General features: G+C 74.7%; 101 protein-coding genes, 2 tRNA genes and 1 other RNA gene (2 of these 104 cut by a window edge). 68 read left to right on the top strand and 36 right to left on the bottom strand.

The window, feature by feature from the left end; all coding sequences use genetic code 11:
* Window positions 1-2,066: the 5' portion of a SpoIIE family protein phosphatase gene (locus tag KG103_RS16510; protein WP_207339567.1), read on the bottom strand. Its footprint begins 64 nt before the window's first position; only the first 2,066 of its 2,130 coding nucleotides appear in the window; it begins with the start codon at window positions 2,064-2,066; its stop codon lies beyond the left edge, outside the window.
* Between the two features lie 129 nt (window positions 2,067-2,195).
* Here KG103_RS16510 and KG103_RS16505 point away from each other — a divergent pair, with 129 nt between their 5' ends.
* Complete coding sequence (locus tag KG103_RS16505) at window positions 2,196-4,559, top strand: ATP-binding cassette domain-containing protein (protein ID WP_207339566.1); 2,364 nt, start codon at window positions 2,196-2,198, stop codon at window positions 4,557-4,559.
* 5 nt (window positions 4,560-4,564) lie between these two features.
* Here KG103_RS16505 and KG103_RS16500 read toward each other — a convergent pair whose 3' ends face one another.
* Together KG103_RS16500 and KG103_RS16495 are read right to left on the bottom strand one after the other, a co-directional pair.
* A complete protein-coding gene (locus tag KG103_RS16500) occupies window positions 4,565-6,313 on the bottom strand; it encodes a cation:proton antiporter (RefSeq protein ID WP_207339565.1) in 1,749 nt (582 codons plus the stop codon).
* Between the two features lie 29 nt (window positions 6,314-6,342).
* Complete coding sequence (locus KG103_RS16495) at window positions 6,343-7,731, bottom strand: APC family permease (protein ID WP_207339564.1); 1,389 nt, start codon at window positions 7,729-7,731, stop codon at window positions 6,343-6,345.
* A 262-nt stretch (window positions 7,732-7,993) separates the two neighbouring features.
* Between KG103_RS16495 and KG103_RS16490 the strand changes: the two genes are divergently transcribed.
* From KG103_RS16490 to KG103_RS16480, 3 genes are all read left to right on the top strand, one after another.
* A complete protein-coding gene (locus KG103_RS16490) occupies window positions 7,994-8,341 on the top strand; it encodes a YtxH domain-containing protein (protein WP_207339563.1) in 348 nt (115 codons plus the stop codon).
* A 131-nt stretch (window positions 8,342-8,472) separates the two neighbouring features.
* Entirely contained in the window at window positions 8,473-8,982 is a 510-nt protein-coding gene (locus KG103_RS16485; protein ID WP_249670645.1) for a gluconokinase, read from the top strand.
* Between the two features lie 65 nt (window positions 8,983-9,047).
* Window positions 9,048-10,331: an MFS transporter gene (locus KG103_RS16480; RefSeq protein ID WP_207339562.1), complete on the top strand. Its 1,284-nt coding sequence runs from the start codon at window positions 9,048-9,050 to the stop codon at window positions 10,329-10,331.
* Between the two features lie 36 nt (window positions 10,332-10,367).
* Here KG103_RS16480 and KG103_RS16475 read toward each other — a convergent pair whose 3' ends face one another.
* Window positions 10,368-11,741 carry an MFS transporter gene (locus tag KG103_RS16475; RefSeq protein WP_207339561.1) on the bottom strand — a complete coding sequence of 458 codons (1,374 nt, stop codon included), beginning with the start codon at window positions 11,739-11,741 and terminating at the stop codon, window positions 10,368-10,370.
* Window positions 11,742-12,341: 600 nt separating this feature from the next.
* On the opposite strand from KG103_RS16475, the gene KG103_RS16470 reads away from it, so the two are divergent.
* From KG103_RS16470 to KG103_RS16460, 3 genes are read left to right on the top strand one after another with little or no spacing between them, the layout of a single operon-like run.
* Window positions 12,342-13,919 carry a glycosyltransferase family 2 protein gene (locus KG103_RS16470; protein ID WP_207339560.1) on the top strand — a complete coding sequence of 526 codons (1,578 nt, stop codon included), beginning with the start codon at window positions 12,342-12,344 and terminating at the stop codon, window positions 13,917-13,919.
* Window positions 13,912-15,843, top strand: coding sequence for a glycoside hydrolase family 26 protein (locus KG103_RS16465; protein WP_243656172.1), 1,932 nt, complete (start codon window positions 13,912-13,914; stop codon window positions 15,841-15,843). The genes KG103_RS16470 and KG103_RS16465 overlap by 8 nt, the downstream gene beginning before the upstream one ends.
* 17 nt (window positions 15,844-15,860) lie before the next feature.
* A complete protein-coding gene (locus KG103_RS16460; RefSeq protein WP_207339559.1) occupies window positions 15,861-17,234 on the top strand; it encodes a UDP-glucose dehydrogenase family protein in 1,374 nt (457 codons plus the stop codon).
* 81 nt (window positions 17,235-17,315) lie between these two features.
* Here KG103_RS16460 and pgm read toward each other — a convergent pair whose 3' ends face one another.
* On the bottom strand, window positions 17,316-19,001 hold the full coding sequence (pgm, locus tag KG103_RS16455) for a phosphoglucomutase (alpha-D-glucose-1,6-bisphosphate-dependent) (RefSeq protein ID WP_207339558.1): 1,686 nt from the start codon (window positions 18,999-19,001) through the stop codon (window positions 17,316-17,318).
* 138 nt (window positions 19,002-19,139) lie between these two features.
* Between pgm and KG103_RS16450 the strand changes: the two genes are divergently transcribed.
* Together KG103_RS16450 and KG103_RS16445 are read left to right on the top strand one after the other, a co-directional pair.
* Window positions 19,140-19,964, top strand: a complete 825-nt coding sequence (locus tag KG103_RS16450; RefSeq protein ID WP_207339557.1) for a DUF5926 family protein — start codon at window positions 19,140-19,142, stop codon at window positions 19,962-19,964.
* 89 nt (window positions 19,965-20,053) lie between these two features.
* The gene (locus KG103_RS16445) at window positions 20,054-20,914 is read left to right on the top strand and encodes a glycosyltransferase family 2 protein (protein ID WP_372434854.1); all 861 of its coding nucleotides are present in this window, start codon (window positions 20,054-20,056) and stop codon (window positions 20,912-20,914) included.
* Here KG103_RS16445 and KG103_RS16440 read toward each other — a convergent pair.
* Window positions 20,871-23,189, bottom strand: coding sequence for a hypothetical protein (locus tag KG103_RS16440; protein WP_249670644.1), 2,319 nt, complete (start codon window positions 23,187-23,189; stop codon window positions 20,871-20,873). The two genes, KG103_RS16445 and KG103_RS16440, sit on opposite strands and share 44 nt — an antisense overlap.
* A gap of 127 nt (window positions 23,190-23,316) precedes the next feature.
* Here KG103_RS16440 and pheA point away from each other — a divergent pair, with 127 nt between their 5' ends.
* On the top strand, window positions 23,317-24,267 hold the full coding sequence (pheA, locus tag KG103_RS16435; RefSeq protein WP_207339911.1) for a prephenate dehydratase: 951 nt from the start codon (window positions 23,317-23,319) through the stop codon (window positions 24,265-24,267).
* Between the two features lie 54 nt (window positions 24,268-24,321).
* Here the strand turns inward: pheA and KG103_RS16430 are convergent, their stop codons facing one another.
* Complete coding sequence (locus KG103_RS16430) at window positions 24,322-25,461, bottom strand: diacylglycerol/lipid kinase family protein (RefSeq protein WP_207339556.1); 1,140 nt, start codon at window positions 25,459-25,461, stop codon at window positions 24,322-24,324.
* A 119-nt stretch (window positions 25,462-25,580) separates the two neighbouring features.
* On the opposite strand from KG103_RS16430, the gene serS reads away from it, so the two are divergent.
* The 6 genes from serS (at window position 25,581) to KG103_RS16400 (ending at window position 32,117) form a co-directional block, all read left to right on the top strand.
* Window positions 25,581-26,861 (top strand): serine--tRNA ligase, encoded by a 1,281-nt coding sequence (gene serS / locus KG103_RS16425; protein ID WP_207339555.1) that lies wholly within the window; start codon window positions 25,581-25,583, stop codon window positions 26,859-26,861.
* A complete protein-coding gene (locus KG103_RS16420; RefSeq protein ID WP_256439586.1) occupies window positions 26,858-27,658 on the top strand; it encodes an HAD family hydrolase in 801 nt (266 codons plus the stop codon). The genes serS and KG103_RS16420 overlap by 4 nt, the downstream gene beginning before the upstream one ends.
* A 128-nt stretch (window positions 27,659-27,786) precedes the next feature.
* Window positions 27,787-29,163 carry an ABC transporter substrate-binding protein gene (locus tag KG103_RS16415; protein WP_207339554.1) on the top strand — a complete coding sequence of 459 codons (1,377 nt, stop codon included), beginning with the start codon at window positions 27,787-27,789 and terminating at the stop codon, window positions 29,161-29,163.
* Window positions 29,164-29,284: 121 nt separating this feature from the next.
* Complete coding sequence (locus KG103_RS16410; RefSeq protein ID WP_207339553.1) at window positions 29,285-30,262, top strand: carbohydrate ABC transporter permease; 978 nt, start codon at window positions 29,285-29,287, stop codon at window positions 30,260-30,262.
* Window positions 30,259-31,185 carry a carbohydrate ABC transporter permease gene (locus KG103_RS16405; RefSeq protein ID WP_207339552.1) on the top strand — a complete coding sequence of 309 codons (927 nt, stop codon included), beginning with the start codon at window positions 30,259-30,261 and terminating at the stop codon, window positions 31,183-31,185. The genes KG103_RS16410 and KG103_RS16405 overlap by 4 nt, the downstream gene beginning before the upstream one ends.
* A gap of 86 nt (window positions 31,186-31,271) precedes the next feature.
* Window positions 31,272-32,117: an EamA family transporter gene (locus KG103_RS16400; RefSeq protein WP_207339551.1), complete on the top strand. Its 846-nt coding sequence runs from the start codon at window positions 31,272-31,274 to the stop codon at window positions 32,115-32,117.
* 46 nt (window positions 32,118-32,163) lie between these two features.
* Here the strand turns inward: KG103_RS16400 and KG103_RS16395 are convergent, their stop codons facing one another.
* Window positions 32,164-32,775, bottom strand: a complete 612-nt coding sequence (locus KG103_RS16395) for a bacterial proteasome activator family protein (RefSeq protein ID WP_207339550.1) — start codon at window positions 32,773-32,775, stop codon at window positions 32,164-32,166.
* Window positions 32,776-32,844: 69 nt separating this feature from the next.
* Between KG103_RS16395 and KG103_RS16390 the strand changes: the two genes are divergently transcribed.
* Window positions 32,845-34,077: an AGE family epimerase/isomerase gene (locus tag KG103_RS16390; RefSeq protein WP_207339549.1), complete on the top strand. Its 1,233-nt coding sequence runs from the start codon at window positions 32,845-32,847 to the stop codon at window positions 34,075-34,077.
* A gap of 35 nt (window positions 34,078-34,112) precedes the next feature.
* Here the strand turns inward: KG103_RS16390 and KG103_RS16385 are convergent, their stop codons facing one another.
* A complete protein-coding gene (locus tag KG103_RS16385) occupies window positions 34,113-35,126 on the bottom strand; it encodes an NAD(P)H-quinone oxidoreductase (RefSeq protein ID WP_207339548.1) in 1,014 nt (337 codons plus the stop codon).
* A 256-nt stretch (window positions 35,127-35,382) separates the two neighbouring features.
* On the opposite strand from KG103_RS16385, the gene KG103_RS19080 reads away from it, so the two are divergent.
* The 8 genes from KG103_RS19080 to KG103_RS16345 all read left to right on the top strand — a co-directional run bounded on the left by KG103_RS19080 (window position 35,383) and on the right by KG103_RS16345 (window position 44,243).
* Window positions 35,383-39,777, top strand: coding sequence for an ATP-binding protein (locus KG103_RS19080; RefSeq protein WP_207339547.1), 4,395 nt, complete (start codon window positions 35,383-35,385; stop codon window positions 39,775-39,777).
* A gap of 88 nt (window positions 39,778-39,865) precedes the next feature.
* Entirely contained in the window at window positions 39,866-40,315 is a 450-nt protein-coding gene (locus KG103_RS16375) for a roadblock/LC7 domain-containing protein (protein ID WP_089797937.1), read from the top strand.
* 11 nt (window positions 40,316-40,326) lie between these two features.
* On the top strand, window positions 40,327-40,704 hold the full coding sequence (locus tag KG103_RS16370; RefSeq protein WP_207339546.1) for a DUF742 domain-containing protein: 378 nt from the start codon (window positions 40,327-40,329) through the stop codon (window positions 40,702-40,704).
* Window positions 40,685-41,296 carry a GTP-binding protein gene (locus tag KG103_RS16365; protein WP_089797938.1) on the top strand — a complete coding sequence of 204 codons (612 nt, stop codon included), beginning with the start codon at window positions 40,685-40,687 and terminating at the stop codon, window positions 41,294-41,296. The genes KG103_RS16370 and KG103_RS16365 overlap by 20 nt, the downstream gene beginning before the upstream one ends.
* Window positions 41,293-41,823: a hypothetical protein gene (locus KG103_RS16360; RefSeq protein WP_249670643.1), complete on the top strand. Its 531-nt coding sequence runs from the start codon at window positions 41,293-41,295 to the stop codon at window positions 41,821-41,823. Before KG103_RS16365 ends, KG103_RS16360 begins: the two co-directional genes overlap by 4 nt.
* 91 nt (window positions 41,824-41,914) lie before the next feature.
* Window positions 41,915-43,195: a glycoside hydrolase family 32 protein gene (locus tag KG103_RS16355; protein WP_207339545.1), complete on the top strand. Its 1,281-nt coding sequence runs from the start codon at window positions 41,915-41,917 to the stop codon at window positions 43,193-43,195.
* 142 nt (window positions 43,196-43,337) lie between these two features.
* Window positions 43,338-44,084: an SDR family oxidoreductase gene (locus KG103_RS16350; RefSeq protein WP_207339544.1), complete on the top strand. Its 747-nt coding sequence runs from the start codon at window positions 43,338-43,340 to the stop codon at window positions 44,082-44,084.
* Window positions 44,085-44,153: 69 nt separating this feature from the next.
* Window positions 44,154-44,243, top strand: a tRNA-Ser gene (locus KG103_RS16345).
* A 13-nt stretch (window positions 44,244-44,256) separates the two neighbouring features.
* On the opposite strand, the gene KG103_RS16340 is transcribed toward KG103_RS16345, so the two are convergent.
* Window positions 44,257-45,480 (bottom strand): amidohydrolase family protein, encoded by a 1,224-nt coding sequence (locus KG103_RS16340; protein ID WP_207339543.1) that lies wholly within the window; start codon window positions 45,478-45,480, stop codon window positions 44,257-44,259.
* A 137-nt stretch (window positions 45,481-45,617) separates the two neighbouring features.
* Here KG103_RS16340 and KG103_RS16335 point away from each other — a divergent pair, with 137 nt between their 5' ends.
* A complete protein-coding gene (locus tag KG103_RS16335) occupies window positions 45,618-47,006 on the top strand; it encodes an MFS transporter (protein WP_207339542.1) in 1,389 nt (462 codons plus the stop codon).
* Window positions 47,003-48,004 (top strand): alpha/beta fold hydrolase, encoded by a 1,002-nt coding sequence (locus tag KG103_RS16330; RefSeq protein WP_249670642.1) that lies wholly within the window; start codon window positions 47,003-47,005, stop codon window positions 48,002-48,004. The genes KG103_RS16335 and KG103_RS16330 overlap by 4 nt, the downstream gene beginning before the upstream one ends.
* Before the next feature lie 71 nt (window positions 48,005-48,075).
* Here KG103_RS16330 and KG103_RS16325 read toward each other — a convergent pair whose 3' ends face one another.
* The 4 genes from KG103_RS16325 to KG103_RS16310 form a co-directional block, all read right to left on the bottom strand.
* Window positions 48,076-48,909: a MetQ/NlpA family ABC transporter substrate-binding protein gene (locus KG103_RS16325; protein ID WP_207339541.1), complete on the bottom strand. Its 834-nt coding sequence runs from the start codon at window positions 48,907-48,909 to the stop codon at window positions 48,076-48,078.
* An 89-nt stretch (window positions 48,910-48,998) separates the two neighbouring features.
* Window positions 48,999-49,679, bottom strand: coding sequence for a methionine ABC transporter permease (locus KG103_RS16320; RefSeq protein ID WP_207339540.1), 681 nt, complete (start codon window positions 49,677-49,679; stop codon window positions 48,999-49,001).
* Window positions 49,679-50,683, bottom strand: coding sequence for a methionine ABC transporter ATP-binding protein (locus KG103_RS16315; protein ID WP_207339539.1), 1,005 nt, complete (start codon window positions 50,681-50,683; stop codon window positions 49,679-49,681). The genes KG103_RS16320 and KG103_RS16315 overlap by 1 nt, the downstream gene beginning before the upstream one ends.
* 376 nt (window positions 50,684-51,059) lie before the next feature.
* Window positions 51,060-51,938: a tyrosine-protein phosphatase gene (locus KG103_RS16310; RefSeq protein WP_249670641.1), complete on the bottom strand. Its 879-nt coding sequence runs from the start codon at window positions 51,936-51,938 to the stop codon at window positions 51,060-51,062.
* Between the two features lie 105 nt (window positions 51,939-52,043).
* Here KG103_RS16310 and KG103_RS16305 point away from each other — a divergent pair, with 105 nt between their 5' ends.
* Window positions 52,044-52,997, top strand: coding sequence for an Fpg/Nei family DNA glycosylase (locus KG103_RS16305; protein WP_207339537.1), 954 nt, complete (start codon window positions 52,044-52,046; stop codon window positions 52,995-52,997).
* Window positions 52,998-53,019: 22 nt separating this feature from the next.
* On the opposite strand, the gene KG103_RS16300 is transcribed toward KG103_RS16305, so the two are convergent.
* Both KG103_RS16300 and KG103_RS16295 read right to left on the bottom strand, forming a co-directional pair.
* Window positions 53,020-53,667 (bottom strand): DUF1684 domain-containing protein, encoded by a 648-nt coding sequence (locus tag KG103_RS16300; protein ID WP_207339536.1) that lies wholly within the window; start codon window positions 53,665-53,667, stop codon window positions 53,020-53,022.
* Between the two features lie 57 nt (window positions 53,668-53,724).
* Window positions 53,725-53,919 carry a hypothetical protein gene (locus tag KG103_RS16295; protein ID WP_207339535.1) on the bottom strand — a complete coding sequence of 65 codons (195 nt, stop codon included), beginning with the start codon at window positions 53,917-53,919 and terminating at the stop codon, window positions 53,725-53,727.
* Between the two features lie 83 nt (window positions 53,920-54,002).
* Between KG103_RS16295 and KG103_RS16290 the strand changes: the two genes are divergently transcribed.
* The 4 genes from KG103_RS16290 (at window position 54,003) to KG103_RS16275 (ending at window position 60,041) form a co-directional block, all read left to right on the top strand.
* Window positions 54,003-54,956, top strand: a complete 954-nt coding sequence (locus KG103_RS16290; RefSeq protein ID WP_207339534.1) for an LLM class F420-dependent oxidoreductase — start codon at window positions 54,003-54,005, stop codon at window positions 54,954-54,956.
* Between the two features lie 382 nt (window positions 54,957-55,338).
* On the top strand, window positions 55,339-57,168 hold the full coding sequence (locus tag KG103_RS16285; protein ID WP_207339533.1) for a glycosyltransferase family 2 protein: 1,830 nt from the start codon (window positions 55,339-55,341) through the stop codon (window positions 57,166-57,168).
* Window positions 57,169-57,183: 15 nt separating this feature from the next.
* Complete coding sequence (locus KG103_RS16280) at window positions 57,184-57,915, top strand: HlyD family efflux transporter periplasmic adaptor subunit (protein WP_207339532.1); 732 nt, start codon at window positions 57,184-57,186, stop codon at window positions 57,913-57,915.
* A 44-nt stretch (window positions 57,916-57,959) separates the two neighbouring features.
* A complete protein-coding gene (locus tag KG103_RS16275; RefSeq protein ID WP_243656171.1) occupies window positions 57,960-60,041 on the top strand; it encodes a glycosyl hydrolase in 2,082 nt (693 codons plus the stop codon).
* Here the strand turns inward: KG103_RS16275 and KG103_RS16270 are convergent.
* The gene (locus KG103_RS16270) at window positions 59,997-61,406 is read right to left on the bottom strand and encodes a glycosyltransferase 87 family protein (protein WP_249670640.1); all 1,410 of its coding nucleotides are present in this window, start codon (window positions 61,404-61,406) and stop codon (window positions 59,997-59,999) included. The genes KG103_RS16275 and KG103_RS16270 overlap by 45 nt on opposite strands.
* A gap of 239 nt (window positions 61,407-61,645) precedes the next feature.
* Here KG103_RS16270 and KG103_RS16265 point away from each other — a divergent pair, with 239 nt between their 5' ends.
* Window positions 61,646-62,983, top strand: coding sequence for a uracil-xanthine permease family protein (locus tag KG103_RS16265; protein ID WP_207339530.1), 1,338 nt, complete (start codon window positions 61,646-61,648; stop codon window positions 62,981-62,983).
* A gap of 103 nt (window positions 62,984-63,086) precedes the next feature.
* On the opposite strand, the gene KG103_RS16260 is transcribed toward KG103_RS16265, so the two are convergent.
* Both KG103_RS16260 and KG103_RS16255 read right to left on the bottom strand, forming a co-directional pair.
* A complete protein-coding gene (locus tag KG103_RS16260) occupies window positions 63,087-63,749 on the bottom strand; it encodes a LytR C-terminal domain-containing protein (RefSeq protein ID WP_207339529.1) in 663 nt (220 codons plus the stop codon).
* Between the two features lie 34 nt (window positions 63,750-63,783).
* Window positions 63,784-64,077: a type II toxin-antitoxin system VapB family antitoxin gene (locus KG103_RS16255; protein WP_207339528.1), complete on the bottom strand. Its 294-nt coding sequence runs from the start codon at window positions 64,075-64,077 to the stop codon at window positions 63,784-63,786.
* 127 nt (window positions 64,078-64,204) lie between these two features.
* Between KG103_RS16255 and KG103_RS16250 the strand changes: the two genes are divergently transcribed.
* From KG103_RS16250 to KG103_RS16240, 3 genes are read left to right on the top strand one after another with little or no spacing between them, the layout of a single operon-like run.
* The gene (locus KG103_RS16250) at window positions 64,205-64,810 is read left to right on the top strand and encodes a CDP-alcohol phosphatidyltransferase family protein (RefSeq protein ID WP_207339527.1); all 606 of its coding nucleotides are present in this window, start codon (window positions 64,205-64,207) and stop codon (window positions 64,808-64,810) included.
* Window positions 64,807-65,742 carry a phosphatidate cytidylyltransferase gene (locus KG103_RS16245; RefSeq protein ID WP_207339526.1) on the top strand — a complete coding sequence of 312 codons (936 nt, stop codon included), beginning with the start codon at window positions 64,807-64,809 and terminating at the stop codon, window positions 65,740-65,742. The genes KG103_RS16250 and KG103_RS16245 overlap by 4 nt, the downstream gene beginning before the upstream one ends.
* Complete coding sequence (locus KG103_RS16240; RefSeq protein WP_213319933.1) at window positions 65,739-67,046, top strand: lysophospholipid acyltransferase family protein; 1,308 nt, start codon at window positions 65,739-65,741, stop codon at window positions 67,044-67,046. The genes KG103_RS16245 and KG103_RS16240 overlap by 4 nt, the downstream gene beginning before the upstream one ends.
* Window positions 67,047-67,083: 37 nt before the next feature.
* On the opposite strand, the gene KG103_RS16235 is transcribed toward KG103_RS16240, so the two are convergent.
* The 3 genes from KG103_RS16235 to KG103_RS16225 form a co-directional block, all read right to left on the bottom strand.
* Window positions 67,084-67,806, bottom strand: a complete 723-nt coding sequence (locus tag KG103_RS16235) for a hypothetical protein (protein ID WP_207339525.1) — start codon at window positions 67,804-67,806, stop codon at window positions 67,084-67,086.
* On the bottom strand, window positions 67,803-68,180 hold the full coding sequence (locus KG103_RS16230) for a PadR family transcriptional regulator (protein WP_207339524.1): 378 nt from the start codon (window positions 68,178-68,180) through the stop codon (window positions 67,803-67,805). The genes KG103_RS16235 and KG103_RS16230 overlap by 4 nt, the downstream gene beginning before the upstream one ends.
* 179 nt (window positions 68,181-68,359) lie before the next feature.
* The gene (locus tag KG103_RS16225; protein WP_089797961.1) at window positions 68,360-68,563 is read right to left on the bottom strand and encodes a cold-shock protein; all 204 of its coding nucleotides are present in this window, start codon (window positions 68,561-68,563) and stop codon (window positions 68,360-68,362) included.
* Between the two features lie 315 nt (window positions 68,564-68,878).
* On the opposite strand from KG103_RS16225, the gene KG103_RS16220 reads away from it, so the two are divergent.
* Both KG103_RS16220 and KG103_RS16215 read left to right on the top strand, forming a co-directional pair.
* Window positions 68,879-70,771 carry a M48 family metallopeptidase gene (locus KG103_RS16220; RefSeq protein ID WP_207339523.1) on the top strand — a complete coding sequence of 631 codons (1,893 nt, stop codon included), beginning with the start codon at window positions 68,879-68,881 and terminating at the stop codon, window positions 70,769-70,771.
* Window positions 70,772-70,792: 21 nt separating this feature from the next.
* Window positions 70,793-71,842 (top strand): P1 family peptidase, encoded by a 1,050-nt coding sequence (locus tag KG103_RS16215; RefSeq protein ID WP_207339522.1) that lies wholly within the window; start codon window positions 70,793-70,795, stop codon window positions 71,840-71,842.
* Between the two features lie 52 nt (window positions 71,843-71,894).
* Here KG103_RS16215 and KG103_RS16210 read toward each other — a convergent pair whose 3' ends face one another.
* Window positions 71,895-72,380 carry a hypothetical protein gene (locus KG103_RS16210; protein WP_207339521.1) on the bottom strand — a complete coding sequence of 162 codons (486 nt, stop codon included), beginning with the start codon at window positions 72,378-72,380 and terminating at the stop codon, window positions 71,895-71,897.
* Window positions 72,381-72,515: 135 nt separating this feature from the next.
* On the opposite strand from KG103_RS16210, the gene KG103_RS16205 reads away from it, so the two are divergent.
* Window positions 72,516-72,740 carry a PLDc N-terminal domain-containing protein gene (locus KG103_RS16205; protein ID WP_249670639.1) on the top strand — a complete coding sequence of 75 codons (225 nt, stop codon included), beginning with the start codon at window positions 72,516-72,518 and terminating at the stop codon, window positions 72,738-72,740.
* A 6-nt stretch (window positions 72,741-72,746) separates the two neighbouring features.
* On the opposite strand, the gene KG103_RS16200 is transcribed toward KG103_RS16205, so the two are convergent.
* Entirely contained in the window at window positions 72,747-73,043 is a 297-nt protein-coding gene (locus tag KG103_RS16200) for a DUF1905 domain-containing protein (protein ID WP_207339519.1), read from the bottom strand.
* A 148-nt stretch (window positions 73,044-73,191) separates the two neighbouring features.
* On the opposite strand from KG103_RS16200, the gene KG103_RS16195 reads away from it, so the two are divergent.
* Window positions 73,192-74,259, top strand: a complete 1,068-nt coding sequence (locus KG103_RS16195) for a CPBP family intramembrane glutamic endopeptidase (RefSeq protein WP_249670638.1) — start codon at window positions 73,192-73,194, stop codon at window positions 74,257-74,259.
* A 48-nt stretch (window positions 74,260-74,307) separates the two neighbouring features.
* Here the strand turns inward: KG103_RS16195 and KG103_RS16190 are convergent, their stop codons facing one another.
* Window positions 74,308-74,832, bottom strand: coding sequence for a mycothiol transferase (locus KG103_RS16190; RefSeq protein WP_207339518.1), 525 nt, complete (start codon window positions 74,830-74,832; stop codon window positions 74,308-74,310).
* A gap of 70 nt (window positions 74,833-74,902) precedes the next feature.
* Complete coding sequence (locus KG103_RS16185; protein ID WP_207339517.1) at window positions 74,903-75,190, bottom strand: DUF4287 domain-containing protein; 288 nt, start codon at window positions 75,188-75,190, stop codon at window positions 74,903-74,905.
* Window positions 75,191-75,367: 177 nt separating this feature from the next.
* On the opposite strand from KG103_RS16185, the gene KG103_RS16180 reads away from it, so the two are divergent.
* From KG103_RS16180 to KG103_RS16170, 3 genes are all read left to right on the top strand, one after another.
* Window positions 75,368-75,452 (top strand) — tRNA-Ser (locus KG103_RS16180).
* A gap of 132 nt (window positions 75,453-75,584) precedes the next feature.
* The gene (locus tag KG103_RS16175; RefSeq protein WP_207339516.1) at window positions 75,585-76,082 is read left to right on the top strand and encodes a DUF6584 family protein; all 498 of its coding nucleotides are present in this window, start codon (window positions 75,585-75,587) and stop codon (window positions 76,080-76,082) included.
* A 112-nt stretch (window positions 76,083-76,194) separates the two neighbouring features.
* The gene (locus tag KG103_RS16170; protein ID WP_207339515.1) at window positions 76,195-76,944 is read left to right on the top strand and encodes an AAA family ATPase; all 750 of its coding nucleotides are present in this window, start codon (window positions 76,195-76,197) and stop codon (window positions 76,942-76,944) included.
* Window positions 76,945-76,995: 51 nt separating this feature from the next.
* On the opposite strand, the gene KG103_RS16165 is transcribed toward KG103_RS16170, so the two are convergent.
* Entirely contained in the window at window positions 76,996-78,282 is a 1,287-nt protein-coding gene (locus KG103_RS16165) for an amidohydrolase (protein ID WP_207800106.1), read from the bottom strand.
* A gap of 203 nt (window positions 78,283-78,485) precedes the next feature.
* Between KG103_RS16165 and KG103_RS16160 the strand changes: the two genes are divergently transcribed.
* From KG103_RS16160 to KG103_RS16125, 8 genes are all read left to right on the top strand, one after another.
* Complete coding sequence (locus KG103_RS16160) at window positions 78,486-79,526, top strand: hypothetical protein (protein ID WP_207339514.1); 1,041 nt, start codon at window positions 78,486-78,488, stop codon at window positions 79,524-79,526.
* A 97-nt stretch (window positions 79,527-79,623) separates the two neighbouring features.
* Window positions 79,624-79,720: signal recognition particle sRNA small type (gene ffs, locus KG103_RS16155), an RNA gene on the top strand.
* 135 nt (window positions 79,721-79,855) lie between these two features.
* Window positions 79,856-80,665: an ABC transporter ATP-binding protein gene (locus KG103_RS16150; RefSeq protein WP_207339513.1), complete on the top strand. Its 810-nt coding sequence runs from the start codon at window positions 79,856-79,858 to the stop codon at window positions 80,663-80,665.
* Entirely contained in the window at window positions 80,662-82,014 is a 1,353-nt protein-coding gene (locus KG103_RS16145; protein WP_207339512.1) for an FtsX-like permease family protein, read from the top strand. The genes KG103_RS16150 and KG103_RS16145 overlap by 4 nt, the downstream gene beginning before the upstream one ends.
* A 66-nt stretch (window positions 82,015-82,080) precedes the next feature.
* A complete protein-coding gene (locus KG103_RS16140) occupies window positions 82,081-84,954 on the top strand; it encodes a DNA polymerase III subunit gamma and tau (protein ID WP_207339511.1) in 2,874 nt (957 codons plus the stop codon).
* Between the two features lie 66 nt (window positions 84,955-85,020).
* Complete coding sequence (locus tag KG103_RS16135) at window positions 85,021-85,620, top strand: hypothetical protein (RefSeq protein WP_207339510.1); 600 nt, start codon at window positions 85,021-85,023, stop codon at window positions 85,618-85,620.
* A gap of 38 nt (window positions 85,621-85,658) precedes the next feature.
* A complete protein-coding gene (recR, locus tag KG103_RS16130) occupies window positions 85,659-86,258 on the top strand; it encodes a recombination mediator RecR (protein ID WP_207339509.1) in 600 nt (199 codons plus the stop codon).
* A gap of 22 nt (window positions 86,259-86,280) precedes the next feature.
* The gene (locus KG103_RS16125) at window positions 86,281-86,862 is read left to right on the top strand and encodes a DUF5063 domain-containing protein (protein ID WP_207339508.1); all 582 of its coding nucleotides are present in this window, start codon (window positions 86,281-86,283) and stop codon (window positions 86,860-86,862) included.
* A gap of 102 nt (window positions 86,863-86,964) precedes the next feature.
* On the opposite strand, the gene KG103_RS16120 is transcribed toward KG103_RS16125, so the two are convergent.
* Complete coding sequence (locus tag KG103_RS16120; protein WP_207339507.1) at window positions 86,965-88,080, bottom strand: ABC transporter permease; 1,116 nt, start codon at window positions 88,078-88,080, stop codon at window positions 86,965-86,967.
* Window positions 88,077-89,093, bottom strand: a complete 1,017-nt coding sequence (locus tag KG103_RS16115; RefSeq protein ID WP_207339506.1) for an ABC transporter ATP-binding protein — start codon at window positions 89,091-89,093, stop codon at window positions 88,077-88,079. Before KG103_RS16115 ends, KG103_RS16120 begins: the two co-directional genes overlap by 4 nt.
* Before the next feature lie 17 nt (window positions 89,094-89,110).
* Here KG103_RS16115 and KG103_RS19185 point away from each other — a divergent pair, with 17 nt between their 5' ends.
* Window positions 89,111-89,338, top strand: a complete 228-nt coding sequence (locus KG103_RS19185) for a DUF4395 family protein (protein ID WP_243656987.1) — start codon at window positions 89,111-89,113, stop codon at window positions 89,336-89,338.
* 41 nt (window positions 89,339-89,379) lie between these two features.
* Here the strand turns inward: KG103_RS19185 and KG103_RS16105 are convergent, their stop codons facing one another.
* Window positions 89,380-90,678 (bottom strand): cellulose binding domain-containing protein, encoded by a 1,299-nt coding sequence (locus KG103_RS16105; RefSeq protein WP_207339505.1) that lies wholly within the window; start codon window positions 90,676-90,678, stop codon window positions 89,380-89,382.
* A 217-nt stretch (window positions 90,679-90,895) separates the two neighbouring features.
* Here KG103_RS16105 and KG103_RS16100 point away from each other — a divergent pair, with 217 nt between their 5' ends.
* Together KG103_RS16100 and KG103_RS16095 are read left to right on the top strand one after the other, a co-directional pair.
* Window positions 90,896-92,161: an aspartate kinase gene (locus tag KG103_RS16100; protein WP_207339504.1), complete on the top strand. Its 1,266-nt coding sequence runs from the start codon at window positions 90,896-90,898 to the stop codon at window positions 92,159-92,161.
* Between the two features lies 1 nt (window position 92,162).
* Entirely contained in the window at window positions 92,163-93,224 is a 1,062-nt protein-coding gene (locus tag KG103_RS16095) for an aspartate-semialdehyde dehydrogenase (protein ID WP_207339503.1), read from the top strand.
* Between the two features lie 73 nt (window positions 93,225-93,297).
* Here KG103_RS16095 and KG103_RS16090 read toward each other — a convergent pair whose 3' ends face one another.
* The 5 genes from KG103_RS16090 to KG103_RS16070 form a co-directional block, all read right to left on the bottom strand.
* On the bottom strand, window positions 93,298-94,047 hold the full coding sequence (locus KG103_RS16090; RefSeq protein WP_207339502.1) for a hypothetical protein: 750 nt from the start codon (window positions 94,045-94,047) through the stop codon (window positions 93,298-93,300).
* Window positions 94,044-94,646 carry an RNA polymerase sigma factor gene (locus tag KG103_RS16085; protein WP_207339501.1) on the bottom strand — a complete coding sequence of 201 codons (603 nt, stop codon included), beginning with the start codon at window positions 94,644-94,646 and terminating at the stop codon, window positions 94,044-94,046. Before KG103_RS16085 ends, KG103_RS16090 begins: the two co-directional genes overlap by 4 nt.
* Entirely contained in the window at window positions 94,643-95,728 is a 1,086-nt protein-coding gene (locus KG103_RS16080) for an amidoligase family protein (protein WP_207339500.1), read from the bottom strand. Before KG103_RS16080 ends, KG103_RS16085 begins: the two co-directional genes overlap by 4 nt.
* A gap of 39 nt (window positions 95,729-95,767) precedes the next feature.
* Window positions 95,768-96,373, bottom strand: coding sequence for a hypothetical protein (locus tag KG103_RS16075; protein WP_207339499.1), 606 nt, complete (start codon window positions 96,371-96,373; stop codon window positions 95,768-95,770).
* 162 nt (window positions 96,374-96,535) lie between these two features.
* Window positions 96,536-98,800 carry an LLM class flavin-dependent oxidoreductase gene (locus KG103_RS16070; RefSeq protein WP_207339498.1) on the bottom strand — a complete coding sequence of 755 codons (2,265 nt, stop codon included), beginning with the start codon at window positions 98,798-98,800 and terminating at the stop codon, window positions 96,536-96,538.
* A gap of 77 nt (window positions 98,801-98,877) precedes the next feature.
* Between KG103_RS16070 and KG103_RS16065 the strand changes: the two genes are divergently transcribed.
* From KG103_RS16065 to KG103_RS16020, 10 genes are all read left to right on the top strand, one after another.
* Complete coding sequence (locus KG103_RS16065; protein WP_207339497.1) at window positions 98,878-99,348, top strand: MarR family winged helix-turn-helix transcriptional regulator; 471 nt, start codon at window positions 98,878-98,880, stop codon at window positions 99,346-99,348.
* Window positions 99,349-99,492: 144 nt separating this feature from the next.
* Entirely contained in the window at window positions 99,493-100,266 is a 774-nt protein-coding gene (locus KG103_RS16060; RefSeq protein WP_207339496.1) for an SDR family NAD(P)-dependent oxidoreductase, read from the top strand.
* A 53-nt stretch (window positions 100,267-100,319) separates the two neighbouring features.
* Entirely contained in the window at window positions 100,320-101,168 is an 849-nt protein-coding gene (locus KG103_RS16055) for a helix-turn-helix transcriptional regulator (protein WP_207339495.1), read from the top strand.
* Between the two features lie 123 nt (window positions 101,169-101,291).
* A complete protein-coding gene (locus KG103_RS16050) occupies window positions 101,292-101,675 on the top strand; it encodes a GntR family transcriptional regulator (RefSeq protein WP_207339494.1) in 384 nt (127 codons plus the stop codon).
* Window positions 101,672-102,595 (top strand): ATP-binding cassette domain-containing protein, encoded by a 924-nt coding sequence (locus KG103_RS16045; RefSeq protein ID WP_207339493.1) that lies wholly within the window; start codon window positions 101,672-101,674, stop codon window positions 102,593-102,595. Before KG103_RS16050 ends, KG103_RS16045 begins: the two co-directional genes overlap by 4 nt.
* Window positions 102,592-103,329, top strand: coding sequence for a hypothetical protein (locus tag KG103_RS16040; RefSeq protein WP_207339492.1), 738 nt, complete (start codon window positions 102,592-102,594; stop codon window positions 103,327-103,329). Before KG103_RS16045 ends, KG103_RS16040 begins: the two co-directional genes overlap by 4 nt.
* Before the next feature lie 65 nt (window positions 103,330-103,394).
* A complete protein-coding gene (locus KG103_RS16035; protein WP_207339491.1) occupies window positions 103,395-104,141 on the top strand; it encodes a hypothetical protein in 747 nt (248 codons plus the stop codon).
* A gap of 141 nt (window positions 104,142-104,282) precedes the next feature.
* A complete protein-coding gene (locus KG103_RS16030) occupies window positions 104,283-105,242 on the top strand; it encodes an ABC transporter ATP-binding protein (RefSeq protein WP_207339490.1) in 960 nt (319 codons plus the stop codon).
* A 1-nt stretch (window position 105,243) separates the two neighbouring features.
* Window positions 105,244-106,101 carry an ABC transporter permease gene (locus KG103_RS16025; RefSeq protein WP_207339489.1) on the top strand — a complete coding sequence of 286 codons (858 nt, stop codon included), beginning with the start codon at window positions 105,244-105,246 and terminating at the stop codon, window positions 106,099-106,101.
* A gap of 304 nt (window positions 106,102-106,405) precedes the next feature.
* Window positions 106,406-108,937, top strand: coding sequence for a glycoside hydrolase family 48 protein (locus tag KG103_RS16020; RefSeq protein ID WP_207339488.1), 2,532 nt, complete (start codon window positions 106,406-106,408; stop codon window positions 108,935-108,937).
* Between the two features lie 166 nt (window positions 108,938-109,103).
* Here KG103_RS16020 and KG103_RS16015 read toward each other — a convergent pair whose 3' ends face one another.
* Complete coding sequence (locus KG103_RS16015; RefSeq protein WP_207339487.1) at window positions 109,104-110,141, bottom strand: LacI family DNA-binding transcriptional regulator; 1,038 nt, start codon at window positions 110,139-110,141, stop codon at window positions 109,104-109,106.
* 288 nt (window positions 110,142-110,429) lie between these two features.
* On the opposite strand from KG103_RS16015, the gene KG103_RS16010 reads away from it, so the two are divergent.
* The 4 genes from KG103_RS16010 to arfA all read left to right on the top strand — a co-directional run.
* Window positions 110,430-111,380 (top strand): carbohydrate ABC transporter permease, encoded by a 951-nt coding sequence (locus tag KG103_RS16010; protein WP_249670637.1) that lies wholly within the window; start codon window positions 110,430-110,432, stop codon window positions 111,378-111,380.
* Window positions 111,377-112,291: a carbohydrate ABC transporter permease gene (locus KG103_RS16005; protein ID WP_242635197.1), complete on the top strand. Its 915-nt coding sequence runs from the start codon at window positions 111,377-111,379 to the stop codon at window positions 112,289-112,291. Before KG103_RS16010 ends, KG103_RS16005 begins: the two co-directional genes overlap by 4 nt.
* Before the next feature lie 48 nt (window positions 112,292-112,339).
* Window positions 112,340-113,677: an ABC transporter substrate-binding protein gene (locus tag KG103_RS16000; protein ID WP_242635198.1), complete on the top strand. Its 1,338-nt coding sequence runs from the start codon at window positions 112,340-112,342 to the stop codon at window positions 113,675-113,677.
* A gap of 98 nt (window positions 113,678-113,775) precedes the next feature.
* A protein-coding gene (gene arfA, locus KG103_RS15995; protein ID WP_207339486.1) for an arabinosylfuranosidase ArfA crosses the window boundary here: on the top strand, window positions 113,776-113,948 show its 5' end (the start). The gene runs 1,336 nt beyond the window's last position; only the first 173 of its 1,509 coding nucleotides appear in the window; the start codon lies at window positions 113,776-113,778; its stop codon lies off the right edge, out of view.

Here is a 113,948-nt window from a genome sequence, read left to right as displayed (position 1 = left end):
AGCGCCAGCATCGCCACGTCGTCGTCCCCGGCGGGCGCCATCGCCTCGACGAGGGCGTCGCAGACGTCCTCCAGGTCCAGGTGCGCCACGCCCTCGGCGCACGCGCGGAGCCGCTCCAGCCCGGCCTCCAGCCGCTCCCCGCGGCGCTCGACGAGCCCGTCGGTGTACAGCAGCACGGTCGCACCGGGCGCGAGCTCCTGCGTGTGGTCCCGCCGCACGGTGTGCCGTTGCAGGCCGATCAGCAGGTCGCTGCGGCGCGACAGCAGCTCACCGCGCCCGTCCGGGTGCAGCAGCAGCGGCGGCAGGTGGCCCGCGTTCGACCAGCGCAGGACACGCACACCCCGTCGCACCGCGTCGGGCGGCTGCTCGACACGCGCCAGGACCGCGGTGCTCAGGGCGTCGATCTGCAGGTCCTGCACCGCCCAGTCGAGCGCGGACAGGATCGCGGCCGGCGGCTGGACGACCGCGTGCGCACCGCCGCGCAGCACGTTGCGGATCTGCGCCATCCGCACCGCCGCCTGCAGGTCGTGGCCGGTGACGTCACCGATCACCAGGCAGGTGCACCCGTCGCGCAGCACGAACGCGTCGTACCAGTCCCCGCCGATCTGCGCGCCCGTCGACGCCGGGACGTACCGTGCGGCGAGCTGCAGGCCCCCCACCTCCGGCAGGGCGGTGAGCAGGCTGCGCTGCAGCTCCTCCGTGAGGTCCCGCCGCGCGGCGTGCAGGTGCGCGTTGTCCAGCGCGAGGCCCATCTGCGCGGTCACGTCCCGCAGGGCCGTGACGTCCGTCGCCGTGAACCCGTCCCGGGCGGCGCGCCGCGCGAGCGTCACGATGCCCCGGGTGCGGCCTCGCCCCCGCAGCGGCAGGACCATGAGAGTCTCGGGTGCCAGCCGCAGCAGCAGGTCCCGCACGGGGCCCGCCGCCACGATGTCCTCGAGCGACGGCGCGCCGAAGCGCATCACGGGCCGCGAGGTCGTCAGCGCCTCGGCCACCAGGGAGGTGCTCGACAGCGCCGGGACGCGCAGCGACCGGTACTCGTCGAGCAGCGGCTGCAGGGTGGGGTCGGCGTGCAGCGCCGCGACGTCGCGCAGGCGGCCTCGCCAGGGCCCCGCGCCGTCGTCCAGCAGGCTCGCGATGGCGAAGTCGGCGACGTCCGGCACCAGGTGGGGGAGCACGGCGTCCAGGGCGCGGACCGGGTCGACCGCGTCCGCGAGCACCCCGGCGACCCGGGCGAGCATGTCCGAGCGCGCGCGGCCCTGCTCGGCGAGCTCCAGCGCCTGGCGGCGCTCCGTCACGTCCGTGAAGTACACGGCGACACCGCCGCGCTCGGGGGTGGCACGGATCTCGTACCAGGCGTCGAGGGGTGCCGGGTAGTACGCGTCGAACACCTGCGGCTCGCCCGTGCGCGGTGCGGCGCGGTAGTGCTCCTCGAAGGCGGTGCCCCGCGCCGCGGGGAAGAGGTCCCAGATCACCCCGCCCAGGAGGTCGGCCCGCGTCCGCTCCAGGATGAGCTCGGCCTCGGCGTTGACGTACCCGAACCGCCACCGCTCGTCGAGCCAGAAGTAGCCGGTCGACATGTCCTCGAGGATCTGCTGCACCTGCAGGTCGCGCTCGCGCAGCGCGGTCGTGTCCGTCGCGACGCCGATGAGGCGCTCGGCGCGACCCGACGGGCCGGCCAGCGCCCGGCCCCGGGCGCTCAGCCAGCGCACGGTCCCGTCGGGACGCACCACGCGGAACTCGGCCTCGTACACGCCGCAGCCGGCGATGGCGCTGTCGATCGCGGCCGCGACGCCTCTCGCGTCGGCCGGGTGCAGCCGGGCGTCGAACGCCTCGATCAGGCCGCTGAACGTCCCGGCGTCGTACCCGAAGACCTCCAGCAGCGTGGGGTCCCAGTGCAGCGCACCCGTCGCCAGGTCCCACTCGAACGTCCCCAGGCCCGCGGCCTGCGCGGCGGAGTCGAGCAGCGAGAGGCGCGTCGCCTGCGCGGCCGAGTCGAGCAGCGAGAGGCGCTCGGCCTGCGCGTCGGCGCCCGGACGTAGGTCCGTCCCGTCCGTCGATCCGTGCACGTGCGCTCCTCACCCCTGGCCCATCCGTCCCCGGAGCGTGCCATGCGCGTCGCGCCGCGGCGAGGCGAGGCTGCACCCGTGTCGGCACCGCGCCCTAGTCTGAGGACCCCGCTCGCGCCAGGAGGACCGATGGCCACGCCCGCGCCCGCCCGCGCCGACACCCACGACCGCATCCGCGTGCACGGGGCGCGCGTGAACAACCTCCAGGACGTGAGCATCGAGCTGCCCAAGCGGCGGCTGACGGTGTTCACGGGCGTCTCGGGCTCCGGCAAGAGCTCGCTGGTGTTCGGCACGATCGCCGCGGAGTCCCAGCGCCTCATCAACGAGACCTACAGCGCGTTCGTGCAGGGCTTCATGCCGACGCTCGCGCGACCGGACGTCGACGTCCTCGAGGGGCTGACCACCGCGATCATCGTCGACCAGGAGCGGATGGGTGCCAACTCGCGCTCCACGGTCGGCACGGCCACCGACGCCAACGCGATGCTGCGCATCCTGTTCAGCCGGCTCGGGGAGCCGCACATCGGCTCGCCGCAGGCGTACTCGTTCAACGTGCCGACCGTGCGGGCCAGCGGCGCGATCGCGGTGGACCAGGGGCACAAGCGCGCGCAGAAGGTGTCGTTCGAGCAGATCGGCGGCATGTGCGCGCGCTGCGAGGGCATGGGCAGGGTCACCGACTTCGACCTCACCGCGCTCTACGACGACGGCAAGTCGCTCGAGGAGGGCGCGCTCACCGTCCCCGGCTACACGATGGACGGCTGGTACGGCCGCATCTTCCGCGCGAGCGGGCTCTTCCCGCCGGACCGCCCGATCCGCGAGTTCACCGAGAAGCAGCTGCACGGCCTGCTCTACCAGGACCCGATGAAGCTCAAGGTCGAGGGCATCAACGTCACCTACGAGGGTCTGATCCCCAAGATCCAGAAGTCGTTCCTCTCCAAGGACGTCGACGCGATGCAGCCCCACATCCGGGCGTTCGTCGAGCGGGCGATCACCTTCCAGACCTGCCCCGAGTGCGGCGGCACGCGCCTCAACGAGGGGGCGCGGGCGTCGCGGATCGCCGGGCTCAACATCGCCGACGTGTGCGCGATGCAGATCACCGACCTGGCCGACTGGGTGCGTGCCCTGGACGAGCCGTCCGTCGCGCCCCTGCTCACGGCGCTGCGCGAGACGCTCGACTCGTTCGTCGAGATCGGGCTCGGTTACCTGTCGCTGGACCGGCCGTCGGGCACGCTCTCGGGCGGCGAGGCGCAGCGCACCAAGATGATCCGGCACCTCGGGTCCTCGCTGACCGACGTCACCTACGTGTTCGACGAGCCGACGGTCGGGCTGCACCCGCACGACATCGCGCGCATGAACGACCTGCTGCTGCGGCTGCGGGACAAGGGCAACACGGTGCTCGTCGTCGAGCACAAGCCCGAGGCCATCGCGATCGCCGACCACGTCGTCGACCTTGGCCCCGGGGCCGGGACGGCCGGCGGTCAGGTGGTGTACGAGGGAACGGTCGACGGGTTGCGGGGCAGCGGCACGCTCACGGGCCGGCACCTCGACGACCGCGCGCGGCTGAAGCCCGAGGTCCGCACACCGACCGGCGCGATCGAGATCCGTGGCGCGGCCACGCACAACCTCCGGGACGTCGACGTCGACGTGCCCCTCGGCGTGCTGGTCGTCGTCACGGGCGTCGCCGGGTCCGGCAAGAGCTCGCTGATCCACGGCTCGCTGGCCCCGCTCGACGGTGTCGTGACGGTCGACCAGGGCGCCATCAAGGGCTCGCGCCGGTCCAACCCCGCGACCTACACGGGGCTGCTCGAGCCGATCCGCAAGGCGTTCGCCAAGGCCAACGGGGTCAAGCCCGCGCTGTTCAGCGCCAACTCCGAGGGTGCGTGCCCTGTCTGCAACGGCGCCGGCGTCGTCTACACCGACCTGGGGATGATGGCGGGCGTCGCCACGACGTGCGAGGTCTGCGAGGGCAAGCGGTTCCAGGCCGAGGTGCTCGAGTACACGCTCGGCGGGAAGGACATCAGCGAGGTGCTCGCGATGCCCGCCACGCAGGCCGAGCAGTTCTTCGCCGCGGGGGAGGCGCGCATCCCCGCCGCGCACGCCGTCCTGCAGCGGCTCGTCGACGTGGGCCTCGGGTACGTGACCCTGGGGCAGCCGCTGACGACGCTGTCCGGCGGCGAGCGCCAACGTCTCAAGCTCGCCACGCACCTGGGCGACAAGGGCGGGGTGCTCGTCCTCGACGAGCCCACGACCGGCCTGCACCTGGCCGACGTCGAGAACCTGCTCGGCCTGCTGGACCGGCTGGTCGACGCGGGCAAGTCCGTGGTCGTCATCGAGCACCACCAGGCCGTGATGGCCCACGCGGACTGGATCATCGACCTCGGGCCGGGCGCGGGGCACGACGGCGGACGGGTGGTGCTCGAGGGCACGCCGGCCGACCTCGTCGCGGACCGCTCGACGCTCACGGGGCAGCACCTGGCGGCGTACGTCGGGGCCTGACGCCGTCACGACCGCAGCTCGACGCCGATCTGCAGCGCGTCCAGCTCCGCCAGCGCCTGGGTCAGCACCGCCGACGGGTACGTACCCAGGTCGCGCACGTGCAGCAGCTCCGCGCGCTGGGCGGTCAGCAGCGCGATGAGCAGGCGCTGCCCGGCCGCGCGGTCCAGCTCGCGCTGCTCGTCGTCGGCCGTGACCTGCGCGTCCAGCACGGCGAACCGGTGCCGGGTGCGCTCCACGACCGGCGCGGGGTACGGCGTACCGTCCGGCTGGGTGAGGTCGGGGTCGTCCAGCCGGCGCAGCGCGGCCCGCCGCAGGTCGTCCCGCAGCGCGGCCAGGGCCGCCTCGTCGCGCTGCTCCCGCCCCGCCATCCCGAGCCGTCGCAGCACCCAGGGCAGCGTCGACCCCTGGATCAGGAGGGTCCCGGCGGCCACGACGAACGCGACGAGGACGAGCAACGACCGCTGCGGCGTGCCCGACGGCAGCGACTGGGCGGCCGCCAGGGTGACGGCGCCGCGCAGGCCCGCCCACACGAGCACCACGCCCTCGCGCGGCCCGAAGCGCTCGGCGACCAGGTAGTCGATGTCGGCGATCTTGCGCTGCACCCGGCGCCCGACGGCCTCGGCCCCACCGTCCCGCGCCGCGGCCGCACCCCGCCGTGCCCGGCGTCTGGCGCGGCCGCGTCCGGCGGGCGGCTGTGGCAGCTCGCCGTCGTCGAGCCGCGCCTGGGCGTGCGTGAGCCAGTCGCGCACGGGCGGGGTCCGGTCGGTGCGCCGCGCGAGCTCCCACACCGACCAGGCGACGAAGACGGACCGCACGGCGAGCACGAGCGTGCCCGTGAGCGCGCCCAGCCCGAGCGCCACCCCCAGGCTGCCGTGCACGTCGAGGACGTCTTCCACGAGGCCGAACACCTCGAGGCCCATGAGCAGGAACACGGACCCCTCGAGCAGCAGCTCCAGCGTCCGCCACACCGCGATCTCGGTGACGCGGTCGCGCGCCCGCAGCGCCCCCGGCGCCGCGTGGCCCGTCACCAGGCCCGCGACCACGGCCGCGACCAGCCCGGACGCACCCAGGCGCTCGGTGGGCAGGTACGCGACGAACGGGACGACGAACGAGATCGCGACGTTCGACGTCGTGAGCGTGATGTGCCCGCGCGCCCACACGTGCAGCCGGCCGACCACGTAGCCGATGACCACGGCGACGACGACCGCGACCACGAAGTCGCCCGCCACCTCCAGCAGCGAGACGGTGCCGGCCGCGGCGACGATCGCCGAGCGCAGGAGCACCAGGGCGGTCGCGTCGTTGAGCATGGACTCGCCCTCGAGGACGGTGACGACGCGCGGCGAGACACCGGCCCTGCGGACGATCGAGGTGGCCACGGCGTCGGTCGGGCTGACCACGGCGCCCAGCGCGATGCCCGTGGCCAGGTCGACGTCCGGCACCACCGCCGACAGGACGAACCCGACGACCACCGCGGACACCACCACGAGCACGACCGAGAGCGCGGAGATCGTGCGCAGGTCGCGCCGGAAGTCCATCGTCGGCAGGGTCGTGGCCGACGAGTACAGCAGCGGCGGCAGCACGATCCCGAGGATCCACTCGGGCTGCACCTCGATCTCCGGCACGAACGGCAGGAAGCTCACGCCCGCGCCGACGAGCACGAGGAGCAGCGGGGCGGCGACCCCGGCGCGGGGCGCGACCGTCGTGATCGTGACGATGACGAGGACGGCCAGGACGAGGGCGGCGAGCAGGTCCACGCATCACCTCGGGTCGACGGGGTCGGGACTCAGCTCGCAGCCGGCTCCGCCCTCTCGGGTGCGGGGCGGTGGGTACCGCCCAGCACGCGGTTGAGCACGTAGAGCACGACCCCGATGCCCAGCAGCAGGCCGGCCCGTGCGTAGACGTCGGCCGACCGGCCGGTGAGCGGGGAGGCGAGGACGAGCGACACGACCGCCCCGAGCGCCGGCGCCCACGTGGGGGCACGGAAGCCGCGGGGCGCGTCGCCGTCGACCGCGCCGTCGCGGTCGTCGGGCCGCCGGCGGAGCACCAGCACCGAGACGTTGACCACGGCGAAGACGAGCAGCAGGAGCAGCACCGTCGTGTCCGCCAGGCCGGACAGGTCGCCCGTGCTGACGAGCGTCAGCGCGATCACGGTGGTGAACGCGATCGCCACCCACGGGGTCTGCCGGCGCCGGTCCACCAGGCCCAGCCAGCGGGGCACGATGCCCTCGCGCGACATCCCGTAGACCACCCGCGACGCCATGATCATGTTGATGAGCGCCGTGTTCGACACCGCGACGAGCGCGATGATCGCGAACAGCCACGGCGGGAACACGAGCCCGGCGACCCGGACCACCTCCAGCAGCGGGCCGGTGGACTCCGCGAGCGTCGCGGTGTCCACGAGCATCGAGGTGGTGAACGCGACCGAGAGGTAGACGACGCCCGCGATGGCGATGCCGCCGAACAGGGCGCGCGGGAAGTCGCTGCGCGGGTGGCGGCACTCCTCCGCCAGGTTGACCGAGTCCTCGAACCCGAGCAGCGCGTAGAACGCGAGCGCCGTGCCGCCGAGCACCGCCATCCACACCGGCCCGTCGGCGCTCAGCGTCATGGCCCGGCCCGGGTCGCCCTCGCCCGCGAGGAACGCGCGCGCCCCGATCACCAGGATCACCAGCAGCCCGGTGACCTCGACGGCCGTGAGCACGAGGTTGACCCGCACCGACTCCGAGACGCCGACGGCGTTGACCACCGCGACGAGCAGCACGAACGCCCACGCGGCGACGAGCGTGGGGACCGTGACGAGCTCGGCCAGGTAGTCCCCGCCGAACGCCCGCGCCGCCGCGCTCGCGCTCGTGATCCCGCTCATGAGCACGGCGAACGCCACGAGGAACGTCACGAACGGCCGCCCGAACGCGCGCTGTGCGTACACGGCCGCGCCCGCCGCGCGCGGGTACCGGGTGACCAGCTCGGCGTACGCCGTGGCGGTCAGCGCGGCCAGGCCGAACGCGAGCAGGAACGGGATCCAGATCGCCCCGCCCACCTCGGCCGCGACCTTGCCCGTGAGGGCGTAGATGCCGGCGCCGAGGATGTCCCCGACGATGAAGACCAGCAGCATCCGCCGCCCGACGCTGCGCTTGAGCGTCGGCGTGGACGTCGTGCCGGACGAGGTGGCGACCATGGCGACCTCCGGGGGTCCGCCGGCCGGCCGGCCGGGACTGCCGCCAGTGTCGCGCCGCGGGTGCGCGCCCGCTCGTCGAGGCGGCGGGCGTGCCCGTTCGACGCGCGGCCGCGGCGCCCCGCACCTACGCTCGGTGACTCCGGCGACGTGGCCCGGTGCGCGCCGCTCGCCGCGGGTCGCACCGTCCGCCACGCACGCCCTCGCACGACCACACGACCACACGACCGCCGGTCCGTCGCGGCCGGCGCGAAGGAGGACACCCATGAAGGGCAAGCTCACGTTCGTCGTCGGCGCCGGGGTCGGCTACCTGCTGGGGACCCGGGCGGGTCGCCAGCAGTTCGAGAAGATCAAGGGCTGGGCGTCGGACACCTGGAACGACCCCCGCGTGCAGGGCTACGTGCAGGACGCGGAGCATGCCGCCACGGAGTTCGCCAAGACGCAGGGCGGCGCGCTGAAGGACAAGGCCAAGGGCGCGTTCTCCGGCAGCGAGAAGGACGACACGACGTCGACCGACGACACGACGTCGACCGACGACACCAGCACGTGGGAGCCGTCGGACGGTCCGCTGGTCGACGCCGACGACGCCAACCCGGACGGCCCGCGCCACTGATCCCGGGCGCCACGTCCCCGGCGTCCGGGCCGGTGCCCGACGCCGGGCACGCGGGGCGCACCCGAGCGGTGCGCCCCGCGAGGCGTCGGACGGTGACCCGCGTCCCCGCCGAGGAGTGGCAGGGTGGGGGCGTGGGAGTCGAGCATCTGGTGGTCATGGGGGTCTCCGGCACGGGCAAGTCGACGGTGGGCCAGGCGCTGGCCGACCGTCTGGGACGGCCGTTCCTCGAGGGCGACGCGCTGCACCCGGCGGCCAACGTCGCCAAGATGAGCGCGGGTGAGCCGCTGGACGACGACGACCGGTGGCCCTGGCTGCGCATCGTGCGCGACACGATGACCGAGCGCACGGAGGCCGGGACGTCGACCGTCGTCGCGTGCTCGGCCCTGCGGCGCGTGTACCGCGACCTCCTGCGCGAGGCGCAGGGTGACGTGCGCTTCGTGCTGCTCGACGTCCCGGCCGGTGTGCTGCGCGACCGCATCGTGCACCGCACCGGGCACTGGATGCCTCCGAGCCTGCTGGAGTCGCAGCTCGCCACGCTCGAGCCGCTGCAGCCGGACGAGGACGGCGTGATCCTGCCGGTCACCGGCCCGCCGGCGGACGTCGTCGACGCCGCCCTCAGGGCCCTCACGCCCCACGCCTGACCCCCGGCGGCGGGGGAGCGGTCCGCCGCGTCGGCGGCCCCGCGTGCGGCACGTAGGGTGCTGCGGTGCGTTCGCTGCTCGTCGACCTGACCCCGGTCCGGACGAGCCCCGCGTTCCGGCGCCTCTGGCTCGGGCTGTCGGTGGCGAACCTCGGCTCCCAGCTCACCGTCGTGGCCGTCGGGCTCCAGGTGTACGCGCTCACCGGCTCGACGCTCGCGGTCGGCGTGCTCGGCATCTGCGCGCTGGTGCCGCTCGTCGTCTTCGGGCTGTACGGCGGCGCCCTGGTCGACCACTACGACAGACGCACGGTCGCGGTGGTCGCGTCGCTCGTGTCGTGGGCGGCGGTGCTGGTGCTCGTCGCGCAGGCGGCGCTCGGCAACGAGCACGTCGGGCTGCTGTACGGGCTGGTCGCCGTGCAGTCGGCCGCGGGCGCGGTGAACTCGCCGGCGCGCTCGGCGATCATCCCGCGGCTCCTGGAGCCCCGGCTGATGCCCGCCGCCAACGCCCTGCAGACGATGGGGTGGAACGTCGCCCTCACGCTGGGGCCGCTGACCGGGGCGGTGCTGGTGGCGGGCATCGGGTACGTGTGGGCGTACGCGGTGGACGCCGTGCTCTTCACGTTCGCGCTGACCGCGCTGCTGCGGCTGCCGCCGGTGCCTCCGGAGCCGTCGGCGGAGCGTCGTGCACGGCTCGGTCTCGGCTCGGTCGTCGACGGCCTGCGGTACCTCGGCACGCAGCCGAACGTCCGCATGACGTTCCTGGTGGACGTCGTCGCGATGGTCACGGCGATGCCCCGGGTGCTGTTCCCCGCGGTCGGCGTGCTCTACCTGGGCGGGGGCGAGACGACCACGGGCGTGCTCACGGCGGCGATCGCCGCCGGCGGGATCCTCGCCGGGCTCTTCTCCGGAGGGCTGGCGCGCGTGCGGTGGCAGGGCCGCATCATCGCGGCGGCCATCACGGCCTGGGGTCTGTCGATCGTCGCGTTCGGCCTGGTGCTCGTCGCGGCCGGGCCGACGTCACCCGAGGGCGTGCTGCCCGTCGCGCTGGCGCTGGCCGTGGTGACGCTGGCGCTGGCGGGGGCGTCCGACGCCGTGTCGTCGGTGTTCCGGCAGACGATCCTGCAGACCGCGACGCCGGACCACATGCGCGGTCGTCTGCAGGGCGTGTTCGTGGTCGTCGTGGCGGGCGGCCCGCGCCTGGGCGAGCTCGCCCTGGGTGCGCTGTCGACCCGGGTGGGTGAGGCGTGGGCGCCCGTGATCGGCGGCGTGGCGTGCGTGGTGCTGCTGTGGGTGCTGGTGCGCGCGCAGCGCACGTTCTGGGACTACGACGCCCGCCACCCGACGCCCTGACGCCCTGCTGCCACCCCGGCCGGGGTCGGGCCGCCCTCAGGCCGGTGCGCGCCCGTCGCCGGCGCCGCGGTCGTGCTCGGCGTCCTCCCGGTGCTCGGCGGCGAGGTCGCAGGCCGCGATGGTCGCGCCGGCGGTCGCGCTGGCCGGCTCGTTCTCGGCTGCGGCCGGCTGCCGGGCGTGCGCGGCGTCCGCCGGGTCGGCGTCATGCTGCCGCGTGCGGGCCGCGTGCCGGCGCAGCGACGGCAGTGCGACGAGCGTGGCGACCAGCGCCGCGGCGCCGGACACCACGACGACCATGAACCCGGCGTGCGACCCGCCGGCGTCGATGCGGCTGCCCGCGACGGACGACCCCACCGACACGCCGATGCTCAGGCCGGTGCCGACCCAGGTCAGGCCCTCGGTGAGCCGGCCCGGAGGGACGAGCGCCGCGACCAGCGCGTTGCCGTTGATGATCGACGGGGCGATGGCGAACCCGGTGACGAACATGACCGCGGCGAGCACCCACAGCGACTCGGCGAGGAAGAATGCGCACACGCCCACGGCGAGCGCGACGACCCCGATGGCGAACCTGCGGTACAGCGGGGAGACCCAGTGGCGCGCGCCGTACAGCAGCCCGGAGATGAGCGAACCGAGCGCGAACACGGCGAGGATCACGCCCGCGAGGCTCTTGCGACCCGACTCCTCGGCGAACGCGACCGTGGCCACGTCGGTGGCCCCGAAGATCGCCCCGATCGCGACGAACACGAGCACGATGACGACCACGCCGGGGCGCTGCAGCACGCTGCCGCGCACCCGCGGCTCGTGGGCGGGGGCGGTGGGCGGCTCGGTGTCGCGCAGGGACAGGAACGCCAGGCCTCCGACGACCATCGCGACGACCGGCACCACGAGACCCGCGACGGGGGAGACGCTGGTGGCCAGGGCCGTCGCGGCGACGGGGCCGATGACGAAGACGAGCTCGTCGAGCGCCGACTCCAGCGAGTACGCGGTGTGCACGCGGCGGGGGTCGTCGCCGAGCAGGTGGTTCCAGCGGGCGCGGACCAGCGAGCCGAACGACCCGATGGTGGCACCGGCGAGCACGGCCGTGACGTACAGCCAGACCGACGGCGCGCGCATCGACGCGGCGACGACGAGCGCCACGATGCTGGTCGCCGACACCAGGATGGCCGGCCGCATGACCCGGGCCTGACCGTGCCGGTCGACGAGCCGGGCCAGCTGCGGCCCGCCGACCGCCTGCGCGATGACGACGGCTGCGGAGACGCGCCCGGCCAGCCCGTAGGAGCCGTACAGCGCGGACACCATGAGGACGATGCCGATGCCGACCATGGACATGGGCAGGCGCGCGACGATGCCGGTGGCCGAGAACGCGAACGCGCCGGGGCGCGCGAGGACGTCCCGGTAGGTCTGGAGCATGACCCCACTGTCGCACCCGCGGCCGACACGGTCCGACCGCGGTGCGACCTGCGCCCGGGGACGAGGTGCCCGCCGGCGGTGCGCCCGGCCCCGTGGGCGCGTCCCCGTGGTGGACGAGGCGTCTCGAAACGGCGCAAGAGGTGATGCGACGGGAACGTCGTCGCCATTGCGATCAATACCGTGGAAATGGGGCGCGCAGGAGGGGTGCGTATTGCGCCGGACGAGTGAGACGCTCGTCACATCCGCCGTCGGTGCGACGCCCTGACCTGCGGCTCCGCCTCCGTAGGCTGACCTGGGCGTTGACCCGATTTGTCGCGGCCGACCTGGACGAATGTCCGATGAGTCGTTTCAATCCTGTTCATCCGAAGCGTCTTTCCTTTCACCCGGCCGACCTGCACAGTTGAGCCACCGACGACGCGCCGCAGACCGGCGGCGCTCAGCACCGGCGCACGACGAGGACGGCTCGCGACCGTCCCCGCGCCACAGCTCCCCTCGGCTCCCGCGGCCCCCGCCGCCCCCGCCGGGCCACGCCCGGATGTCCTGCTGCATCGCCGATGGCGTCGGTCAGCTCGTCCCCACGTCAGGTTGCACAGGAGACCCATGTTCATCTTCATCCTGCAGCTGCGGCACATGTTCGAGACCCAGAACGAGATCTACCTGTTCGCGGTCTTCTCGTCCATCGTCTGGGCTCTCTGGATCCTCAAGGTCGTGCTCTCGCGGCGCTACCGGCCCGTCGCCGCTCCCTACGACATCACCACCAGCGTCGTCGTCCCCGTCGTCGACGAGCCGCTGGACCTGTTCCGCGACGTGCTGCGCCGCATCGTCGAGCAGCAGCCCGACGAGGTCATCGTCGTCATCAACGGGGCACCGAACCCCGGCCTCGAGGCCGTGTGCGACGAGTTCGCCCCCCTGGTGCAGCGCGTCCACACGCCCATCCCGGGCAAGCGCAACGCCGTGAAGATCGGCACGCAGATGTCGCACGGGGACGTCACCGTCCTCGTCGACTCCGACACGGTGTGGACCGACGGCACCCTCGCGGAGCTCGTCAAGCCCTTCGCCGACCCGAAGGTCGGCGGTGTCACGACCCGCCAGCGGATCCTGGAGCCGACGCGCTCGTGGATCACCCGCTGGGCCGACTGGCTCGAGAACACGCGCGCCCTGTACTCCATGCCGGCGCAGTCGGTCCTCGGGCAGGTGGGCTGCCTGCCCGGGCGCACCATCGCGTTCCGGCGCCACATCCTCATGCAGGTCATGGACAAGTTCATGACCGAGAAGTTCCTCGGCGTCTTCCTCGAGGTCTCCGACGACCGGACCCTGACCAACCTCACGCTCAAGGCCGGGTACCGCACGGTCTACCAGCACACCAGCCTGGTCTACACCGACGCCCCGCTGGAGCTGCGCAAGCTCTACAAGCAGCAGCTGCGCTGGTCGCGCGGCAGCCAGTACAACACCCTGCGGATGCTGCCCTGGATGCTCGGGCACGCGCCCGTCCTGGCCATCTTCTTCCTGGTCGACATCATCCTGCCGTTCCTGCTCTTCGGGACGATCGCCGGCTGGGTCTACCGGGCCGTCTCGGGAACGGGCATCAACCTGTACCAGGCGATCCTGCAGACCACGACGGGCGTGCAGGGCGTGGCCTGGGTGGTCGGCCTCATGGTCGTGTCCTCGGTGCTCTCGATGGCGATCCGCCAGATCCGCCACCTGCAGGAGAAGCCCTCGGACTTCTTCCGGCTCCCGGTCTTCATCATCACCTCGACCCTCTTCCTCATGCCGATCCGCCTCATCGGGTTCTTCCGCATGGCGCACGTCGCCGGCTGGGGCACCCGGGCCGGGGCGTACACGGCGGGCCAGCGGGACGCCGGTGACGACCTGATCGCCGAGCTCGAGCAGGCGCAGGGCGTCGACGCCCCCGTCGACGTCGTCGACCGGGCGGTCGTTCCGACGCAGTCCGGGCCGTCGGGGCCGCACACCTCGACGCTGCCGCACGTGGCCACCACCGGTCGGCTCACCACGCGGGCGCAGGCCCGCACGGCCCAGGTCGCGCCTGCCGAGGCGCGGGTCGCCACGGCCCAGGCCGCCCCGGCCGCCGCGTCGCGCCGTCGACGCAACCCCCTCGTCCTCGTCCCCTACCTGATCGGGTTCCTCATGTTCGGCCTCATGGCGGTGCTGTATGTCTGAGCGCACCGGCACGCACTGGTGGACCCTCTCGGGTCGCCTCGGGATCGTCGGCAGGATCTCCGCCGTCGCCCTCGCCCTCGCGCTGGGTGTCATCACCGGCGTCGTCTGGCTCTCGCCGTCCGGCACCGTGCCGGGTCCGCTGCGCACCGCGACCGAGCGGGAGCTCGCGCAGGAGAACGCCGACCTCGCGGCGATCCTGGCGGACCGCGACGAGGAGATCGCGAACCTCAGGCGGTCGCAGGACAAGGCCGCCGCCGAGCGTGCCGCCGGCGCCGAGCGCGGCAAGGAGAAGGCCGCCGCCCAGAAGGCGGCCGCCGCGGCCGTGGGCGACCAGCGCTCGGCCGAGCAGAAGGCCGCCGCACAGCAGAAGGCGGAGTCCGAGCGTGCCGCCGCCGCGCGGCGCGGCAAGGAGAAGGCCGCCGCCGAGCGGGCCGCCGCCGCCGCCCGCTCGCAGCAGAAGGCGTCGCTCGAGCGTCAGCTGGCCGCCGCCAAGGGTGCGCTGCAGGGCTCGGCGATCCGCGAGCAGGTCGCCCGCCAGCGGGCCGACGCCGCCGCCGCGGCGGCTGCCGCCCGAGCCGCCGCCGAGGCCGCGGCGAACGCCAAGCCGACAGCCCCCTCGCTGGCGAGCCTCATGGTGCCGGACGACCGGTACTTCGGCCTCTACACGCCGCAGTCGCCGTTCAGCTGGTCCGAGCTGGACCAGGTCGCCGCGCAGGTCGGCGTCGCACCCGACGTGGCCGGCTACTTCCAGGGCTGGGACACGCAGTTCCGCCCCGACGCGGTCGTGCGGTCGTGGCGCAAGGGGATGCTGCCGATGATCACGTGGGAGTCGCGTCCCCTCGCGGCTGCCAACGACCAGGTGGACGAGCCCGAGTACTCGCTGCCGCGGATCATCGCGGGGGCGCACGACGACTACCTGCGCGAGTACGCCCGCTCGGTGGCCGAGCTCGACCTGCCCGTCGCGATCCGTCTCAACCACGAGATGAACAGCGGCTGGTACCCGTGGTCCGAGCAGACCAGCAACGCCGCACCCGTCAACGGCAACCGCCCGGGCGACTACGTGAAGATGTGGCGCCACGTCCACGCCATCTTCGAGGCCGAGGGCGCCAACGCGAACGTCATCTGGGTCTGGTCGCCCAACATCGTCAACCGGCTGCCCGCGACCAACCGGACGCTGGAGTACACGCGCAGCCTGTACCCGGGTGACGAGTACGTCGACTGGGTCGGCCTGTCGGGCTACTTCCGCCCGCCGTACGACCCGGACCAGACGGCGACGTTCTCCTACACGTTCGACCGCTCGCTCGACCAGCTGCGGGCGATCAGCGACAAGCCGATCATGCTGGCCGAGATCGGCGCGTCGGAGACCGGGGGCGGCAAGGCCGCGTGGATCACCGACCTGTTCGACGCGCTGGCGGAGCCACGCAACGCCGACGTCATCGGGATGGCCTGGTTCCACCACGCCGTGACCACGTACATCGAGGGCGAGCGCGCCACCAACGACTGGCGCATCACGTCCCGCCCCGACGCCCTGGCCGCGTTCCGTGAGGGCATCCAGGACCCGTCCGCGGGCTTCGTGCCCGGCGGTGGGGCGGCCCTGGCCGCGGCGTCCGTACCGGGCGGCGTAGCGGTCGACGGGGCAGCGGCCCTGGCGGCGCGCACCGCGGGCCCGGCGGACGAGCCGGTCCCCGGTCCGGACGCCGCGGCCGGACCGGACCCGGCACCCGGACCACAGCCGACCCCGCAGCCGGCCTCGGGACCGACCCCGCAGCCGACGCCGGCCCCCAGCCCGGCCCCCAGTCCGGCCCCCAGCCCGGCCCCCAGCCCGGCCCCCAGCCCGGCCCCGGCCCCCGCGCCGGAGCCCGTCCCGGCCGGCAGGAACCAGCAGCAGCCGACGTCCACCCCCACCCCCACCCCCGCCCGATGAGCCCCCGGAGCACCGACATGACCCGCAGCACCACCTCGAAGGCGCAGCCCGCGGCCCCCGCCGGCGACGCACCCCGCCTCACCGTCCTCGGCACCGGCTACCTCGGGGCCACCCACGCCGTCGCGATGGCCGAGCTCGGTTTCGACGTCACCGGCGTCGACACCGACCAGGCCAAGGTCGACGCGCTGCAGGCCGGCAAGGTGCCGTTCTACGAGCCCGGGCTGCCCGAGCTGCTGGAGAAGAACCTGGCCACCGGCCGCCTGCGGTTCACGACCGACGTGGCGTCGGCCGTCGCGCAGGGCGACGTGCACTTCGTCTGCGTCGGCACGCCGCAGCAGCGCACGTCGCACGCGGCCAACCTCGCGTACGTCGAGGCCGCGACGACCGCGGTCGCCCGGCACCTGACCAAGGACGCGGTGATCGTCGGCAAGTCCACCGTGCCGGTGGGCACGGCGGCGCGGCTGCGTGAGCTGGTCGCCCGGGAGGCCCCGGCCGGTGTCGACGTCGAGCTGGTCTGGAACCCCGAGTTCCTGCGCGAGGGCAAGGCGGTCGGCGACACCCTGCACCCCGACCGCATCGTGCTCGGCGGGGTCTCGGCGCGGTCCGAGGCGGTCCTGCGCACCGTGTACGCCACGCCCATCGCCGAGGGCTCGCCGGTCGTCGTGACGGACCTGCCCACGGCCGAGCTGGTGAAGGTCAGTGCGAACGCGTTCCTGGCCACCAAGATCTCGTTCATCAACGCGATCGCCGGGGTCTGCGAGGCCGCGGGCGCGGACGTCACCGTGCTGGCGGACGCCCTGGGCCACGACGTGCGCATCGGGCGGCAGTTCCTCGACGCCGGTCTGGGCTTCGGCGGCGGGTGCCTGCCCAAGGACATCCGGGCGCTGATGCACCGGGCCAACGAGCTCGGTGCGCACCGCGCCGCGGGCCTGCTGCAGCAGGTCGACGAGATCAACATGGGCCAGCGCGAGCGCGTGATCGACATGGCCCTGGAGGCGTGCGGCGGGTCGGTCCTGAACCGGCGGATCGGTGTCCTGGGTGCGGCGTTCAAGCCGCTGACGGACGACGTGCGCGACTCCCCGGCGCTCAACGTGGCCGCCGCGCTGCACCTGCGGGGGGCCCAGGTCACGGTCTACGACCCGGAGGCGGGGGACACCGCGCGCCGGCTGTTCCCGACGCTGTCGTACGCCACGAGCGTCGACGAGGCCGTCGAGGGCGCGGACGTGGTGCTCGTGCTGACCGAGTGGGACCAGTTCCTCGGTGAGGACCCGGCCCGTCTGGCCCCGCTGACCCACCGGGCCCGCGTGATCGACGCGCGCGGCAAGCTCTCGGCCGAGGCCTGGCGGACCGCCGGGTGGGACTTCACCGGCCTGGGACGCGCCGCAGCCTGACGGCACCGTCCTTCGGCGGACCCCCGAGCGCGCGGTCCGGCCCCTCCCCCGGGGGCCGGACCGCGCTTCGTCGTCCCGGGGTCAGGCGCCCAGCGCCTGGGCCACCACGTCCTTGGCCGCCTCCTGCACCTGGGCCAGGTGCTCGGGGGAGACGAACGACTCGGCGTAGATCTTGTAGACGTCCTCGGTGCCGGACGGGCGGGCCGCGAACCACGCGTTCTGCGTGGTGACCTTCAGCCCGCCGATCGCCGCGTCGTTGCCCGGTGCGCTGGTGAGCTTCGCGGTGATCGGCTCGCCGGCCAGCTCGGTCGCGGCGACCTGCTCGGGCGACAGGGCCGCGAGCGTGGCCTTCTGCTCCCGGGTCGCGGCGGCGTCGACGCGCGCGTACCAGGAGCGCCCGAACCGGTCGACCAGGTCGGCATGGTGCTGCGACGGGCTCTTCCCGGTGGTCGCGAGGATCTCCGAGGCCAGCAGGGCCGGCAGGATGCCGTCCTTGTCGGTGGTCCACACGGTGCCGTCGGTGCGCAGGAACGACGCACCCGCCGACTCCTCGCCACCGAAGCCCACCGACCCGTCGATGAGGCCGGGCACGAACCACTTGAAGCCGACCGGCACCTCGAGCAGGCGGCGGTCCAGCGACGCGGCGACGCGGTCGATCAGCGACGACGACACCAGGGTCTTGCCGATCGCCGTGCCCGCGGGCCAGCCCGGGCGCGCACCGCCGTACAGGTAGGCGATGGCGACGGCCAGGTAGTGGTTGGGGTTCATCAGGCCCGCGTCGGGGGTGACGATGCCGTGGCGGTCGGAGTCCGCGTCGTTGCCCGTCGCGATGTCGAACGGCGCGCGCCCGTCCGGTCCCGGCTGCATGCGCTCCAGCAGCGAGGCCATCGCGTACGGCGACGAGCAGTCCATGCGGATCTTGCCGTCCCAGTCGAGGGTCATGAACGACCACCGGGGATCGACCTCGGGGTTCACCACCGTGAGGTCCAGCCCGTAGCGCTCGCCGATCGCGCCCCAGTACTCGACGGACGCCCCGCCCAGCGGGTCGGCCCCGATGCGCACGCCCGCGGTGCGGATCGCCTCCAGGTCGACGACGTTCGCGAGGTCGTCGACGTAGGAGGACAGGTAGTCGTGCTTGCGGGTGGTGTCGGCCGCCAGCGCCTGCTGGATGCCGACCCGCGGCACGGAGCGCCAGCCGCTGCGCAGGATCTCGTTGGCGCGGTCGGCGATCCACCCGGTGGCGTCGGACCCGGCGGGCCCACCGTGCGGCGGGTTGTACTTGAAGCCGCCGTCGCGCGGCGGGTTGTGCGACGGCGTCACGACGATGCCGTCCGCCAGGCCCGGGCCGCGCGTCCGCACGCCCTCGCCGGTGGCGGCACCGTTGTGCCGCAGGATCGCGAGGGACACGGCGGGCGTGGGCGTCCACGAGTCGCGGGCGTCCACGTGCACCTCGACGCCGGCCGCCGCGAGCACCTCCAGCGCGGTGGTCCAGGCGGGCTCGGACAGGCCGTGGGTGTCGCGGCCGATGAACAGCGGGCCGTCGGTGCCCTGACCGCGGCGGTACTCCACGATGGCGGCGGTGATGGCGACGATGTGCGCCTCGTTGAACGCGCCGTCGAGGGACGACCCCCGGTGGCCGGAGGTGCCGAACGCGACGCGCTGCCCCGGGTCGTCCAGGTCGGGCTCGCGATCGTGGTACGCCGTGAGCAGGGCGTCGACGTCGATGAGGTCGGAGGGCTGGGCGAGGGTGCCGGCGCGCGGATCCATACGGGTGATCCTCCCGCAGCGGGCCCCCGGCGCGCACCCGGTCCGTCCGGATCCTTCTCACACCTCCGGCGCGTCGGCCCGCGCACCCGTCGTGCGGCTCGTCCGCCCTCCCGGGGCCGCGGTCGGTAGGGTGCGGGCATGGCCAAGAACACGCCCTCCTTCGTGCTGCGTCCGTTCGAGGGGCTGCCCGGCGAGCCGGACTGGGTCGCGCTGCGCGAGCTCGTGCCCGCCGCGACCGCGACCGCCCGCACCACCGCCGAGCACGGTGCCCGCGACGTCGTGGTCACCACGGTCCTGCCCAACAGCTGGGCCGCGCTGCACCGTGCGGACGGGGTCGTGCTGGTCGCGCTGCAGACGGGCACCAGCTCCGGCGACGCCAGCCGCGACGTCGCCACCGCGCTGCTGCTGGCGCTCGACGCCGAGCCCGGCACCGCGATCGAGAACATCGGCCTGCCCACCGCCGGCCCCCGCCTGCAGGACGTGCTGGACCTGTCCGTGCCGTTCGAGGTCACCGTGCAGGAGAGCTTCTCCTACTGGCTGGACCCGAGCACCGAGGTGACGCCCGACCTGCAGGCCGCGATGGAGGAGGCGGACGCCGGCATCGTCGACACCCGCCGCCTGACGTCCGTGGAGTCCGCGTACTGGTGCCGCATGGGCGCCCGGGAGTACCTGCGCTGGGCGCAGCCGGCGGACGAGCAGGTGGTCCTCGACGGCCTGGCGCGTCTGCACGCGCGCCGCGAGTCCGGCTTCGACGACGGCAAGTTCATCGGGTACTTCCGCGCCGCCGGCATCGTCGTGCCGGTGTGGGAGCTCGCACGCGGCTCGGAGGCCGAGGACGTCGAGAAGCCCGTCGCGGACTTCGCCCCGCGCCTGGAGGCGGCGATGGCCGACACCACGCCGCTCGACGCGAACGCGCGCCGCGCCCGCGCCGGTCTGGTCGCCCGTCAGGTCACGCTGCGCTGAGCCGCGCCGCGGTCCCGCAGCGCGGACACGGCCGTCCCACGCCGCGCCCGTGAGGCGACCTGCCCCCCGTGGTCGATAGGGTGGTGCCCGTGACACGCACGGGGAGCGAGGCCGTCCGACCGGAGGCCGACGTGACGCCTGGCACCCCGTCCGCCGCGACCGCGGACAGGGTGGCCCGCGCGTCACGCGGCCACAAGCAGCGCCAGCGCGTCGCGGTGGTCATCCCGGCCAAGGACGAGTCGCGGCGGATCGCCGCGACGGTCCGCTCCGCCCGGGCGATCCCGAACGTCGACCTCGTGCTCGTCGTCGACGACGGCTCGGAGGACAACACCCAGCACGTGGCGCGCGAGGCCGGCGCCGTGGTGGTGCGGCACTCGCACAACCGCGGCAAGGCCGCGGCGATGGAGACGGGTGCCGCTGTCGTCGCCATGCGCGACGCGCCCGACCGTCCGCCGCGCCACCTGCTGTTCATCGACGGCGACCTGGCCGACACGGCCGTGAACACGGCCCCGCTCGTGCCGCCCGTGCTCGACGGCATCGCCGACCTGACCATCGCGCTGCTGCCGCCGCAGCCCGGCGCCGGCGGTCGCGGTCTGGTCGTCGGGGCGGCGCGGCGTGCGATCGCGTCGATGACCGGGTGGACGCCGACGCAGCCGCTGTCCGGCATGCGCTGCCTGACGCGCGAGGCGTTCGAGGCGGCGACCCCGCTCGCCCGCGGGTGGGGCGTCGAGGCGGGCATGACGATCGACCTGCTGCGCCTGGGCTTCCGCGTGCTCGAGGTGCCGTGCGAGCTGCGGCACCGCCCGTCGGGCACCGACCTCAAGGGGCAGCTGCACCGGGCGGCGCAGTACCGCGACGTGCAGCTCGCCGTCAGCACCCGCCGCGCACGGGCCGCGGCGTCCGGCGTCAGGCGGACGCTGTCCCCGCGGGAGCAGCGCCCGGGTCGCTGACCGCACCGCGGGCCTCGTCCACGTCCTCCGGGCGGGCGTCGAGCCGCCACTGCGCGGCCGCGGCGACCAGGCACGGCACGGCCAGCGCGATGCCCGTGGCGGGGACCACGATCCCCGAGTCGTTCATGAGGAACCCCAGGGCGAGCGCGGCGCCCGTCGCGGCGACGGCGGGCCGCAGCAGCGGCACCTCGCGCTGCAGGCCGGCCAGCGGTGAGCCCGCGCCGAGCAGACCGCCGCGCCGCGCGCGGGGCCCGGCCAGCACCAGCCAGGTCAGGGCGACGCCCCCCACGGCGGGCACGAGGTAGCGCCACGAGCCGAGGACCCGCAGGTTGGCGGACACCTTGCGCCATACGACGTCCCACAGCCCGCCGTCGAGCACGGTGTCGAGGAACCGGCCCAGGTGGGTGCGCTCGGTCGGCGGCCGCATCCAGTCGAGCGCCGCGAAGCCGATGACGACCACGGCACCGACGGCGGCGACCCCCAGCACGAGCCGCCACGAGACCCGTCGGCCGCTGACCGCGACCGCGAACATCGCGAACGCGAGGATCAGGGCGGGCGGGCCGCCGAAGTCGGCGCCCCAGGCGGGCGCACCGTCGACGACCATGAGGACCACGCCGATGGCGACGACGGCCGCGACGGCCGCGCCGCGCCGCCCCCGGCGCACCAGCCGGTCGGCGACCACCAGCGCGACCAGCACGCCGCCCGCGGTGATGAGGGCGAAGGCCTGGTTGCTCATGCCGTAGAACCGCGCCGCGAGGATGCGGTGGGCGCCCATGGGGGAGTCGACGACCAGCGTCGAGCCCGTGACGGCGTCGACCGCGAGGGTCACCACCGTCACCGCCGCGACGACACCCGCCGGGCCGAGCACGTGCCGGCGCCAGGGCCCGGCCAGGGCGGTGATGGTGATGACGGCGATCCAGCCCAGCAGGACGGTCCAGAAGGCCGCCGCCTGCCGGTCGGCGCGCCACCACGGCACGAGTCCCGTCAGGAACGAGGCGACCGGCGCCGAGCCGAGCGCCAGCGCGGCGACCTGCAGGACCCGTAGTGCCGGACGCAACGGTCCGCGGTCCGTCCGCGCCCGCAGCACCAGCAGGATCGCCGCGGCGACGAACAGCACCGCCTGCGCCATCACGAGGCGCGCCGAGAACAGGCCGGACACCTTGGTGATCGCGGACGCCTCCAGCTGCACGTCGATCAGCCGGGCGACGCGCGCGCTGCCGGTGGCGGGCCCCGGCGTCGGGACCATCTGCGCCCCGGGCAGCGCGGGGGCGTCGTCGTCCAGCTGCAGCAGCGCGAGCAGCGTCGGCGTCACGTCCGTGACCTGGACGACGCCCGGCTGGCGGGTCGACCCGGAGGTGAGCAGGCTCGCCTCGTACGGGTCGCCGACCGGGCGCGGGCCCTGGGCCACGGCGACCTGGAGCGCGGCGCGCCCGGAGTCCGCGAGCGAGACGAGCAGCACCGTCGCGTCGTGGTCCGCCAGGCCGTCGAGCACGGCCGCGACGCGTTCGTCCACCTCGACGGCCTGCTGCGCCCGGGTGGGCTCGGTGATGGATCCCGATCCCGGCAGGTCCGCCTCGCCCGACTCCAGGCCGGGCAGCTCGTCGCTCTCGGGTGCCGCGCTCGGCGTCGTGGACGGTGTGCGCGGCACGGTCGCGTAGCCGGGGTCGCGGATCACGCCCGCGTCGACGACGACGAGCCGGGAGTCGGCGGCCGCGGACGCCACCGACTGCGCGAGCGCCCGCGGCTCGGCCGGCAGGCGCTGGTGGACGCCGGCGGGCACGCCGTCGGACGTGGCCAGCGCGATCGCGGCGCCGGGGCCGACGCCGGTCGCGGGAGTGCCGGTGCGCGTCAGCAGGTCGCCGAGCATGCCGGGCCGGGCGCCGTACGACTCGGCGCGGGCGGCGGCCACGTAGTCGTCCCACCCCGGCACCTCGCCGGACTCCCCGGGGTCGCGCAGCGTGCGGCACGTGCCGTCCTCGGAGGGCAGGTCCGCGGCCCGGTTGCCGGCGGACACCGCGAGCCAGCCGTCGACCGGGCACCCGCGCTTGTGCACGGACCGGGTCGCGACCAGGCCGATCGAGCCCTCGTGGGACAACCCCCACAGCGCCGGCGTGGTCAGCGACCCCAGGTCGTCCCAGCGCAGGCCGGTGACGCCGACCAGCACGACCGGCCCGGGCACGGGCTCCGCCGCGGGGGCCGCCTGCGCGGGTGCACCGAGCAGCACCGCGAGCGCGGCGAGGAGGGCAGCGGCGAGCGCGCGCAGGGACCGGGGCACGGTCCCAGCGTACGGGCGCCCACTAGGCTCGGCGGGGCCGCGGGTGCGGCCGCGCGCGGCACCCGGTGCCGCCGCGCTCGAGCCGCCGGGCCGTCGGGCCCATCGGGTGGGGAGGGTCATCGCCGTGCTGCGCTACGCGTACCTCGGGCCTGCGGGCACGTTCACGGAGGAGGCGTTGCGCCAGGTCGCGTCGCCGGACGAGGCCGTGTACCTGCCGCAGACGGACGTCGGCTCCGCGATCGCCGCGGTGCGGGCCGGCGAGGCCGACCGTGCGGTCGTCGCGATCGAGTCGACGGCCGAGGGCGGCGTCACCGCGACGCTGGACTCCCTGGCGACGGGCTCCCCGCTGATGCTGCTGCGCGAGGTGCTGGTGCCGGTGCAGTTCACGCTGGTGGGGCTACCCGGCACGCGGACGGCCGACGTGCGGCGCGTCGCGGCGCACCCGCACGCCTGGGTGCAGTGCCGACGCTGGCTGGCGGCGCACCTGCCGGGCGCGGTGCACGTGCCCGCGACGAGCAACACCGCACCCGCCGCGCTGCTCGCGGAGGCGGCCGCCGACCCGGCGGCCGTGCGGTCCTCGACGTTCGACGCGGCTCTCGTGCCGCCCGCTGCGGTGGGCACCTACGGGCTGGTACCGCTGGCCGAGCGGGTCGCCGACAACCCCTCGGCGCTCACGCGGTTCGTCGTGGTCGGGCCGCCCGGCCCGGTGCCGCCGCCCACGGGCGCGGACAAGACGACGCTCGTCGTGCACCTGCCGGACAACGAGGCGGGTGCGCTGCTCGCCATGCTGGAGCAGTTCGCGGTGCGCGGCGTGAACCTGTCGCGCATCGAGTCGCGGCCCATCGGGGACGCGCTGGGCCGCTACTCGTTCTCGATCGACGCCGAGGGGCACGTGACGGACGAGCGGATGGGGGAGGTGCTCATGGGCCTGCACCGACGCTGCCCGTACGTGCGGTTCCTCGGGTCGTACCCGCGGGCGGACGCCGTGGCACCGCTCGTGCAGGTCGGCACCGCGGACGCCGACTTCGTCGAGGCGCGCGCGTGGCTCGACCGGCTGCGCGGCGGCCACCCGGCCTGACGAGGGCCGAGGACCCGGGGCGCAGCCCAGGACGGGCAGGTCCGGCGCGCCGGGTCAGCGCGCGACGCGCACGACCAGCGCGCCGGGGTCCACGCGGGCCGTGATCACGCTCGCGCGACCCACGATGTCGCCGTCGACCTGCACGTGCTCGCCGCCGGCCACCTCGATGCGTGCCGAGCGGGCGCGCGTGTGGTCGATGCGTCCGATCTTGCCGGGGGCCTCGTTGCGGACGCCGACGCCCTGGAGCACGACCTCGCCGAACAGCTGCGCCCAGCCCGCGATCCCGCCGCGTGTGTCGATCGAGGCGATGTCGAGCACGCCGTCGTCGAGGACGGCGTCGGGCAGCAGCGTGATGCCACCGGGCAGCTTGCCGCAGTTGCCGACGAGCAGGCTGCGGGCACGCAGCTGCTGGACGGGCTCGTCGTCCAGCGTCAGGCGGACCCGCAGGCGTCGGCCGTGCAGGTGGCGCACGCCGGCCATGAAGTACGCGATCCAGCCCACCTTGGCCTTGAGGCCGTCGTCCGTGTCGGCCACCATCGCGGCGTCGAACCCGAGGCCGGCGATGACGAGGAAGATGTGGTCGCGCGGCTTGTCGGTGTCGTCCGGCAGGTCGTCGGCGGCCTCGGCGATGTCGTCGTCCATCTGCGACTCCCACCGCTCGACGCGCAGCCAGCCGACGTCGATGGGCTTGTCGGTGCCGTCGAGCGCGAGCTGGAGCGCCGCGAGCGGGTCACTGATCGGCACGTCGAGGTTGCGGGCCAGCAGGTTGCCCGTCCCCAGCGGCATGAGGCCCATCGGCACGCCCGTCCCGGCGAGCGCCTCGGCGACCGCGCGCACGGTGCCGTCACCGCCGACGGCGACCACCAGGTCGGCCCCGGACTCCACGGCCGACCGCGCCTGGCCGACACCCGGGTCCTCGACGGTCGTCTCGAGCCACATCGGCTCCGGCAGGTACTGCTCGGAGGCGGCCTTGCGGACGGCCGCGCGCAGCTCGACGACGTCGGGCTTGGACGGGTTGGCGACGAAGGCCACGAGCTGGCCGGCGGGTCGGCCCGTGTCCGCCGCCGGCGCGGGTGCGGGCCCCGCGAGGCGTGCGCCGAGCCTGCGCTGCTGCCGCCAGACCCACAGACCCAGCCCGACGGCGACGAGCGCCAGCGCACCGGCGACCACCGCGACCCACGCGACCCATGACATGGCGGGCAATCTACGGGTGTGCGGGCCACGCCGCAGGTCGGGCGGGTCGTGGCCGCGAGTGGTGCACAGGACGGTCCCCCCGGGGGAATGCGCTGGGCAGGGTCGGTAGTGTCGGGGGCGTGATCGATCTGCAGCTGCTGCGCCAGGACCCGGACGTCGTGCGAGCCAGCCAGGTGGCGCGCGGCGCGGACCCGCACCTCGTCGACGAGGTGCTCGACGCCGACGCCCGCCGTCGCTCCGCGCTGACGGAGTACGAGGCGCTGCGCGCCGAGCAGAAGTCCCTCGGCAAGAAGGTCGCGCAGGCGTCGGGCGACGAGAAGCAGGCGCTGCTCGCCCACACCAAGGAGCTCGCGGCGCGGGTCAAGGCCCTGCAGGCCGACGCCGACGCGGCGCAGGCGCACGCCACCGAGCTCTCGCGGCGGATCGACAACGTCGTCGAGGACGGTGTGCCCACCGGCGGCGAGGACGACTACGTCGTGCTCGAGCACGTCGGCACGCCGCGCGACCTGGCCGCCGAGTACGGGCCGGACTTCGTCGTGAAGGACCACCTCGACCTGGGGGAGGGGCTGCGCGCGATCGACACCGAGCGGGGCGCGAAGGTCTCCGGGTCGCGCTTCTACTTCCTCACCGGTGTCGGCGCGCGGCTCGAGCTCGCGCTGCTGAACGCCGCGATGGACCTCGCGACCCGCAACGGCTTCGTCCCGACCATCACGCCGACCCTCGTCAAGCCCGAGGTCATGGCCGGCACGGGCTTCCTCGGCGCGCACGCCGACGAGGTCTACCGGCTCGAGGCGGACGACCTGTACCTCGTGGGGACCAGCGAGGTCGCGCTCGCGGGCTTCCACTCGGGCGAGATCCTCGACCTGTCGGACGGCCCGCTGCGGTACGCGGGGTGGAGCGCCTGCTACCGGCGCGAGGCCGGGTCGTACGGCAAGGACACCCGCGGCATCATCCGGGTGCACCAGTTCCACAAGGTCGAGGCGTTCGTCTGGACGCGCCCCGAGGACGCCGCCGCGGAGCACCGCCGGATCCTGGCGTGGGAGAAGGAGATGCTGGCGCTGGCCGAGCTGCCGTACCGCGTCATCGACACGGCGGCGGGCGACCTGGGGTCGAGCGCCGCGCGCAAGTTCGACTGCGAGGCCTGGCTGCCCAGCCAGCAGCGCTGGCTGGAGCTCACGTCGACCTCCAACTGCACGACGTTCCAGGCCCGTCGCCTCGGGGTGCGCGAGCGCACGGCCGACGGCATGCGGACCGTCGCCACCCTCAACGGCACGCTCGCCACGACGCGCTGGATCGTCGCGCTGCTGGAGAACCACCAGCAGGCCGACGGCTCGGTGCGCGTCCCGGAGGGCCTGCGGCCCTACCTGGGCGGCCTCGAGGTGCTGGAGCCGGTCCGGTGAGCCGCCGCACCCGGCTCGTCGCCCTGGACGTCGACGGCACGCTGATGTCGTACGACGGCGTCATCAGCGACGACGTGCGCGCCGCGGTGACCGCGCTGGTCGAGCACGGCGTGCACGTCGTGCTGTCCACGGGGCGCGCGGCGCACTCGGCGACCGCGGTCGCGCGCGACCTCGGCCTGACCGACGGCTGGGCGGTGTGCTCCAACGGGGCCGTCACGGTACGGCTGGACCCCGACGAGCCCGCCGGCTGGACGGTGGCGCACTCGGTGACGTTCGACCCCGGGCCGGCGGTGCGCGCGATCGCCCTCGAGCTGCCCGACGCCCTGTACGCCGTCGAGGACCTCGGCGTGGGGTTCCTGGTGTCCGCGCCGTTCCCGCCCGGGGAGCTCTCGGGCGAGCACCGGGTCGTGACCCTCGAGGAGCTGGCCAGCGCGCCCGCCACCCGCGTCGTCATCCGCGCACCGCGCAGCACGCCCGAGGAGTTCCACGCCCTCGTGGAGCGCGTCGGCCTGCACGAGGTCTCGTACGCCGTCGGCTGGTCGGCCTGGCTGGACCTCACACCCGGCGGCGTCTCCAAGGCGTCGGCGCTGGAGGAGGTGCGGCGTCGGCTCGGCGTCGAGCCGCACGAGACGCTGGCGATCGGCGACGGTGCGAACGACGTCGAGATGCTGCGGTGGGCCGCGTGCGGGGTGGCGATGGGCCACGCCTCCGACCCGGTGCGCGCGGCGGCCGACGAGGTCACCGGCACGATCGACGACGACGGCGCGGTCGAGGTCCTGCGGCGCGTGCTGGCCTGACCTGGGCCTCCGTCGGGGTGATGTGACCCAATCGTGACCCTCTCGTCGGGTGATTTGCCTTGCAACGCCGTCCAGGACGGCGTTGGGTCGATTCGCCGGTTATCCGAGACGAGGACGTTGGGGGATCGATGAGGCACATGCGCAAGAGCGCGGGCGTGCTGGCGGCAGGCGCCGTGGCTGCGCTCGCGCTGACAGCCTGCAGCACGGGAGACGGCGAGACGCCGGGCGGCAGCACGGACGCCGCGGTCGACGAGGTCGAGGTGGACTGCGCCGACTTCGAGCAGTACGGCGACCTGGACGGCAAGACGATCACCATCTACGCGGGGATCGTCGCGCCGGAGGACACGCCCTACATGACGTCGTTCGAGCCCTTCGAGGAGTGCACGGGCGCGACGGTCGACTACCAGGCCGACAAGCAGTTCGAGCAGCAGATCCTGGTGCGTGCCCAGGCGGGCAACGCGCCGGACATCGCGATCGTCCCGCAGCCGGGCCTGCTGGCCCAGCTCGTGGCGACCGGCACGGTCGTCGAGGCGCCCGAGGGCGTCGCGGCCAACGTGGACGAGTTCTGGGGCGAGGCGTGGAAGGACCTCGGCACGGTCGACGGCACGTTCTACGCGGCCCCGTCCGGTGCGAGCGTCAAGTCGCTGGTCTGGTACTCGCCGACGCAGTTCGAGGAGAACGGGTACGAGGTGCCCGAGACGCTCGACGACCTCATGGCGCTGACCGAGCAGATCGCGGCCGACGGCAACAACAAGCCGTGGTGCGCCGGTATCGCGTCGGGTGAGGCGACCGGCTGGCCCCTGACCGACTGGATGGAGGACATGGTCCTGCGCGTCGGTGGCCCCGACGTCTACGACCAGTGGGTCTCGCACGAGATCGCGTTCGACTCCGAGGTGCCGACGCAGGCGCTCGACGCCGTGGGCGAGTACCTGAAGAACCCGGACTACGTGAACGGCGGCATCGGCGACGTGTCGACGATCGCCACGACCGCGTTCCAGGACGCGGGTCTGCCGATCCTCGACGGGCAGTGCTCGCTGCACCGGATGGCGTCGTTCTACGCGGCGAACTTCCCCGACGGCACCGACGTCGCGGACGACGGCGACGTCTTCGCGTTCTACCTGCCGTCGGAGGACACCTCCACCAAGCCGGTGCTCGGTGCCGGTGAGTTCGTCACCGCGTTCTCCGACCGTCCCGAGGTGCAGGCGCTGCTCGAGTTCTGGTCGACCGACACGTGGGCCAACCTCAAGGCGGCCGCGTCGTCCGAGGAGACCGGTGGCGGCTGGATCACCGCGAACAGCGGTCTGGACACCGACAACCTGGTGAACCCGATCGACCTGCTCTCGGCCGAGATCCTGCTCGACCCGGCCTCGGAGTTCCGGTTCGACGGCTCCGACCAGATGCCCGCGGCCGTCGGCTCGGGTGCCTTCTGGAAGGAGTCGACCAACTGGATCACGGGGCAGTCGACCGCGGACACCCTCTCGAAGATCGAGACTGCCTGGCCCTGACCGGTGACCCGACCGGACCGTTCCCCCGCCTGCGGGCGACCCCGCCCGGGGTGGGGGAGCGGTCCGGTCCGGGGTGCCCGGCTCGGCCCGTCCTGATCCTCGTACGTGCCCGGGAGGTGCGATGAACGTCGCGGACAAGCTGGTCGCGATGGTGCTGGCGCTGGCGGCGTTCGCCGTCGTGATCGGTCTGATCCTGTTCGTCGTCTCGTTGCTGGAGCGTCGCGGTGCACGCCGCGTCGCGTGGTTCTTCGTCGGCCCGACGGTGCTGCTGCTGATCGTGGGCCTGCTGTACCCGGCCGGTCGCACGGTCGTCCGCTCGCTCTTCGACGCGGCCGGCTCGTCGTTCATCGGCATCGCCAACTACACGGCGATCTTCAGCTCGCCCGACCAGCTGGTCGTCCTGCGCAACACGGTGCTGTGGGTCCTGGTCACCCCGTTCGTCGCGACGCTGGTGGGCCTGCTGTACGCGATCTGGGTCAACGGGGCCCGCGGGGAGTCCGCCGCCAAGGCGCTGATCTTCCTGCCGATGGCCATCTCGTTCGTCGGCGCCTCGATCATCTGGAAGTTCGTCTACGAGTACCGCTTCTACGACCCCGACGTGCGGGTCAACCCCGAGCAGATCGGTCTGCTCAACCAGGTGCTGGTGTGGCTGGGGATGTCACCCCAGCAGTTCCTGCTCAACCAGCCGTGGAACAACCTGTTCCTCATCGTCGTGATGATCTGGATCCAGGCCGGGTTCGCGATGACGATCCTGTCGGCGGCCATCAAGGCCATCCCGATGGAGGTCATCGAGGCCGCGCGGCTCGACGGGGTGTCGGCCTCGCAGATGTTCCGGTACGTCACCGTGCCGGGCATCCGCCCGACGCTGGTCGTGGTTCTCACCACCATCGCCATCGGCTGCCTCAAGGTCTTCGACATCGTCCGGACCATGACCGGCGGCCTGTACGGCACCAGCGTCGTGGCCAACGAGTTCTACACGCAGAGCTTCACCGCCGGGAACCAGGGACTGGGTGCCGCGCTCGCGGTCCTGCTGTTCGTCCTGGTGATCCCGATCATCGTCTACAACGTCCGGCAGCTGCGACAGGCGGAGGCACGATGACCACCACCCCGCCCCCCCTCCAGGTCGTGCTGCCCGCCTCGCGCGGCGAGGGCGACGTCGCCTCCACGGTGCGCGCCACCAAGCGGCGCCTGACGTCGCCCTGGGCCACCGTCGCCGCCGTCGTGCTGGCGACCGTGTGGACGATCCCGACGTTCGGCCTGCTCGTCACGTCGTTCCGGCCCGCCGCGGACATCAACTCCACCGGCTGGTGGACGGTCCTGACGAACCCGAACTTCACGCTCGAGAACTACCGGACGGTGCTCGCCACCGACTCCTCGCAGTCGCTGCTGCCGTTCGTCATCAACTCGGTCGTCATCACCATCCCGTCGGTGGTGTTGCCGATCTTCCTGGCGACGCTGGCGGCGTACTCGTTCGCGTGGATGCAGTTCCGCGGCCGGGACGCCCTGTTCGTCGCGGTGTTCGCGCTGCAGGTCGTGCCCATCCAGGTCACGCTCATCCCGCTGCTGTCGCTGTACGCCGACGTCGGCGTGGCGGGCACGTTCTGGGCCGTGTGGCTCTCGCACACCATGTTCGGCCTGCCGCTGGCGGTGTTCCTGCTGCACAACTTCATGCGGGAGATCCCGGGCGAGCTGGTCGAGGCGGCGCGCGTCGACGGTGCTGCGCACGTCACGGTGTTCTTCCGCCTCATGCTGCCGCTGCTCAAGCCCGCCCTCGCGGCCTTCGGCATCTACCAGTTCCTGTGGGTGTGGAACGACCTGCTGGTCGCGCTGACGTTCGCCGGGTCGTCGAACCAGGTCGCCCCGATGACGGTCGCGCTGTTCAACCTCACGGGCACGCGCGGGTCGCAGTGGTTCCTGCTGTCCGCCGGTGCGTTCGTGTCGATCATCGTGCCCGCCGTCGTGTTCCTGGCGCTGCAGCGGTACTTCGTGCGCGGTCTGCTGGCGGGCTCGGTCAAGGGCTGACCGGTCGGTGCGTACCGGGAGGGAGGCCGGGCCACCCCGGACCTCCCTCCCGCAGCGCACTCACGGGCGCGACGTAGCCTGACGCGGTGCCCGCGCCCCTGCTCTTCGTCGTCTCGGGCCTGACGCAGTACGCGGGGGCCGCGCTCGCGGTCGGGCTGTTCGCGGTGGTGCCCGCCGGGACCGTCGCGTGGCTGCGCGTCTCGGTGGCCGCCGTGATCCTGCTCGCCTGGCGCCGGCCCTGGCGGGTGCGCGAGCTGTGGGAGCCCCGGCGGCTGGCGGTCACGGCGCTGTTCGGCGCCGTGCTGGCCACCATGAACGTGACCTTCTACATCGCGATCCAGTACCTCCCGCTGGGGACGGCGGTCGCCGTGGAGTTCATCGGACCCGTCGCCGTGGCGGCTCTCACCGGCCGGGGCTGGCGCGACCGGGCCGCCATCGCCGTCGCGGCGGTGGGCGTCGTGCTGCTGGCGGGCGTCAGCCTCGACGCCGGGCCCGGCGCCGTCACGGGCCTGGTCGCGATCGGCGTGGCCGCCGCCTGCTGGGGTGCGTACATCGTGCTCGGTCGCCGGGTCGCGCGGTCCGGCGGCCCGGGGGCGAGCGGGCTGGCGATCGCCATGGCGGCCGGCGCGCTGGTGTTCGCGCCGTTCCTCGCCGACGGGTCCGGCCCGGTGCTGCACGACGCGCGGCTCGCGCTGGTCATCGTCGCGGTCGCGGTGTGCTCGTCCCTCGTGCCGTACGTCCTCGAGCAGGTGGTGCTGCGTCGCGTCAGCGCCGCGACGTTCGCGATCCTCCTGTCCCTGCTGCCGGCGACGGCGGCGGTGGTCGGGGCCGTCGGGCTGCGGCAGTGGCCGCACGGGCTGGAGCTCGTGGGGCTCGTCCTGGTGTCGGGCGCGATCGCCCTCACGGCCCGGGGCGACCGGGCCGACGGCTGACGGGGCCACCCGGCCTGACGCCGTACCGGCCCGAGGGGGCGTGCGCCTAGAGGTACTGCCCGGTCGACGGGCGCAGGTCCTCGGGGCCCTCGTCGCGCGCGACGGGCACGATGAGCCCGCTGCGTCCGGGCACCTGGCCGGGCGGCAGCGCGCGGCGCATCTGCGTGAGCTGCGCCTGCGCGGCCATCTGCTGCGCGACGAGCGCGGTCTGGATGCCGTGGAAGAGCCCTTCCAGCCACCCGACCAGCTGCGCCTGCGCGATCCGCAGCTCCGCGTCCGAGGGTGCCTGGTCCTCCGTGAACGGCAGCGTGATGCGGTGCAGCTCGTCCAGCAGCTCGGGGGACAGGCCCTCCTCGAGCTCGTGCACGGACCGCTCGTGGATCTCGGCCAGGCGGGCGCGTGCCGCGTCGTCGAGCGGGGCCGAGCGCACCTCGTCGAGCAGCTGCTTGATCATCGTGCCGATGCGCATCACCTTGGCGGGCTGCTCGACCATGCCGGCCAGGTCCTCGTCCTGCTGGCCGTCGGGCGCCTCCTCGGCCCGGCCGTCCGGGCGGGCACGGTCCTGCGGCGGCACCACCACGGCGTGCGGGTGGCCGCCCGGCGCGTCGGTGCGCTGCTGGTCGGTCGTCTGCTCCTCGCGGTGCTCACCGGTGTCCATCTCGCCATCATCGCCCCGTGCGGTCCGGCACGCAGCCGTGGCGGCGGACACGCTGGCTAGGCTGCCCCCATGGCGTGGCTCAGCACCCCGGCGCACCACCGTTGGCTCGAGGCCGAGACCGACCGGCTGTGGGAGTTCGGCCGCGCCTCGCGCGTGGCCGGCGGCGGCTTCGCCCGGCTCGACGACGTCGGGCGCCCGGCGCCGGGGCCGCTGGAACTGTGGATCACGTGCCGCGCGACGCACGTGTACGCGCTCGCCCACCTCGCCGGCCGGCCCGGCGCGGCGGCCCTCGTCGACCACGGCCTGGCGTCCCTGTCCGGTCCGTTCCACGACGACGAGCACGGCGGCTGGTTCGCCGAGGTCGAGCCCGACGGCGCACCGCGTGCGACCACCAAGGCGGCGTACCCCCACGCGTTCGTCGTCCTGGCGGCGTCGAGCGCCACCGCGGCCGGGCGCCCCGGAGCGCGCGCGCTGCTCGACGAGGCGCTGGCGGCGCAGGACTGCTGGTTCTGGGACGACGCGGCGGGCATGGTCGTCGAGGAGTGGGACCGCACCTTCACGACGCTCGACGCGTACCGCGGCGTCAACGCGAACATGCACACCGTCGAGGCGTACCTGGCGGCCGCGGACGTCACGGGGGACCGGGTGTGGCTGGACCGGGCGCTGCGCGTCGTCGAGCGCGTCGTCCACGTGCTCGCGCGCGGCAACGACTGGCGCATCCCCGAGCACTTCGACGCCGGGTGGCAGCCCGACCTCGAGTACAACGCGGACACGCCCGCGCACCCGTTCCGCCCGTACGGGGCGACCATCGGGCACTGGTTCGAGTGGGCACGGCTGACCCTGCACACCCGCGCGGCCCTCACCGCGCGCGGCGACGTCGCGCCGACGTGGCTCCTCGACGACGCGGCAGCGCTGTTCGACGCGGCGGTGCGCGAGGGCTGGGCGGTCGACGGCACGCCCGGCTTCGTCTACACGGTCGACTGGCAGGGGCAGCCGGTCGTGCGCGAGCGCATGCACTGGGTGGCGGCCGAGGCCGTCGCCGCGGCGGCCGCCCTGCACGCCGCCACCGGGGACGCCCGCTACGAGGCGCTCTACACGCAGTGGTGGGACTACGTCGGTGAGCACGTGCTCGACCGTGCCGGTGGCTCGTGGTGGCACGAGCTCGGACCCGACAACCGCGTGTCCCGCACCGTGTGGGCGGGCAAGGCCGACCTGTACCACGCGGTGCAGGCGACGTTGATCCCGCGGCTGCCGCTGACGCCGGCGCTGGCCCCGGCGCTGGCCGCCGGCCTGCTCGACTGACCTGCGGCGACCCGGCGCGGGTCAGGGTCAGCGGGTCAGGGGATCAGCAGGACCTTGCCGAGCACCTCGCCGGACGCCAGCATCGCGTGGGCCAGGGGAGCGTCGGCCAGCGGCACCCGCGCGTGCACCACCGGCCGCACGCGCCCGTCGAGCACCAGCGGCCACACGTGCTCGCGGACGCCGGCCATGATCGCGGCCTTCTGCGCGGCGGGGCGGTCGCGCAGCGTCGTGGCGATCACGGAGCCGCGCCGTGCCATGAGGGCGGGCAGGTCGAGCTCCCCGCGGCGACCCTGCTGCAGGCCGATGACCACGAGCCGACCGCCCTCGGCCAGCAGCTCCACGTTGGACCGCAGCGCACCACCGCCCAGCACGTCGAGCACCACGTCGACGCCTCGGCCCCCGGTCGCCTCCCGTACCGCGGCCGCCACGTCCTGGCTGCGGTGGTCGACGACCACGTCGGCACCCAGCTCGCGCACGCGGGCGCACCGCTCGGGTCCGCCCGCCGTGGCGAGGACCCGGTGGCCGCGCGCGTGCGTGAGCTGCACGGCCACCGATCCGACGCCCCCGGAGCCACCGTGCACCAGCAGCGTCTCGCCGGGTTCCAGGCGGGCGGCGCACAGGTTCGACCAGACGGTGGCGAGCGCCTCAGGCAGCGCCGCGGCGTCCACCGGATCGAGCACCGGGTGCACCGGCAGGGTGAGGGAAGCGTTCACCGTCACTCGTTCGGCGTAACCTCCGCCCGCCAGGAGCGCCGCGACGCGGTCCCCGACCTGCGGCGTGCCGGGGTCCGCGGGGTCGCCCCCGGCGTGCGTGACGGCCGTCGCCGGGGGGCCCACGCCGACCACGACGCCGGAGACCTCGAGCCCGGGCCACGCCGGGGCGCCGGGCGGGGGCGGGTAGTGGCCGGCGCGTTGCAGCAGGTCAGCACGGTTGACGCCGGCGGCGGCGACCTCGATCAGCACCTCACCGGGACCCGGCACCGGGTCGGGCACCTGCGACGCGCGCAGCACGTCGGGTCCGCCCGGGGAGCTGACGACGACGGCGCGCACGGTCCGCACCGTAGGGCGGCCGGGCCGGGCCGTGCACGCAGGCGCGCCGGGGCGGCCGCGGGCGCGGCAGCCGTTTTGCGACGTACACGGCGTATCGGCAGGGGTGAGGTCCGTGGCAAACTCGGGCGGCGGGCTAATGGTCCGGTGTCCAGGTACCGATGAAGCGCAGACGGCAGTCACCTGCGGTGGCTGCGTGACGGACGCGAGCGGTATACCGCCGTGAGCGTCCGACGTCGGGCGAAGGGAAAGGATCGACATGCTGCGACGGCTCGGCATCCGTGCCAAGGTCCTGGCGGTCCTCGCCGTGCCCATGATCGTCCTGCTCGTGGCCGGAACGTACATCTCGTACGGCGCGATCCAGGACCTCCGGTACGCGCGTGCCACCCAGACCGTGGTGCGCACGCTCGATGCGCTGAGCCCGCTGACGGCGGCCTACCAGCAGGAGCGCATCCTGTCCCTCACCGGGGCGGCACCGGAGCAGATCGCGGAGGCGCGCGCTGTGACCGACCGGGTTCTCGGTGAGACCCGGAAGGTGACGGCCGAGCTGCAGCTCGACCAGTTCCCCGAGTCGGTCGTGCGCGAGTTCCGCGACCAGCAGGAGGCGTACCGCACGCTGCTGCCGCAGGTGCGCGCCCGCGTCGACGAGAACGGTCAGCGCGCCGTCATCAAGAACAGCTTCCAGAACATCCTCGACGGGCAGACGCGCGTCATGGAGGGTGTCGCGAACTCCCTGCAGGACCGGGAGCTGGCGGAGTTCGTCGCGGCCAACCGTGAGCTGGCGCTCCTGTCCGACGCACTCCTCAACGAGTACGTCACCGGCTACGAGCTGAAGGTGGCCGTCGCCGAGAGCCCGGCGCTCGCCCGTACCTTCCAGTCCCTGACGACGTCGACCGAGCTGGCCCGTGACCGCGCGCGGTCCGCGGTCGCCGACCTCGAGCTGCCCGGCGTCGCCCTCAGCACGGGCGACCCCACCGCGCGGCTGCTGTCGATGCGTGCCAACTTCACGCGTGGTGCCACCGCCGCCATCGCGACGGTCGACGGCGCGGAGTGGCTCGCGCAGACCACCAGCCAGATGGCCTCGATCGGTGAGGTCAACAGCGGTGTCCTCGCCGGCGCCGACCAGGTCGCCGCGGACGGCGTCGCCGCAGCCCGCGACACCGCCCTCGTCACCGTCGCGCTCGCCCTGGCCGCCCTCATCGTGTCCTTCCTCTTCGCCGTCACGGTCGCGCGCTCCATCGTCGTCCCGCTGCGCCGCCTGACCAGCGCGGCCGCCGACGTCCGCGAGCAGCTGCCGCGGCTCGTCGAGCAGGTGTCGACGCCCGGCGAGGGTCCCGAGATCACGCTCGCCCCGATCCCCGTCCGCTCCTCCGACGAGGTCGGCCGCCTCGCCCAGGCGTTCAACGCGGTCAACGCGACCACCGTGCAGGTGGCGCAGGAGCAGGCCGCGCTGCGTGGCTCCATCGCGGAGATGTTCGTCAACGTCGCCCGCCGCGACCAGGTGCTGCTCAACCGGCAGCTGTCCTTCATCGACTCCCTCGAGCGTGCCGAGGAGGACCCCGGGACGCTGGCCAACCTGTTCCGCCTGGACCACCTCGCCACCCGGATGCGCCGCAACGCCGAGTCGCTCCTCGTGCTCGCCGGCATCGACTCCGGTCGCCGCCTGCGGGACGCCATGCCGCTGTCCGACGTCATCCGGACCGCCTCCTCGGAGATCGAGCAGTACGACCGCGTCCAGCTCGACCTGCAGGTCGACCCGCACATGCTCGGGTTCAACGCGCTGTCCGCCGCCCACCTGCTGGCCGAGATCCTCGAGAACGCCACGGTCTTCTCGGAGCCCGAGACGCCGGTCGTCGTCACCACGGGTGTGAACGGCGCGTCCGTGGTCGTCCGGATCACCGACCAGGGCCTGGGCATGACCGAGGCGGAGATCGAGTCGGCCAACCGCAAGATCGCGTCCGTCTCCGCCAGCGACGCGCTCGGCGCGCAGCGCCTCGGCCTCTTCGTGGTCGGGCGCCTCGCCCAGCGGCTCGGTGCCGAGGTGACGCTGCGCAAGCGCGTCGGCGGCACGGGCACCGAGGCGCTCGTCATGTTCCCGAGCACCCTCTTCTCGGCCAACGAGGTCAACAGCTACGGTGCGCTGCCACCTGCCGCGGCCGCGCCGGCGCAGGCCGCGCCGCTGCCGCAGATCGAGGCGCCCGAGGTCCGTGAGGTCGACCTGGCCGAGCTCACCGACGGCGAGACGCCGCTGGGCCTGCCGCGCCGTCGCCGCGGCGACGAGGCCGGTGGGGCCCCGGCCGTCCGGCCGGCCGCGGGCGTCCCGGACGACGACGCCCCGATCCCGGTGCCGATGCTGAACGCGCCCGGCGGTCTGCCGACGCGGTCGCGCAAGACCTTCGACGAGAACAACATCGTCCTCCCCGTGGCACCCGAGACGACGCTGTCGCCGGAGCTGTCGGTCGACACGGGCGAGTGGACGCCGGCCGTCGCGGCCACGCCGCTGCGGTCGGGTCTGCCGACCCGGGCGCGTGCCGCCACGTCCGCCTGGGCCAGCGAGCCGGACCAGGACGAGTCGCGTCCCGCGTCGGCGCCCGCCGACCCGGCCGCCCGCGCCGGCCTGTTCTCCGGCTTCCGCGGTCGTGAGCTGCCCACCACGGGCGACCAGGCCGCGTCCGGGCTCGCCGTGCCGGCGCTCGAGCCCGACGAGCTGACGACCCCGGAGCCGTCGCCCTCCCCCGGTGCGGACGAGGGCTGGCCCGTGCCGTCGTGGCGTGACCTGTCCAGCGGCCTGCCGAGCCGGGCCCGTCCCAGCGTGACGCCGGACGAGGACGGCGCGACGCAGCAGGAGCCCGCGCAGCAGCCCGAGCAGTGGAGCGCGCCGCACACGGACGACACGTGGCGCGCGCCGCAGAGCGACGAGCAGCCGTGGGCGCCGACCCACGACGAGCAGCCGTGGGCCCCGGACGCGCCGGCCGCCGAGGCGGCCCCGGCGCCCGCATGGGACCGCGAGGAGACGACCGCCCCCTCGTGGGACGAGCCGCAGGCACCCGCCGCGACGTGGGACCAGCAGGGGACCGCGACGACCTCGTGGGACCAGCAGGAGACGGCCCCGTCGTGGGAGCAGCAGGAGTCGGCGGCCCCCTCGTGGGGTGCCCCGCAGGCCCCGGCAGCGTCGTGGGACCAGCCGGAGGAGTCCGCGGCCCCCGCGTGGGAGCAGCCGCAGGCCCCGGCCGCGTCCTGGGACGAGGCACCCGCCGCGCAGTGGGAGACCACCGCCCTGCCGCCCGTCGAGCACGGTGACGAGGGTTCGCACGAGCAGCCGGCCGCCGAGCACGGGGCGCCCGAGCCCGAGGCGCCGTTCACCGCCTACAGCGGGTACTCCGGCTGGGCGGGCAGCAGCGACCGTCCCGCGCTGGAGTACACGGCCCCGTACGTGCCGTTCGAGCGGTCGCTCGACGAGGCCCGTGCCTGGCACACGGGTGCGATGCCGGTCGTGCCGGAGCCTGCGCGCACGGCGGCGCCCGCCTGGTCCGCACCGGCCGACGCGCAGCCCGCCGGCCACGGCCACCAGGTCGAGGCGGAGCCGGAGCCCGAGGCCGAGGAGGAGGTGGCCGCCCCCTGGGCGCCCGTCTCCGCCGTCGCGCCCCCCGTGGTCGCGCCGCAGCTGGAGCCGGACCCCGAGCCCGTCGCCTGGCAGGCGCCCGCACGCCAGGAGCAGCAGGTCGAGGCCGCGCCGGCACCGTCCGCCGACGAGTGGCGTCCGAGCACGCCCGCGTGGGCGCGGTCCGCGGCCGCCGACGAGCCGACCCAGATGTTCGCCCCCGTCGACTCCGCGCCGGTGGCACCGGCACCGGTGGCGCCGGTCGTCGACCCCCGACCGGCACTCCCGGTGCGCAACGCCCAGGCGCCGTCGCCCGCGTGGCAGCCGACGTCGGCGCCGGTCGCGGCCGATGCCCCGGCACCGGCGTTCAGCGACCTGGTCGCCCCCGAGGACGACAAGCCGAAGCGTCGCTGGGGCAACTTCTTCAGCCGCAAGAAGGACGACGGGCTCGTCGAGGACGCGCCGGCCCCGACGGTGACGCGTACCCCCGTGCGCTCCTCCGCGTGGGGTCCGGACGGGCTGGCGGCCGCGCCGCTCACCCCCGCGGCACCGCCGGCACCGCAGGCGCCCGCCGCCAACGGCTGGGAGGCACCGGCCTGGTCGGCGCCGTCCGCACCGCAGTCCGCCGCGACACCCGTCGTCCCCGAGGTGCGTCCCGCGCCCTCGTGGTCGCCGCCGGAGTGGACGGGCCGTCAGGCCGCGCCCGCGTCGACGGTCCCGCACCCGTCCGTCCCGCCGTCGACGGCTCCCCGTGTGGGGACCCTCGACGACGAGGTGGCGGCGATGCTCGCCCTCCGCTCGGACATCCAGGAGCAGGCTCTCTCGGAGCTCAGCCAGCTGTCCGCGTACCGGCCCAGTGCCGTGGGGGCGGGCGGTTCGGAGCGCCTCGCCAAGCGTGTCCCCAGCGCGGTTCCCGCCGCGCCGGCACCGATGGAGGAGCGCCCTGTCCAGCGCGACGCGGACCAGCTTCGGTCCCGCTTGTCGAGCTTCCAGACCGGTACGTCGCGCGGACGTCGCGCGGCCCACGGACCCCAGGACGGTGACCACTCGTGATCCGACGACCCCGAACTCCCGGTGGCCTGTGTGTCACCGCGGACATCCCGCCCGCAGTCGGCCCAGACTGCACCATGAAGGAGGAAGTGTGACCGCGCTCAGCACCGAGGCAGCCAACTTCGGCTGGCTCCTGGACAACTTCGTCCGGACCGTGCCCGGCACTCGCCACACGCTCGTGGTGTCGGCCGACGGTCTGCTCATGGCGATGTCGGAGCAGCTCGACCGCACCAGCGGCGACCAGCTCGCGGCCATCGTCTCGGGCATGTCGAGCCTCACCCGTGGCGCGTCGCGCCAGCTGCGTGCGGGGGAGGTGCGCCAGGCGATCATCGAGATGGACCACCTGTTCCTCTTCCTCATGAGCGTCTCCAACGGCTCCGTCCTCGCCGTGGTCGCCGAGGCGACGTGCGACGTCGGCCTCATCGGCTACGAGATGGCGATGCTCGTCTCGCGCACCGAGGCCACCCTGACGCCGCAGCTCATCTCCGAGATGCGGGGCCAGCTGCCGATCGATGGCGCTACCCGGGCGCCCGTCGCCTGAGGGAACGGATGATGAGCGAACACGTCGAGTACGAGGCCCGAACGGTCCGGCCCTATGCCGTGACCGGGGGTCGCGTGCGTTCGGCACGCTCCGACCTGCCTCTCGAGGCTCTGGTCGAGGTCATGCCGGGCGCCGTTGCCCGCACGGGGCTGACGCCCGAGAAGCGCGCGATCATCCAGCACGCGTCGGCCGGGTACATCTCGGTCGCCGAGCTGTCGGCGCTCCTCCACCTTCCGCTCGGTGTGGTCCGGATCCTCGTGTCCGATCTCACCGATGCCAACTCTGTGCGCGTGCACACCTCACAGCCGGTCGAGGTCAACACCGGTGAAAGCCCCGCCCTGTCCCTGAGCGTGCTGGAGAGTGTTCTCAATGGCATTTCCGCCCTCTGACGCCGCCGTCGCCGCTCCGGCGGGGACCGCGGGCGCAGTTGCCCCCACAGTCGTCAAGATCGTCGTCGCCGGCGGGTTCGCCGTCGGCAAGACGACCTTCATCGGCTCGATCTCCGACATCGAGCCGCTCAACACCGAGGCCGCCATGACCGAGCACTCCGTGGGCGTCGACGACGCCGGCGGTGTGACGGACCGCAAGACGACCACGACGGTCGCGATGGACTTCGGTCGCATCGCGCTGCCGGGGTCGCTCTGGCTGTACCTGTTCGGTACCCCGGGCCAGGACCGCTTCCTCTTCATGTGGGACGACCTGGTCCGTGGGGCGATCGGCGCCGTCGTGCTCGTCGACACCGACCGCCTGGACCAGTGCTTCCCGGCCGTCGACTACTTCGAGTCGCGCGGCATCCCGTTCGTCGTCGGCGTCAACTGCTTCGACGGCATCGCCAAGCACCAGCTCGACGACGTCCGCGAGGCCCTCGCGATCCCCGCCCACGTGCCGGTGCTCTACACCGACGCGCGGTCGCGGGCAGCGACGAAGCAGGCCCTCATCGCGCTCGTGCAGCTCGCCATGGAGCGTCTGCGCCAGCGGTGAGCACAGCACCTGCGAACGGCCGGACCCCTGCCGGGGCCGGCCGTTCGCGCGTCCTGAGCACGGTGCCGGCGCAGCGGCGTGCGCTCGACGCGAGCGTCCTGGTGGCGCGGGACCCGACCGCGGACGTGTACCTCGACGGGTCGGCGCTGAGCCGGTACCTGCCGCAGGCGCCGGAGGCGCAGGCGTGGTCGGCGTGGGTGGCCGAGCACGAGCCCGCCGTGGTGGTGTCGCAGGTGTCGGTGCTCGAGGCGCGGGTCACGGCGGGGTTCCTGGGTGTCGAGGCGTCCCTGGTGGTGCTCGACGTGCTGACGCGCCTGCCGCGCATGCGGCTGTCCGACCAGGTGCTGCGGCGGGCGGTGCTGCTGCCGACGGACCTCGGCCCGTTCGCCGCGCTGCACGTGGGGGCGGCGCTCGCGCACGTCGACGTGCGCTCGATCGCCACGTACGAGGCAACGACCGCGCGGGCCGCGGCGGCCGCCGGGCTCGACGTGGTCAGCCCTGGCCGTCCGGGCGGCTGGTGGTGCTGACACCGTCGGCTGTGGCCTGCGCGTGCGGCCCGGGCGTGCGACGTGCGACGCGGGCGGCGCGGCGGTCCGCACCGCTGCCACGCTGGGTCGCATGGAGCAGCGCACCGGTGACCCGCACGAGCCGCGGTGGCACCTCCGCGCCCCGCAGGGCTGGCTGAACGACCCCAACGGCATCGGCCGGTGGGACGGGCGCTGGCACGTGATGTACCAGTGGAACCCCGACGACACGGTGTGGGGCTCGATCCGCTGGGGGCACGCGAGCTCGGTGGACCTGCTGCGCTGGGAGCACGAGCCGGTCGCGCTGGCACCCCGGCCGGGCGCACCGGACGGCGGCGGCGCGTGGAGCGGGGTGGCCGTGCCGGACGGCGGCGACGTGGCCCTCGTCTACAGCGCGGTGCGCGACGCGTCCGACACGGGCACGGCGGGCGTCGCGGTCGCCCGGCGCGGCGCCGACGGCGGCTGGGTGCAGCCCGACCGGCTCGCGGCCCCGCACCCGGACCTGCCCGGGGTCGTCGACGTGCGCGACCCGTTCCTGCTCACCGTCGGCGGGCGTCGCGTGGCCGTCCAGGGCGCCGGGACGCCCGCGGGCGGTGCGGTCGTGGTCCACGACGCCGACGACCTGGAGGACTGGCGGCTGCTGGGCACGTTGCTGCAGGCGCGGGACGTCCCCGCGGGCCTGGCGGCGCCCGGCCACGTGTGGGAGTGCCCGCAGCTGGTGCAGGTCGCCGACCGGTGGGTGCTGCTCGTGTCGTGGTTCGAGCGTGGCGACGGCCCGGAGCGGCTCGGTGTGACGGCGTACACGGGTCACCTCGACGTCACGGGCGCCGCGCCGCGGTTCGTCCCCGAGGTGGCCACCGCGTTCGACCACGGCCCGGACCTGTACGCGCCGCAGGCGTACGTCTGCGACGACGGCCGGGTGCTGCTGTGGGGGTGGTCCTGGGAGTCCCGCGACGGCACCCGCCCGGCGGACGAGGTCGCCGCCGCGGGGTGGGCGGGCCTGCTGACGTGCCCGCGGGAGCTGGTGCTGGCGGCGGACGGGCGGGCGGTGATGCGCCCGGCGGCCGAGCTGGTCGGGCTGCGCGGCGCACCGCTGGACGTCGAGCGGGGCCTGCTGGTGACGGACGCGCCCGCGTGGCGCGTCGCCGCGTCCGGTGGGCTGGCGGTGTCGCTGGTCGACGACGCCGGCGCGGTCGTGGACGTGTGGTCGACGGACGGCCCCGCGGAGCTGCTGGTCGACGGGTCGCTGCTGGAGGCGTTCGAGCCGGACCGCGGCAGCACGACGCGTCGGGTGTACCGGCGTCCGGGTCAGCGCTGGCGGGTGGGGGTGGCCGGGGACGCCGCGGCGCACGTGCTGCGGGTGCCGCCGGCCTGAGCCCGGTGCGAAGGGTCGTGGGCGTCGCGGCGGCCGTCGTCCGCCGGTGCGTTCGCGGACGCCCGGGCGCCTTCCGGCCCGGCGCGCCCTCGCGTACGGTCGGTCGTGCGACCGGCCCCACCACGTCCTGCCGGGAGGCGCGATGACCATGCTCGTCACCGGTGGTACCGGCAACCTCGGCGGCCACGTGCTGCCGCTGCTGCACGCGGCCGGGGTGCGTCCGCGGGTCCTCAGCCGACGTGCCCGGACGGACACCCCGCAGGCCGCGTACGTCGTGGGGGACACGGTCACGGGCGACGGCCTCGACGCCGCGACGGCCGGCGTCACGACCGTGCTCCACATGGCCGGCGGCCGCGGCGACGACCGGGCGGCGGCGCAGGTGGCCGCCGCGGCGCGACGGGCCGGTGTCGAGCACCTCGTCCTCGTGTCGGTCACGGGCGCCGACCGGCTGCCCGTCGGCTACTACCGCGCCAAGGCCGCCGCCGAGCGCGCCGTGCAGCGGTCGGGCGTCCCGTCCACCGTGGTGCGCCCGGCCCAGTTCCACGACTTCGTGCTCCGCACGCTGGGGCGGTTCGCGGCCTGGCCCGTCGTGCCCGCGCCCCGGGCCATGTGGGCGGAGCCGGTCGAGGTCGCGGCCGTGGCACGCCGGCTGGTCGAGGTCGCGCTCGGGCCTCCGCAGGGCCGCGTCCCGGACGTCGTCGGGCCGCAGGTGCTCTCCGCCGAGCAGCTCCTGCGCACCCTGCTGCGGGCCCGCGGGCGGGACGTGCGGGTCGTCCGCGTCCCGGTGCCCGGGCCTGTGGGGCGGGCGTGCCGGGAGCGCGTGAACCTCGCCGGTCCCGACGCCCTGCGCACCGGCGGGACGTGGGAGGAGTTCGTCGCCGGGGTGTGAGGGGACGGCGCGATCGTTCCCGGGCACGCCCGTGTGGGAGACTCCCCGCGTCGGCTCACGCCGACGCCGGGAGGGCTGGCTGAGCGGCCGAAAGCGACGGTCTTGAAAACCGTTGGTGCGGTGACCCCGTGCTCAAGGGTTCGAATCCCTTGCCCTCCGCATGCGGGCCCCGTCACCGGACCTGGCGTCCGGTGACCGGGGGCTCGTCGCTGAACGCGGGAGCCCGGTGGACGACCCGTCCCGCGCGCACGACGAGGTCGACGTCGGCCAGGTCGCCCGCCGCCAGGTCGGGGACGGTGTGCGCCAGCACCGTGAGGTCACCACGCGCACCGGGCCGCACCTCCCCTGCGTCCGAGCGGCTGAGGAACGCGGCCGGCTCGGTGGTCAGCGAGCGCAGCACGTCGGCCGTCGTCATGCCGCAGGCCGCCATCGCCTCGAGCTCCGGGCGGACGTCCCGGTCGGTGAGGTAGCCGACGTCCGTGCCGAACAGGACGCGGCCCCCCGCGGCGAGGAAGACCCGCAGCCCGTCGCGGACCGGCTCCATGAAGCTGTCGTCCGGGCTGACCATGGCGGCGAACATGTGCAGCGTGGGGATCAGCCGGGTGCCCCGGTCCGCGGCCTCCCGCAGCAGGTCGGCGGTGCCACCGGCCACCGACGGGACGTGCGCGAGTGCGTCGACGCCCGCACGGACCGCCACGGCGGTGCCCGCCCGGTCGGTCGGGTGGGCCAGGACGAGCAGGCCCCGGCGGTGGGACTCCTCGACGGCAGCGCGAGCGACGTCCGCGTCCATCGCCAGGACCCGGTCCCGCTCGACGAGCGACCCGGTGAACAGCTTGGTCAGGACGACGCCACGGCGGTGCCGCACGGCGACGGCGCGACGTGCGGCCACGGCGCTCGCGGGTGTCGGGATCCAGCGGCGCGCGTACCAGGGCATCGCCTCCCGGACGTAGAAGGGCAGCCCGCGCCGCGGCATGAGCGTGGCCCCGGTGACGAGGATCTCCGGTCCGCGCAGCTCGCCGGACGCGATGCGCTGGACGACGGGCAGCGTGTGCCGGGGGTCCGAACCGAGGTCGAGCGCGGTCGTGACCCCGCGGCTCAGCAGCATGTCGTCGATCTCGGCCTGCAGCGCGGCGGCCGGTGCGGTGCGGGCCCGGGCCCACACCCGCTCGCTCAGGTGGATGTGGCTGTTGGTGAACCCGGCGGTCACGACCCGGCCACCCACGTCGACGCGGGGGAGGTCGGCGTCGGGCGGGACGTCGCCGCCGACCTGCTGCACGACCCCGTCGCGCACCAGCAGGACACCCGGCTCCCCGACAGGAGCGTCGGGTGCCGACCACACGCGCGCCCCCGTCAGCAGGAGGTCGCGGGGGGCGGGCTCGCTCGAGGCCGGCGGCATGGGCGCGACCGTAGCGACCGCCCGCTGCGCCGTCCAGGGCGTGCCGACCGGGCCGGGCCGGTCACGGGGCGTGCTGCGCGGCGCGGCGTTCACCCGGACGCCACTCGTCCACCGGGTCCGGGGCCTACGCTGCCGCCATGGGTCACCCCGCCGCCGAGGCTCCCGTCGACGCCGCCGTCGAGCCCGCCCCCGCCCGCCGTCAGATCGCCGCCTGGGCGGCCTGGGACTGGGGGTCGGCGGCGTTCAACGCGGTCGTCACCACGTTCGTCTTCACGACGTGGCTGACGAGCAACGCGTTCGCCGAGCCGGGTGAGGACCTGGTCGCCGTCACCGCGCGGCACAGCCAGTGGCTCGGCTGGGGCCTCGCGGCGGCGGGCATCCTCGTCGCCCTCACCGCACCCGCGCTCGGCACGCTGGCGGACGCCGGCGGACGCCGCCGCCCCATGCTCGCGGTGACGTCCGGGATCGTGGGCCTGTGCATCCTGGCGCTGTGGTTCGTGCAGCCCGTCGAGGGCGGCATGGCTGACGCGGTCCGGCTCGGCGTGATCCTCCTGGGCGTCGGCACCATCGCGTTCGAGATCGGGTCCGTCGCCTACAACGCGCTGCTGCTGCAGATCAGCGGGCCGCGGACCATCGGGCGTGTCAGCGGCATCGGGTGGGGCGCCGGGTACGTCGGCGGGATCGTGCTGCTCGTGATCCTGTTCGTCGGGTTCATCGACCCGGAGGTCGGGTGGTTCGGCGTCACCTCGGAGGGCGGGCTCGACATCCGGGTCTCCATGCTCCTCGCGGGCGTGTGGTTCCTCGTCTTCGCGGTGCCCGTGCTCGTGATGGTCCCGGACCGTCGCCGCCCGGGCGCGCCCGCGCGCGTGAGCGTCGCCGGGGCCTACGTCGCGGTCGGGCGGCACATCGCCGAGCTGTGGCGCGGGCGTCGCTCGACCCTGCGGTTCCTCATCGCGTCCGCGGTGTTCCGGGACGGCCTCACGGGCGTCTTCACGTTCGGTGGCGTGCTCGCGGCCGGGTCGTTCGGGTTCTCCGCCAGCGACGTCATCATGTTCGGCATCGCCGCCAACGTCGTCGCGGGCGCGTCGACCATCGGCGCCGGCTGGCTCGACGACCGGTACGGCCCCCGGCGGCTGGTCACGTCCGCGCTCGTGGTGCTCGTGATCGCCGGCACCGCCGTGTTCCTGCTGCACGACGCGGGCACGCGGGCGTTCTGGGTCGGGGGACTGGTGCTCTCGGCGTGCGTGGGGCCCGCGCAGTCCGCGTCGCGCGGCCTGCTGGCACGCCTCGCGGAGCCCGGGCGCGAGACCGAGCTGTTCGGCCTGTACGCGACGACGGGCCGCGCGGCCACGTTCCTGGCACCCGCCGCGTTCTCGATCGCGATCGGCATCGGCGGGGAGCAGTACTGGGGGATCCTCGGGATCGTCGCCGTCCTGGCCCTCGGGCTCGTGCTGTTCGTCCCCGTGCGGTACCCCCGCGGCCTGGGCGTCGACGGACGGCGGGACGTGACGCCGGACGGCGCGTGACCACAGCGGACCCCGGCTGGCTGCCGGACCGGTTGCTGCCGGGCTACGAGGCCCGGACGCTGCCGGGCCGGCGGCCCGCGCCACCGGGTCCGCAGGCGCGTGCGGTCGCGGCCGGGGGCGTCGCGCCCGTGCTGACGCTCGTCCGGCCCGGACGCGCGCCGGACGCGCCCCGCGGCGTCGTGGTGCACCTGCACGGCTACAACGACTACTTCTTCGCCACCCACCTGGCCGACGCGCTCGCCGACGCGGGCTGGGCGTTCCTCGCGGTGGACGCCCGCCGCGCGGGCCGCTCGTGGCGGGAGGGGGAGGTGCCGCACTACCAGGGTGACCTGCGTGAGCAGGCGTCCGACCTGGGGCGGGCGGTCGCCGCCGCGCGCGCCGCCTGGCCGGGGTTGCCGGTGGTCGTGCACGCGCACTCGACCGGCGGTCTCGTCGCGGCGCTGTGGGCGCACGCCCACCGGGCGCGCGGCGGTGCGGACGCGGTGGTGCTCAACAGCCCGTTCCTGTCCGTCGTGCGCTCGTGGGTGCGCCCGCTGCAGGACGGTGCCCTGCGGCCGCTGGCCCGCCGGGCGCCGCTGCGGGTCGTCGCGCACAGGCCGTCGCGGTACGCGGCGCGGCTGGCCGAGCGGTGGGACGTCGACACGACGCTCAAGCGGCCGCAGGGTGTGGCCGTGCGGGCCGGCTGGCTGGCGGCGCTCCGCGCCGGGCAGCTGCGCGTGGCCCGCGGGCTCGCCGTGGGCGTGCCCGTGCTGGTCGCCCGGTCCGCGCGCTCGGCCGTCGAGCACGGTGCCGGTGCCGTCGCCGACGGGCCGGCACTGGACGACGCCGACACCGTGCTGGACGTCGCGACCATCGCCGCGCTGGCCCCGCGGCTGGGGACGGACGTGCGCGAGGTCGTCGTCGACGGGGGCGTGCACGACCTGGCGCTGTCGCTGGACGGGCCGCGCGCGGCGTACCTGGGCGCGGTGGTGGAGTTCCTCGACACGCTCGTGCGCTGACGGGACGCACGCACGGGAGGGCCGGGCCCCTCGGCGGTGGAGGTGGCCCGGCCCCGTGCCGCGCTGCGCGGTCAGAAGGCGGCGATGACCTCGCCGGCCGGCCAGCGCTCCTCGATGAAGGCGCGGACCTCGTCGGAGTGCAGCAGCTCGTCGAGGGTGACGAGCGCCGGGTCGTCGAGGTCCTCGGAGCGGACCACGACGACGTTCGCGTACGGGTTGTCCTCGCCCGACTCCAGCAGGATCGCGTCCGAGGCGGGGTTCAGGCCGGCCTCGAGCGCGTAGTTGCCGTTGATGATCGCGATGTCCACGTCCGGCAGGGCGACCACGAGCTGCTCGGGCGCCGTCTCGACGAACTCCAGGTCCTTCGGGTTCTCGGCGATGTCGAGCAGCGTGGGGTCGCCGTCGGTCTCGTCGAGGGTGATGAGCCCGGCGTCCACGAGCAGGTCGAGCGCCCGGCCCTGGTTGCCCGGGTCGTTCGTGATGCCGACGACGCCGCCGTCGGCCAGGTCGTCGAGGTCCTCGATCTTCTCGGAGTAGATGCCGTACGGCTCGATGTGCACGCCGTCGTAGTGGTCGAACTCGAAGCCGTTCTCCGCGATCTGCGCGTCGAGGTAGGGCAGGTGCTGGAAGAAGTTGGCGTCGATCTCGCCCTCGTCGAGCGCCGTGTTGGGCAGCACGTAGTCGGTGAACTCCTGGATCTCCAGGTCGATGCCGGCGTCCTGCGCGAGCTCGTCCTGCACGAACTGCAGGATCTCGGCGTGCGGCACGGGGCTGGCGCCGATCGTGACCGTGGTGAGTCCGCCCTCCTGCGTGGCCCCGCCCTCGGTGTCGTCACCGGCGGAGCAGCCCGTCATCACCAGGGCCGCGGCGGACAGGACGGCGGCGGTGCGGACGGTTCTCTTCATCTCAGGTGTTCCTCTCGGTGTGCCCCCGGGTGCGGGGCGGGTCTGCGGGCCGCGGGTCGTGCGGCGGGCCGGTGGCGTGGCGGGCGCGCTCACCGGTGGTCGAGGCGGCGCGCGACGGCGTCGCCGACCACCTGGACGACCGTGACCAGGACGATGATCACGACGACGGACGTGTAGAGGACGACGGGGTCGAAGCGCTGGAAGCCGTACGTGATCGCGAGGAAGCCCAGGCCGCCACCCCCGATCGCGCCGACCATCGCGGAGAACCCGATGAGCGCGATGACGGTGACGGTGAACCCCGAGACGATGGCGGGCAGCGCCTCGCGCACCAGCACGGATCGCAGGATCTTGGGCGTCGTGGAGCCCATGACCCGCGCGGCCTCGACCTTGCCCGGTGCGACGTCCCGCACGGCCGTCTCGACGAGGCGGGCGAAGAACGGGATGGTGCCGATGCTCAGCGGCACGACCGCGGCCTCCCAGCCGAGCGACGTCCCGACGATCGCGCGGGTCACCGGGATCACGGCGACGGCGAGGATGATGAACGGCAGCGAGCGCAGCACGTTGACGACGAAGCCGAGGACCACCGACAGCGGGCGGTGGGGCAGCAGACCGTCGGGCGCGAGGGAGCGCAGCAGCAGGCCGAGCGGCAGCCCGACGACCACCGTGATCAGCGCCGACAGGCCCACCATCTGCAGCGTCTCGAGCGTCGCCTCGGGCAGCTTCTCGGTGATGACGCGGTTGGTCGTCAGCTCGGTCCACAGGTCGCCCATCACGCCACCTCCTGCCCGGCGTCGCCCGCGGGTGCCGCGAGGGGGTCGAGCCCGGCGGCGCGCAGCCGCGCCACGACCTCGTCGGTCCGCTCCTGCGGCGTGTCGACGAGGAGGCGGCCCACGCGCAGCGCACCCAGCGGCTCGACGGTCGCGGACAGCACCTCCACGTCGTCGCCCAGGCCCGCGACGGCGCCGAACGCGGTGGCGGTGCTGACGGCGTCGGTCGCGAAGACGGCCTCGACCAGCCGGCGTCGACGGCCGGGCGGGACGTCGGGAACCGGGACCAGGGCGCGGGACAGCGGTGAGCCGACCTGCGTCACGACCTGCGCGAGGGTGCCGGACTGCACGACGCGCCCGTGCTCGAGCAGCGTGACCGCGTCGCACGTCTCGCGCACGACCGACGGCTCGTGGGTGATGACGACGACCGTGATGCCCAGCCGGTCGCGCAGGTCGCGCACCAGGCCGAGGATCTGCCGCGTGGTCTCGCCGTCGAGCGCGGACGTCGGCTCGTCGCACAGCAGCACGGCCGGCTCGGTGGCCAGCGCGCGGGCGATGCCGACGCGCTGCTTCTGCCCGCCGGACAGCTGTGCCGGGTAGGCGGACGCGCGGTGGCCCAGGTCGACGAGGTCGAGCAGCTCGGCCACGCGTGCGGCGCGCTGCGCCCGCCGCACGCCCGCGACCTCGAGCGGGTACGCCACGTTGTCCGCGATGGTGCGCGAGTCGAGCAGGTTGACGTGCTGGAACACCATGCCGGTCTTGCGGCGGGCGGTGCGCAGCCGGTTCTCCGGCAGGTCGGAGATGGTGACGCCGTCGACGGTGACGGTGCCGGCGGTCGGTCGCTCGAGACCGGTCAGGCACCGGATGAGCGTGGACTTGCCGGCGCCCGACCGTCCGACGATGCCGTGCACCGTGCCGCGCTCGACGGTCAGGTCGATGCCGTCGAGCGCGACGACGTCACCGCCGGGTGACGGGTAGACCTTGCGGAGGCCGGACAGCTCGATCACGGGAGGTCCTCGGGGGTCGCGCCGCGCCGACGGACGTGGCCGGTCGGCGGCGGGTGGGGGTGACCCGCGGCGCGCGCGTCGGCGGCGGGACGGGTCAGGGGAGCGCGCGGGGCGCGCAGGGGGCCGCGGTCAGCGACACATTCGGCCACGACACGTGCCGGCGGCGACGGCGAGGGCCGTGCGCGGGGCGGGCGTGTCGTGGGGGGCCATGGTCGTCATGGAAGCACGCGGCCCGCGCGCGGCCAAGTTGTCTCACGGATCGAGACGACGCGGAGGCGGGCGCACGACGGGTCGGTGACATGTTCCTGCAGGTCAGTGCCGTACACCGGGCCGTTCGTCATACGCCGGTAGTCACCGTCTCGGATCGTGGACCACCTCAGGCGGTGAGGCGCTCCCGCAGGGCCGCGACCTCGGTGTCCGTGAGCCCGAGCCCGTCGCGCAGGTAGGCGGCGAACGACCCGAAGAGCTCGGCGACCGCACCGAACGCCGCGTCCAGGTACTCCTCGCGCACCTCCAGCAGCGGGACCAGCAGCTCCGGGTCGCCCCCGACGTCCGCGAACCCCTGCAGCAGCGGTGCGTACATCGCCCGCACCGCCGGGTTCACGGCCAGGTACTCCTCGCGCGCGACGGCCTCGTCGGCGCCCACCGCCAGCAGGAGCACGGTCGTCGCCCACCCCGTGCGGTCCTTGCCCGCGGTGCAGTGGTACAGCACCGGCGCGGCCCCGGGGTCGAGGAACCGGCGCAGCAACGTGGCGTACCCCGTGCGCCCGGACTCCCCGACGACCAGGTCGACGTACGTGCGCCGCATCTGGGCCGCGGGGTCCAGCGCCGCCAGGAACTGCGACGCCTCCTGCGGCCGGCGCAGCAGCTCGCCCAGGTCCGACGCCGGGGCCTGCGTCGTGACCTGCAGGACGTCGGCGTGCACGCCCCGCGCACCCGGCGGCAGGACGTCGGGGGCAGCGGCCCGCTCGGCCGCGGTCCGCAGGTCCACGACCGTGCGCACCCCGAGGCGGGTGACGACCGGGTCGTCGGCGACGGCGGCGGACCGCAGCTCCGCGGACCGCAGGACCAGGCCGCGGCGCACCCGCCCGCCGTCCGCGGTGGGACGTCCGCCGACGTCGCGCAGGTTGGCGACCGTGTCGGACGCCAGGACGTGCGGGTCGGCCGCGGCCGTGGCCACGCGGGCGGCGGCGGGCACGGGCTCGCCCGTCGGGGTCGTCGGCGGGTGCGGGGGCAGCGTCGCGTCGTCGTCCACCCCGCGACCCTCGCACACCGTCGGTGCCGCGCACACCCCCTGCCGCGCCCTCGTCCGCATGCCCGCACGGGTGGTCCCGGACGGCGCCGTCGTAGGGTGGCGGCCGTGCCGGAGGGTCATACCGTTCATCGGGTCGCGCGCCAGCTCGCCCTCGACCTCGTCGGGCGGCCGCTGGCCGTCAGCTCGCCCCAGGGGCGGTTCGCCGCGGGCGCCGCGCGCCTGGACGGCCGCACGATGACCGGGGCGACGGCGGTCGGCAAGCAGCTGTTCTGCACCTTCGACACCGCGGACGTGCTGCGCGTCCACCTGGGGCTCTACGGCGCGTGGGACCTGTACGGCGACGTCAGCCCGCTGGGCGAGGGCGAGCGGGTGCGCGGCAGCCTGGGGGCACCGCGCGTGCGGCCCGGGTCCGTCATGGACGCCCAGCCCTCGACGCGGCGCCTGCGCCTGGGGGAGGACGAGTCCGAGCACGCCGCCGCGGACGACGCGTGGCCGCCGCCCCCGCTGGGGCAGGTGCGGGTGCGCCTGGACTCCGGGTCGGTCGTCGCGGACCTGCGCGGCCCGTCGGCGTGCGAGGTGCTGACGGCCGACGAGGCGGCGGCCGTCCGCGCACGGCTGGGCCCGGACCCGCAGGACGTCGCGGACCTCGACGAGGCGGGCGAGGTCGTCGTCGAGCGGGTGACGCGCCGTCAGGTGGCCGTGGGGCAGCTGCTGATGGACCAGGCCGTGGTGGCCGGGATCGGCAACATCTACCGGGCCGAGCTGCTGTTCCGCGCCCGGCTGGACCCCTGGACGCCCGGGCGGCGGGTCCCGGCCGAGGTGGTCCGCGGGATCTGGCGGGACTGGGCCGTGCTGCTGGCCGACGGCATCCGGGACGGCGTCATGCTGACCCGCGAGGACCTCGACGACGCGGGGCGTCTGGCCGCCCGCCACGACCCGACGCTGCGGCACTGGGTGTACGGCCGCGGCGGCCTGCCGTGCCGGGTGTGCGGCACCCCTGTCGTCGTCGAGGAGATGGCGACCCGCAAGCTCTACCGGTGCCCCGTCTGCCAGGTCTGAGCCCGCCGCGCGGCCCTCGGGCTCAGGCGCCCGGCGCCCCCTCGGGCGGCGGCGTCCGCTCGCCCACCGGCACCGGCGCGGCGAGCGTGTTGGCGCGCGTGGCCAGCGGGCACGCCCACGACGGGTCGTACGCGCACGACGGGTTGTAGGCGAAGTTGAGGTCGACGACCAGCCGGCCCACCCGGTCGCACCCCAGGTCCGCCCCCTTGATGGTGTCGAGCACGTACCGGCCGCCGCCGAACGTGCCGTGCCCGGCCAGCGCGTCGCGCACGGGCAGGAACAGCCCGCCGCCGTACCCGCGCAGCGACCACAGCGTGAGGCGTCCGAGGTCGCCCAGCACCACCGTCCCGACGCGGTCGAACCCCACGACGCCGTCGGTGCCGGTCGCCACGTCGAGACGCTGCGGACCGGCCGGCTCGACGCTGACCTCGAACCGGTACCGCGGGTCGTACGGGGCGACGTCGAGGCCCGCGAAGTCGGCGCGGGCGTCGGGGCTCAGCGGGGACGCGGGGTGGAACGCGAACAGCTCGTCGCGCTGCTGGACCCAGACGGCGTGCGCGGCGGCCGGGTCCTCCACGGCCAGCGCCCGCACCTCCGCGTACGTCTGGGACGTGCGCCGTCGCCAGTCCGTGACGTCCAGGGCGGCGCTGAGCGGGGTGACGGCGTGCACGTCCCCACCGTCCCAAGTCCGGCGGGCTCGCGCACGTCGAACGCGGTGGACCCGCCCTCAGCGCGTGCGCCCCACGCGCCGGACCTCGCGCAGCGCGAGCAGGCCGGCGAGGGCAGCCGGTGCGAGCGCGGCGGGTCGCCCCCGCACGGCGGCGACCAGGCACACGAGCACGAGCACCACGCAGCCGGTGACCAGCAGCAGCGAGGGCCACGGCAGGGCCTGCGGCCTGCGGTCGGACGTCCACCAGCGCACGGTGCGACGCTACTCCGCCGGGCCCGGGTGCGGTCCGCGCTCCGCGGCGGCACCCACCGGGGTCCGCGTGCCAGGGTGGCGGGATGGACCTGCGCATCTTCACCGAGCCCCAGCAGGGGGCCACGTACGACGACGTCCTGGCGGTCGCCCGCGCCACCGAGGACCTGGGCTTCGACGCCTTCTTCCGCTCCGACCACTACCTGGCGATGGGTGACGGCGACGGCCTGCCCGGTCCCACCGACGCGTGGACGACCCTCGCCGGCCTCGCCCGCGAGACGAGCCGCATCCGGCTCGGGACGCTCGTGTCGTCCGCGACCTTCCGGTACCCCGGGGTGCTGGCGATCCAGGTCGCGCAGGTCGACCAGATGTCCGGCGGGCGCGTGGAGCTGGGCCTCGGCGCCGGGTGGTTCGCCGAGGAGCACGCCGCGTACGGCATCCCCTTCCCCGCCAAGCGGTTCGGCCTGCTCACCGAGCAGCTCGAGGTCGTCACGGGCCTGTGGGGCACGCCGGTGGGCGAGACCTTCTCCTTCGACGGTGAGCACTACACGCTCACGGACTCCCCGGCACTGCCCAAGCCGGTGCAGCGCTCGCCGCTGGACCCGTCGCGTGCGGGCGTCCCGGTGATCGTCGGCGGCGGCGGCCCGACCCGCACGCCGCGCCTGGCCGCGCGGTTCGGCGCCGAGTACAACCAGTCGTTCCCGGAGATCGCGTCGGTGCCCGGGCGCATCGCCCACATCCGGCAGGCGTGCGTCGAGGTGGGCCGCGACCCGCAGACGCTGGTGCAGTCGGTCGCGCTCGTGCTGTGCGTGGGCCGGGACGAGGCCGAGCTGGCGCGCCGCGCCGAGGCGATCGGGCGTGAGGTGCCCGAGCTGCGGGAGCACGGCATCGCGGGCACCCCGGACGAGGCCGTCGAGCGGCTGACGTGGCTCGCCGAGCAGGGCGTGGAGCGCGTGTACCTGCAGGTCCTGGACCTGGCCGACCTGGAGCACCTGCAGCTGGTGGCCGAGGCCGTCGCACCGCACGTGCCGCAGGCCTGAGGCACCGCCGGCCCGCGCTGCCTGAGGCACTGCGGCTCCCTGCGGGGGCCGCCCGGAATGTCCGGATGGTGGGACGGGTCCGTCGGGACCCAAAAGTTCACAGGACGGACATATCTGGGCGTCCGCGCAGGTGAGAGCGATCCCACGACATCATGAAGCGTTTCAACACCCCTCGATCGGCGTAGCCGCACCGCCGGGGGATGTGACTCCCGGGACGCAACGCTCCTACGGTCGAGCACATCCACGGGGACGAAACCCCCGATCGGGAACGTTCCGGTCGGCGTCACCGTGAACCGGACGCCAACGAGGCCGTCGCGACCGTGACGTCGGCCCCGATCCCGGGGACGTCGTCGCACCTCACGACGACACCCAGGGGGCGCACGTGGCCACGACCTTCGACCGACTGATCCTCGACCCGCGGCGGACGGACGACACCCGGGCCCGGCCGCACACGCGGCGGGCCCCCGAGAACGAGGCCGCGCAGAGCCCCTCGCTCATGCTGCTGGTCCTGCTGGCCGCGGCCGGCATCCTCGTCTACGCCGTCTTCCTGCTGAACCCCGGCAACCGGGGCGACTGGCTGCCGTACGCGCTGGTCATGGCCGCCGAGTCGATCCTCATCCTGCACGGGCTGCTGGCGATGTGGACCGTCCTGTCGTCGGGCTGGAACCCGCGCGGCTTCGCCTTCCACCACGCCCAGGAGCGGCTCTACGACCTCGCGGAGATCCTGCGCGAGGGCGCGGAGGACGAGCCGTGGCGCTGGCAGATGTACCTCGAGGACCGCCCGCTCGCCGTCGACGTGTTCATCACGACGTACGGCGAGGACCTGGGCACCATCCGCCGCACCGTGTCGGCCGCCGTGCGGATGCAGGGCAAGCACGCCACCTGGGTGCTGGACGACGGCCGGTCGGACGACGTCCGCGACCTGGCCGCCGAGCTCGGCGCCCGGTACGTCCGCCGCCTCTCGAGCGGTGGCGCCAAGGCCGGCAACATCAACCACGCCCTGTCCCTCACGCACGGCGACTTCTTCGTGGTCCTGGACGCGGACTTCGTGCCCAAGCCCGAGTTCCTGCACGAGACCGTGCCGTTCTTCGCCGGGTCGGACGTCGCCTTCGTCCAGACGCCGCAGACGTACGGCAACTTCGACACCGTCATCAGCCGCGGCGCGGGGTACATGCAGGCGGTCTTCTACCGGTACGTCCAGCCGGGCCGTAACCGGTTCAACGCCGCCTTCTGCGTCGGCACCAACGTCATCTACCGGCGCGCGGCCGTCGACTCGATCGGCGGCATCTACACCGACTCGAAGTCCGAGGACGTGTGGACCTCGCTGATGATGCACGAGCAGGGCTGGCGCACGGTCTACATCCCGACGACGCTCGCCGTCGGCGACACCCCCGAGACCGTCGAGGCGTACACCAAGCAGCAGCTGCGCTGGGCCACCGGCGGGTTCGAGATCATGCTCACCCACAACCCGCTGTCACCGAAGCGCAACCTCACGATGGACCAGCGCATCGCGTACTTCGTGACGGCCACGCACTACCTCACGGGCATCGCGCCGCTTCTCCTGCTGCTGGTGCCGCCGCTCGAGATCTACTTCGACCTGTCGCCGATGAACCTCACGCTGACGCCGGCGATGTGGGCGATGTACTACGCGGGCTTCTACGTCATGCAGATCCTGCTCGCCTTCTACACGCTCGGGTCCTTCCGGTGGGAGGTCCTGCTGCTGGCGTCCGTGTCGTTCCCCATCTACGTGCGCGCCCTGGTGAACGCCGTGCTGCGCCGTGAGCAGGCGTGGCACGTCACGGGGCGCAAGGGGGCCTATCGCTCACCCTTCGCGTTCATGCTCCCGCAGGTCCTGGTGTTCCAGTTCCTGCTCGTGACGACCCTCGTGGCGCTGTGGAAGACCCACACGTCGGGCGTCTTCACCCTGGCCCTGGCGTGGAACGCCACCAACACCGTCATCCTCGGCGGCTTCATCGTCACCGCCTGGCGCGAGGGCCGACGTGCCCGTGCCGAGGCACGCACGCAGCGGCGTGCCGACATGGTCGCCGCCCGCCGGGCCGCCACGCAGGTGGCCGAGGCCGCCCCGCTCGAGCTCGAACCCGCCGCGGCTCCCGCCGCCGTCCCGTCCACCCCCCGCAGCCGCCGCGCGCCCGCCGTGCCGCCCGCTGCCCCAGCGGCCACCGAGCCGCGCACCGACTTCCCGCCCCGCTGACCGAGAGGTGATCCCATGACCTGGGCCAGCCGCATCCGCCTGCTCGCGGGCACGATCCTCGTGCTCGTCGTCGCCGCCCTGGCGACGTACCACCTCAACGAGACCCGGGGCCGCGCCACCAGCGCCTCGGCACAGATCCTCGCCGAGTCCTACGCCGTCGGCACGCCGTACGCCGGGCTGGTCGCCGACCAGCTCGCCGACGTCGGCGACGACGTCGTCGAGGGCCAGCCGCTCTTCGTCATCGACTCCGCCGCCCTCACCTACGACCTGGCGCACGGCTTCGTCTCGGACCCCCCCGAGTTCACGCAGGTCGACGAGCAGGGCCGCCTGGTCGTGCTCGCGAGCGGTGACGGCCGCCTCACGCAGGTCACCGGGCAGCGCGGCACGTTCGTGCCGTCGGCCTCGGCGCTCGCGACCGTGCAGCGCGCCGACACCCTCTACGTGCAGGGGGAGTACACGCTGACGGCCAAGGAGTACTCCCGGCTGCCCGACGGTGCGGACGTCACCATCACCCTGCCCAACGAGACCGCGCTGCAGGGCACGGTCGAGCGCGTCGAGGTCACCACCGTCGCGGGCGAGGCCCAGGCGGTCGTGCGCATGACCTCCGAGGCGCTCAAGGACGGGTCCGACAACGGCCTGGTGTCCGCCGGCACCCCGGTGGTCGCGCAGATCGAGCTGACCAACGAGGGCATGGTGACCACCGTCGCCGGCAAGGTCCGCACCTACGTCGAAGGGCTGCTGCGATGACGGCCTCCCGCTCCGTGCTGCCCGCCACCGGGAGAGGTCGCTGGATGCTCGTCATCGGAGCGCTCGTCGCTGCCCTCCTGGTCGCCGCGCTGCTCGTCGCACGGCCGTGGTCCGGGGGAGGGGCCGCACCCGCGGCCGGCGCCCCCGGCGACGGCGGTGCGCCCGACGCCCCCGTCACGGGGCCACCGGACGCCGCGCCGCCGGAGGTCGACACCGCCGCCCTGACGGGCGCGCTCGTGCAGGCCGCCGACGCGAAGATCGATCCCGTGCGTCTCGCCGACGGGCTCGCACCGCCGTCGAACCGCTGGTACTCGGGGCTGGTGTTCGGTGAGGAGCCGCAGCCGGTGTTCCCGCTGCCGCTGTCCTTCGGTCTCACCGCCGGCGGGTTCACCGTCGGGCTGCCCGACCCGGTGACCAGCGCCCGCGCCGTCGTCGGGCCGCACGTGCCGGCGGTCACCGTCGACGTGGGGGCCGCGTCCTCCCAGGTCGTCGCGGCGGACCCCGTCGCGGTGACCACCCGCCTGCTCGACGCCGGCGGTGAGGCGCTCGGTGACGTCACCGTCGCCGCTGGCTCACCGTTCGTGTCGTTCACCGCGGCGGCGGACGTCGAGGTCGTCGCGGGCGACGGGTTCGACGCCCTCACCGACGGCGTCGCCACCGCCGAGGTGGGCGGCACCACCTGGGGCCTGGCGGCCTCGGCCGGGTCGCTCGCCGACGGCACGCTCGTGCTCCCGGCGGGCGCGACGGCTGCCTGGTACGCGCTGCCCGACGACGCGTCCGACGACGCCGCCGAGGTGCTCGCCGCCGCCGCCGTCGACCCCGTGGTGGGTGTGGACGTGACCTACGGCGTCGGCGACGACGTGGCGCGCACGACGCTCACCTACCGCACCGCGGGGTCGACGCCCACCGCGTACGTGCTCATGCGGCACCACACCACCGGCAGCCAGCCGGACCGCGAGGGGTGCGGCCTGGGGACCTACCGCAGCGTGCACGGCACCCTGGAGCTGTGCGCGGGCTCGACGCTCACCTCGTACGCCCCGACGCTGCGCCCCACCGGTGCGCTCGACCTCGACGGGATCCCGGCGGAGCGCCGCGACGCGGTGCTCGCGCAGCTCGAGAAGGACGTCGCCGGGACGCAGCCGTTCGCCTCCGACACGTACTTCGGCGGCAAGCACCTGTACCGCGCCGCGACCCTCGTGGTGCTGGGTGAGCAGCTCGGCGCCGACGACCTGGTGGCCGACCTGCGCACCCGGGTGTCGGACGCGCTGCGGGAGTGGTCCGAGCCCGCCGGCTGCGACGAGCGCCCCGCCCGGTGCTTCGTCTACGACGAGGCCGCCCGGTCCGTGATCGGTCGGACCCCGTCCTTCGGGTCCGAGGAGCTCAACGACCACCACTTCCACTACGGGTACCTGCTGTCGGCCGCGGGCCTGCTGGGTGCCGACGACCCCGACCTGGTCGAGGACGTGGCTCCCGTCATGGACGCGCTCGCGGTCGACATCGCCGCCGCGCAGCCGTCCGACGAGCTGCCGCAGCTGCGCACGTTCGACCCCTACGCGGGCCACGCGTGGGCGTCGGGCACGTCGCCGTTCGCCGACGGCAACAACCAGGAGTCCGCGTCGGAGGCCGTCAACGCGTGGAACGGTGTCGGGCTGTGGGCGCAGGCGTCCGGCCAGGACGACCTGCTGACCCAGGCGACGTGGCTCGCGTCCACCGAGGCCGCGTCGGCCCGCGACTACTGGACCGACCCCGATCTCGACGACCCCGTCATGGACGGCTTCGAGCACCGGGTCGTCGCGCTCAACTGGGGCGGCAAGCGTGACTGGGCCACGTGGTTCAGCGCCGAGCCCAGCGCGATGCTGGGGATCCTGCTCATCCCGATGGGCCCGGTGTCCGACTACCTGGCCGTCGACGTCGACCCGGAGACCATCCGGGCGGCGGTCGAGGAGGCGTCGCCCGACGGCCCGGACGTCATGTTCGGCGACTACCTGCTGATGTACCGGGCGCTGGCCGGCCCGGAGGACGCCGCGGCCGCCTGGCAGGACGCGATCGACCTGCCGGACACGTCGATCGACGACGGCAGCTCACGCGCGTACCTGCTCGCCTGGCTCGCCGCCCACGGCGCCTGACGGGTCCGGTGCGACCTCGGTGGCCGGACCCGCTCCGGCCACCGAGGGCGCCCGCGGGACGCGTGCGAGGTGCACCAGCGTGACGACGAGCAGCACGACGAGGGCGACGTTGCGCCCCACCAGCACCATCGTGCTCAGCGGCTGCCCACCCATCACGAGCGGGTAGTACCACGGGTAGACCCACTGGGTCGCACCCGCGACGACCGCCACGGCCACAGCCGTGGGGCGCCACCGCGGCAGCCCGAGCGCCAGGGCCACCGCCACCGGCGGCGCCAGCCAGGAGATGAACTGCGGGCTGCCCACCTTGTTGGCGACGATGAGCACCAGCGTCAGCGCGAACGTGCCACGCACCACGAGGTCGGCGCGCACGGCGTCGTCGGACCACAGGCGCTGCCCCTCGCGCCGGCGACGCCACCACAGCAGCGCCGTCGTCAGCAGCACCGCGATCGGCAGGACCGCACCGAGCGTGTCGGCCGCGGCCTGCGTGCCCGGCCCGTAGACCTCGACCGAGATGATGTCGGGGTTGAACTCGCGGCGGATCGTCGGCGTCCACAGCCCGGCCACGAGCCAGCCGGTCGCGGCCACGGACTCCACCTGCAGCCCGCGCTCGCCCTGCGTGCGCACGAACGACAGCACCTCGTCCCCGCCGCCCAGCGCGACGACCGTGCCGACCACCACGGCGCACACCAGCACCGCCGGCTCGACGACGTCCCGCCACGGCCGGCGGGCCGCCAGCAGCAGCGGGATGATCGCAGCGCCCGGCGAGACCTTGATCCAGGCGGCGGCGGTGACCAGCACGGCGGACGTGCGCGGGTGCGTCAGCGCCACCAGCAGCGCGATCACCGACATCGGGGCGACCACCGCGTCGAGCCGCCCCATGGCGACCGGGCCCAGCAGCAGCAGGAACGCGATCCACCAGGACGCCGCGAGGCGGCCCGCGCGCCGCCGCAGCAGCAGGGCGACCGCCACGGCGTCGAGGACCGTCACCAGCGCGCACCACCCGAGCGTGTACGCCAGGGTCGACGTGGTGCTCACCACCGCGGGGACCAGCATCGGCAGCACCGCCCCCGCGGGGTACACCCACGCCCCGTCCAGCACGGGCCACTGCCCGGAGTCCAGGCCCGTCTGCACCCACCAGCGGTACAGCTCGACGTCGGTGTACGCCCCCGCCATCGGCCCGGTACCCAGGTGGGCGCCCCACACGTGCACGGCCACGAAGAACAGCCACACCAGCGCGTCCTGCACCAGGCGGGGTGCGCGGGCCGCGGACGGTGCCGGCGCGGCCGGGTCGGCGGCAGCCGGGTCCGCGTCGGCCGCGGGAGGCTGTGCGGCGGCGGGCGCGTCGGAGCCCGGGGCTGTCGTCACGGAGGTTCTCCCGGGTCGGTGAGCGCTGCTGGACCACGGTACGGGAGGTCCGCCCGCAGCACGAGACCGTAATGTTTCGGACAACGCCGGTGCGTGGACCGGCGTCTCACCCGGGATCGTCGGGCGAGACCGTCGATGCGGGCCGTCGCGAGGGCCGCCACCGCGGACGTCGGTCCCTGCTGCGCAGCGCGTGGCGTCGCTACCCTCGCGTCGGCATCACCACGGGAGAGGGAGCGGACATGAGCAGCTGGGGCTGGACCGTGCACGGGGACGGGCGGACCGTCCTGCCCGGTGAGGTGGTGGCGCCCGAGGAGCGACTCGCCTGGGGGCGCACCGTCAGCATCGGCATGCAGCACGTGGTCGCCATGTTCGGGGCGACGTTCCTCGTCCCGCTCATCACGGGGTTCTCCCCGCAGACCACGCTGTTCTTCTCGGCGCTGGGCACCGCGCTGTTCCTGCTCGTGACGCGCAACCGGCTGCCCAGCTACCTGGGGTCGAGCTTCGCCTTCATCGCGCCGGTCACCGCCGCCACCGCCACCGGGGGCGAGTCCGTGGCCGTCGGCGGCATCCTGGTGACCGGTCTGGCCCTGCTCGCGGTCGGCATCGTCGCGCACCTGGCGGGGACGCGGTGGATCGACGCCCTGATGCCACCGGTCGTCACCGGCACCATCGTGGCGCTCATCGGGCTGAACCTCGCGCCTGCGGCGTGGGGGTCCTGCGAGGCCGACGGGACCTGCTCGGGCTTCCGGGCCGCCCCGGTGACGGCGACCGTCACGCTGCTCGCGATCGTGCTGGTCACCGTGCTGTTCCGCGGGTTGCTGGGCCGGCTGTCGATCCTCGTCGGGGTGCTCGTCGGGTACGCCGTGGCGCTCGTGCGCGGCGAGGTCGACCTCGCCGCGGTGCGCGAGGCCGCCTGGATCGGCCTGCCGCCGTTCGTCACCCCCACGGTGGACTGGTCGGTGCTCGGCCTGTTCCTGCCCGTCGTGCTGGTCCTCGTGGCCGAGAACGTGGGCCACGTGAAGTCCGTCGCGGCGATGACCGGCAAGGACCTCGACCCGCTGGTCGGCCGTGCCCTCATGGCCGACGGCCTGGCCACGACGCTCGCCGGCACCGGCGGCGGGTCCGGCACCACGACGTACGCCGAGAACATCGGCGTGATGGCCGCCTCGCGCGTCTACTCCACCGCCGCCTACTGGGTGGCCGCCGCGACCGCGCTCGTGCTGGCCCTGTCGCCCAAGTTCGGCGCCGTCGTCGCGACCATCCCGGCCGGTGTGCTCGGCGGTGCGGCCACGGTGCTCTACGGCATGATCGGCCTGCTCGGCGCCCGGATCTGGGTGCAGAACCGCGTCGACTTCTCGGCACCGGTCAACCTGATGCCGGCCGCCGTCGCCCTCATCGTGGGCATCGCCAACTTCACCTGGGACGTCGGCGACCTGCGGTTCGAGGGCATCGCGATCGGCACGGCCGTGGCGATCGGGCTCTACCACCTCATGCGGGCGGTCGCCCGGTGGCGCGGCACGCACGACGAGCCGGCCACGCCGGCGTCCGTCCCGGGCGGCGACGAGCTGACCCGCTGACGCCCTCGCCCCGAGGGCTGCGACGGGCGGCCCTCGGGGCGGTGCGCCGCCTGCAGGCGGTCCGGGCGGTGCGCCGCGCCGGGTACCGCCCCGGGCTGGGGCGTCAGCCCTCGGCGGGCTGCTCGGCCGCCGGCTGCTCGGCCGCCGGCTGCTCGGCCGCCGGCTGCTCGGCCGCAGCGTCGGCGAACTCCTGGAACGGGATGCAGCCCGCGGGCCCGACGAGCGGCGTGGCCGGGTCCAGGAGGACCTCCTCCTGCGGCGCGAGCCCGACGAACTCGCTGCCGACCACGAGGTCGACGAGGGCGTCCTGCCGGGTGTCGAGCGTCAGGACCGCGTCGGGCACGTACGCCTGCAGGGTGTACGCCGCCGCGCTGCCGGCGACGCCGTAGATGATGCGCCCGACACCGCTGACCTTCGCCGCGTTCTCCGTCTGCCCGATGACGAAGCCGCGCTCCGTCAGCAGGGACGCGGCCTGGCCCGCGAGGCCGTCGATGCCCGCTCCGTTGTAGACGTCGACCGTGATCTGGTTCGTCGCCACGGGAAGGGCGCCCTCCGGCGGGCAGTACGTCCGGACGTCCTCCGCGGCCTCCGTCGGCAGCGCCGTGAACTCACGCTCGAGGAAGGGCAGCGACAGGCTGTCGGTGTACAGCGCGGCCGCGCCGAGACCGGACACCGCCAGGCCGGCGAGCAGCACGCCGAACACCACGGCCTGCCGCTCGTGCATGTGCCGGCGCCGCAGCGCGCGCGCACGGTCCTGGTCGCTCACGAGACCCCGCCCTTCCGTCGACCCCGGCCCGCGGTCACAGCACCAGCACCCGCGCGTGCAGCAGGGCCCGCTGGTGGAGGGCGGCGCGCACCGCGCGGTGCAGGCCGTCCTCGAGGTACAGGATCCCCTTGTACTCCACGACGTGGGCGAAGAGGTCGCCGTAGAACGTCGAGTCCTCCGCCAGCAGCGCGTCGAGGTCGAGGTTCCGCTTGGTCGTGACCAGCTCGTCGAGCCGCACCTGACGCGGTGGCACGTCCGCCCACTGCGCGGGCGTCGTCAGCCCGTGGTCCGGGTACGGGCGCCCCTCGCCCACCGCCTTGAAGATCACGGGCCCGAGTGTAGGGGGTGGTCGGCGTCCGACCCGGGACGGTCCGCCCAGGGATCACCCGCACGCCGGGGGTGACGGCCGCGCGCGGCACCCGGTGCCCGCCCTGCCGGTGGGTACAGTCGCCGACATGCCGTCGCTGTACGCGCTGAAGCCCTGGTACACCCGGCGGCTGCGCCTCGTCGTGGACCGCGCCGTGGCACGCGGGACGACACCCGACGTCTTCACCGCGGCCGGGGTCGCCGGTGCGGCGCTCGCGGGCGTCGCGCTGGCCCTGGGGTGGTGGCTGCCCGCCCTCGTGCTGCTGGCGGTCCGGCTCGCCGGTGCCAACCTCGACGGTGCGGTGGCCCGCGCCCGCGGGGTGTCGCGGCCCTGGGGGTTCGTGCTCAACGAGCTCGGCGACCGCGCGTCGGACCTGCTGATGTTCGCGGGGCTGGCGGTGCTCGCGGCGCGGACGGGTGGTGACCCCGTCGCGGGTCTGACGCCCCTGGCCTGGGTGCTCGTGGCCACGGTCGCCGCGACGCTGCCGACGTTCGTCTCGCTGGCCGGCGCCGGTGCGGGTGCGCCGCGGCTGAACGGTGGCCCCCTCGGCAAGACGGAGCGCTGCCTGCTCGCCGTGGTGGGGGCCGCCGTGCCCGCGCTGCTGACGGTCGTGGCCGTCGTCGTCGTGGTCGGATCGGTCCTGACGGCCGTCGTGCGGGCGCGCCGCATCCGTCACGCGCCGGGCGTCGCGTGAGCGTCGAGCCGACGCAACGGCCGGGCGTCCTCGACCCGCTCGCGGCGTGGACCGGTCTGGACCGCACCGCGTACGCCCTCGACCTGCGGCTGGGGTCCTGGCACCTCGACCTCGACGGGCGCGCGGTCTTCCTGCTCGTCCTCACCGCCGCGATCCTCGCGGTCGCCGCGGTGCCCGTTCTGGCCTCCCGTCGGCCCGAGCTGCGGCGACGCTGGACGACGTGGGCGCTGATCCTGCCGGTCATCGGGATCCCGATGTGGCTGGGGCCCGGGCCGACCGCGCTGCTGGCGGCGCTGCTCGCGCTGCAGGCGGTCCGCGAGTTCGCGGCGATGACCCGCCTGCCGCGCCCCGAGACCGCCCTCCTGCTCGTGCTGGCCGTCGCCTACCCCCTGGCCGCGTGGCTCGACCCCGGGCTGCTGGCGCTGGTCCCGCTGGTGGCGCTGCTGTGCGCCGTGCCCGCCGTCCTCGTCGGGGACGCCGACCGGGGCGTCGAGCGCGCGACCGGTGCCGCGTTCGGCTCCATCTGGTTGTGCTGGTCGCTCGCGCACCTCGTGCTGGTCGGGTCCGACGCGTTCCTGCTGTGCTTCGCCGCGGCGGCGACCGACGTCGCCGCGTGGTGCGGGGGGCAGGGGCTCAGGCGGTTCGCGTGGGCCCGGCGCCCGTTGTCGCCGCTCAGCCCCAACAAGACCGTCGGTGGTCTGGTGGGGGCCGCCGTGGGTGGGACGATCGTGCTGCTCGTCCTCGGTGCGTTCTCCGCCGGCCTGGTCGTGGCGGTGGTCCTCGGTGGTGTGGGAGGTGACCTGGTGGAGTCGATGGTGAAACGGCGTGCGGGAGTCAAGGACGCGGGCACGTGGCTGCCCGGGTTCGGTGGGCTCCTCGACCGCGTGGACTCGTTGCTGCTGGTCCTGCCGCTGGCGTGGGTGCTGGCATGAGCGCCGACGAGCCCCGGACCGACGGGCCGGAGGCGGTGCCCGTGGTGGCCACCGGTACCGGTGGCCACCACGGGCACGCCCCGGCCGAGGCGTTCCGTCGGCTGCGTCGTCGGGTGGGCCTGCCGCCCGGGTTCAACGTGGCGGGCGCGCTCCGGCACCTGGCGTGGCGCAGCGCGTTCCACCTCGTCGGCGGGTTCCGGGTCGTCGGTGCGGCGCCGTACGAGCCGATGGTCGTCGTCGCCAACCACTCGTCGCACGCGGACACCCCGGCGCTGCTCGCCGCGTTCCCGGCGCCCTACAAGCCGGTGGTCGTCGCCGCGGGCGACTACTGGTTCGACGCGGCCTGGAAGGCGCGGCTCCTGCAGATCGCGATCGGGGCCGTCCCGGTGCGCCGCAAGGGCGGGGGCGGGTACGAGTCGCTGATCGAGGGCGCGACGCAGGTGCTGGGCAGCGGGTCGAGCCTGTTCGTCTTCCCCGAGGGCACGCGCTCCACCGACGGCCGGCTGGGCCGGTTCCGCAGCGGTGCGCTGCGGATCGCCCAGGAGTTCGACGTGCCGATCCTGCCCGTGGCGATCGTCGGGACGCACGAGCTGCTGGCCAAGAAGGGGCGGCTCACGCCCGGCCCGGTCGAGGTGCGCGTCGGGCACCCCGTCGACCCGCACACGCTGACGGACATGAAGCCGCTGGTCGCGCAGATCGAGGGGATGCTGGCGGCCGGTCCGCCGGTCCCGTCGCGCTCCGCGACGTGGCGCGTGCTGCGCGGCGTGATGTCCGGTCCCGGCGGCATGGTCGGCGCGGTCGTGTGGGGCTTCGCGGAGGCGGTGAGCCTGCCCGTGACCTCGGAGATGTACCTGGTGCTGGTGGCGGCGGCGCACCCGCGCCGGGTCGTCCCCGCCGCGGCGTGCCTGGCCGTCGGGTCCGTGGCCGGTGTGCTCGTGACCCGGGCGCTCACCGAGCGCGGGCACCGACCGCCGGCCCCGCTGACGACGCGGGCGATGCGCGAGCGTGCCGCCCGGGACCTGGCGACGGCCGGTGCGCGCGGGATCTGGCAGCAGGCGCTCAACGGCGTGCCGGTCAAGGTGTACGCCGCGGAGGCGGGCGCCGCGCACGTGCCCGCCGCGCCGCTGGCGCTGCACGCCCTGGGTGCCCGGGGCGCGCGCTCCCTCGCCGTCGGCGGTGCTGTCGCCGCCGCGTCGGGCGCCGGTGCCCCGCTGCTGCGCCGGTCCTACGGCGCGTACCTGGGGATCGCGGGGGCGACGTTCGCGGTGGGGCTGGGGCTGGTCGTCCGGCGCTGGAGCCGCTGAGGGTCCGGCACCGGTGCGGCGGGCCCGTCCCGGTGCGTCAGAGCGGGAGCAGCGCGAGCCCGCCGGCGACGAGCAGCGCGACCGCCGGCAGGGCGGTGCTCAGCAGGGCCGCGCGCAGACGCGGGTGACGGCGGGGTGCGGCGTCGCCCGGGCCGCGGACGTCGTCGTTCAGGGTGCCGTCCAGGAACAGGGCGGCAGCGCCCACCGCCAGCAGCAGGATGCTCGCCGCGGCGAGCGGCGCGGAGGGCGCCGTCAGCGGCGCGTTCGGCAGCAGCGCCCCCGGGGCGACGACCGCGACGGTCGCTGCGGCCCCGGCGAGCGCCGCCTGCCACCACCGTGCCCGTGCGAACCACCCGAGCGGACGGGCGGGCGCGAGGCAGAGCACGACCGCGACCACGAGGCACAGGACCGCGGTCACGACCGGCCCGGTCGACGCGGTCAGGGGCTCGCCGCGCAGCCACGGCGGCACCGACCACACGGTCCCCATGACACCGGCGGTCTGGAGCACGACCGCGACGACGTCCCGCGCCGGCGTGCGGCGGTGGGTGGGCAGCACGTCGGTCAGCCCGCGGGCGTACCCGGCGGGGTCGCCGAACGCCGTGGCCGCGTCCTGCCCGGAGTCGGCGCAGTGCGCGTCGACCTCCGCGAGGGCGTCGCCGATCGCGTCGCCGCGCACGTCCCGCAGGCGCAGCTCGAGGACGAAGGCGTCGCGCCAGGTGGGCGTCACGTGCGGTGCGAGGTAGGTGCTGTCGCTGCTCATCGGTGGGCCTCCTGGTCGGTCACGAACGTCTCGGTGAGGTGGGCGAAGCGCGCCCAGCGCGCGCCCTCGTGGTGCAGGTGGGTGCGCCCGGCGGCGGTGAGCGCGTAGTACTTGCGCCCGGGTCCGCCGTCACCCTGTCGCCACTCCTCGTCGAGGAGGCCCGCCGCGTGCAGCCGCCCGAGCAGCGGGTAGAGCGTGCCGCCCTTGATGTCACCCAGGCCGGCGGCCGCGAGCCGCTGGGCGATGTCGTAGCCGTAGGTGGGGCCGTCCGCCAGGACGCGCAGCGCGCACAGCGACAGCACCCCCCGCAGCCACTCGCCGGGCCAGGGGTCGCCGGGAGCCTCGGGGTCGGGGGGTGGGGCGTGTCGGGGCATGGGCTAGACAGTACGCCTAACTAGATAGGCGCACAACCATGTGGTCGAGATCCGTGGCACCGGTGATGGCGGACGGTCCCGCCGGGGCGTCTTCTGCCCCGGAACGGCGAAAGGGCGCCCCGACCAGTGGTCGGGACGCCCTTCGCGTGAGCCCCTCAGGGCTCGGTGAGCTGTGTGGCTCAGGCAGGCGCGACGTTGGAGGCCTGCGGACCCTTGGGGCCGGCCTGCACGTCGAACTGCACGCGCTGGTTCTCCTCGAGCGAGCGGTAGCCCTGCGTCTGGATGGCCGAGTAGTGGACGAAGACGTCCGGGCCGCCGTCCTCGGGGGCGATGAAGCCGAAGCCCTTCTCAGCGTTGAACCACTTCACGATGCCAGTGGGCACGTCATTCTCCTCATGCGGTTACTACGGACCCGACGACCGGGGCCGGTGAATCACGGTGGCCGTCGTCCGCTCCGGAGAACGTGGACAAGCTATGCACTGCGACTACGACCGACAGACTAGCGGGAGGTCACCGGTCTGCGCGAGGGTTTCGCCCAGGCGGTCTACGTCACGTTGCGCGACCCGGACACCGCGGCCACGCCGCGGCCACACGCCCTCCACATCCGGGTGACGAATCGTCCGCGCGCAGGGGTCCGGCGCCGCTACGCTCCGCGCGACGGGGCGCAGGGGCTCCCCGGAGGAGCCCGGGAGGCACCGATGAGCACCAGACTGCGCGCCGCCGTCGCGGTCCTGACACTGGCCGGGTTCTACGTCGTCGCGCTGCTCGTGCTGGGAGGCCTGGCCGCACTGACGGTCCAGGCGTTCCGACTGGGAGCCGGCGTCCTGGGCGGCAAGCTCGGCTTCGTCACGATCGCCGCGATGGTCGGCGTCGTCGTCGCGCTGTGGAAGGTCGCCCGCGCGCGGCCCGGGACCCCCGCCGGACCCGTGCTGCTGCGGGCCGACGCGCCCGAGCTCTGGGCGCTGGTCGACGAGGTCGCGGAGCTGACCGGCACCCGCGCTCCCGACGAGATCCGCCTCGCACCCGACGTCAACGCCGGCGTCATGGAGCACGCACGCCTGCTCGGCCTCGTCGGGGGCACGCGGCACATGGTGATCGGCGTGCCCCTGCTGCAGGGGCTCACCGTGGACCAGGTGCGCGCCGTCCTCGCGCACGAGATGGGGCACTACGCGCACGACGACACGCGGCTGTCCGTCGTGGTGCACCGCGGGCGCGCCGTCATCGGGCAGACGTTGGCCCAGCTGTCGGGCTCGCTGCCCGGCTGGCTGCTGCGCCAGTACGGCAAGCTCTACCTGCTGGTGTCCGCGGCCACGGGCCGTCGCCAGGAGCTGGCCGCCGACGCCCTGATGGTCACCGCCGTGGGCCGTGCGACCGCCCAGTCGGCGCTGCGCGAGACCGAGGTCCTCGACCTGGCCTGGCGGTTCTACCTGGGCGCCTACGTCGACATCGGCTGGGACGCGGGTCTGGCCCCGACGTCCGAGGGCTTCTACGGCGGGTTCGGCCGGCTGCTCGCGGCGCGCTCCGACGAGCTGGCGTCGCTGCGGACGGGTCCGGTCGACGAGACCCGCAGCCGCTGGGACAGCCACCCCCCGACGGGGGTGCGCGTGCTGGCGATGGAGCGGCTGGCGGACGTCCCGCACGTGCCCGACGCTCGGCCCGCCACCGTGCTGGTGCCCCACCTCGACGCGCTCGCCGCCCACCTCGCCGACCAGTACCTGGCCGTCGAGGACCGGCAGCGGCTGCCCTGGGACGAGCTCGTGGCGACCGGTGTCGCCATCGAGAAGCAGCGTGCCGCCGACGGCGTCCACCGCACGGCGGCCAGGCTGGCGGGCGTGCCCCGCGCGTCCCTGGGCACCGTCCTCGACCTCGTCGCGCAGGGGCGCAACGACCAGCTCGCCCGCGAGCTCGGCGTCGACACGCACGAGCCGGAGCCCGTCGCGCCCGGGCAGCCCGCCCCGCACCCGCTCGCGGGCGTCCTCGAGACCGTCCTGGCCGCGGCGCTCGTCGCCGGCGGAGCCGCCCGCTGGCGGCTGGACTGGGCGGGGCCCGCCACGCTGTGCGACCGCGAGGGGGACCGCATCGACCTGGCGGCCTGGGCACGGTCGGCCGCGGTGCCCGGTGGCGTCGAGCACGTGCGGGCCTGGCTCGCGGGACTCGGGGTCGACGCGCACGCCGTCGGCCAGGTGCACGACACCGCCACCGCCCACGGCGCCTCGGTCGTCGCGGGACTGTCGAACATGACGGTCGGCGGCGCCCCGCACGACGTCCTGGTGCTCGACCGCGGGCTGGTGCTGCTGCCGTGCCCCAAGAAGACGGACGGCGGCAAGGCCCGGCTGATCGGCATCCTGCAGTCGCAGCCCGTGCACGTCCTCGCGGCCGTCCACCGGTACGTGCCCTACGAGGACGTCCGGGAGGCGACCGTGCAGCGGCCGTTCCCGCTGCGCGCCACCGTCGACCTGCACGACGGCACGCACCTGGAGCTCAAGGAGCGGCTGGCGGGGGAGTACCTCACCAAGGACTCGCAGACCGTCCTGCTCGGTCACCTGTCCTCGCTGACCGCCGTCCGCCACCCGGAGGCTGCGGGGACCTGAGCCCGGTGCGACGCTGAGGGGATGAGCGCGACGACGCCCCGACCCCAGGCGCCCCGCGGTGCCGGCGACGCGATCTCCGACGTCCCCGGCGTGCGTGTCGGCCACGCGCACCGCACCGGCGGCGGGTGGCTCACGGGGGTCACGGTCGTGCTGCCGCCGCCCGGCACGGTGGGGGGCGTCGACGTGCGCGGGGGCGGGCCCGGCACGCACGAGACCGACGCGCTCGACCCCACCACGCTCGTGCCCACGGTCGACGCCGTCGTGCTCACGGGCGGCAGCGCGTTCGGGCTGGTCAGTGCGCACGGTGCGATGCGCTGGTGCGCCGAGCGGGGTCGCGGGTTCCCGGTGACGCCCGACCCGCCCGGGCACGTCGTGCCGATCGTGCCGGCGGCCGCGGTGTTCGACCTGGGACGCGGCGGGGACTTCCGCGCGCTGCCCACCGCGGAGATGGGGTACGAGGCGGCCGGGGCGGCGTTCGCGCTCGGGGACCACGCCCCGGTGGCGCGCGGCTGCGTGGGCGCCGGCACCGGTGCCGCGATCGCGGGTGCCGCCTACAAGGGCGGCGTGGGCACGGCGTCCGTGCGGCTGCCCGACGGACCGGGTGGCGGGGTGGTCGTGGGCGCCCTCGTCGTCGTCAACGCCGCGGGGGCGCCCACCGGGCTGGGGCCGCCGGCGGTGCCGCCCGGGGGTGCGCTCGACCCCGCCGCGGGCCGGGTCGGGCCGGGCGCCGGCGGGGCCCCGGCGTCCGGCGCGCCGCTGAACACGACGCTGGTCGTCGTCGCCACCGACGCCGCGCTGGACCCCGCCGAGACCACCCGCACGGCGTCGGCCGCGCACGACGGCCTCGCGCGGGCGCTGGACCCGGTGCACACGCTCGCCGACGGGGACACGGTGTTCGCGCTCGCGACGCAGGCCGTCGCGCTGCCCGAGCGCCGCGCCGAGCGGGTCGCCGCCCTCGTGGCCGTGCAGGCGGCGGCCGCGACGGTGGTCGAGCGGGCGGTCGCGGACGCGGTCCGCTCGGCGACCCGCACCACCACGCCGGCGGTCGACCTGCCGGGCTGGGCGGGGTGACCGCCGGTGCGCGGTCGGGGAGTCGGTGGGTGCGGCCGGTCGGTCGGTGCCGTCAGCCGACGCTCGCCGTCAGCCGCAGCCGCTCGCCCAGGGTGACGTCGTCGACGCGCAGCCGCACCCCGCGTGCGGCGGGCAGCATCTCGCCGACCAGCGGGCCCAGCCGGTCGAGGGAGATCTCGACGACCGTCGCACCGTCCTGCGTGTGCACGGTCGCCACGCCCGCCGGCAGCTTGCCGAGCTGACCGCGGACCGCCTCGGTGACGAACCCGCTGAGGTCCATGCGCAGGACGGGGTGGGACGCCACCACGGCGACGCGCCACGTGCGGTCCGTCACCCCGCGGTCCTCCACCCGCACGTCGACGGGCCCCGCCATCCGCGTCGCCATGCGCACCGCACCGGGCACGCCCGGCAGCTCGTGCACCTTCACCTGCGCCTGCACCCGCTGCGGGCCGCCGCGCACGTCGGTCACGGCGGACGGGATCGCGTCGGCGGCACGGGCCAGCGTGAGGGCCTCGTCGAGACCGAGGGTGAGCTCCATGCCGGTCAGGGTACGGGCGCGCGGCGGGCGGCGCGCGGCTCGGTGACCTCCGGGCCTGTTGCCGGTGCGTGGGCGCAGGGCACGATGGACCTGCAGCCGTCCGCGCGCTCGTGCGCCCGTCCCCGGAGGTCCGACGTGTCCCTGAAGAAGACGACGTGGCGTGAGATGAGCGGCAAGCAGCGCGGCCTGACGGCCGTGGTGGGCGCCGCGCAGGTGGCGCTGACGGCGGCCGCGTTCCGGGACCTCGTCAAGCGGCCGGCCGACCAGGTGAACGGGCCCAAGCTCGCGTGGGGGCTCGCGCTGCTCGTCAACTGGGTGGGGCCGCTGGCGTACTTCGCGAAGGGCCGTGCCGCGTCCTGACGCGCGTCACACGTCGACGAGCCGGAGGCGTACGCGCACCACGTCGCCGGGCTCGACGCCCGCCGCGGTCCGCACGGCCTTCTTCACCGGCAGCACGAACGTCTCACGTCCCTTGTCGGGGAAGAGGGACGTGCGCCACGTCGTGGGGCCCAGGGTGACCTCGACGCGCACGGAGCCGAACCCGCCCTGCCGGCCACGGGTCACGTCGTCGACCTCGTCGGCGACGTCGAAGGGCAGGGACCCGAACACCCAGGACCCGTTCTCCGACCGCCACAGCGGGACGTCGACCTCGAACTCCGGCACGGCTGCGACGGTACCGCGCGGTGCCCGCACAGCGTCGCCGCCCGGCAGGGGGCGGTGCCGTACCGGTCGGTGACGATCGCCGGGGTGGCCGCCGTGCTCACTGTTTGATAACTTATAGAACAAGTAATCGATCCGGGAGGAGCGCCTCGTGACCGTCCACCCCGCCACGCCCCCGCCCGCACCGGGCGGACCGCCGTCCGGCCCTGCCGCGCCCCCGACGCACGTCGGCCCGCCCGTGCCGACGGCCGACGGGACCGCGGACGCGCCCGACGCACCCGACGCACCCGTCGGCCCGTGGCCCGCTGGCGTCCCGTGGACCGCGGTGACCGTGTTCGTCGTGGTCGCCTGCGCGCTCGCCTGGCTCGTCGCGCTGCCGCTGTGGCTCGGTGACGGCCTCGCGTCACCCCTCACGACGCTCGTGGCCGTCGCCATGATGTGGACGCCGGCGGCGGCCGTCGCGGTGGTGACCCTGGCGCTGCGCGTCCCCGCGCGGGAGCGGCTGCGCGCGCTCGGGGTGTGGCCGCTGCGTCCCGTCGGTCGGACGCTCGGGTTCGTCGCCCTGTCGGTCGTCGGCCCGATCGTGCTGGTCGCCGCCACCACCCTCGTCTCCGGCGCCCTCGGCCTCGTCCAGCTGGACCTCGTGACGTTCTCGGGCTTCGCCGCGCAGCTCGAGGACGCGCTGCCCCCGGGTGGCGTGCTGCCGCCGGTGGGCGCGCTCGTCGCCCTGCAGCTCGTGTCCATCCCGGTGGGGGCGCTGGTCAACAGCGTCGCCGCGCTGGGGGAGGAGGTCGGCTGGCGGGGCTGGCTCCTGCCCGCGCTGCTGCCGCTGGGCACCTGGCCCGCGCTGCTGGTCAGCGGGGTCGTCTGGGGGCTGTGGCACTCGCCGCTGATCCTGCTGGGCTACAACTTCGGGCGCACCGACGTCACGGGCGTGCTGCTCATGATCGGCGGGTGCGTCGCCTGGGGTGTGGTGCTCGGGTGGCTGCGGCTGCGCAGCGGGTCGCTGTGGCCGGCGGTCGTGGGGCACGGTGCGCTCAACGCGGTCGGCGGGCTGGTGCTGCTGCTCTCGGCCGCCGGCGACGCACCGGACATGGCGGTCGTCGGACCGCTGGGCGTCGTCAGCTGGGGGGTGCTCGCCGTGGTCGTGGGGGTGCTGGCCGTCACCGGGCAGCTCACCCGCCGCCCGGCACCGGCCACCGCTCCCACGTCGGTCTGACGGCGGCGGCAGGTCCGCCGTCACGGCGACGACGGGCCGGCCGTCCGCTCAGCCGACCAGCTCGCGGGGGAGCAGGCCGCGCAGGTAGGCGGCCTGCCCCGCGTGCTGCACGCAGTCGTCGAGGATGCTCACCAGGCGCACACCGAGCGTCACCGGCGGGTCCCACGACTCGTCGACGACCGTGCCGAGGTCGTCGTCCTCGACGCGCTCGAGGTAGGCCAGCGTCTGCGCGGTCGTGGCGTCGAGGTAGCCCAGCAGCAGGTCGGTCGGGGCGTCGACCTGCGCCGCCTCGTCCGGCGACTGCCCGTAGCCCGTGGCGTCGTCGCCGAACGGCAGTGCGAACCGCTCGTCCCAGCCGCCCGCCGTCCACACCTCGGGCGTCCCGGCCAGGGCCGCGACCTGGGAGTCCTGACCGCGGGCGATGTGCCACGCGAGCCAGGCCAGCGTGTTCGCGCCCGGTGCCGGGCGCCACGTGCGCGCCGCGTCGGTGGTCCCCTCCAGAGCGGCGGCGACCACCGGCCCGACCCGTCCGAAGCCGTCCGTCAACATCTGCCGTGCGCCTGTTCCCGTCATGGCGCACGACGCTACGACCGGCCGACGGCCCGCGCACGGCGGGCGGCCGGGACCGTCGCCCCGGCCGGGCTCACACGGGTCGCGTCGCGCGGCCGTCCAGCCACAGCGTGTCCGACGCGTCCCGGTGCGTGCCCGTGGTCCCCACGTGCGCACTGCTGATCTGCGCGCCCCTGGTGATGACGTGGACCATCGCCATGCCGTGCCCACGGCCCAGGCCGTGGTCCTCGGCGAGCCAGGCGAGGATCGGTGCTGCCTTCGTCGTCTCGTCGAAACCGCGCTCGTGCGCCTGGGTGAGGAGCTGGCGGGGGGTCAGGCCGGTCTTCTGCTCGATCGCGTCGAGGTACGCCTGGAAGGACAATGCGATCGCCTCCTGTGCCGGGTGTGGTACCCCGGTCCGACCCGCCCCGGCCGGCGGACTCATCGGGTGGGTGCCGACGCGTCCCCTCCGCCGTGCCGCCGGGAGACGTGCGGGGCGCGCGCGTTCCTCGGCTAGACTCCTACCCGCAGTGCGCCCGCTCGCCCGGGCGCGCAGCCAGGAGGATTCGCCTAGTGGCCTATGGCGCACGCTTGGAAAGCGTGTTGGGTTAACGCCCTCGGGGGTTCGAATCCCCCATCCTCCGCCGGACGAAGGGCCCGCACCCGCAGACGTGGGTGGCGGGCCCTTCGCGTGCCCGCACCACCCGGCCCCGGTGAGGAACGGGCCGGGCGAGAACTCGTGCCGCGAGGCAGCGCCGGCGCCTACCCTCGCGTGCATGGGTGTTGAGCGGACGCTCGGGCGGGTCGAGGCGGACCTGCGCGACGGCGACGTGACGATGGCGCGCACCCGTCTGCGGGACCTGGTGCGGAGCCTCCCGCGCGAGCTCGCCGCGCGGGACAAGCTCGCCGAGGTCTGCCGTCTCCAGGGCGACCGCGCCGAGGCCGGGCGGTGGTCGTACCTGAGCGACGTGCGCGACCCGACGGAGGTCGACGCCTTCGAGCGCGCCTGCGGGCGCGACCCCGTGCGGATCATGGGCGCCCTGCGCTGGGAGGGGTCGGACGACGCCGCCACGGAGGTGGCCGGTCAACGCCTCCGCGAGGTCCGTCAGCGGGCCGAGGCGAGAGCCGGCAGGACCCTCACGTGGACGGACACCGGGTACGAGGTCCAGGACTGGCGCCAGGACCTGGGCCTGCTCGGCTGCCTGCTCGCCGGGCTGGTGCTGCTCGCGCTCGCCGTGGTCGGGGCGGTGACGGTCGTCGGCTGGGTCGTCTGAGCGCCGCGGAAAGCGGCCGTGCGCGGAGGTCCGCGGCGGGGCGACGGCCCGGTGGGTCGACCTACGGCCGCGGGACGTGCACGGTGTCGGCGGTCCGTGGTGGGGTGTGCGCATGGTCGCGCGCACGGGTCCGTGGAGCACGCTGCCGGTCCGACGGGTCGAGGCGGGCGACTCCGGGCTCGAGGACGAGCGTGGCGGCGACTGGCACCTGAGCGTCCCCGCGGTCCGGCAGGTGCTCGAGCAGGGCTGGGACCTCGGTCCGGCGACCGTGCTGGTGGGGGACAACGGCACAGGCAAGTCGACGCTGGTCGAGGGGATCGCACGCGCGTTCGGCATGGCGGCGGAGGGTGGGTCGACCGGCTCGATGCACCGCACGCGGCCCACCGAGTCGGGGCTGGCCCACGACATCCGGCTGGTGCGCGGTGCCGGGGCGCCCAAGCGCGGGTTCTTCCTGCGCGCCGAGACGATGCACGGCTTCTACACGTACCTCGACGCCCACCCCAGCGGCTACGACCCGGAGTTCCACGCGATGTCGCACGGGGAGTCGTTCCTCGAGCTCATCGGGTCCCGCATGAAGCCGAAGAACCCCGGCCTGTACGTGCTCGACGAGCCGGAGTCCGCGCTGTCGTTCACGGGCAGCCTGGCGCTGCTGCAGCACCTGCACGCCCTGGTGCGCCACGACTCCCAGGTGATCCTGTCGACCCACTCGCCGCTGCTCGCGGCCCTGCCCGGGGCCACGATCTACGAGGTCGGCGAGTGGGGGCTGCGCGAGTGCGCGTGGGAGGACCTGGACCTCGTCGTCGGGTGGCGCGGGTTCCTCGACGACCCGCAGCGGTACCTGCGGCACGTGCTGGAGACCTGACGGGCCCCGGTCGCGGTGGGCTCGATCGACCCCCGGCGACCGGGGGTGAGGTCAGCGGTGGAAGCGCTCGGCGCGCTCGCGGACGCGGCCCGCGCCCAGGCCGTCGCGGGCGGTCCTGTCCCACGTGTAGACCTCGGTGCCGGTGACGAAGACCTGCTCCGCGCGGGACGTGACGTCCAGCGGGTCGCCCGACCACACGACGACGTCCCCGTCCAGGCCCGGGGCCAGCGCACCGACGCGGTCCGCCAGACCCATGAAGGACGCCGGGTTGACGGTGAGCGCACGCAGCGCCGTGTCCCGGTCCAGCCCTTCCTTGACCGCGAGCGACGCCTGGTGGACCAGGAAGTTGATCGGCACCACCGGGTGGTCCGTCGTGATGGCCACGCGCACGCCCGCACGGGCGAGGACGCCGAGGTGCGCGATGGACCGGTCCCGCAGCTCGACCTTGGAGCGCGACGTGAACAGCGGCCCGAAGATCACGGGCACGTCCCGCTCCGCCAGCACGTCCGCGACGGCCGCGCCGTCCGTGCCGTGGTTGACGACCAGCCGGTACCCGAACTCGTCGGCCAGGCGCAGGGCCGTGGCGATGTCGTCGGCCCGGTGCGTGTGCTGGTCCCACGCCAGCTCACCTGCCAGCACCGCCGCGAGCGTCTCCTTGCCCAGGTCACGGTCGAACGGCTCGCCCTTGGCGGCCGCCGCGTCCCGGCGGGCGGCGTACGACTGCGCGTCGACGAACGCCTTGCGGATGACCGCTGCGACACCCAGCCGGGTAGACGGCAGCTGCTTGCGGTCCCCGTAGACGCGCTTGGGGTTCTCGCCCAGCGCCGACTTCACCGACACGTCGTACCGGATCACCTGCTCGTCGACGGTCCGCCCGCCCCACGTCTTGACGGCCACGGTCCGGCCACCGATCGGGTTGCCCGAGCCGGGCTTGACGACGGCCGACGTGACACCGCCCACGAGCGCGTCACGGAAGCCCTCGTCCTCGACGTTGATGCCGTCGACCGCGCGCAGCGCCGAGCCGTCCGGGTCGGTCATCTCGTTCGTGTCCTGGCCGGCCCAGCCCTCGGCCTCCTCCGCGACGCCCATGTGCGCGTGCGCCTCGACGAACCCGGGCAGCACCCAGCGCCCGCGTGCGTCGACCACGCGCACCCCGTCGGGCACGACGACGTCCGTGCCGACAGCCGTGACCACGCCGTCCTCGACGAGGACGGTCGCACCGTCGAGGGGCGGCGACGCGATCGGGACGACGTACCCGCCGACCACCGCGACCGACCCGCGGGCGGTCCGGATGGGCTCGGTGGGGGAGGACGTGGCGGTGCGGTCGTGGGTGGACATGCTCCCCATCATCGCGCGCCGCGCGGGACGCCCGGCGCGGGCGTCCGCCCTGCGCAGCGGTGCGTGCGCCCTGCGCAGCGGTGCGTGCGCGAGCCACTGCGTCACGGGCTCGTCGCGCAGTCGCGTGTGAGAGGTCCGTGCAGGTCGACGGCGATCCTGCCGGACGGATGTCCGGATCGTCCCGCAGTCGTTAGCGTGGACCCATGACCCAGGACGACTCGCACCCGACCTCCGAGGGCCCCACGCGCGGCACCCCGTCCGACGGCACACCCGCGTGGCTCGCCGACCGCTGGGCCGACGACGCGTGGCGCAGCCCCGTCGCGGGCGGCCTCGTCGCTCTGCTGACGCTGCCGGCGCTCGCGATGGTCCTCGTGGGGCTCGTCGTGCTCGCCGTCGAGGGCCAGGCGACGTGGCTCCTCGTCGTCGCGGCGGCGCTGGTGACCGCGGCGCTCGGCGCGCTCGGCGCGGTCCAGGGGCTGCGCCGCGGGCACCGTGGCGTGGTGCACCGGATCGCGCTCCTCACCGGCGTGTGGGGCGTCCTGGTGGTCGTGGCCGGTGTCGTCGTCGCGCTGACGATGGACGCGCCCGAGCGCGGCGGGGTCGCCGTGCTCCTCGTGCTCGGCGGGACGTACACGGCCGTGCTGGCGCTGGGCCTGTGGGGCGCCGCCCGCCTGATGCCGGCCCCCGCGGAGCCGGTCGGTGCGGGCACCGCGCAGCCCGACGGGCCCGACACCCGCCCGCCCGCCGCCGGCCCTGCCGGTGACGCCACCGAGGAGGAGCTCGCCGAGTGGCCCGAGTGGGGCGGCGAGCCCGCCGCTGACGGGACCGACCACCCGGCCACGCGCCCCGGCGCGACGGAGGGCCGCCGTGCCACGGGCTCGCCTGCCGGCCGGACGTCCGCGGACGCGTCGAGCCTGCCCGGCCGCCCCGCCGCACCCACCGGTCGCTCGACACCGTCCACGCCGGCACGCACCACCGGGCCCACCCCGGCCCGCTCGACCTCCGTCCCCACGCCCGGCCGATCGACCCCCGCCGTCCGCGCGCGGGACGAGGACGTGGTGGAGGCCGTCGTCGTGGAGGCGCCCGAGCCGTCGCCCGCGCCCCCGCCGCAGCGCCGCAGCGTGACCTCGGGCGGCGGCACCCGCCGTGACCCGCAGCCGCCCGGGCCCGCCACCGAGCGGATCGCCAAGCAGGACGGCGACGAGGGGCCGCCCACGCAGCGCATCCCCCCGGTCGTCGGCTGACGCACCGGTCGTCCGTGGCCCCCGACGACGACGCCCGTCCCCGGCGTCACGTCGACCGCGGCGCACCGGAGCACCGTCACCTGCGTTAAGGTGGTGCTCAGACCCCTCGTGCGGCGTCATCTCGCTGAACCCCCCCAGGGCCGGAAGGCAGCAAGGGCAGGTGAGCTCTGGCGGGTGTGCGGGGGGTCCTTGCATGCCCGGACGGCGCCGCGTGCGACCCGGGACGGGTGCCCGCCGCCGCCGGGTCCCCCCGGGGGTGCAGGACCCGCCGGACCGGACCGGACCGACGTGGGACGCGCCGCCACCGTGCCCGCCCGCACGATGGGGGCATGACCCAGCCCGCCGCCCCCAGGTCCGCGTCGACGTCGCACCCGCCGGCCACGTCGGTGCGGGCGGACGCAGCGCCCCGCCTCGCCGCGCGCGGCCTCGTCCACCGCTTCGGGGAGACGACGGCGCTCGCGGGCGTCGACGTCGACCTGGTCGACGGCGGGTCGCTCGCCGTCATGGGGCCGTCCGGCTCCGGCAAGTCGACGCTGCTGCACGTGCTCGCCGGGATCCTGGTGCCGACGGCGGGCGTGGTCGCGCTCGGGGGGCGGGAGGTGCAGAGCCTGTCCGAGAAGGAGCGCTCGCTGCTGCGGCGCCGGCGGTACGGGTTCGTCTTCCAGTTCGGGCAGCTGCTGTCGGAGCTGTCGGCGCTCGAGAACGTGGCGCTGCCGGCGATGCTGACGGGCTCCTCGCGCGCGCAGGCCGAGGAGGCGGCGCGGCAGTGGCTCGGTGCACTGGGACTGGCAGGGACCGAGAGCCGACGTCCGGGTGAGCTGTCCGGTGGTCAGGCCCAGCGCGTCGCCGTCGCGCGCGCCCTCGTCACGCGGCCCGAGGTCGTGTTCGCCGACGAGCCCACGGGCTCGCTCGACCAGGCCACCGGGCACGACGTGATGCGGCTGCTCGTCGAGTCCACGCGGGCCGTCGGGGCGGCCCTGGTCGTCGTCACCCACGACGCGCAGGTGGCCGCGTGGTGCGACGCGCGCATCGACATGCTCGACGGGCGCGTCGTCGCGGCGGGGGCGGTGCCCGGCTCCGGGGTCGGCCCCCGCCCGGGTGAGCTCGAGGCGATCCGCGCGACGGCGGTGCCGCGGTGAACCCGGTCCTGGCGCTCGCACCGCGCCTCCAGCGCGCCGGCGGTCGGGACGAACGGACGACGACCCTGCTCGCGGTCACCGCGTTCGCCGTGTCGACGGCGCTCGCGCTGAGCGTCCTGGGTGGTCTGCTCACCTTCGTCGGCCGGGCGGCCGACCCGGCGAACGACTACCAGCGCGAGACCGGCGACTTCTACGTGACGCTCGCCTGGATCGCGACCGTCCTGCTCCTCGTCCCTGTCGTGACGCTGGCCGGCGCCGCGGCGCGGCTCGGGCTCTCCCGGCGGGACGCGCGCCTGGCGAGCCTCCGCCTGCTCGGTGCGACACCGCGCGAGGTCGTCGGCCTCACGGTCGTCGAGACCGCCCTGCAGGGGCTGGTCGGGGCGGTCCTCGGGACGGTCCTGTACGGCGCGCTGCTGCCCGTGTGGACGCAGGTCCCGTTCCAGGGTGCGCCGCCGACCGTGGCGGAGCTCTGGGTCGGCGTTCCTGCGGTCCTGGCCGCGTGGGCCGCGGTCCCCGTCGTCGCGGTGGTCAGCGGGCTCGTGTCGCTGCGCCAGGTCGTGGTGTCCCCGCTCGGTGTCGCGCAGCGCGTGCAGCGACCGCGGCTGCGGGCCGCCCGCCTGGTCCTCGCCCTCGTCGGTCTCGGCGTCTTCATGGTGCTGTCCGCGGTCCGTGGCGCTCTCGGGGCGGCGCTCGTCGCGTTCCTGCTGGGTGGGCTGCTGCTCGCGTTCGCGACCATGAACGCGGTCGGGCCGTGGCTCGTCGCCGTGATCGGGCGCCGGCAGCTGCGGCGCGCGCGGACGCCGGCCCAGCTGCTGGCCGCGCGGAGGCTGCTGGGCGATCCCCGGGCCGTCTGGCGTGTCGTCGGCGGGCTGGGGCTGGCGTCGTTCGTCGCGGGCTGCCTCGCCGTCGTGCCCGCGATGGTCGGTGGCGACGTGCGCCCGCAGGACGCGATGCTGATGCAGGACGTCCTCACCGGCGCGCTGCTCACCCTGGCCATCGCCTTCCTGCTGGCCGCGGTCTCGGCCGGGATCGCGCAGGCCGGGCAGGTGCTCGACCGGCGTCGTGAGTACGCGCTCGCGGCGCTCGCGGGCGTGCCGGCGGAGCTGTTCGACGCCGCGCGCCGCCGGGAGGTGCTCGTGCCCGTCCTGGTGGTGTCCGTCGGCTCGGCGCTCGCCGCGCTGGTGATGTGCCTGCCGCTGATCGGGATGGCGGTGGTCGCCGCTCCCGCAGGGCTGGTCCTGGTGGTGGTGAGCCTCGCGGGCGGCGCCGCGCTCGTGCTGGGCGCGACCGAGTCCGCCCGTCCGCTGCTGCGCCGCGTGCTCGCCGACACGGTGGTGCGCGCGGACTGAGTCGGAGGCGTCCACGGGTGGGGACGACGGTGCCGCGGTGTGGGCGACGGCGCTTAGGCTCGGGGCGTGACCACAGCGCTGTACCGGCGGTACCGGCCCGAGTCCTTCGCCGAGGTGATCGGGCAGGACCACGTGACCGCACCACTGCGGCAGGCGCTGCGCTCCGGGCAGGCCAACCACGCCTACCTGTTCTCCGGGCCTCGCGGCTGCGGCAAGACGACGAGCGCGCGCATCCTCGCGCGCTGCCTCAACTGCGCCGAGGGCCCCACCGACACCCCGTGCGGTGTCTGCCCGTCGTGCGTCGAGCTGGCCCGGGGCGGGTCCGGCTCCCTCGACGTCGTCGAGATCGACGCGGCCAGCCACGGCGGCGTGGACGACGCCCGCGAGCTGCGCGAGCGCGCGACGTTCGCCCCCGCACGGGACCGGTACAAGGTGTTCATCCTCGACGAGGCGCACATGGTCTCGCCGCAGGGCTTCAACGCACTGCTGAAGATCGTCGAGGAGCCGCCGCCGCACGTGAAGTTCATCTTCGCGACGACGGAGCCCGACAAGGTCATCGGCACCATCCGCTCGCGCACCCACCACTACCCGTTCCGGCTGGTGCCGCCCGACGTGCTGGTGCCCTACCTGGAGCAGCTGTGTGCCGCGGAGGGCGTGCCCGTGGGGGCGGGGGTGCTGTCGCTGGTGGTCCGTGCGGGCGGCGGGTCCGTGCGTGACACCCTCTCCGTGCTCGACCAGCTGATCGCCGGCTCCGGCGACGCGGGCCTGGAGTACGAGGGTGCCGTCGCGCTGCTGGGCTACACCCACACCTCGCTGCTGGACGACCTGGTCGACGCGGTCTCCGCCCGCGACGGCGCCTCCGCGTTCCGCGTGGTCGAGCGCGTGATCGCGACCGGCCACGAGCCGCGCCGGTTCGTCGAGGACCTGCTGGAGCGCCTGCGCGACCTCATCGTCATCACGGCGTCCGGCGACGCGGCCGGGGCCGTGCTGCGCGACGTTCCGGCCGACCAGCTCGACCGGATGCGCCGCCAGGCCACGCACCTGGGCATGTCCGAGCTGTCGCGCTCCGCCGACCTGGCCAACGCCGCCCTCACGGAGATGGTCGGGGCCACGTCGCCGCGGCTGCACCTCGAGCTGCTCATGGCGCGGCTGCTGCTGCCGAGCGTCGACGACTCGCGCACTGGTCTCGCGGCACGGATCGACCGGCTGGAGCGCGGGCTGCCCGCCGTGGCGCCCGCCGGGGCGTCGGTGCCCGGTGCCGCTGTGCCTGCTGTGCCTGCTGCTGCTGTGCCTGCTGCTGTGCCGACCGCCGCTGGGCCCGCCCCGGCGACGGCCGGTGCCGCGGTGCCCGTTCCTGACGCGCCCGCGCCGGGTCGGGCGGCGAGCGAGCCGGCCGCCCCGGTGCGGGACGCCGCCGCGTCGAACCGGCCCGTGACCGATCACGCCCCGACCGCCGACGCCGCGGGCGACGAGCGGCCCCGGACCGTGGCTGCGCCGGACCCCGACGAGCGAGGCCGGGGCGCGGCGGAGCCCGCCGACCGACCGACCCGCGCTGCCGCAGGGACGTCGCAGGGCGCAGACCGGTCGGGCGGTTCCGCCCCCGCCCCCGCGCGCGAGCCCGGGTCGGTGGAGGACGGCGGTCGAGGAGCACCCGCCGGTGCGCCCGTCGCGCCGGCGGCCGCCCCGGTGCCGGCACCGGCTCCGGCCCCCGCACCTGCGGATCCCGCCCTCGCCCCTGCGACGCCTGTGCCCGGTGCCGCAGCCGCGCCTGTGCCCGGTGCCGCTGCCGCGCCTGTGCCCGGTGCCGCAGCCGCGCCTGTGCCCGGTGCCGCAGCCGCGCCTGTGCCCGGTGCCGCAGCCGCGCCTGTGCCCGGTGCCGCTGCCGCGGCGGCGGACACCGAGATGCTGCGGCGTCGTTGGCCGGACGTCCTGACGACGCTGCGCCGGCTGCGCCTGCCGTCCTGGGCGCTGGTCAACCAGCACGCCCAGATCCTCGAGCTCGACGCCACGACGCTGCGCCTCGGGTTCGCCCAGCCCGGTCTCGTGACGACGTTCCGCAACAGCAACCACGGCGACGTCGTCGCGCGGGCCCTGTCCGAGACGCTCGGGGTCACCGCACGCGTCGAGGCCGTGCTCGACGAGCCCGGTGGCAGCGCGCGGTCCGCGCCCTCGAGCGTGCCCGACACCGGACCCCGCGCGATGAGCGCCGAGCGGGCCGCCGCCTCCTGGGACGAGCCCGCGCCCGCCGGCCCGACCGCACCGGCCGCTGCTGATGCGGCCCCCGCTGCATCGCCCTCCGCTGCGGCGACGTCCCCGGTCGCCGACACGACGACCACCGACGGGACGCGGCCGCGCCCGGCCGCGACGTCACCCGGCGCGCGGCCCGCACCCGACGACGCACCCGCCCGCTCGGTGCCGGGCGTCCCCGACGCGGCCGCCGCAGGGCAGACCCGTGACGGCGCCGCACGGCCCGTCCCGCCGTGGGAGTCCGCTCCCGAGGGGACGCCGACGGCCACGGCAGGTGCCGCACCGACGGGCGCCGCCGGTCCGCGCGGCGCGGGCGGTGACGAGCGCGTCGTGGCCCACGCCGACGACGACATCCCGCCCGGCGACGAGCCCGACGACCCCTGGCGCGACGGGCCCGCCCCTGCGCGTGCGTCCGGCGGCGGGGCCGAGCGCGGCGCACCGCCGGCGCGGCCGTCCGCACCGCAGGCAGCGCCCCCGGGCGCACGTCCGGCGCCCGCTGCGTCCGGTGGGACGGCCCGCGAGCGGGGCGTCGCAGCCGCGCGGGCAGCAGCCGCGCAGTCCCGCGGCCGCATGCAGGAGCCCGACGAGCCCTCGCCGGACGACCCGACGATCGGCCAGTCCGGCCTGGTCGGCGTGCCACTGGTCGCGCAGATGCTGGGCGGGCGCGTCATCGACGAGCAGATCGACATCTGACCCGTGGGGTGCGCGGCGGGGGGCGCGAGCGCGTGCCGCGTCGCACGGGGTGTCGTCCTCGTCGGGGTGGGTGCGGTCCTGGTGGCGTGCACGGCGCCCGTCGAGCACACCGTGCAGCAGACGCTCACGGTCGAGCGGGCGACGGCGCGACCGGACGCCGAGGCGGTGGTGCGCGTGCCCGACGGCACGGGCCGGGTCGTCGAGCGGCCCCGCGGACCGGCGACGCCTCCCGGTGCGGCCACGCACGCGGGACCGGCCACGCGCGCCCGGGCCGACACCGAGGGCACCCCGGCCGATGCCACGACCACGGCGGCCGGGCTGCCGCGGGTCCTCGACCGTGCGTGGCTGCAGGACACCGTCACCGAGACGCTGGTGTGCGCCGGGGACGACCTGGTCCTCACGACGTCCGCCGTGGTCGAGGTCGTCGGCCCCTGCGGCACGCTGAGCGTCGAGGGTGCCGGCGCTCGCGTCCTCGCGGCCGGTGTCGGCCGGCTCGTCGTGCGGGGGGACGGTGCGCTCGTCGTCGTCGCCGACGTCGACGAGGTCGTCATCGAGGCCGACGGTGCGCGGGTGGCCTGGGAGGACGGGACGCCGCGGGTCGACGGCCCGGGCGCCGACGCCGGCTACGGGCCCGTGGGTGTGGTCCGGCTCGACACCCGGCGCTGACGCACGGAGCGCCCCCGCGACGCGGCTACGCTGGCAGCGTGTACGAGGGCGCGATCCAGGACCTGGTCGACGAGCTCGGGCGGCTGCCCGGGGTCGGCCCCAAGAGCGCCCAGCGCATCGCGTTCCACATCCTCGCCGCGGACCCGTCGGACGTGCGGCGCCTGGCGGACGCGCTGACCGAGGTCAAGGCGCGCGTGCGGTTCTGCGAGATCTGCGGCAACGTCGCGCAGGAGCCGCAGTGCCGCATCTGCCGTGACCCGCGCCGCCTGCCGACGACCATCTGCGTGGTCGAGGAGGCCAAGGACGTCGTCGCGATCGAGCGGACGCGGGAGTTCCGCGGCAAGTACCACGTGCTCGGCGGCGCCATCAACCCGATCGCGGGAGTCGGACCCGACGACCTGCGCATCGCGCAGCTCATGTCGCGCCTGGCCGACGGCACGGTCACCGAGGTCATCCTCGCCACCGACCCGAACGTCGAGGGGGAGGCCACCGCGACGTACCTGGCGCGGCTGCTCGTCCCGATGGGCTTGACCGTCAGCCGGCTCGCCTCCGGTCTGCCGGTCGGCGGGGACCTGGAGTACGCGGACGAGGTGACCCTGGGGCGCGCGTTCGAGGGACGACGACGGATCAGCGCATGAGATCGACGAGGTGGGGGACCAGATGAGCACCGACGACGAGCGTCCCGTGGCGGACGCGGACCTGCGGGACATCGCGGACAGCGTCGCGTCCGAGTCCCGCGGGTTCCTCACGACGGTCACCGAGGTGGCGGCCGGGTCGGCACCCGAGGCGTCGCTGCCGCTGCTGCTGCTCGCCCTGTCGGACCTGCTGGCCGCGGGCGCGCGCCTCGGTGCGACGACGGACGTCGTCCCGCCGTCGCGGTTCGAGCCCGACGTCGGCCCCGACGCCGACCTGGAGCCGCTGCGCGTCAACCTGGCCAACCTGTTCGACGGCATCGACGAGTACGTCGAGGTCGTCGACCCGCTGCTGGGCCCGGAGATCGAGGAGGCGACGATCTCGGGCGACCTGGTCGCGATCATCGCCGCCCTCACCCAGGGGCTGGCGCACCACGAGCGCGGGCACGTGCTCGAGGCGCTGTGGTGGTGGCAGTTCAGCTACCTGCAGGACTGGGGTGAGCGGGCGGCGTCCACGCTGCGCGCGATCCAGACGATCCTGGCGCACGTGCGCCTGGACGTGGCGGACGACGTCGCCACCGAGGCGGAGTACGACGCGCTGCAGCCCTGAGCGCTGACGCTGGTCCGCCCGCCGCCCGCCGCCGGGCCGCCGACCGGAGGGATGACCGGGGGACGGGGGCGGACGCGGCCGGCGGGCGGCGTCGGGAGTGCGTCAGGCGACGCGGGTGCCGCGTGCCAGGGTGCGCTGCGGGATCCGCAGGCGGCGGACCGCCGTGACGAACCCGGCCGCGCCCAGCAGGAGGTTCACCGCGAGGCCGAACGGCCACACCGGGCCACCGTGGGCGCCGGGCGGCACCGCGTGCGACGTGTCCTCCTCGGCCCAGCACTCGTCCAGGACCTCCGGCGCGCCCAGGCGCAGGTCGCGCAGCGTCTGCACGGTGCTGTCGGTCCCCTCGAGCGCGGCGGCGGGCACGGCGCCGTCCCCGACGACGGCGAACGGGTTGATCGCCAGCAGCCACCACGTCCACTCGGTCCGGGCGACGTCGCGCTCCTGCACGGTCAGCTCGCACGTCGGCTCCACCGTGCTCGACCGGGTGCCCTCGTCCTGCTGCACCCAGTAGTCGTCGCTCACGCCGTAGACCCGGACCTCCTGCGTGGTGCTGAGGAACGGGTACGTCAGGCCGAAGAAGATCGGCGTGAACACCGTGAGCGCCGCGACCGTCAGGAACGTCAGGACGGTGGAGCCGGCGGGCCGCGCCGCGAGCGTCGACCACCCCAGGCCCATGCCGCACACGGCGGCCAGCAGCAGGGCGGTCAGCACCACCACGCGGGGCAGCGTCGCCACCGGCACCCCGCCCATGGCGAGCGCGATGAGGAAGAACGGCAGGCTGACGACGAGGAACGCGCACGCGCTCAGCCAGGCGGCCAGCAGCTTGCCCGCGGCGATCTCCGCGGGCGACAGCAGCGTGACCTGCAGCGTCGCCAGCGTGCCCGCCGCCCGGTCGCCGTTGACGGCCGTCGACGTGAGCGTCGGCGTGACCAGCAGGCCCAGCCCCAGGACGAGCGCCGTCACGGCGACGAACAGCACGACCCCGCCGTCGTCGGACCGCGCCGCCTGGGCGTCGAAGAGGGACAGGACGCCGCCCGCGAGGAGCGTGATCGCCCCCACGACGACGAACCACACGACGAGCGCGGCCTTCCACCGCGACGAGCGCACGCGCTGGCGCAGCTCGAGGGCGGCGACGGTGCGCACGCCGTGCCACGTCAGGGTCCAGGTGCCGACCGCGGGCGTGGCCGCGGGAGTCGGGGTGGTCGTCGTGGCGGTCATCGCCGCTCCTCCTCCAGTGCGAGGTACGCCTGCTCGAGCGCACCGGCGGCGGGTGCCGACGACACGAGGGGGACACCGGCCGTGACCGCGTCACGCAGCAGCGCGGCCGCGCCGGTCTCGCCGTCGACGTCGACGAGCACGCCACCGGCGGCGTCCGGGCCCTCGGGGCGCCCGGCGCCGTCCGGCCGGTACCGCACGCCGGACGCGTCGAGCCAGTCCGTCAGCGCGCGGAGCGACAGCGCCCGCACGTGCCAGGTGCGCCGGCCCGCCGCCGCGTCGGCCTCGGACATGCCGGCCACCGTGCGGCCGCGCGAGAGGAACACCGCGTCGTCGGCCATCTCGTCCAGCTCGGACAGCACGTGCGACGACACGAGGACGGTGCGGCCCTCGTCGGCCAGCCGCCGCAGCAGGATCCGCAGGTCCACGCGCGAGCGCGGGTCCAGCCCGCTGGCGGGCTCGTCGAGCAGCAGCACCTGCGGGTCGTGGACCAGCGCCCGTGCCAGGCCGAGGCGCTGCTTCTGGCCCCGTGAGAGCACCGCGGCCGGCTGGTCGGCGTACTCGGACAGGTGCACGGTCGCCAGCAGCTCGTCGACGCGGGCCGCGGCGCGGGTGCGCTCGACGCGGTACGCGTCGGCGAAGGTCAGGAGGACCTCGCGGGCCGTCAGCGAGTCCCAGGTGCCGAACGCGTCCGGCATCCACCCGGTGCGCGCGCGGGCCGCGGCGCTGTCCGTCACGGGGTCGTGGCCTGCGATCCGCACCTGGCCGGAGTCGGGCACGAGCAGCCCGGCCAGCACGAGCAGGAGCGTCGTCTTGCCGGAGCCGTTGGGACCGACGAGGGCGGTGACCGCCCCGGCGCGTGCGACCAGGTCGACGCCGTCGAGTGCCCGCACGGTGCCGAAGGCGCGGCGCAGGCCGACCACCTCGATGCCGGGGGGCGCGACGGCGAGCGCCGCGGCCCCCGGAGCGGTGGCGGCGGGGACGTCGGGTGGTGGGGGCGGTGCGTCGGCTGCCATGACGCCACGCTAGGAGCCTGCCCGCGGCGGCGGGGTCCCCCTCCGGGTGGACCGCACCCGAACGGCCCTGGGCCCCCGGAGGGACGGGGTGCGGCCCGACCCGCCGCCGTCCCACGGGCGGCCGGGTCACCCGTGGACGGCCGGCCGTCGCCCTCGCGGCGGCGTTCCTCAACGCGGCGTTCGGCCTGTGCCTCGGGTGCGAGATGTACCTCCTCGGCCTGCGCCTGCGCACCCGCTCGGCCTGACGCCCGACCTCTCCCTCCCGTCCGACCGGCCGGCTGCAGGGTCAGCAGCCCGTGCGGGACGTCCCGACGACCACGTCGTCGTACCAGAGCGTGTCCGCGCCGTCGCCGTAGCTCTCCCAGCCGAGCCGGAGGTCCACCAGGCGCGGCGTCCAGGCCTTGGCGTACCACTGGCCGTCGACGTCGTGCGTCGGGGTGCCGTCGGCGACCAGGCCGGTCACCTGGGTCCCGTCCAGCCACGTCGTCAGGCGGCCGGCGGGGTCGACGAGGGCCTCGACGCAGGCCCACTGCCCGGTCGGCAGCGGCCGGCTCAGCGCGACGCCCGACGGGCTCTGCTCGGGCAGCGTGGCGTCGTCGGACGCGCGGTTCCACTGCAGGGCGCCGTTCTGGCCACCCATGCGCAGGTCCTTGCCGCCGTCGGCCGCGTCCTGCAGGGCCATGAACGTCACGTGCGACGTCGGCAGCGGCGTGGTGTGACGGACCCAGAACCGCAGGTAGGTGGGCTGCCCGGCCGTCCCCGAGACCGCGCCGTCCGCGCGGACGAAGACGTGGTTGCAGTAGCCGACCGCGCCGTTCACCCGCAGCGAACGCATCCCGGTGCGCGCCACCGCGGAGTCGATGCTCGCGGTCCCGGTGCCCGAGCAGTCCGGGTGGACGACGGTCCAGGGCGCGGCGGGCGTGGTGCCGGTCTGCTGCTCGAAGCCGTCGCAGAACCCGCCGGCGCAGGTGCCCGGCTCCGGTGTGGGGGTGGGCGTCGGCGTGACGGTCGGCGTCGGGGTCGGCGTGGGCGTGACCGACGGCGTCGGTGTGGGGGTGGGCGTCGGTGTGACCGACGGCGTCGGCGTGGGCGTCGGCGTGGCCGTCACCGACGGCGTGACCGACGGGGTGGGCGTCACGGTCGGGGTCGGCGTCCCGGTGGACCCGCCCTGGCCGTCGCACAGCACGCCGTCCAGCCGCACGTCCTGCGGCGGGGTGGGTGCCGACGTCGACGTCCCCTGGAACCCGAACGAGACGGTCGCGCCCGCGGCCAGTGCGCCGTTCCACGGGGCGTTGGTCATCGTCACCGTGGCGCCGGACTGCGTGGCCGTGGCGCTCCACGCGTTGCTGATCCGTGCCCCGGGGGCCAGGTCGAACGTGAGCGTCCAGCCGGACCGTGCCGGGCCGGTGGTCAGGCGGGCCTCGGTGACGAAGCCGCCGGGCCAGGCGTTGGTGGTCCACACCACGCTGCAGGTGTCGACGGCCTGCGCGCCGACGGCGCCGGCGATGCCGACGGCCGTCACGGCTGCGGCCGCGAGCGCGGCGAGGAGCGCGCGGGCGCGCGCGACCGGGCGGGTGGTGGTCATGGTTCTCCCCTGCGTGGCGCGTGGTGCGGCGCGCCCGGGGGCGGCGTCGCGCTCGTCCCGACGAGCGTGCGCCCGGACGGTCGTCGCCGCCAGGTCCCCAATCGCTTCAGCGGCGCCGGACCACGGTGTCCGCCATGCGAAATCGCGGCAGTCCGCATCCTGGGCCGGGCCTACACTCGCGGGGTCCCTGACCGCCCGTCCGGAAGCGTCCGATCCCGTGGCCCTCATCGTCCAGAAGTTCGGCGGCTCGTCCGTCGCCGACGCCGCCAGCATCAAGCGCGTCGCGAAGCGGGTCGTCGAGACGAAGAAGGCCGGGCACGACGTCGTCGTCGTCGTCTCGGCCATGGGGGACACCACCGACGAGCTCATCGAGCTCGCGCAGGAGGTCACCCCGCTGCCACCGGTGCGGGAGATGGACATCCTGCTGACGGCCGGCGAGCGCATCTCGATGTCGCTGCTGGCGATGGCGATCCACAACCTGGGCGTCGAGGCGAAGTCGTTCACCGGTCAGCAGGCCGGCGTCATCACCGACGAGGTGTACGGCAAGGCGCACATCATCGACGTGTCGCCCAGCCGCATCAAGGACACCATCGCGCGTGGCGAGGTCGCGATCGTCGCCGGCTTCCAGGGCGTCAACCCGTCGACGAACGACGTGACGACGCTGGGACGCGGCGGCTCCGACACCACGGCCGTGGCCCTCGCGGCGTCGCTCAAGGCCGACGTGTGCGAGATCTACACCGACGTCGACGGCGTGTTCACCGCCGACCCCCGCATCGTGCCGACCGCCCGCAAGCGGGACCGCATCGGCTACGACGAGATGCTCGAGATGGCCGCGAGCGGTGCCAAGGTGCTCATGCCGCGTTGCGTCGAGTACGCCCGCCGGTACGACGTGCCCGTGCACGTGCGCTCGTCGTTCTCGACGCACACCGGCACGCTCGTGACGAACCAGGAGGACCCCAGCATGGAGCAGCCGATCATCGCGGGCGTCGCGCACGACCGCAGCGAGGCCAAGATCACGGTCGTCGGCGTGCCCGACGTGCCGGGCAAGGCCGCGCGCATCTTCGAGGTCGTCGCCGGCGCGGGCGTGAACATCGACATGATCGTCCAGAACGTCTCGATCGCCGCGACGGGCCACACGGACATCTCCTTCACGCTGCCCGCGAGCGACGGTGCGAAGGCCTCGTCGGCGCTGACGACGGACCAGCCGACGATCGGCTTCCAGTCGCTGCAGTACGACGACTCGATCGGCAAGCTCTCGCTCATCGGCGCGGGCATGCGGTCGCACCCCGGGGTGTCCGCGAAGTTCTTCGCGGCGCTGTCGGAGGCCGGCATCAACATCGAGATGATCTCGACGTCGGAGATCCGCATCTCCGTCGTCACCCGCGCGGACTCGCTGGACGACGCCGTGCGGGCCGTGCACACGGCGTTCGACCTGGACGCCGAGGACACCGAGGCCGTCGTGTACGGCGGGACGGGGCGCTGACATGGCGCAGGGTCTGAGGGTCGCGGTCGTCGGGGCGACCGGTCAGGTCGGCGCCGTGATGCGCCGCCTGCTGGACGAGCGGGACTTCCCGGTCGGGTCCATCCGGTACTTCGCCTCCGCGCGCTCGGCGGGCACGACGCTGCCGTGGCGCGGCGAGGACGTCGTCGTCGAGGACGTCGCGACGGCCGACCTGTCCGGCATCGACATCGCGCTGTTCTCCGCGGGCGGGTCGACGTCCAAGGAGCACGCGCCGCGGTTCGCCGCCGCCGGCGCGATCGTCGTCGACAACTCCTCGGCCTGGCGCCGCGACCCGCGCGTGCCGCTCGTGGTCTCCGAGGTGAACCCGCAGGCGCTGGACCACATCGAGATCGGCATCGTCGCCAACCCCAACTGCACGACCATGGCCGCGATGCCCGTGCTCAAGGTGCTGCACGACGAGGCGGGTCTGCGTCGCCTCGTCGTCTCGACGTACCAGGCGGTCTCCGGGTCGGGGCTGGCCGGTGCCCGCGAGCTCGACTCGCAGGTCCGCGCGGCGGTCGAGCAGGACACCCTGGCCCTGGTGCACGACGGCGGCGCCGTCGCGTTCCCCTCGCCGGAGAAGTACGTCGCGCCGATCGCGTTCGACGTCATCCCGCTCGCGGGGTCGATCGTCGAGGACGGTCTGCACGAGACCGACGAGGAGCAGAAGCTGCGGCACGAGTCGCGCAAGATTCTCGACGTCCCGGACCTGCTGGTCTCGGGCACGTGCGTGCGCGTGCCGGTGTTCACGGGCCACTCGCTGAGCGTCAACGCGGAGTTCGAGCGGTCGATCTCGGTGGAGCGGGCGACCGAGCTGCTGTCGACGGCGCCCGGCGTGCAGCTCGCCGACGTCCCGACGCCGCTGGTCGCCGCCGGTCAGGACCCGTCGTTCGTCGGGCGCATCCGGCAGGACGAGGGCGCGCCCGAGGGCCGCGGCCTGGCGCTGTTCATCAGCAACGACAACCTGCGCAAGGGTGCGGCGCTCAACGCCGTGCAGATCGCGGAGGTCCTGGCGAGCCGGCGGTTCGCGGTCACCCGCGCCTGACGCACCGACCGCGAGGCCGGTCCCTCCCCGCACAGCGGGTCGGGGCCGGCCTCGCGCGCGTCGGGGCCGGCTCTCAGCCGTCCTCGGCCGCGGGTCCGACCGCCGGGGCCCGGTCCAGGGGTGCGGGCACCGCCGGGGACGGTGCGGAACCGGGCGGGATCGGGAGCGCCTCGCCGTCGAGGACGGCCTGCCCGGCGCGCACCTTGGCGTCGAAGGGCTCGACACCCCAGAGCTCGGTCAGCACCGTGAGGTCCTCGAACGTGTACCCGGCGGCCCAGAAGGCCTCGGACTGGTCCTCCCCGGGGTTGGGCGAGGGCACGGAGCCCGGGGCCACGGGGACCTCGAGCCCGTCGAGCAGCATCTGCCCGGTGCGCGCCTTGGTCTCGATGCGGTCCGTGCCCCACAGCGCCGCGAGGGCGTCGAGCTCCTCGGTCTCGTACCCCGCCGCCCAGAGCGCCTCGTCCTGCTCGCGGGTGTACCCGTCCGGCATGAAGGACACGTCGATGCCGACGGTCCGTGCCGCGCCCTCGAAGGCCACCGCGACCCGCGAGTACGGGTTCGCCGCGGCTGCCGCACCCCCGGCAGCGACCGCGATCGAGCCGGTGACGACGCCGGCGGCGAGGACCTGACCGCCCCGGCGCAGGGCGACGGCGCGCGGGGGCGTGCGGCGGCCCACCGACGCGGCGAGCCGGTCGGCGACCTCGGCGGGGTCGGGTGCGGTGCGGGCGCGTCGGTGCAGGGCGCCGGTGATCAGTGCGGCCAGGTCGTCGTCCGACGGGACCGCGGGGTCGGGGGAGCCGGGAGGTCGGCGGTGCGGGCTCATCGTGTCTCCGGTGCCGTGGTGAGGTCGGTGTCGCGCAGGGTGGCCAGGGCGCGGGCGGCGTGCGAGCGCACCGTCGCGCTCGACGTCCCCAGCACCTGGGCGATCTCGGGGTCGGCCAGGCCCTCGTAGTAGCGCAGCACGAGCACCGTGCGCTGTCGCGGCGGGAGGGCGGCCAGGTGCTCCCACATGACGTCGTCGCGGCCCGCGGCCCCGGCGTGGTCGTGCTGCGGCGGTGCGTGCGCGGCCAGCACGTCGTCCGACGCGGGGTGGATCGTCCGCACGTGCCAGCGTCGCCGCCACGACAGGTGCTCGTTGGTCACCATGCGCCGCAGGTACAGGTCGGGGCGTTCCATGAGGGCGATGCGGTGCCAGCGCACGTGGGCGCGCAGCAGCACCTCCTGGACGAGGTCGGCGGCCGTGTGCCCGTCACCGGTGAGGACGGTCGCGTACCGCAGGAGCCCCGGCAGGTGGGTGCGCACCAGGTCGTCCAGCGCGGTCGTGGGGGCGGCCGTGCGGGCCCCGTGGCCCCGGCGCCGCTCGGCGAGGGCGACCACCGGCACCTCGGCGCTCTCGGGGCCCACGGCCCCCAGCCACGTCATCGGGCCGCCACGGTGAGGAGGTCCTGGAGTGCGGCGCGCGGGTCGTGCGCCGCGTCCGGTCCCGGCAGCGGCAGCGGTGCGGGGTCGAGGCAGCGCAGCAGCAGACGCTCGACGAGTGCCGCACGCTCGACGACCGACCGGGCGTCGATCGCACCGGGCAGGATGCGGACCTCGACGGTGTCGCGCACGGGCCGCGTGGCGACGAGCTGGACGAGGTTCACGTCCGCGTACTTCGTCAGACCGACGGCCCGGGCCGCGTCGCGCAGGGCCGACCAGCCCGTGTCGGTGTCCTGCCAGCCCTGCTCGACGAACCCGACGAGCGCGTCGGGCAGCGGTGCGAGCCGGCGGCACCGCGGGTTGGTGCCGAGCGCGGCCCACAGCGGCTCGCGCCAGTGCGCGAACAGCCGCACGAGGTTGGCGAACGCCGACGACCGACGGAACGGCCCGGCGTCGACGTGCAGGTGCACCGCCGCCTCCTGCGGGATCGTGAACCCGAGCTCCCGGGCGGGCCCCAGGAGCCGCTCGAGGGCGCGCGCGTGGTCGCGCACGAGGGGCGGCGTGACGATCTCGCACGGGCGTTCCCGCCCGGGCGGCAACGGCAGGGCGACCGCGATCGACGCCCCCGTGGGGTCGTTGACGCGCGCCGCCGCCGGGAACACGTCGACGTGCACCCCGAAGAGCTCCGCGACGGGGTCGAGCACCGTCGCCAGCGGGGCGTGAGGGTCGACGGTGCGCTCGACGAGCCGCAGGAGCCGCCCGTCGTCGGACACCAGCCGGTACCACCCCCGGTGCCCGGGCCGCGGCCGCGACCCGGGCACCGGGGCGAGGTCCGCCTCGATGGTGATGTCGTCGACGAGGAGTGCTACCGGCGCCCCCTGCGCGTCGAGGACGTCGAACGCCGGCGACAGGTGCCGGAAGACGCTGACGCCGGGCACCGGCGACGGCTGGCTGTCGGCGTGGAACGCCCGCCGCACGCTGCCCCCCACCCGTGCCGCGACCACGTCGGCCAGCGCCTGCCTGTCGGACCCGGCCGGGGCCAGGAGCTCGATCTCGAATCCGGTGCGCAACGTCAGCTCGTCCACGAAGGTCCTCGTCGTCGGTGGGTCGTCAGGTGGACGTCGTCAGGACGCGGGGTTGCTGCCCGGCGCGACGGGCAGCGGCTGACCGTCGAGGATCGCCTGGCCGGCGCGTGCCTTGGTCTCGGCCCAGTCGGTGCCCCACAGGGCGTTGAGCGCCTCGATGTCCTCGGCGGTGTAGCCGGCCTCCCAGACGGCGGCGAACTGCGCGACGGCCGGGTCCTGCGGGGTCGAGCCCGGCGCGACCGGCAGCTGCTCACCGTCCAGGACGGCCTGACCGATCCGGGCCTTGAGCTCGGTGCCCTCGATCTGCCAGAGCTCACCCAGGGCGTTGATGTCCTCCGGCGTGTAGCCGGACGACCACAGCGCCTCGTACTGCTCGCGCGTGTAGCCGTCGGGCATCGCGGCCCACTCGTCGTCGGCGGAGGGCGCCGCCGCGGGTGCGTCGGTCACCGCCACCGGCGCCGGGGCGTCCGCCTCGGTGACGACGGCGGGGCCCTCGTGCACCGCGGCCGCGGTGGTGCCCTCGGGGCTGGTCGCGTTGCTCGCGGCCACCGCCGCGCCGGCGCCGGCGACGGACAGGCTCGCCGCGATGGCACCGGCGACGACGAGGCGCTTGCGACGCGGGCGGGACGTGGTGCTGGGGTTCATGGGTCCTCCAGGTCTCGGGGATGAGCGTGCCCCCTGACAACGCCCCTGGGTACCCGAGATGTGGAGTCCGTGCGGATTCGTTCTCGCCACGCGACGGCCGCGCCACGCGACGGCCGGGTGTGCAGGGTTCGTGGCGCTGGACGCCACGGACCCTGCACGGCCTCAGCCCCGCGGGTCGATGGGGAAGTTCTGGTCGAAGACGTGGTCCGGGTCGTACGTGCGCTTGAGCGCCCGCAGCCGGTCGAGCGTGAGCGGCGGGAAGGCGTCGCGCAGCCGCTCGGGGCGCGGGTCGGTCTCGAAGGACAGGTACAGGCCGTCCATGTGCGGGTGCGCGAGCCGGTCCCACGTGTCGTCCAGCCCGGTGCGGGACGAGCGTCCAGCGAAGGCCGTGGCCGAGAGCTGCTGGTGGCGGTGGGCGTACGCGGTCGCGTCCGGCGCGACGTCGTTGCCGGCGGCTCCCGTCGCCCGCAGCTGCAGCAGCATCGCCTCGCCCGAGCCGAGAAGGCGCCCGAGGTCGGCGGCCGCCGCGTCCGTCATGGCGGGCAGCAGCCCGGAGCGGGTGACGGGCGGTGCACCGCCGTCGTGGTGGCGGGCCACCGGGCCGACGACGCCGGTGTACGGCGTGAGGGTCGCGCGCTGGTCGAGCACGGTCCCCGCGCCGAGCAGCTCCTCGAGGGCCGCGACGGCCGACGTCGTGTCGTCGTCCGCCCACACCGTCATGGCCTGCGCGAGCGGCTGACGGCCGCTGCCCCCGGCCTGCACGTGCAGGAAGCTGGTGAGCCGTCGGTCGGCGTCCTGGACGACGCGGCCCCAGCGGGCGAGGAGGCGGGCGGGGTCGGAGGCGTCGAACGTCATGGTCGCGAAGACGACGTCCGGCACCTCGGGGGCCTCGAGCTCCACCCACGTGACGACGCCGAGGTTGCCGCCCGCGCCCCGCAGCCCCCAGAACAGCTCGGGCTCGTGCCGGGCGTCGACGACGCGCACGGTGCCGTCGGCCGTGACGACCTCGTAGGCGACGACGTGGTCGATGGTCAGGCCCTGCGAGCGGCCGAGCAGGCCGATCCCGCCGGTCGTCGCCAGCCCGCCGACGCCGACGCCGCCGTAGTCGCCCGACGAGATCGCCCACCCGTGCGGGGCCAGCGTCGCGGCGACCTTGCCCCAGGTCGCGCCCGCGCCGAGCCGCACGCGGCGCGTCGCCTCGTCGACGACCGTCACCTCGTCCAGCGCGCCGACGTCGAGCACGACGCCGCCGTCGTTGGTCGACCGGCCGGAGATGCCGTGCCCGCCGGACCGCACCGCCAGCGGCCCGCGCTGCTCGCGGGCGTACCCGAGGGCGTCGACCACCTGCGCGGTGGTGCGGGGCAGCAGGACGATGCCGGGCGCGCCGCGGCGCATGTAGGTGGAGCGCAGGGAGGCGTACGCGCGGTCGCCGGGCTCGACGGCGGGCAGGCCGGCGGGCACGGCGTCGTAGGCGATGCCGTCGACCCGCTTGGCCAGGGCGGCGGCGGCGCGGACCGGACCGCTGGACGTGCCCGACGAGGCGCGCTCGGCGGCGACCGCGTCGCGGACCGCCGGGGCGACCTGCTCGGCGAACGTCCGGATGGTCGCGGGGTCGTCGGTGGCGAGGACGAAGGTGCCGATGCCGTCCTCGAGCGCGTACCGGACGAGGGCGTCGACCCACTGCTCGGGCGGGCCGTCCAGACCGTCGCCCGGGGTGGGGGAGAAGCGGCCGTTGATGTTGAGCAGCCGGCGGATCTCGCGGGGGTCGCGGCCGGCAGCCGTCGCGGCCTCGTCGATCGTCGCGTTGCCGCGCGCGAGGTCGCCGGGCTGCAGGTAACCCAGCGAGGGCAGCCAGCCGTCGGCCTTCCGGCCGACCAGGCGCAGCATGCGGGGCTTGTAGGCGCCGACCCAGATGCCGATCTCGTGCGCCGGGGCCGGGCCACGCTTGGCGCCCGCGAGGCGGTGGTGGTCGCCGCCGACGCGCAGCGCGCCGCGCCCGTCGGTGTCCCACAGGGCGCGGATGACGTCGATGGCCTCGCCGAGCGCGTCGACGGCCTCGCCGGGGGTCAGCCGCGGGACGCCCATGCCCTCGATGGCGTCCCAGAACGCCCCGGCGCCCAGGCCGAGCTCGACGCGGCCGCCGGACAGCAGGTCGAGGCTCGCGGCCGCGCGCGCCAGGACGGCCGGCGGGCGCATCGGCACGTTGAGGACGTTGCCGGACAGGTGCACGCGCTCGGTGCGCGCGGCGACCCACGACAGCAGCGTCCAGGTGTCGAGGAACGACGGCTGGTACGGGTGGTCCTGGAACGTCACCAGATCGAGGCCGGCCTGCTCGGTGAGCACGGCCAGGTCGACCGGGGTCTGCGGGTCGGCGTTCTGCGGGGTGAGGAACGTGCCGAGCTGCAGCTCGTGCCCGTAGTCGGTCATGGGTGCCTCCGAGGTCGTGTGCCGGCTAGATCATATGCCTGACAGACGATCTGTGGTGCAACAGGTATGCTGAGGGCGTGACGGACACCTCGACGCGCACCGGCGACGACCTCGGCTGGCAGCTCGGCACGCTGCTCGGCCGGTGGCGCACCGCCGTCGGCGAGGCGCTCGGCGGCATCCCCGCCGGCCCGCGCGGCTACCAGCTGCTGCGCGTCGTCGTCACCGCCGACGTGCCGCCCACCCAGGCCGCGCTCGCCGCCCACCTCGGCATCGACCGCACGGTCATGACCTACCTGCTCGACGACCTGTGCGCCGCCGGCCTGGTCGCACGCTGCCCCGACCCGGCCGACCGGCGCGTCCGGCGCATCGCCGCGACCGACCTCGGGCGGGCCGCGCTCGCCGACGTCGAGGGGCGCATCGCTGCCGCGGAGGCCACCGTCCTGCACGGCCTGGGCGCCGACGAGCAGGGCGTCCTGCGCGCGCTGCTCGCCCGGGCCACCGGCCCGGCCGCGTCGGGCGAGGACCACTGCGCGGTCGTCACCGCCTGATCCGCGCCGCCGCGTGACCCGCGCCGCCGCCGGATCCAGGGACCGGCGGTCCCCGGATCGACGCGGCCTTCTGCGCGGGCGGCCGCGCCCCGAGGCTGGCAGCACGGGTCGCCGCACCGGCGACCGCGGACCTCGGAGGACACCATGACCGGCCCCACCACCCCCCGCGTCGCACTCGTCACCGGCGGCAACCGCGGCCTCGGTCGTGCGAGCGCGCTCGCGCTCGCCGCCGCCGGCACCGACGTCGTGCTCACCTACCGGCAGCACGAGGACGAGGCGCACGCCGTCGTCGCCGACGTCGAGGCGCTCGGCCGACGCGCCGCGGCCCTGCGGCTGGACACGTCCGACCTCGCGGCGGTGGACGCCTTCCCGGCACGGCTGGCCGCCGTCCTGCACGAGCAGCGGGGCCGCGGGACCCTCGACGTGCTCCTGAACAACGCCGGCCTCTCGCTCGCGACGCCGCTCGGCGGCACCACGGCCGACGACCTGCAGACCCTGTTCGACGTCCACGTGCGCGGCGTCTTCCTGCTCACCCAGGGCCTGGTCCCGATGCTCGCGGACGGCGGCCGCGTCATCACCGTGTCGAGCGGGCTCGCACGGTTCGTCCAGCCGGGGGACCACGCCGGGTACGCGGCGATGAAGGCGGCGGTCGAGGCGTTGACGCGGTACTGGGCCGCGGAGCTGGGGGGTCGCGGCATCACCGTCAACGTCGTCGCGCCAGGGCCGGTGGCCACCGACTTCAGCGGCGGGGTCGTGCGGGACACCGCCGGCCTGCGCGACGCGCTCGCGTCGCAGACGGCGCTGGGGCGGGTGGGCGAGGCGGAGGACATCGGTGCCGTCGTGGCCGCGATCGCCTCGCCTGCGTTCGCGTGGGTCACCGGGCAGCGGGTCGAGGCGTCGGGCGGCATGCGGTTGTGACCGGCCTGCCCGTGACGCTTGCCCCGACGTCCGCCCGGGCGAAGACTGCCCGGGTGGACCGGCTCCAGCTCGCGGACTTCCTGCGCACGCGGCGCGAGGCCCTGCAGCCGCAGGACGTCGGCCTGCCGCGCGGGTCGCGTCGGCGCGCTCGCGGGCTGCGGCGCGAGGAGGTCGCGCTGCTGTGCGACATGTCGAGCGACTACTGGTCCCGCCTCGAGCAGGCGCGCGGCCCGCAGCCGTCGGACCAGATGCTCGCGGCGATGGCGCGCGGGCTGCGGCTCACGCTGGCCGAGCGGGACCACCTGTTCCGGCTGGCGGGCCGTCCCGCGCCGGAACGCGTGGGACCCGGCGAGCACGTGTCGCCCGGGCTGATGCGGGTGCTCGACCGCCTGCACGACACGCCCGCGCAGGTGATGACGGACCTGGGGGAGGCGCTTGCGCAGAACCCCGCGGCCGCCGCGCTGCTCGGGGACGAGTCCGCGCTGACCGGGCTCGACCGCGTCGTCGTGCACCGCTGGTTCGTGCACCCCTCCTCGCGCGACGTCTACCCCGTGCAGGACCACGACGTGCGCGGCCGGGTGTTCGTCTCGGACCTGCGCGCCGCGCTCGCCCGGCAGGGGCCCGGGTCGAGGGCGGAGCAGGTCGTGCAGTCGCTGCTCGTGCGCAGCGAGGAGTTCGCCCGGGTGTGGGCCGGGCACGAGGTGGGCCTGCGTCACGAGACGCACAAGCGGCTCGTCCACCCCGAGGTCGGGGAGATGAGCCTCGAGTGCCAGCGGCTCGTGGACGTCGAGCAGTCCCAGGTGCTGCTGGTGTTCACCGCCGCACCGGGCACACCGGACGACGACCGGCTCCGCCTGCTGGCCTCCCTGGCCCCCCGCCCGGCGCTGCCCACCCCCTCCTGACCGCGCAGCGCACCCTCTCCTGACCGCGCAGCCCACCCCTCGGTCGTCGGGGGTTGTGCGTCCCCTGGTTCTGTGGTTCATTAGTCGAGTAATGAACCACAGAACCAGCAGGGAGGGGTAGCCGTGTTCGACGGACGTGACCCCGTGTACCTGCAGATCGCGGACCAGATCAGGCAGGACGTGCTCTCGGGTGCGCTCGCATCCGAGGAGCAGGTCATGTCGACCACGCAGTACGCCACGACGTTCCGCATCAACCCCGCGACGGCGGCCAAGGCGTTCGCCCAGCTCGTCGACGAGGGCGTCCTCTACAAGCGCCGGGGCGTCGGCATGTTCGTCGCCCCCGGCGCCCGTGAGCGGCTGCTCGCCGAGGCTCGCGAGTCCTTCTTCACCGACACCGTCGACCCCGTCGCCGACGCCGCCCGCCTCCTGGGCGTCGACGTCGAGGACGTCGTCGCCCGGCTCCGCGCCCGTGCCGCCCGCCCCGCACCCGAGGGAGAGTCCCGATGACCGCGACCACCGGCTGGGGCGTCGAGCTCCAGGGAGTGACGCAGCGCTACGGCGACGTCACCGCGCTCGACGACGTCGCCCTGACGATCCGCCCCGGCACCATCACCGGCCTGCTGGGCCGCAACGGCTCGGGCAAGTCGACGATGGGCTCGCTGCTCGCCGCATTCCGCCGTCCGACGGCCGGGCGTGTGCTCGTCGACGGCGAGGACCCGTGGGAGAACGAGCGCGTCGTGCCGGGGGTGTGCTTCGTCCGGGAGTCCGGCGACGTGCTCGACGACTGCTCCCTCAAGGACAACCTCGCGTACCTCTCCGGCGCGCGGCCGTGGTTCTCGCACGAGCTCGCCGGCGAGCTGCTCGAGCTGTTCGAGCTGGACCTGAAGCGCAAGCCGTCGAAGCTGTCGCGCGGCAAGAGGTCGGCGTTCGGGATCGTCGTCGGGCTGGCGTCGCGCGCCCCGCTGACCATCCTCGACGAGGTCCACCTCGGCCTCGACGCGCCGAGCCGGTATGCCTTCTACGACGCGCTGCTCGCCGACTACGCCGAGCACCCGCGCACCATCGTGCTGTCGAGCCACCTCATCGACGAGGTCGAGCGGCTCCTCGAGGACGTCGTCGTGCTCGACGCCGGCCGCGTCCTCATCGCCCAGGACGTCGAGTCCCTGCGCGCCGAGGGCATCTCGGTCACCGGCCCCGCGGCCGCCGTCGCGGACTTCGTCGCGGGGCGCGACGTGCTCGCCACGCAGCGCCTCGGCGGCACCACCCAGACCACCGTGCGCGGCGCGCTCCTGGAGGGGGACGCGCGCCGCGCACGGCAGGCCGGGCTCGAGCTGGGCCCGGTCCCGCTGCAGGACCTGTTCGTCCACCTCACCGGCCCGGGCCGGACCACCGACGCCGCGGCACGCGCGCAGGGGGTGGACCGATGACGACGACAGTCGCCACCCGCCCGTCGCCCACGGTGCGCACAGCGCGCGTGCTGGGCGCGGTGCTGCTGAGCATGGCGGGGATCTTCTGGGCCCTCGCGGTCGTGGCGGTCGTCATCGCCACCCTCGTCGTCTGGCGCGTCAACGGCAGCGCCGACGTGTCGATCGCGGTGTACGCGCGGCAGGCGGCGACCTGGTTCCCCTTCTCGCTCGGCATCATGCTGGTCGGCGCCTACCTGCGGGTGCACATCGCGTCGGGCGTGACCCGCCGGACGTTCGTCCGGGCCGCGCTGCTCGTCGAGCTCGCCGCCGGCGTCGGGTACGCCGCCGTCTTCACGGCCCTCGTGCTGCTGGAGCGTGCCGTCCACGACGCCCTGGGCTGGGAGTCGGTCATCACGGAGATCCAGCTCGCCGACGAGTCCGCGTCAACCGGGGCGATGCTCCTCGAGCTGTCCGTGACGTTCGTCGTCGCCAACCTGTCCGGGCTGCTGGTCGGGGCCGTCTACCTGCGGTTCGGCGCCTGGGTCGGCACGCTCACGCTCCCGCTGACCGTGGGTCCGCTCGTGCTGCTGCTCTACATCCCCGGTGCCCGGTACGTCGACCTGCCGGGCATCTGGACCACGACCGCGGCGGGCCACCTGGCCCTGGCGGTCGGCGTGGGTGTCGTGCTCGCCGCGGCGATGGCGGCGGTCTTCGCGGCCCTCGTGGAGCGGCTGCAGCTCGCCCCCGCGCCCTGACCCGACGACCCGACGACGGCACGACCACACGACCCCACGACCCGACCACGAGAGAGGAGGACGCGATGTCCGCGACCGTCACCGCGGCCCTGGCCGGCCGCACGGGCCCGCTGCGGTCCACCGTCACCCGGCTCGCCGCCGTCAACCTCACGCTGCTCGTCTGGTTCTGGGCGTGCTCGGTGCCCGTCGTCGTGGTCGCGAGCATCCTGGTCGACCGGCTGCTGGGCGTCGACGACGTGGCCGTCTCGCTCTACACGCGGCACGCCGCCATCTGGTTCCCGTTCTCCCAGGGGATCGCCCTCGTCGGCCTCTTCCTGCGGGCGCACGTCGCCGCCGGCATGACGCGGCGGACGTTCGCGCGGGCGACGATCCTCGTCGGGGTCGGCACGGGCGCGGCGTACGGCGTCGTGCTGACCCTGCTCGCCGTCGCCGAGCGCGGCATCCACACGGCCCTCGGCAGGGGCTGGCGGGTGACCGACGGCTTCCTCGCCGACGAGTCCTCACCCCTCGGCCTGCTGCTCGCCGAGGTCGTCGTGTGCTGCGTCGTCGGGAACGTCGCCGCCCTGCTCGTCGGTGTCGTGTACCAGCGCTGGGGCGCGCTGTACGGCACGCTCGCGCTGCCGCTCACCGTCGGCCCCGTGTTCCTCGTCTTCGCCCTGCTCGGCGCGGCCGGCGGCTGGGGCCCGCTGCCCGCCGCCGCCCCCGGTCCGCCGTGGCCCGCGCTCGGCTGGTCCGTTCTCGTCGTCGCCCTCACCGCCGCGGCCTACGCCGCCGTCGTCCGCCGCACGCAGCTGCGGCCACCGCACCCGTAACCGCGCACCGCGCACGCACCACGTCACCGCGCGTCACCCCGCGTCACACCCGTCCCCCCGGACCCGGCACCCGCCGGGGCCGCGGCACCCCGCACCCACGCGCCGCTCCCCGGCGCACCCACCGCCCACCCGGAGGTCAGCATGAGCACCACCCCGGTCGTCCGCGCGGAGCACCTGCGCAAGTCCTACGGCAGCACGCTCGCCGTCCAGGACGTGTCCCTCACCGTCGAGCGCGGCGAGATCTTCGGCGTCCTCGGGCGCAACGGCGCCGGCAAGACGACGACGGTCGAGATGATCGCCGGGCTGCGCCGGCCCGACGGCGGGACGGTCCGCGTCCTCGGGCTCGACCCGGCGACGCAGGCCGCCGCCGTGCACGACAAGGTCGGCCTCCAGCTCCAGGAGTCGGCCCTGCCGGACCGGCTGCGGGTCCAGGAGGCGCTCGAGCTCTACGCGTCCTTCTACGCCGCGCCGGCCGACCCCGTCGACCTGCTCGACCTGCTCGGCCTCACGGTCAAGCGTGACACCGCGTTCAAGGACCTCTCCGGCGGGCAGAAGCAGCGCCTGTCGGTCGCGCTCGCGCTCGTCGGCCGGCCCGAGGTCGCGATCCTCGACGAGCTGACGACGGGCCTCGACCCGCACGCCCGGCGCGAGACGTGGGCGGTCGTCGAGGCGGTACGTGACGCGGGGGTGACGATCCTCCTCGTCACCCACCTCATGGAGGAGGCCGAGCGGCTGTGCGACCGGATCGCCCTCATCTCCGGCGGGCTCGTCGCCGCGACCGGCACGCCGGAGCAGATCGTCGACCTCGCGCAGGGTGAGCACGTGCTGCGCGTGCGTCCCGAGCGGCCCGTCCCCGACGAGGTGCTGCTCGGCGCGCTCACGGGCGTCCCCGACGTCCGCGAGGCCGTCGTCGAGGACCGTGCGCTCGTCGTGCGAGGCGGCGGCGCGCTCGTCCAGGGCGTGCTCGTCGCGCTCGCCCGCCACGACGTCGCGACCCGCGACGTCCGCCTGGAGCGCGCGTCCCTCGAGGACGCGTTCGTCTCCCTCACCGGTGCCGACGGCGCCGACGCCCAGCCCGTGACGACCTCCGCAGAGGTGTGACATGACCGCCCAGACCCCGACCCCGACCACGACGGCCACCGCCGTCCCCGCCGCGGCGCGCCGTGGTGCCCTCGCCGCAGCCCCGGCGGCGTCGCGCCCCCGCGGCGGTGCGTTGCTGCGGATGACGGTCGCCGAGGCGCGCCTGCTGGTGCGCGACCCCGCGGCGGGGTTCTTCGCCCTCGGGTTCCCCGCGCTGCTCATCACCGTCCTCGGTCTCACGATGCCGTGGGCCGACGAGCCGTTCGACGACCGCGACCCGCTGCTCGCGCAGATCACCGCCATCACCGGGTACACGCCTATCGTGCTGAGCCTCGCGGTCGCGACCGTCGGGCTGTCGAGCCTCCCCGTGGCCGTCGCGACCTACCGGCAGCGCGGGGTGCTCAAGCGGCTCTCGGCGACACCGGTCGGCCCGGCCCGCCTGCTCGTCGCGCAGGTGCTCGTCTACCTCGGCGCGCTCGTCGTCGCGGCCGTCGTCGCCCTCGTCTGCGCTGTGCTCGTGGTCGGGGTGACGCTCCCGAAGCAGCCGTGGACGGTGGCCCTCGCGTTCCTGCTCGGGGTGCTCTCGACGTTCGCGGTCGGTGGGCTCATCGCGGCCCGGGCGGCGACGACGGGCGCGGCCAACGGCATCGGCATGACGGCGTACTTCATCAGCCTGTTCTTCGCCGGCGTGTGGACGCCGCTGCCGATCATGCCCGAGGCCGTCCAGACCATCGCCCGGTACCTGCCGCTCGGTGCGGCGAGCCAGGCGATGACCGACGCCTGGGTCGGTGCGCCGTTCCCCACCCAGCAGGTGCTCGTCATGGCCGCGTGGGCGCTCGTCGGCACACCGCTGGCGGTGCGTCTGTTCCGCTGGAGCTGACCCTCGCGCACGTCCCGACGGTGCGCCGCCCGCAGCGGGTGGCGCACCGTCGTCGTGCTCCAGGCGAGGCCCCCTGGTCACGCTCCCACGAGAGCCTGCCCCTAAGCGTTTCGCGGCCTGGACGGTGCGTCCGCACCTGGTGAGAGTGAGCGTCGTCCAGACCGCATACCGCGGGCGCGTGACGCTGCGCACCGCGGACCGGTCCGTTCCTTCGTGCAGGACTGTCGCCGGCTCCGAGGCCCCCGACAGGCTCCACGCCCGGCACCGAGGCCGCGCGTGGTCGACGCCAGGAAAGGTACGGAAGATGACCTCAAGCACCCGACGGCGTGCCGTCAGAGCGGCCTGGGCCGTCCTGACGGCCACGACGCTCGTGGCCGCAGGCGGCATGCAGGCCGCCCAGGCGCTCTCCGGCTCGACGTCGCAGGCAGCGGTCCCCGCTGCCGTGGCGGTCGACTCCGAGTACGCGCAGCGGTTCCTCGAGCAGTACGAGAAGATCAAGGACCCCGCCAACGGGTACTTCAGCCCGCAGGGCATCCCGTACCACGCGGTCGAGACCCTCATGGTCGAGGCCCCCGACTACGGGCACATGACCACGTCCGAGGCCTACAGCTACTGGATCTGGCTCGAGGCCCTGTACGGGCAGGCCACCGGTGACTGGGACCCGCTGAACGAGGCGTGGACCAACATGGAGACGTACATGATCCCGCAGGCCGCGGATCAGCCGACGAACTCCTTCTACAAGGCCGACGCCCCGGCGAGCTACGCCTCGGAGTACAACCACCCGAGCAACTACCCGTCGCAGATCGGCAGCAGCGGCAGCGTCGGCAAGGACCCGATCGCCGCGGAGCTGCGTGCGACGTACGGCAACAACGACATCTACCAGATGCACTGGCTGGGCGACGTGGACAACGTCTACGGCTTCGGTGCGGCTCCCGGCCCCGGCTGCCAGCTCGGCCCGGACTACGAGGGCATGTCCCTCGTCAACACGTTCCAGCGCGGCCCGCAGGAGTCGGTGTGGGAGACCGTCCCGCACCCCACCTGCGACGACTTCACGTACGGCGGCCCCAACGGGTACCTCGACCTGTTCACCGGTGACGCGTCGTACGCCAAGCAGTGGAAGTTCACGTCGGCGTCCGACGCCGACGCGCGTGCCGTCGAGGCCGTCTACTGGGCCAACAAGTGGGCGACCGAGCAGGGCAAGGCGGCGGACGTCGCGTCGGTCGTCACCAAGGCCGCCAAGCTGGGCGACTACCTGCGCTACACGCTGTTCGACAAGTACTTCAAGACGATCGGCTGCACGTCGCCGAGCTGCCCCGCCGGCTCCGGCAAGGAGAGCGCGCACTACCTGCTGTCCTGGTACATGGCGTGGGGCGGCGCCACGGACACCAGCTCCGGCTGGGCGTGGCGCATCGGCTCGTCGCACGCGCACTTCGGGTACCAGAACCCGTTCGCGGCGTGGGCACTGTCCAACGACCCGAAGCTGACGCCGAAGTCGGCGACGGCCAAGGCGGACTGGACCAAGGCCGCCGAGCGTCAGGTCGAGCTGTACCAGTGGTTGCAGTCGTCCAACGGTCCGATCGCCGGTGGCGCCACGAACAGCTGGGACGGTGCGTACGCGCAGCCGCCGGCCGGCACCCCGACGTTCTACGGCATGGCCTACACCGAGGCGCCCGTCTACAACGACCCGCCGTCGAACCAGTGGTTCGGCATGCAGGCGTGGGGCGTGCAGCGGCTCGCCGAGCTCTACTACGAGACCGGCAACGCGAAGGCCAAGACGGTCCTCGACAAGTGGGCGGCCTGGGTCGTCGACCACGTCGAGACCGACGGCGCCGACTGGTCGGTCCCGTCCGAGCTCACCTGGTCGGGCAAGCCCGACACCTGGAACCCGAGCAACCCCGGCTCCAACGCCGGCCTGACCGTCACGCTCAAGAGCTCCGGCCAGGACGTCGGCGTCGCCGGTGACACCGCCCGCGCGCTCCTGTTCTACGCGGCCAAGTCGGGCAACACCGAGGCGCGGGACACCGCCAAGGACCTGCTCGACGCGATCTGGGACAACAACCAGGACTCGCTCGGCGTCACCTCGGTCGAGACCCGTGGCGACTACAAGCGGTTCGACGACGAGTACACCGCCGGCGGCAACGGCGTCTACATCCCGGCCGGCTGGTCGGGCACCATGCCCAACGGCGACGTGGTGGAGCCCGGGGTGTCGTTCCTCGACATCCGCTCGTTCTACAAGGACGACCCGCAGTGGGCGAAGGTCCAGGCGGCGCTGAACGGCGGGCCCGACCCGCAGTTCGAGTACCACCGCTTCTGGGCGCAGACGGCCATCGCCGGTGCCCTGTCGGACTACTCGCGCCTCTTCGAGGACGCCGGCCCCGGGCCGACGCCCACGGTGACGCCCACGGTGACGCCCACGGCGACCCCCTCGGTCACGCCGACGCCGACGGTGACCCCCTCGGTCACGCCGACCCCGTCAGTGACGCCGACCCCGTCGGTGACGCCCACGCAGAACCCCACGGGCGCCTGCACCGTGCGGTACACCGCCAACAGCTGGAACAACGGCTTCACGGCCTCGGTCCGCGTGACCAACAACGGGACCAGCGCGCTCAACGGCTGGAACCTGCGCTTCACGTTCGCCAACGGCCAGCAGGTCCAGCAGGGCTGGAGCGCGACCTGGTCGCAGTCCGGCACGGCGGTCACCGCGACCAACGCCGCGTGGAACGGCTCGCTCGCACCGGGCGCGTCCGTCGACATCGGCTTCAACGGGTCGCACTCCGGCACCAACAACGCACCGACGGCGTTCACCCTGAACGGCGCCGCCTGCACCGCCGGCTGATCGGCTGACGGCTCCCGTCGCGACCCCATGCGCGACGGGTGAGGGGCCGGTCCCGGGCGCACGCCCGGGGCCGGCCCCTCGTCGTTGCTCCGGACCGGGGGGATCTCGTCGAGGACGCTCTCGGTCCCGGCTCGCTGCGGCGCGGGCCTCCGTGCGGGCGCCGGCCTCAGGCCTGGTCGTCCTGACCGCCCGTGGACTCGCGGGCCACGATGCGGAACGCGGCCTTGTGGAGCCGGGGCGGGCGGACGTCCCGGGGGTCGGCCTCGATGCGCTCGACGAGCATCGCGACGGCCGTCTCGGCGATCTCCTCCCGTCCCGGGTCCACGCTGGACAGCGAGGGGTTCGAGAAGCGGCCGTCGCCGATGTTGTCGAACCCGATGACGGCCACGTCGTCGGGCACACGGCGCCCGGCCCGGGCGAGCGCCCGCAGGGCACCGATGGCGAGGCTGTCGTTGAGCGCGAAGACGGCGTCGAACTCGACGCCGGACGCGAGCAGCTCACGGGTCGCGTCCACGCCGTTCTGCGGGAGCCAGGGCGCGACGGCGCACTCGAGCCGCGGGTCCTCCGGCAGGCCGGCCACGGCGAGCGCCTCGCGGTAGCCCCGCACGCGCAGGTCCGACGGCCGCATCTGCCCGCTGCGCCGGTCGGGGTGGGCGCCGAGGACGGCGATGCGCCGTCGGCCGAGGCCGATGAGGTGCTCGACGGCCGCGCGGGCGCCCTCGACGTTGTGCATGGTCACGTGGTCGTCGGGCCCGCCGAAGATGCGCTCGCCGAGCAGCACGAGCGGGTAGGTGACGTCGTCGAGGAGGTGGCGGTCCTCGGTGCCGAGGTGCTCGGGACTGAAGAGCATGCCGTCGGTCTGCCGCAGGCCGTTCGTGAGCACGGCGGTCTCGTGGTCACGGTCCGCGCCGGCCTGGCCGATGATCACGCCCAGGCTGCGCCGCTCCGCGGCGGCGATCACCGCGTCCGCGAGCTCGGCGAAGTACGGCTGCCGCAGCTGCGGCACGGCGAGCCCGATGACGCCGGTCCTGCCGGAGCGCAGGCCCCGGGCTGACAGGTTCGGCCGGTAGCCCAGCTCGGCGATGACCCGCTGCACGCGCGCCCGCGTCTCGGGGCGCACGTGGGGGTGGTCGTTGACGACGTTCGAGACCGTCTTGTTGGAGACGCCGGCGCGCCGTGCGACGTCCTGCATCGTCACCTTCACGACGGCTGCCGCGCGTTCCCGGGTGCCCGTGCACCCGCCGCGCGTGCGTCCGCCCCTGCGCCCGGCCCAGGCCGTCCCGTCGTTCCCATGCCGAGAGGTTGACAGACGTACGCCGCGCGCGCAATAGTGGCGTGGCGGTTACGACGTCGTAAAACGCCAGGTCAGCGGTGTATATCGTCATAGGGGACGAGCATCGTGCCACGTGTGGCGAAACGTCCGATCCAGGGTGCCCTGCTCGACAGAGGTGTCGAGCGGCGAGGCCTCCCCTGGAAGGCAGGAGGAGCGGAAGTGGCACAGCTGCAGGAACGACCGGCGTCACCGGGCACGCCGCTCGGGCACAGGCTCAAGGGGCTGCTGTACTCGCAGCGTCTGGCCCCGTACTTCTTCATCGCCCCGTTCGTCATCACGCTGCTGGCGTTCTGGGCCGTGCCGCTCGTCCGGACCTTCGTGATGAGCACGCAGAGCGTGATGTTCGGCGAGGCCGCGTTCGTCGGCACCGACAACTTCGAGCGGCTGTGGCACGACCGGATCTTCTGGCAGGCCATGTACAACAGCGCCCGCTACATGGTGCTGACGCTCGTCATCCTCATCCCCGTCCCGCTGCTGCTCGCGGTCGTGATCAACGCCCGGCTCGGGTCGGACCGCCTGAAGAACCTCTTCAAGGCGTCGATGTTCATCCCCGCGCTGACGTCCGTCGTCGTCGCCGGCATCATCTTCCGGCTCATGTTCGCCGAGACGAGCACGGGCCTGGTCAACCAGGTCATCGCGTGGTTCGGCGCGGACCCCGTGCGGTGGCTGCGCACCGACCTCGGCGGCCTCGTCGCGCTGCTGGCACTGGCCACCTGGCGGTACACCGGCGTCAACATCCTGTACTTCCTGTCCGGCCTGCAGTCGATCGCCGACGAGCTCTACGAGGCGGCGTCGATCGACGGCGCCGGCAAGCTCCGGCAGTTCTTCTCCATCACCCTGCCGAACATCAAGCCGACGATGGTCTACGTCACGACCATCAGCATCTACGGCGGACTGGCGATGTTCCTCGAGAGCTTCATGCTCTACGCCGGCAACAGCTCCCCGAACAACCAGGGTCTGACGGTCGTCGGCTACCTGTACCGCCGCGGCATCGAGGAGAACGACCTCGGCTACGCGTCCGCCGTGGGGGTGGTCCTGCTCGTCGTGATCATGGCGATCAACCTCACCTACCTCACCCTCACCGGCACGTTCAAGAAGGAGTCCCGATGAGCGCGCCCACCGCCACGACCACGCCCGCCCCCTCGGCGGAGCACGGGACGGGCGTCCCCGGGGGCCGTCGCAAGTACCCGCTGCCCCGGGCGATGTTCGTGACGATCCAGAGCATCTTCCTCGTCGTCATCGGGCTCATCGTCCTGGTGCCGCTCGTCGTGATCTTCGTCGGCACGTTCCAGGACGGCGGCGAGATCATGCGCAGCGGCCTGCGGCTCGACGTCGACATCTCGTCGTTCCGGTTCGACAACTACGTCATGATCTTCACCGACTCGGGCCTGTACTTCCGGTGGTTCGCCAACTCGGTGGGCCTCACGCTCGTCCAGGTGGCCGGCACGCTCCTGGTCAGCTCGTTCGTCGCCTACGGCTTCGCGATGTACGACTTCAAGGGGAAGACCGCCGCGTTCATCTCGGTGCTGCTCCTCATGACCGTGCCGTTCGAGATCATGATGCTGCCGCTGTACGTCATGGTGAACGACATCGGGCTCGCGGACTCGTACAGCGTCATCGTCATCCCGTTCCTCGCGGCGTCCGTGACGATCTTCTTCTTCCGGCAGTACTTCATGGGGATCCCCAAGGAGCTGCTCGAGGCCGGCCGCGTGGACGGCGTCACCGAGTTCGGCATCTTCTTCCGGATCGTGCTGCCCATCTCGCGGCCCGCGCTGGCCGCCATGGGGATCCTCAACGGCATGGTCACGTGGAACAACTTCCTGTGGCCCTTGCTGGTGCTGCGCTCGGCGGAGAAGTTCACGCTGCCGATCGGCCTGAACACCCTGCTGACGCCGTACGGGAACAACTACGACCTGCTGATCATCGGGTCCTTCTTCTCCCTCCTGCCCGTCCTCGTGCTCTTCCTCTGCTTCCAGCGATTCTTCGTCGCCGGGATGACGGCGGGGGCGCTCAAGGGCTGATCGCCCACCCGCACCACCCGCACCACACAACGAAACGGAGTCACCACCATGGCAGGACCACGCAGGTACTCGGCGCTCGTCGCGGCCGGCCTGGCCGGGGCGCTCATGCTCTCGGCGTGCGGCGGCAGCTCGGACGAGCCCGCCGCGGCCCCCGCCGACGGCGAGGCCACCAAGCTCGACATGTGGGTGTTCGCCGAGCTGCACGCGGACTACTACGAGCAGATGGCCGACGAGTGGAACGAGCTGAACCCTGACCGGCCCGTCGACCTCGACGTGACCGTCTACCCGTACCAGGACATGCACAACAAGCTGCAGCTCGCGGTCAACGCGGGCTCCGGGCTGCCGGACGTCGTCGACATCGAGGTCAACAAGTTCGCCAACTTCGTGTCGGAGGACGGCCGCACCCCGCTCATGGACCTGTCCGAGGCCGCCAAGCCCTACCAGGACGACATCGTCCAGGCGCGGCTGGACCTCTACACCCGCGCCGAGAAGATGCTCGGCTTCCCGATGCACGTCGGGGCGTTCGTGACGTTCTACAACGCGGCGCTCCTCGAGGAGGCCGGGATCGACTACACGACCATCGAGACGTGGGACGACTTCTCGGAGGCCGGGGCGAAGTACAACGCGGCGACCGGCAAGGCGTTCGGCATCGCCAGCACGACCGTCAACTTCGTCGAGCCGCTCATCGTCGCGCAGCTCGGGGGCAACTTCTTCGACGAGAACGGTGACGTCGACGTCGCCAACCCCGACGTCGTCAAGGCGTTCGAGATGCAGAAGGCCATGCTCGACGCGGGCGCGATCTCCACGATCCCCGGCGGCAGCCCCGACGACGAGCAGGCGTTCGGCGTCATCAACAGCGGCGACTACGCCGCCGTGGTGTACCCCGCCTGGTACACGTCGCGCTTCGTCGACTACATGCCCGACCTCGCCGGCGACATCGCGATCGCCCCGGCGCCCGTCGTCGAGGGCAGCGACGTCGCCACGATCGGTGGCGGCGGCACCGGCACGGCCGTCATCGAGTCCTCGCCCAAGAAGGACTTCGCGGCGGAGTGGCTCGCGTTCGCCAAGCTCTCGCCCGAGGCGAACGTCGCCGTGTGGGAGGTCCTCGGCTTCGACCCCGTCAACATGTCGGTGTGGGAGGACGAGGCCGTCACGAAGGACCCGGAGAACAAGTTCAACAAGTACTTCCGGACGAACCTGTTCGACGTGCTCAACGAGGTCAAGGACGGCATCGGCCACTTCGACGGCTTCGCGAACCCGAACCTGCCGACGCTGAACAACCTCTTCACCACCACCACCCTGACCGAGGTCTACGAGAACGGCGTCGCGCCGTCGCAGGCTCTCGAGCAGGCGCAGAAGGACCTGCAGAACCAGATCGGCCAGTAGTCGCGGTGAGCCCGGGCGCCGGCAACCCCGGCGCCCGGGCCCGTGGCCACCACCCCGCGCCCGTGACCCGTCGCGGCGCCCCCAGCACAGGAGTAGCAATGCAGAGCGGCAAGCTGTCGATCGACCCCGCCTTCGTCGTGGCCCCCGTCAACCGCCGGGTGTTCGGGTCGTTCGTCGAGCACATGGGTCGGTGCGTCTACGGCGGGCTGTACGAGCCCGGGCACCCGACCGCGGACGAGGACGGTCTGCGCGGCGACGTCCTGGAGCTGGT

This window comes from Cellulomonas wangleii, assembly GCF_018388445.1.
Lineage (GTDB): Bacteria > Actinomycetota > Actinomycetes > Actinomycetales > Cellulomonadaceae > Cellulomonas > Cellulomonas wangleii.
Note: the sequence above shows the minus strand (reverse complement) of the source record. Positions and strands in the feature narration are given on the sequence as shown.

What these genes read in the sequence shown, in the direction of transcription:
- KG103_RS16505 (WP_207339566.1), top strand. Translation starts at nt 2,196, where the DNA reads ATGGCCACGCCCGCGCCCGCCCGCGCCGACACCCACGACCGCATCCGC.
- KG103_RS16060 (WP_207339496.1), top strand. Translation starts at nt 99,493, where the DNA reads ATGACCGGCCCCACCACCCCCCGCGTCGCACTCGTCACCGGCGGCAAC.
- KG103_RS16160 (WP_207339514.1), top strand. Translation starts at nt 78,486, where the DNA reads ATGACCCAGGACGACTCGCACCCGACCTCCGAGGGCCCCACGCGCGGC.
- KG103_RS16000 (WP_242635198.1), top strand. Translation starts at nt 112,340, where the DNA reads ATGGCAGGACCACGCAGGTACTCGGCGCTCGTCGCGGCCGGCCTGGCC.
- KG103_RS16090 (WP_207339502.1), bottom strand. Translation starts at nt 94,047, where the DNA reads ATGAGCCCGCACCGCCGACCTCCCGGCTCCCCCGACCCCGCGGTCCCG.
- KG103_RS16075 (WP_207339499.1), bottom strand. Translation starts at nt 96,373, where the DNA reads ATGAACCCCAGCACCACGTCCCGCCCGCGTCGCAAGCGCCTCGTCGTC.
- KG103_RS16070 (WP_207339498.1), bottom strand. Translation starts at nt 98,800, where the DNA reads ATGACCGACTACGGGCACGAGCTGCAGCTCGGCACGTTCCTCACCCCG.
- KG103_RS16020 (WP_207339488.1), top strand. Translation starts at nt 106,406, where the DNA reads ATGACCTCAAGCACCCGACGGCGTGCCGTCAGAGCGGCCTGGGCCGTC.
- KG103_RS16320 (WP_207339540.1), bottom strand. Translation starts at nt 49,679, where the DNA reads ATGGGCGACCTGTGGACCGAGCTGACGACCAACCGCGTCATCACCGAG.
- KG103_RS16170 (WP_207339515.1), top strand. Translation starts at nt 76,195, where the DNA reads ATGGTCGCGCGCACGGGTCCGTGGAGCACGCTGCCGGTCCGACGGGTC.
- KG103_RS16275 (WP_243656171.1), top strand. Translation starts at nt 57,960, where the DNA reads ATGCTCGTCATCGGAGCGCTCGTCGCTGCCCTCCTGGTCGCCGCGCTG.
- KG103_RS16095 (WP_207339503.1), top strand. Translation starts at nt 92,163, where the DNA reads ATGGCGCAGGGTCTGAGGGTCGCGGTCGTCGGGGCGACCGGTCAGGTC.
- KG103_RS16240 (WP_213319933.1), top strand. Translation starts at nt 65,739, where the DNA reads ATGAGCGCCGACGAGCCCCGGACCGACGGGCCGGAGGCGGTGCCCGTG.
- KG103_RS16235 (WP_207339525.1), bottom strand. Translation starts at nt 67,806, where the DNA reads ATGAGCAGCGACAGCACCTACCTCGCACCGCACGTGACGCCCACCTGG.
- KG103_RS16395 (WP_207339550.1), bottom strand. Translation starts at nt 32,775, where the DNA reads ATGGACACCGGTGAGCACCGCGAGGAGCAGACGACCGACCAGCAGCGC.
- KG103_RS16415 (WP_207339554.1), top strand. Translation starts at nt 27,787, where the DNA reads ATGAGGCACATGCGCAAGAGCGCGGGCGTGCTGGCGGCAGGCGCCGTG.
- KG103_RS16460 (WP_207339559.1), top strand. Translation starts at nt 15,861, where the DNA reads ATGACCCGCAGCACCACCTCGAAGGCGCAGCCCGCGGCCCCCGCCGGC.
- KG103_RS16280 (WP_207339532.1), top strand. Translation starts at nt 57,184, where the DNA reads ATGACCTGGGCCAGCCGCATCCGCCTGCTCGCGGGCACGATCCTCGTG.
- KG103_RS16250 (WP_207339527.1), top strand. Translation starts at nt 64,205, where the DNA reads ATGCCGTCGCTGTACGCGCTGAAGCCCTGGTACACCCGGCGGCTGCGC.
- KG103_RS16405 (WP_207339552.1), top strand. Translation starts at nt 30,259, where the DNA reads ATGACCACCACCCCGCCCCCCCTCCAGGTCGTGCTGCCCGCCTCGCGC.
- KG103_RS16355 (WP_207339545.1), top strand. Translation starts at nt 41,915, where the DNA reads ATGGAGCAGCGCACCGGTGACCCGCACGAGCCGCGGTGGCACCTCCGC.
- KG103_RS16365 (WP_089797938.1), top strand. Translation starts at nt 40,685, where the DNA reads ATGGCATTTCCGCCCTCTGACGCCGCCGTCGCCGCTCCGGCGGGGACC.
- KG103_RS16430 (WP_207339556.1), bottom strand. Translation starts at nt 25,461, where the DNA reads ATGTCATGGGTCGCGTGGGTCGCGGTGGTCGCCGGTGCGCTGGCGCTC.
- KG103_RS16475 (WP_207339561.1), bottom strand. Translation starts at nt 11,741, where the DNA reads ATGCTCCAGACCTACCGGGACGTCCTCGCGCGCCCCGGCGCGTTCGCG.
- KG103_RS16470 (WP_207339560.1), top strand. Translation starts at nt 12,342, where the DNA reads ATGTTCATCTTCATCCTGCAGCTGCGGCACATGTTCGAGACCCAGAAC.
- KG103_RS16265 (WP_207339530.1), top strand. Translation starts at nt 61,646, where the DNA reads ATGAGCAGCTGGGGCTGGACCGTGCACGGGGACGGGCGGACCGTCCTG.
- KG103_RS16165 (WP_207800106.1), bottom strand. Translation starts at nt 78,282, where the DNA reads ATGTCCACCCACGACCGCACCGCCACGTCCTCCCCCACCGAGCCCATC.
- KG103_RS16495 (WP_207339564.1), bottom strand. Translation starts at nt 7,731, where the DNA reads ATGGTCGCCACCTCGTCCGGCACGACGTCCACGCCGACGCTCAAGCGC.
- KG103_RS19080 (WP_207339547.1), top strand. Translation starts at nt 35,383, where the DNA reads ATGCTGCGACGGCTCGGCATCCGTGCCAAGGTCCTGGCGGTCCTCGCC.
- KG103_RS16290 (WP_207339534.1), top strand. Translation starts at nt 54,003, where the DNA reads ATGGACCTGCGCATCTTCACCGAGCCCCAGCAGGGGGCCACGTACGAC.
- KG103_RS16040 (WP_207339492.1), top strand. Translation starts at nt 102,592, where the DNA reads ATGACGACGACAGTCGCCACCCGCCCGTCGCCCACGGTGCGCACAGCG.
- KG103_RS16390 (WP_207339549.1), top strand. Translation starts at nt 32,845, where the DNA reads ATGGCGTGGCTCAGCACCCCGGCGCACCACCGTTGGCTCGAGGCCGAG.
- KG103_RS16085 (WP_207339501.1), bottom strand. Translation starts at nt 94,646, where the DNA reads ATGACGTGGCTGGGGGCCGTGGGCCCCGAGAGCGCCGAGGTGCCGGTG.
- KG103_RS16335 (WP_207339542.1), top strand. Translation starts at nt 45,618, where the DNA reads ATGGGTCACCCCGCCGCCGAGGCTCCCGTCGACGCCGCCGTCGAGCCC.
- KG103_RS16025 (WP_207339489.1), top strand. Translation starts at nt 105,244, where the DNA reads ATGACCGCCCAGACCCCGACCCCGACCACGACGGCCACCGCCGTCCCC.
- KG103_RS16115 (WP_207339506.1), bottom strand. Translation starts at nt 89,093, where the DNA reads ATGGCAGCCGACGCACCGCCCCCACCACCCGACGTCCCCGCCGCCACC.
- KG103_RS16215 (WP_207339522.1), top strand. Translation starts at nt 70,793, where the DNA reads ATGAGCGCGACGACGCCCCGACCCCAGGCGCCCCGCGGTGCCGGCGAC.
- KG103_RS16465 (WP_243656172.1), top strand. Translation starts at nt 13,912, where the DNA reads ATGTCTGAGCGCACCGGCACGCACTGGTGGACCCTCTCGGGTCGCCTC.
- KG103_RS16325 (WP_207339541.1), bottom strand. Translation starts at nt 48,909, where the DNA reads ATGAAGAGAACCGTCCGCACCGCCGCCGTCCTGTCCGCCGCGGCCCTG.
- KG103_RS16370 (WP_207339546.1), top strand. Translation starts at nt 40,327, where the DNA reads ATGAGCGAACACGTCGAGTACGAGGCCCGAACGGTCCGGCCCTATGCC.
- KG103_RS16190 (WP_207339518.1), bottom strand. Translation starts at nt 74,832, where the DNA reads ATGACGGGAACAGGCGCACGGCAGATGTTGACGGACGGCTTCGGACGG.
- KG103_RS16210 (WP_207339521.1), bottom strand. Translation starts at nt 72,380, where the DNA reads ATGGAGCTCACCCTCGGTCTCGACGAGGCCCTCACGCTGGCCCGTGCC.
- KG103_RS16450 (WP_207339557.1), top strand. Translation starts at nt 19,140, where the DNA reads ATGGCCAAGAACACGCCCTCCTTCGTGCTGCGTCCGTTCGAGGGGCTG.
- KG103_RS16030 (WP_207339490.1), top strand. Translation starts at nt 104,283, where the DNA reads ATGAGCACCACCCCGGTCGTCCGCGCGGAGCACCTGCGCAAGTCCTAC.
- KG103_RS16410 (WP_207339553.1), top strand. Translation starts at nt 29,285, where the DNA reads ATGAACGTCGCGGACAAGCTGGTCGCGATGGTGCTGGCGCTGGCGGCG.
- KG103_RS16175 (WP_207339516.1), top strand. Translation starts at nt 75,585, where the DNA reads ATGGGTGTTGAGCGGACGCTCGGGCGGGTCGAGGCGGACCTGCGCGAC.
- KG103_RS16045 (WP_207339493.1), top strand. Translation starts at nt 101,672, where the DNA reads ATGACCGCGACCACCGGCTGGGGCGTCGAGCTCCAGGGAGTGACGCAG.
- KG103_RS16340 (WP_207339543.1), bottom strand. Translation starts at nt 45,480, where the DNA reads ATGCCGCCGGCCTCGAGCGAGCCCGCCCCCCGCGACCTCCTGCTGACG.
- KG103_RS16105 (WP_207339505.1), bottom strand. Translation starts at nt 90,678, where the DNA reads ATGACCACCACCCGCCCGGTCGCGCGCGCCCGCGCGCTCCTCGCCGCG.
- KG103_RS16230 (WP_207339524.1), bottom strand. Translation starts at nt 68,180, where the DNA reads ATGCCCCGACACGCCCCACCCCCCGACCCCGAGGCTCCCGGCGACCCC.
- KG103_RS16150 (WP_207339513.1), top strand. Translation starts at nt 79,856, where the DNA reads ATGACCCAGCCCGCCGCCCCCAGGTCCGCGTCGACGTCGCACCCGCCG.
- KG103_RS16035 (WP_207339491.1), top strand. Translation starts at nt 103,395, where the DNA reads ATGTCCGCGACCGTCACCGCGGCCCTGGCCGGCCGCACGGGCCCGCTG.
- KG103_RS16125 (WP_207339508.1), top strand. Translation starts at nt 86,281, where the DNA reads ATGAGCACCGACGACGAGCGTCCCGTGGCGGACGCGGACCTGCGGGAC.
- KG103_RS16220 (WP_207339523.1), top strand. Translation starts at nt 68,879, where the DNA reads ATGAGCACCAGACTGCGCGCCGCCGTCGCGGTCCTGACACTGGCCGGG.
- KG103_RS16005 (WP_242635197.1), top strand. Translation starts at nt 111,377, where the DNA reads ATGAGCGCGCCCACCGCCACGACCACGCCCGCCCCCTCGGCGGAGCAC.
- KG103_RS16350 (WP_207339544.1), top strand. Translation starts at nt 43,338, where the DNA reads ATGACCATGCTCGTCACCGGTGGTACCGGCAACCTCGGCGGCCACGTG.
- KG103_RS16490 (WP_207339563.1), top strand. Translation starts at nt 7,994, where the DNA reads ATGAAGGGCAAGCTCACGTTCGTCGTCGGCGCCGGGGTCGGCTACCTG.
- KG103_RS16120 (WP_207339507.1), bottom strand. Translation starts at nt 88,080, where the DNA reads ATGACCGCCACGACGACCACCCCGACTCCCGCGGCCACGCCCGCGGTC.
- pgm (WP_207339558.1), bottom strand. Translation starts at nt 19,001, where the DNA reads ATGGATCCGCGCGCCGGCACCCTCGCCCAGCCCTCCGACCTCATCGAC.